This is a genomic window from Lysobacter sp. (assembly GCA_013141175.1).
In the GTDB taxonomy this organism is placed as follows: domain Bacteria; phylum Pseudomonadota; class Gammaproteobacteria; order Xanthomonadales; family Xanthomonadaceae; genus Lysobacter_I.
In genome coordinates, this window is record JABFRN010000001.1 from 452777 (window position 1) to 568119 (window position 115343).

The 115343-nt window shown below is 65.0% G+C and carries 80 protein-coding genes, 3 pseudogenes and 1 riboswitch (1 of these 84 cut by a window edge); of the genes and pseudogenes, 40 read left to right on the forward strand and 43 right to left on the reverse strand.

Going from position 1 to position 115343, the window contains the following annotated elements; all coding sequences use genetic code 11:
* Nucleotides 1-548: 548 nt before the first annotated feature.
* Nucleotides 549-1319 (reverse strand): PKD domain-containing protein, encoded by a 771-nt coding sequence (locus tag HOP03_02225; GenBank protein NOT86979.1) that lies wholly within the window; start codon nucleotides 1317-1319, stop codon nucleotides 549-551.
* A gap of 1483 nt (nucleotides 1320-2802) precedes the next feature.
* Nucleotides 2803-4287, reverse strand: coding sequence for a S8 family peptidase (locus HOP03_02230; GenBank protein ID NOT86980.1), 1485 nt, complete (start codon nucleotides 4285-4287; stop codon nucleotides 2803-2805).
* Nucleotides 4288-4609: 322 nt separating this feature from the next.
* Between HOP03_02230 and HOP03_02235 the strand changes: the two genes are divergently transcribed.
* Nucleotides 4610-4780, forward strand: a complete 171-nt coding sequence (locus HOP03_02235) for a hypothetical protein (GenBank protein NOT86981.1) — start codon at nucleotides 4610-4612, stop codon at nucleotides 4778-4780.
* Nucleotides 4781-4947: 167 nt separating this feature from the next.
* Here the strand turns inward: HOP03_02235 and HOP03_02240 are convergent, their stop codons facing one another.
* The 10 genes and pseudogenes from HOP03_02240 to sufT all read right to left on the reverse strand — a co-directional run bounded on the left by HOP03_02240 (nucleotide 4948) and on the right by sufT (nucleotide 26524).
* A complete protein-coding gene (locus tag HOP03_02240) occupies nucleotides 4948-7749 on the reverse strand; it encodes a PKD domain-containing protein (protein NOT86982.1) in 2802 nt (933 codons plus the stop codon).
* 204 nt (nucleotides 7750-7953) lie between these two features.
* Complete coding sequence (locus HOP03_02245) at nucleotides 7954-10593, reverse strand: hypothetical protein (GenBank protein NOT86983.1); 2640 nt, start codon at nucleotides 10591-10593, stop codon at nucleotides 7954-7956.
* 665 nt (nucleotides 10594-11258) lie between these two features.
* Complete coding sequence (locus HOP03_02250; GenBank protein NOT86984.1) at nucleotides 11259-13445, reverse strand: S8 family serine peptidase; 2187 nt, start codon at nucleotides 13443-13445, stop codon at nucleotides 11259-11261.
* A 564-nt stretch (nucleotides 13446-14009) separates the two neighbouring features.
* Entirely contained in the window at nucleotides 14010-16928 is a 2919-nt protein-coding gene (locus tag HOP03_02255; GenBank protein NOT86985.1) for a hypothetical protein, read from the reverse strand.
* Between the two features lie 155 nt (nucleotides 16929-17083).
* Complete coding sequence (locus tag HOP03_02260; GenBank protein ID NOT86986.1) at nucleotides 17084-17923, reverse strand: hypothetical protein; 840 nt, start codon at nucleotides 17921-17923, stop codon at nucleotides 17084-17086.
* Between the two features lie 44 nt (nucleotides 17924-17967).
* Entirely contained in the window at nucleotides 17968-20061 is a 2094-nt protein-coding gene (locus HOP03_02265) for a TonB-dependent receptor (GenBank protein NOT86987.1), read from the reverse strand.
* 255 nt (nucleotides 20062-20316) lie between these two features.
* Nucleotides 20317-20715: a hypothetical protein gene (locus HOP03_02270; protein NOT86988.1), complete on the reverse strand. Its 399-nt coding sequence runs from the start codon at nucleotides 20713-20715 to the stop codon at nucleotides 20317-20319.
* 516 nt (nucleotides 20716-21231) lie between these two features.
* Nucleotides 21232-22674 (reverse strand): annotated as a pseudogene (locus HOP03_02275) (peptidase M4 family protein).
* Nucleotides 22675-23354: 680 nt separating this feature from the next.
* The gene (locus HOP03_02280) at nucleotides 23355-25238 is read right to left on the reverse strand and encodes a hypothetical protein (protein ID NOT86989.1); all 1884 of its coding nucleotides are present in this window, start codon (nucleotides 25236-25238) and stop codon (nucleotides 23355-23357) included.
* Nucleotides 25239-25972: 734 nt separating this feature from the next.
* Entirely contained in the window at nucleotides 25973-26524 is a 552-nt protein-coding gene (gene sufT / locus HOP03_02285) for a putative Fe-S cluster assembly protein SufT (GenBank protein ID NOT86990.1), read from the reverse strand.
* Nucleotides 26525-26707: 183 nt separating this feature from the next.
* Between sufT and HOP03_02290 the strand changes: the two genes are divergently transcribed.
* The 3 genes from HOP03_02290 to HOP03_02300 all read left to right on the forward strand — a co-directional run bounded on the left by HOP03_02290 (nucleotide 26708) and on the right by HOP03_02300 (nucleotide 30000).
* Nucleotides 26708-29125 carry a TonB-dependent receptor gene (locus tag HOP03_02290; protein NOT86991.1) on the forward strand — a complete coding sequence of 806 codons (2418 nt, stop codon included), beginning with the start codon at nucleotides 26708-26710 and terminating at the stop codon, nucleotides 29123-29125.
* Between the two features lie 74 nt (nucleotides 29126-29199).
* A complete protein-coding gene (locus tag HOP03_02295; protein ID NOT86992.1) occupies nucleotides 29200-29517 on the forward strand; it encodes a hypothetical protein in 318 nt (105 codons plus the stop codon).
* 54 nt (nucleotides 29518-29571) lie between these two features.
* Complete coding sequence (locus HOP03_02300) at nucleotides 29572-30000, forward strand: hypothetical protein (GenBank protein NOT86993.1); 429 nt, start codon at nucleotides 29572-29574, stop codon at nucleotides 29998-30000.
* A gap of 79 nt (nucleotides 30001-30079) precedes the next feature.
* Here HOP03_02300 and HOP03_02305 read toward each other — a convergent pair whose 3' ends face one another.
* The 7 genes from HOP03_02305 to HOP03_02335 all read right to left on the reverse strand — a co-directional run bounded on the left by HOP03_02305 (nucleotide 30080) and on the right by HOP03_02335 (nucleotide 35502).
* A complete protein-coding gene (locus HOP03_02305; GenBank protein ID NOT86994.1) occupies nucleotides 30080-30790 on the reverse strand; it encodes a DUF1295 domain-containing protein in 711 nt (236 codons plus the stop codon).
* 34 nt (nucleotides 30791-30824) lie between these two features.
* A complete protein-coding gene (locus tag HOP03_02310) occupies nucleotides 30825-31850 on the reverse strand; it encodes a hypothetical protein (protein NOT86995.1) in 1026 nt (341 codons plus the stop codon).
* Between the two features lie 139 nt (nucleotides 31851-31989).
* Nucleotides 31990-32724, reverse strand: coding sequence for a hypothetical protein (locus HOP03_02315; protein NOT86996.1), 735 nt, complete (start codon nucleotides 32722-32724; stop codon nucleotides 31990-31992).
* A gap of 104 nt (nucleotides 32725-32828) precedes the next feature.
* Entirely contained in the window at nucleotides 32829-33557 is a 729-nt protein-coding gene (locus HOP03_02320; protein ID NOT86997.1) for a hypothetical protein, read from the reverse strand.
* Nucleotides 33558-33697: 140 nt separating this feature from the next.
* Nucleotides 33698-34030, reverse strand: a complete 333-nt coding sequence (locus tag HOP03_02325) for a hypothetical protein (GenBank protein NOT86998.1) — start codon at nucleotides 34028-34030, stop codon at nucleotides 33698-33700.
* Between the two features lie 115 nt (nucleotides 34031-34145).
* Complete coding sequence (locus tag HOP03_02330) at nucleotides 34146-34562, reverse strand: bleomycin resistance family protein (GenBank protein ID NOT86999.1); 417 nt, start codon at nucleotides 34560-34562, stop codon at nucleotides 34146-34148.
* Nucleotides 34563-34722: 160 nt separating this feature from the next.
* Nucleotides 34723-35502 carry a hypothetical protein gene (locus tag HOP03_02335; GenBank protein NOT87000.1) on the reverse strand — a complete coding sequence of 260 codons (780 nt, stop codon included), beginning with the start codon at nucleotides 35500-35502 and terminating at the stop codon, nucleotides 34723-34725.
* 251 nt (nucleotides 35503-35753) lie between these two features.
* Here HOP03_02335 and HOP03_02340 point away from each other — a divergent pair, with 251 nt between their 5' ends.
* Entirely contained in the window at nucleotides 35754-36710 is a 957-nt protein-coding gene (locus tag HOP03_02340) for a transposase (GenBank protein ID NOT87001.1), read from the forward strand.
* A 206-nt stretch (nucleotides 36711-36916) separates the two neighbouring features.
* On the opposite strand, the gene HOP03_02345 is transcribed toward HOP03_02340, so the two are convergent.
* From HOP03_02345 to HOP03_02380, 8 genes are all read right to left on the reverse strand, one after another.
* The gene (locus HOP03_02345) at nucleotides 36917-37603 is read right to left on the reverse strand and encodes a DUF2306 domain-containing protein (GenBank protein ID NOT87002.1); all 687 of its coding nucleotides are present in this window, start codon (nucleotides 37601-37603) and stop codon (nucleotides 36917-36919) included.
* 184 nt (nucleotides 37604-37787) lie between these two features.
* A complete protein-coding gene (locus tag HOP03_02350; protein ID NOT87003.1) occupies nucleotides 37788-39095 on the reverse strand; it encodes an amino acid permease in 1308 nt (435 codons plus the stop codon).
* 120 nt (nucleotides 39096-39215) lie between these two features.
* Nucleotides 39216-40820 (reverse strand): beta-lactamase family protein, encoded by a 1605-nt coding sequence (locus HOP03_02355; protein NOT87004.1) that lies wholly within the window; start codon nucleotides 40818-40820, stop codon nucleotides 39216-39218.
* An 80-nt stretch (nucleotides 40821-40900) separates the two neighbouring features.
* A complete protein-coding gene (locus tag HOP03_02360; GenBank protein NOT87005.1) occupies nucleotides 40901-41116 on the reverse strand; it encodes a helix-turn-helix transcriptional regulator in 216 nt (71 codons plus the stop codon).
* 433 nt (nucleotides 41117-41549) lie between these two features.
* Nucleotides 41550-42536, reverse strand: a complete 987-nt coding sequence (locus HOP03_02365; protein ID NOT87006.1) for a DUF262 domain-containing protein — start codon at nucleotides 42534-42536, stop codon at nucleotides 41550-41552.
* Nucleotides 42514-43140: a hypothetical protein gene (locus HOP03_02370; GenBank protein ID NOT87007.1), complete on the reverse strand. Its 627-nt coding sequence runs from the start codon at nucleotides 43138-43140 to the stop codon at nucleotides 42514-42516. Before HOP03_02370 ends, HOP03_02365 begins: the two co-directional genes overlap by 23 nt.
* A 90-nt stretch (nucleotides 43141-43230) precedes the next feature.
* A complete protein-coding gene (locus HOP03_02375) occupies nucleotides 43231-44628 on the reverse strand; it encodes an NAD(P)(+) transhydrogenase (Re/Si-specific) subunit beta (protein ID NOT87008.1) in 1398 nt (465 codons plus the stop codon).
* Entirely contained in the window at nucleotides 44625-44939 is a 315-nt protein-coding gene (locus tag HOP03_02380) for an NAD(P) transhydrogenase subunit alpha (GenBank protein NOT87009.1), read from the reverse strand. Before HOP03_02380 ends, HOP03_02375 begins: the two co-directional genes overlap by 4 nt.
* Before the next feature lie 145 nt (nucleotides 44940-45084).
* On the opposite strand from HOP03_02380, the gene HOP03_02385 reads away from it, so the two are divergent.
* Genes HOP03_02385 through HOP03_02405 form a run of 5 tightly spaced genes read left to right on the forward strand, consistent with a single transcriptional unit; the run spans nucleotide 45085 to nucleotide 48054 of the window.
* A complete protein-coding gene (locus HOP03_02385) occupies nucleotides 45085-45432 on the forward strand; it encodes a hypothetical protein (GenBank protein ID NOT87010.1) in 348 nt (115 codons plus the stop codon).
* A 12-nt stretch (nucleotides 45433-45444) separates the two neighbouring features.
* A complete protein-coding gene (locus tag HOP03_02390; protein NOT87011.1) occupies nucleotides 45445-46083 on the forward strand; it encodes an RNA polymerase sigma factor in 639 nt (212 codons plus the stop codon).
* Nucleotides 46080-46676, forward strand: a complete 597-nt coding sequence (locus HOP03_02395) for a hypothetical protein (protein NOT87012.1) — start codon at nucleotides 46080-46082, stop codon at nucleotides 46674-46676. Before HOP03_02390 ends, HOP03_02395 begins: the two co-directional genes overlap by 4 nt.
* A complete protein-coding gene (locus HOP03_02400) occupies nucleotides 46673-47170 on the forward strand; it encodes a DUF3106 domain-containing protein (GenBank protein ID NOT87013.1) in 498 nt (165 codons plus the stop codon). The genes HOP03_02395 and HOP03_02400 overlap by 4 nt, the downstream gene beginning before the upstream one ends.
* The gene (locus HOP03_02405) at nucleotides 47167-48054 is read left to right on the forward strand and encodes an alpha/beta hydrolase (protein NOT87014.1); all 888 of its coding nucleotides are present in this window, start codon (nucleotides 47167-47169) and stop codon (nucleotides 48052-48054) included. Before HOP03_02400 ends, HOP03_02405 begins: the two co-directional genes overlap by 4 nt.
* A gap of 33 nt (nucleotides 48055-48087) precedes the next feature.
* On the opposite strand, the gene HOP03_02410 is transcribed toward HOP03_02405, so the two are convergent.
* Nucleotides 48088-48597 (reverse strand): hypothetical protein, encoded by a 510-nt coding sequence (locus tag HOP03_02410; protein ID NOT87015.1) that lies wholly within the window; start codon nucleotides 48595-48597, stop codon nucleotides 48088-48090.
* Between the two features lie 347 nt (nucleotides 48598-48944).
* Between HOP03_02410 and HOP03_02415 the strand changes: the two genes are divergently transcribed.
* From HOP03_02415 to HOP03_02425, 3 genes are all read left to right on the forward strand, one after another.
* Complete coding sequence (locus HOP03_02415) at nucleotides 48945-51464, forward strand: sodium-translocating pyrophosphatase (protein ID NOT87016.1); 2520 nt, start codon at nucleotides 48945-48947, stop codon at nucleotides 51462-51464.
* 148 nt (nucleotides 51465-51612) lie between these two features.
* The gene (gene ppa, locus HOP03_02420; GenBank protein NOT87017.1) at nucleotides 51613-52167 is read left to right on the forward strand and encodes an inorganic diphosphatase; all 555 of its coding nucleotides are present in this window, start codon (nucleotides 51613-51615) and stop codon (nucleotides 52165-52167) included.
* A gap of 153 nt (nucleotides 52168-52320) precedes the next feature.
* Entirely contained in the window at nucleotides 52321-53196 is an 876-nt protein-coding gene (locus tag HOP03_02425) for a hypothetical protein (protein ID NOT87018.1), read from the forward strand.
* 23 nt (nucleotides 53197-53219) lie between these two features.
* Here the strand turns inward: HOP03_02425 and HOP03_02430 are convergent, their stop codons facing one another.
* The 6 genes and pseudogenes from HOP03_02430 to HOP03_02455 all read right to left on the reverse strand — a co-directional run bounded on the left by HOP03_02430 (nucleotide 53220) and on the right by HOP03_02455 (nucleotide 62968).
* A complete protein-coding gene (locus HOP03_02430; GenBank protein ID NOT87019.1) occupies nucleotides 53220-54194 on the reverse strand; it encodes an aspartyl/asparaginyl beta-hydroxylase domain-containing protein in 975 nt (324 codons plus the stop codon).
* Between the two features lie 208 nt (nucleotides 54195-54402).
* Nucleotides 54403-57402 (reverse strand): TonB-dependent receptor, encoded by a 3000-nt coding sequence (locus HOP03_02435; GenBank protein ID NOT87020.1) that lies wholly within the window; start codon nucleotides 57400-57402, stop codon nucleotides 54403-54405.
* 151 nt (nucleotides 57403-57553) lie between these two features.
* Nucleotides 57554-58475: pseudogene (locus HOP03_02440) on the reverse strand (helix-turn-helix transcriptional regulator).
* Between the two features lie 154 nt (nucleotides 58476-58629).
* On the reverse strand, nucleotides 58630-60912 hold the full coding sequence (locus HOP03_02445) for a hypothetical protein (GenBank protein ID NOT87021.1): 2283 nt from the start codon (nucleotides 60910-60912) through the stop codon (nucleotides 58630-58632).
* Nucleotides 60913-61042: 130 nt separating this feature from the next.
* Nucleotides 61043-61714: a two pore domain potassium channel family protein gene (locus HOP03_02450; protein ID NOT87022.1), complete on the reverse strand. Its 672-nt coding sequence runs from the start codon at nucleotides 61712-61714 to the stop codon at nucleotides 61043-61045.
* A gap of 48 nt (nucleotides 61715-61762) precedes the next feature.
* Complete coding sequence (locus HOP03_02455; GenBank protein NOT87023.1) at nucleotides 61763-62968, reverse strand: hypothetical protein; 1206 nt, start codon at nucleotides 62966-62968, stop codon at nucleotides 61763-61765.
* A gap of 440 nt (nucleotides 62969-63408) precedes the next feature.
* Here HOP03_02455 and HOP03_02460 point away from each other — a divergent pair, with 440 nt between their 5' ends.
* From HOP03_02460 to HOP03_02480, 5 genes are all read left to right on the forward strand, one after another.
* Nucleotides 63409-65835 carry a glycogen/starch/alpha-glucan phosphorylase gene (locus tag HOP03_02460; protein ID NOT87024.1) on the forward strand — a complete coding sequence of 809 codons (2427 nt, stop codon included), beginning with the start codon at nucleotides 63409-63411 and terminating at the stop codon, nucleotides 65833-65835.
* 2 nt (nucleotides 65836-65837) lie between these two features.
* On the forward strand, nucleotides 65838-68015 hold the full coding sequence (glgB, locus tag HOP03_02465) for a 1,4-alpha-glucan branching protein GlgB (GenBank protein ID NOT87025.1): 2178 nt from the start codon (nucleotides 65838-65840) through the stop codon (nucleotides 68013-68015).
* Between the two features lie 337 nt (nucleotides 68016-68352).
* Nucleotides 68353-70491 carry a glycogen debranching protein GlgX gene (gene glgX / locus HOP03_02470; GenBank protein NOT87026.1) on the forward strand — a complete coding sequence of 713 codons (2139 nt, stop codon included), beginning with the start codon at nucleotides 68353-68355 and terminating at the stop codon, nucleotides 70489-70491.
* Complete coding sequence (malQ, locus tag HOP03_02475) at nucleotides 70491-72008, forward strand: 4-alpha-glucanotransferase (protein ID NOT87027.1); 1518 nt, start codon at nucleotides 70491-70493, stop codon at nucleotides 72006-72008. The genes glgX and malQ overlap by 1 nt, the downstream gene beginning before the upstream one ends.
* Nucleotides 72009-72291: 283 nt before the next feature.
* Nucleotides 72292-75786 (forward strand): hypothetical protein, encoded by a 3495-nt coding sequence (locus HOP03_02480; protein ID NOT87028.1) that lies wholly within the window; start codon nucleotides 72292-72294, stop codon nucleotides 75784-75786.
* Nucleotides 75787-75868: 82 nt separating this feature from the next.
* Here HOP03_02480 and HOP03_02485 read toward each other — a convergent pair.
* Together HOP03_02485 and HOP03_02490 are read right to left on the reverse strand one after the other, a co-directional pair.
* A pseudogene (locus HOP03_02485) lies at nucleotides 75869-75961 on the reverse strand (transposase).
* Between the two features lie 190 nt (nucleotides 75962-76151).
* Complete coding sequence (locus HOP03_02490; protein ID NOT87029.1) at nucleotides 76152-76397, reverse strand: hypothetical protein; 246 nt, start codon at nucleotides 76395-76397, stop codon at nucleotides 76152-76154.
* A 64-nt stretch (nucleotides 76398-76461) separates the two neighbouring features.
* Here HOP03_02490 and HOP03_02495 point away from each other — a divergent pair, with 64 nt between their 5' ends.
* A complete protein-coding gene (locus HOP03_02495; protein ID NOT87030.1) occupies nucleotides 76462-76962 on the forward strand; it encodes a hypothetical protein in 501 nt (166 codons plus the stop codon).
* Nucleotides 76963-77203: 241 nt separating this feature from the next.
* Here the strand turns inward: HOP03_02495 and HOP03_02500 are convergent, their stop codons facing one another.
* Nucleotides 77204-78736: a malonyl-CoA synthase gene (locus HOP03_02500; GenBank protein NOT87031.1), complete on the reverse strand. Its 1533-nt coding sequence runs from the start codon at nucleotides 78734-78736 to the stop codon at nucleotides 77204-77206.
* A 273-nt stretch (nucleotides 78737-79009) separates the two neighbouring features.
* Between HOP03_02500 and HOP03_02505 the strand changes: the two genes are divergently transcribed.
* The 6 genes from HOP03_02505 to HOP03_02530 all read left to right on the forward strand — a co-directional run bounded on the left by HOP03_02505 (nucleotide 79010) and on the right by HOP03_02530 (nucleotide 86264).
* Nucleotides 79010-80659, forward strand: coding sequence for a hypothetical protein (locus HOP03_02505; GenBank protein ID NOT87032.1), 1650 nt, complete (start codon nucleotides 79010-79012; stop codon nucleotides 80657-80659).
* A complete protein-coding gene (locus HOP03_02510) occupies nucleotides 80656-81549 on the forward strand; it encodes a DUF3365 domain-containing protein (GenBank protein ID NOT87033.1) in 894 nt (297 codons plus the stop codon). Before HOP03_02505 ends, HOP03_02510 begins: the two co-directional genes overlap by 4 nt.
* On the forward strand, nucleotides 81546-82070 hold the full coding sequence (locus HOP03_02515) for a hypothetical protein (GenBank protein NOT87034.1): 525 nt from the start codon (nucleotides 81546-81548) through the stop codon (nucleotides 82068-82070). The genes HOP03_02510 and HOP03_02515 overlap by 4 nt, the downstream gene beginning before the upstream one ends.
* A 214-nt stretch (nucleotides 82071-82284) precedes the next feature.
* On the forward strand, nucleotides 82285-83334 hold the full coding sequence (locus HOP03_02520; protein NOT87035.1) for a hypothetical protein: 1050 nt from the start codon (nucleotides 82285-82287) through the stop codon (nucleotides 83332-83334).
* Nucleotides 83335-83390: 56 nt separating this feature from the next.
* Nucleotides 83391-84617, forward strand: coding sequence for a saccharopine dehydrogenase (locus tag HOP03_02525; GenBank protein NOT87036.1), 1227 nt, complete (start codon nucleotides 83391-83393; stop codon nucleotides 84615-84617).
* A 249-nt stretch (nucleotides 84618-84866) separates the two neighbouring features.
* Nucleotides 84867-86264: an FAD-dependent oxidoreductase gene (locus HOP03_02530; protein NOT87037.1), complete on the forward strand. Its 1398-nt coding sequence runs from the start codon at nucleotides 84867-84869 to the stop codon at nucleotides 86262-86264.
* Between the two features lie 30 nt (nucleotides 86265-86294).
* On the opposite strand, the gene thiC is transcribed toward HOP03_02530, so the two are convergent.
* Nucleotides 86295-88172, reverse strand: coding sequence for a phosphomethylpyrimidine synthase ThiC (thiC, locus tag HOP03_02535; protein NOT87038.1), 1878 nt, complete (start codon nucleotides 88170-88172; stop codon nucleotides 86295-86297).
* Between the two features lie 62 nt (nucleotides 88173-88234).
* A riboswitch (TPP riboswitch) is annotated at nucleotides 88235-88335 on the reverse strand.
* 107 nt (nucleotides 88336-88442) lie between these two features.
* Between thiC and HOP03_02540 the strand changes: the two genes are divergently transcribed.
* A complete protein-coding gene (locus HOP03_02540) occupies nucleotides 88443-90353 on the forward strand; it encodes a potassium transporter TrkA (protein ID NOT87039.1) in 1911 nt (636 codons plus the stop codon).
* 35 nt (nucleotides 90354-90388) lie between these two features.
* Here HOP03_02540 and HOP03_02545 read toward each other — a convergent pair whose 3' ends face one another.
* From HOP03_02545 to HOP03_02555, 3 genes are all read right to left on the reverse strand, one after another.
* Entirely contained in the window at nucleotides 90389-91444 is a 1056-nt protein-coding gene (locus HOP03_02545; protein ID NOT87040.1) for a 2-oxoacid:ferredoxin oxidoreductase subunit beta, read from the reverse strand.
* 144 nt (nucleotides 91445-91588) lie between these two features.
* Nucleotides 91589-93445, reverse strand: a complete 1857-nt coding sequence (locus HOP03_02550) for a 2-oxoacid:acceptor oxidoreductase subunit alpha (GenBank protein ID NOT87041.1) — start codon at nucleotides 93443-93445, stop codon at nucleotides 91589-91591.
* Nucleotides 93442-95265, reverse strand: coding sequence for an FAD-dependent oxidoreductase (locus HOP03_02555; GenBank protein NOT87042.1), 1824 nt, complete (start codon nucleotides 95263-95265; stop codon nucleotides 93442-93444). Before HOP03_02555 ends, HOP03_02550 begins: the two co-directional genes overlap by 4 nt.
* A 340-nt stretch (nucleotides 95266-95605) precedes the next feature.
* On the opposite strand from HOP03_02555, the gene HOP03_02560 reads away from it, so the two are divergent.
* From HOP03_02560 to thrC, 14 genes are all read left to right on the forward strand, one after another.
* On the forward strand, nucleotides 95606-95776 hold the full coding sequence (locus HOP03_02560; protein ID NOT87043.1) for a hypothetical protein: 171 nt from the start codon (nucleotides 95606-95608) through the stop codon (nucleotides 95774-95776).
* 115 nt (nucleotides 95777-95891) lie between these two features.
* Nucleotides 95892-97625, forward strand: a complete 1734-nt coding sequence (locus HOP03_02565; GenBank protein NOT87044.1) for a dihydroxy-acid dehydratase — start codon at nucleotides 95892-95894, stop codon at nucleotides 97623-97625.
* Nucleotides 97626-97759: 134 nt separating this feature from the next.
* Nucleotides 97760-98797, forward strand: a complete 1038-nt coding sequence (ilvC, locus tag HOP03_02570) for a ketol-acid reductoisomerase (protein NOT87045.1) — start codon at nucleotides 97760-97762, stop codon at nucleotides 98795-98797.
* On the forward strand, nucleotides 98798-100594 hold the full coding sequence (locus HOP03_02575) for an acetolactate synthase 2 catalytic subunit (GenBank protein NOT87046.1): 1797 nt from the start codon (nucleotides 98798-98800) through the stop codon (nucleotides 100592-100594).
* A complete protein-coding gene (locus HOP03_02580) occupies nucleotides 100573-100809 on the forward strand; it encodes an acetolactate synthase (protein NOT87047.1) in 237 nt (78 codons plus the stop codon). The genes HOP03_02575 and HOP03_02580 overlap by 22 nt, the downstream gene beginning before the upstream one ends.
* Nucleotides 100800-101774 (forward strand): branched chain amino acid aminotransferase, encoded by a 975-nt coding sequence (locus HOP03_02585; protein ID NOT87048.1) that lies wholly within the window; start codon nucleotides 100800-100802, stop codon nucleotides 101772-101774. The genes HOP03_02580 and HOP03_02585 overlap by 10 nt, the downstream gene beginning before the upstream one ends.
* Before the next feature lie 4 nt (nucleotides 101775-101778).
* Complete coding sequence (locus HOP03_02590; GenBank protein NOT87049.1) at nucleotides 101779-102984, forward strand: threonine dehydratase; 1206 nt, start codon at nucleotides 101779-101781, stop codon at nucleotides 102982-102984.
* Complete coding sequence (locus tag HOP03_02595; protein ID NOT87050.1) at nucleotides 102984-104594, forward strand: 2-isopropylmalate synthase; 1611 nt, start codon at nucleotides 102984-102986, stop codon at nucleotides 104592-104594. Before HOP03_02590 ends, HOP03_02595 begins: the two co-directional genes overlap by 1 nt.
* An 87-nt stretch (nucleotides 104595-104681) precedes the next feature.
* Nucleotides 104682-106115, forward strand: a complete 1434-nt coding sequence (gene leuC / locus HOP03_02600) for a 3-isopropylmalate dehydratase large subunit (protein ID NOT87051.1) — start codon at nucleotides 104682-104684, stop codon at nucleotides 106113-106115.
* Complete coding sequence (gene leuD, locus HOP03_02605; GenBank protein ID NOT87052.1) at nucleotides 106112-106699, forward strand: 3-isopropylmalate dehydratase small subunit; 588 nt, start codon at nucleotides 106112-106114, stop codon at nucleotides 106697-106699. The genes leuC and leuD overlap by 4 nt, the downstream gene beginning before the upstream one ends.
* Nucleotides 106689-107771 carry a 3-isopropylmalate dehydrogenase gene (gene leuB / locus HOP03_02610; GenBank protein NOT87053.1) on the forward strand — a complete coding sequence of 361 codons (1083 nt, stop codon included), beginning with the start codon at nucleotides 106689-106691 and terminating at the stop codon, nucleotides 107769-107771. The genes leuD and leuB overlap by 11 nt, the downstream gene beginning before the upstream one ends.
* 407 nt (nucleotides 107772-108178) lie before the next feature.
* On the forward strand, nucleotides 108179-110725 hold the full coding sequence (thrA, locus tag HOP03_02615) for a bifunctional aspartate kinase/homoserine dehydrogenase I (protein NOT87054.1): 2547 nt from the start codon (nucleotides 108179-108181) through the stop codon (nucleotides 110723-110725).
* Nucleotides 110722-111684, forward strand: coding sequence for a homoserine kinase (locus HOP03_02620; GenBank protein ID NOT87055.1), 963 nt, complete (start codon nucleotides 110722-110724; stop codon nucleotides 111682-111684). Before thrA ends, HOP03_02620 begins: the two co-directional genes overlap by 4 nt.
* Nucleotides 111681-112973 carry a threonine synthase gene (gene thrC / locus HOP03_02625; protein NOT87056.1) on the forward strand — a complete coding sequence of 431 codons (1293 nt, stop codon included), beginning with the start codon at nucleotides 111681-111683 and terminating at the stop codon, nucleotides 112971-112973. Before HOP03_02620 ends, thrC begins: the two co-directional genes overlap by 4 nt.
* A 196-nt stretch (nucleotides 112974-113169) precedes the next feature.
* Here thrC and HOP03_02630 read toward each other — a convergent pair whose 3' ends face one another.
* Both HOP03_02630 and HOP03_02635 read right to left on the reverse strand, forming a co-directional pair.
* A complete protein-coding gene (locus HOP03_02630) occupies nucleotides 113170-114840 on the reverse strand; it encodes a PQQ-binding-like beta-propeller repeat protein (GenBank protein ID NOT87057.1) in 1671 nt (556 codons plus the stop codon).
* A 219-nt stretch (nucleotides 114841-115059) separates the two neighbouring features.
* Nucleotides 115060-115343, reverse strand: the end of a protein-coding gene (locus HOP03_02635; GenBank protein NOT87058.1) for a PQQ-binding-like beta-propeller repeat protein. The gene runs 1381 nt beyond the window's last position; the window shows 284 of its 1665 coding nt (coding positions 1382-1665); its start codon lies beyond the right edge, outside the window; its stop codon occupies nucleotides 115060-115062.

Genomic DNA, 115343 nt, shown 5'->3' on the forward strand with positions numbered 1-115343 from the left:
TGCGGATCGCGCACGATTCCCAAACAAGAACAATTCGCGACGACCCCGCCCCTGGGCCGACGGACTTGAGAACATCGAAGCCCTTGATCCGCGGGCGCACGCTAGGTGGTGCTCCATGACAAACACAAGCTGCAGCGCAGCGATTCATTGCACCTCCCGGATCGTCGATATCCATCGACGTCCGCTTTCGAAACCGGCGGCGCGCGCCGATCGCCGCCGTTGACCTCGCCGTCGGCGCTGTATTCGAACGCAATGCACTTGCTCCGCGTGAGAAAAATCACGTTTTCATGATTTTTTTACGTGGCATGTCGATGCACACGTGTCCTTTTCGCAACGGAAGATCCGATGGCGGACGTCCATGCAGACATTGTTTTTTCGGCCATCGCGCGGCATCGATGCCGCCATGCAGCATGGTTTTGCGCGGACATGATCTCTGCTCCGCATGTGGCGTGCCACGGCCCGGTCGCGATGCCTGAAACGACAACGCCTCCCGATGGCTCGGGAGGCGTTGCGTCGTAACCGGCAACGATTGCCGCTTCAATGCCGGATCAGAACGTGATGCTCCAGCTGTTGATGTAACCCACATCGCCGCCGGCATTGTCGTTCACGCGCAGATTCCAGGTGCCGTTCCGGACTTCGGTGGACAGGTTCACGCTGAAGGTCTGGACGATATTGTCGGCGCTGCCGCCGGTGCGGTTGTGCAGCACATAGACGCTGCCGTCCGGCGCGACCAGATCGACTTTCAGATCGCCCTTGTAGGTGTGGACGATGTTCACCGCGACCGGCGTGGCCGCCGGGGCATTGCCGGTGCGGCCGGAGACGACGATCGGGCTGTTGACGGTGGCGTTGTCGGTGATCGGGACATCGGTGAGGTTGGTGTAGGTTTGCACGCCCGAACTTCCGACCGTCACCGTCTTGCTGACGCTGTTGCTGGCGCCGCCGTTGTCGGTCGCAGTCAAGGTCACCGTGTACGTGCCCGACGCCGCATAGGTGCGCGACGGATTGGCGAGCGTCGACGTGGTGCCGTCGCCGAAGTTCCAACTGCGCGCCGCGATGGTGCCGTCGCTGTCGGTCGAGGTATCGGTGAAGCTGGCGGTCAGACCGGTGGTGGTGGACGTGAAATTGGCGACCGGCGCCGCGTTGCCGCCACCGCCGCCCGAGGTCTTGGCCGCTTCTCCAAGAAACGCCAGCCCGAGCCGCGCGAACTTCGCGCTGTTCACCGCCGAGTTGCCCATGTTGGCGAGCGTGTCGTTGGCGGTGTGGATGTACGGGTTGTACGACGAACCCGACGTGCCGCCGGTGCCGGCTTCGAAGAACATCGCCGAGGGATAGCCCGCGCTGGTCCACGAGGCGTGATCGGAACAGCCATAACCGCAGGTGTAGGTGCCGCGGGTCAGGCCGAGCGGCGCCAGGTAGGTGTCGAACAGATTGGTCAGGAAGGTCTTCATGTCGACGTTGGAGTAGTCGGAAACCAGACGCATGTCGGCCGCCGTACCCGTACGGTAGTTGGTCATGTCGAGCTGCAATACCGCGACCACGTTCGCGGCAGCGGTCTTGTGCGCCTGGGCGATCGCATTGGAACCGCGCAGACCGACTTCTTCGGCCGCATAGCCCATGAACTTCACGGTGCGCTTGGGCTTCCAGCCGCTGGCCATCGCGATGCGCAGGGTTTCGGTCAGCGTCGCGATGCCCGATGCATCATCGTCCGCACCCGGTGCGACCTGGGTCGTGCTGCCGCCCGCGCTGCCGTTGATCGAATCCAGATGCGCGCCGAGCACCACGATCTCGTTCGGCAGCTCGTTGCCGCGGATGGTCAGGATCACCGACGGCTGGGTCGAACAGGTGCTGCACGCGAACAGTTCGCTGGTCACGTCGGTGCGGCTGCCGGCCAGGCCCTGCCAGGTCGTGCGGATCCACTCCGCCGAGGTCCTGCCGGTGGTGCTGGTGTAGTAGCGGTTCTGGTAGGCCGACAGGGTGCCGATGGTGTTCTGGATATTGGTGCTCACCACCTGCGACAGCCACGGATTGACCGTGGCCTGATTGTCGATGGTGTACGTCGCGAGCAGCGCGCGGCTGTTGATCGCCTGTGCGGAGCGGTCCGAGCGGACGAACGCATCGGCTTCCGCGCGTGTCGCGAACGCGAAGAAACCGCCACAGCGGTTTTCGCGCTGGTGGATGCGCTCGGCGATCTCGCTGAGCATGTATGCCTTGATCTCCGAAACGACCAGCGCGGTACCCGCGGTGTCGGCTTTCGCCACCGTATTGCTGACCAGGTCGGGCATGCCGTCGTAACTCTTTCTCGACATCACGATATGGACCGGCGCGAATGGATCCTGCTCCAGACGCAAAGACGCCAACGCGGCGTCGGCGTGTTCCTGCGCGTGCCGGCTGTCGCCGGATTGCGCGAAAACCGGCGCTGCGAACATGCAGGCACCGGCGAAGACCGCGAACAGACTGCTTCCGTATTTCATTGCCTCTCTCCATTGAATGACCGCCTGCGATTCCGTGGCGGATCGTGTCGTTCGCCGTACCCGCGGACAGCCCGCAATCACGGCTCGTTTTGTTGCCCTTGAAAAAAATGCCGCTCGTCGATCGGGCGGGCGCTCGCCGAGCCGGACGTCCACCCTGCCCCAGGATCGACGCCCGTTACGCGCGCCCGCCTCCGCTTTTACCCTATGCGAGCGAGGACATGCGTGCTGCAGCAGTACCACTGCACCGTTTTCGCGACGCTCGTCACGGCCAAAAGAGAAACCCCGGCGAGTGCCGGGGCTTCTCGGTAGCGTCGGCATCTCTACCGGAAAATCAGAACGTGACGCTCCAGCTGTTGATGTAACCCACGTCGCCACCGGCATTGTCGTTCACGCGCAGGTTCCACGTGCCGTTCAACGCTTCGGAGGACAGATTGACCGTATAGGTCTGCACGATGTTGTCGGCACTGCCACCGGCGCGGTTGTGCAGCACGTAGATGCTGCCGTCCGGCGCGACCAGATCGACCTTCAGGTCACCGATATAGGTATGCACGATATTGACCGCCACCGGCGTGGTGGCCGAGCCGTTGCCGGTGCGGCCGGACACGGTGATCGGGCTGTTCACGGTGATGTTGTCGCTGATCGTGTAATCGGCGGTGTTGGTGTAGGTGGTGCCGGTCGGCGGGGTGACGGTACCGCCGAGCGAATACAGCAGGCGGTTCGGCGAACCGGTGCCGGGGCTGGTGACCTTGTTCGGCGTCGACGAACCGGTCAATGCGGCAGTGACCTGGGCCGGCGTTGCGCTGGGGTTGCTCGCCAGATACAGCGCGGCGGCGCCGGCCACGTGCGGCGACGCCATCGACGTGCCGCTGATGGTGTTGGTCGCGGTGGTGCTGGTGTACCAGGCCGATGTGATCGACGAACCCGGCGCGAAGATATCCAGGCAGGTGCCGAAGCTGGAGAACGACGAGCGCGCATCGGTATTGGTAGTGGAGCCGACGGTGATCGCCGAAGGCGCGCGCGCAGGCGAGTAGTTGCAGGCGTTGTCGTTGCTGTTGCCGGCGGCGACCACCACGGTGACACCGGCAGCGGTCATGCGCGCGACGGCGTCGTCGGTGGCCTGCGATGCGCCACCGCCCAGACTCATGTTGGCGACCGCAGGCAGGACGCGGTTGGCGGCAACCCAATCCATGCCGGAAATGACGCCGGCATTGGTGCCGGAGCCGGTGCAACCGAGCACCCGCACCGGATGGATGGTCACGCCCTTGGCGACGCCGTAGGTGGTGCCGCCGACGGTGCCGGCGACGTGGGTGCCGTGGCCATTGCAGTCGTTGGCATTGCCGCCGGAGGTAACGGCATCGAAGCCGTTGCCGACGCGACCGCTGAACTGGCTATGGGCCAGCAGCACGCCGGTATCGATGATGTAGGCATGCACGCCGGCGGCAGTGGTGTTGTAGGTGTAGCTGCCGCTCAGCGGCAGATTGCGCTGATCGATGCGATCGATGCCCCAGGTCGCACCGGTCTGGGTGGCGTTGATCGACACGTAGCCGTTTTCTTCGACGTAGGCGACGTTCGGATCGGCGAGCAGGCCGGCGAGCGCAGCATCGTCGGCTTCGGCGACGAAACCGCGGAGCGCATGTTCGAAACTCTGTTTGACGCGCGCGCGATGGCGCGTGGCCATGTCATTGGCGACGATCGACACGCGAGCGGCGCTGCTGCGCTCACCGGCGAGGCTGGCCGTGCCGTCTTTCAACACGACGATGTACTGACCGGGTACGGGCTTCCTCGCGGTCTTCAGCTCGGCGGAAAACGCCGGCATGGCCGCAAGAACGAGGGATGCGCCGATAGCGGCGGACAACACTGAGATTCGACGATTCACGATTACTCCTTTCGATGGTGGTGAGGACAGGCGATGCGGGATGGGACGCGTCGGAACGGACGAGCGATGCGCAGGATGCGGATCACAACGCGCAAACCCGCCGGACGCCGATGGCGTCGTTGCACGAGTTCGACGATCGGCGCCTCGACCATGTTCCGTAGTCGATGCCGGTGCGGTGCCCCGGAACCGCCGACGAAACGTATGCGAGTTCGACGGCCCGATCAAGCGGCATTGCAACATCCGCGCATCATCGGGAGGCACCATGAAAAACATGCGGATACGTTCGCATGCGTATCCAGTTTTCCGCATCGAGACCTCGCTTGCCGGAAAGATTCCGCAATTGGCAAGGTCGCCGAAAACACTCTTGAAATCCGCACTTTTCGTCGTCGCCCTGCGCGAACCCACTCGCGCGAATCCTGATGCGCTCCGCTGACAGCGCTGACATGGATTGGCGCGACGATCGATGCGTCTGGATATATTCAACGCATGGCACGCCGCGTGCGGCACGCGGACCACGGCAAAACGTTGATACGACGCATGAAAAAAGGCCCCGGCTTGCACCGGGGCCTTTTCGATATCACGAAATGCAATGACGAAAACTCAGAACGTGATGCTCCAGCTGTCGATACGACCGGTATCGGCATTGGAGTTGTCGTTGACGCGAAGCCTCCAATTGCCGTTCAGCGTTTCGGTCGACAGGTTCACGATGTAGGTCTGGTTGATGTTGTCCGCACTGTTGCCGGTGCGGTTGTGCAGGACGTAAGCGGTACCGTCCGGCGCGATCAGGCTCACCTTCAGGTCGCCGATATAGGTGTGGACGATATTCACCGCCACCGGCGTGTTGATCGGTGCGTTGCCGCTGCGGCCGGTGACCCGGATCGGACTGTTGACGGTTGCGTTGTCGTTGATCGGGTAATCGGTGTTGTTGATGTAGGTCTGCGTACCCGCCGCATTGACCGTCACCGTCGCCGACTTGGCGTTGGTGGCGCCGCTGTTGTCGGTCACGGTCAGCGTAACGGTGTAGGTACCGGACACGCTGTAGGTCTTGATCGGGTTGGCGACCGTCGAGTTGGTGCCGTCGCCGAAGTTCCAGCTGCGCGACGCGATGGTGCCGTCGCTGTCGGTGGAGGTATCGGTGAAGCTCACCGTCAGATCACTCACGGAAGACGTGAAGTTCGCGACCGGCGGCACGTTCGGAACCACCACGGTCACCGCGCTCGACTTGCTGCTGCTGGCGCCGATGTTGTCGGTCACCGTGAGCGTCACCGTGTAGGTGCCGCCAGCCGCGTAGGTCTTGCTCGGATTGGTTGCGGTCGAAGTGGTGCCATCGCCGAAGTTCCAGCTGCGCGACACGATGGTGCCGTCGCTGTCGGTGGAGGTGTCGGTGAAGTTGGCGGTCAACGCGCTGGTGGTGAACGTGAAGTTCGCGACCGGCGGAACGTTGGCCGGCGGCGTGCCGGTGAAGTTCTGTCCGGTGACGTTGGCATCGGCGACGGTCACGCTGCGGCTCGCCGGCGAGAACGTGAAGCCACTGCGCGACGGGGTCAGCGTGTAGGTGCCGTTGGCCACGCCCGACAGCGTGTAGGCGCCGCTGGCATCGGTGATGGTGCTGTTGCTGCCGGTGCCGACGGAGACGCCGCTGATGCCAGCGCCGGCGGCGGTGGCGACCGTGCCGGAGACGGTGTACGTGATCACGCCGCTGCAGTCCGGGAACTTGAAGTCCTGGATGCGCGTCTGCCAGCTGCCGGCCGGACGGTACATGCCGACGAACCAGAACGTGCAGTCGTCGACCGGATCCACCGTCATCTGGTAGTAGTCGCCCCAGCGGCCGGAGGTTTCGACGGCGGCGCCGATGGCGATTTCGTTCTCGCCCAGCGACATCACGCCTGCGGCATCGGACGCCGTGCGGCCGGTGTAACCCAGGGTGGCGAACTTGGTCGGCGTCGATTCCTTGGTGACGTTGTAGGCCATCGCCATGTTGCCGAACTTGTCCATGGCGATCGTGCCCATCAGGTGATGGGTCAGGTTGTCGCCCGGGCTGAACGTGCCTTCCTGGAACAGGGTCCAGGCGCCGGTGCCGACGCGGCGCAGTTCGAACCAGCGTACCGCCGAGTCGACCACGGTGCCGGTGCGGGCCGGATCCTGGTTGGTGGCCAGCGTGCCGGCCAGCACTTCATGCGTGCCCATGTTGCGGTAGACGAGCTGGTTGAGCAGCACTTCGCGGATCGGGTCGAGGCGCGAGGTGGAGCCCGGCTGCGGAACGGTGGCGAACGTCGAATAGTTGCGGAACCAGCTGTTGAACTCGGTGATCGCGATGCGCGGCAGCGTGGTGATGCTGCTGTTCGCGGGCGTGTTCCAGTCGATGTTCATCTCGAACAGTTCGAGGAAATCCTGGGTGCCGTTGGCAGCCGCGCCGTCATGCGCTTCGTCGTCGCGGTGACGGGCGATGATCTGCTTGCGGCCCGCCGGTGCGGCGTTGGTGCCGTAGAACGTGGCCGGGGTGATCATCTGGAAACCGTAACCCGCCATCTCCGGGATGCTGGCGAAGCGCTGCGCCGGACGCGCGGTGGCGCCATTGAGCATGTTCGCGCGATCGTACGCATACATGCTGATCTGCGCGCCGCCTTCGTTGGAGCCGCAAACGTACGCATCGTTCCACACGCCGCAGTGCGGGTAATCGGGCAGCGACGGCGTCGGATAGTTGTACGCCCACCAGCCGCCGGTCACCGGGTCGGAGGTCTTCGACACGTAGGTGCAGAGGTTGGAGCTGTCCAGCGTCAGCATGAACCAGCGGCCGGCCTGACGGTCGTAGAGCACGATCGGGTCGCCGAAATCGCTGGAGCACGCGCTGCCGGCCGGGGCCAACGAACCGAAGGTGATCGGGCCGGCCACCAGGGCGCCCGCCTTGTTGTAGACGTTGAAATAGGTGCCGGAACCGCCGCTGTTCACGGCGTAGATGACGTGGTTGGCGCCGACTTCGACCACCGGGTCGCCGGGGCTGACGCCGGTGTTCGGATTGTTGATGCTGACGCGGCTGCTGATGGCGGCCTTCACGCGCGCACGTGCGCGGTTGCCGGTCGGGCTTTCGTCCCAGAGCTTCTGCAGCTCGGGCAGGCGGTCCGCAGCGGTCGCCTTGTCGGCGGGCGCATGCGGCAGCGTGGTGCCGATCGGCGTGTAGCGGCGACGATGCGCCTCGCGGATGGCCATGCCGGGGGCCCACTCTTTGGCCCTGGGCAGATTGCGCAGATCGGTGTTCATGCTCTGCGGGGTGACCGGCAGTCCGACCTGCGGACGGGTCGTATTGGCCTTGCCACCGGCAGGCGGTGCGGCCATTGCGGCGCAAGGCAACAGCAGCAACAGGGCCGCCGTTTTCAATGCTCCTGTGAATATCGATGATTTCATTGTTGCGCCCTCAATCCATGGATGTAGACAGCAAAGTGTTTTTGAAGCTAAACGCCCGCTAACTGTACTGCCAACCCGACGCCCAATCGTTAAAACTTCGGTGAACCCGGGCCGAGGCAGGGCATGGCGCTGCCGAGGGCCCACTGAAACGAGAAGCCCCGGCGGTGCCGGGGCTTCTCCTGGTCGCTCAGAACACCGTCGGAATCAGAAGGTCACGCTCCAACTGTTGATGTAGCCCACGTCGCCGCCGGCCGCATCCTGCACGCGCAGGTTCCAGGTGCCGTTCAACGCTTCGCTCGAAAGATTCACGTTGTAGGTCGTGTTGATGTTGTCCGTGCTGCCGCCCGTGCGGTTGTGCAGCACATACGCCGAACCGTCCGGCGCGATGAGACTCACCACCAGATCGCCGATGTAGGTGTGCACGATGCTCACCGCCACGGGAACGGCGGTACCGGCATTGCCCGTGCGGCCGGAGACCGTGATCGGGCTGTTCACCGTCGCGTTGTCGCTGATCGTGTAGTCCACGGCATTGGTGTAGGTCGTGCCGCCGCCACCGCCGGTGGTGTAATTGCCGACCAGGCTCACGCCGGAGAAGGTCGAGTAGGCCTTCAGACGGATGTGGTAGGTCCCGGGCGAGGGCGTCGCGAAGGTGCAGGTTTCGGCATTGCCCGATGCGTACGGACGGCAGTCGTAGACCGTGTCCGTCGGCGCGGCATTCCATTTCACGTACATGTCCGCATCGCCGGTGCCGCCGGACATCGTGAAGGTCAGGTTGCTCGCGCCCGTAGGCACCACCATCGTGTAGTTCAGCGAATTGCCGGCGGTCGCCGTCAATCCCGTCACCGGCACGCCATTGCTCAGCACGGTACCGCCGGCCGAAGACGTGGACGCGATCGCGATGGGCGAAGAGCCGCCCACGTTGCCGGCGCCGTCGTAGGCCTGGACGTAATAGCGATACGCAGTGGACGCGGTGAGCCCGGTGTTGCTGTACGGCGGCGCCGCGACGGTGGCGATCTGCGTGAAGGCAGTGCAGCTCGCGCCCGTGCAGCGATGGATCCTGTAACCCGCCAGACCGGAACCGCCGGTGTCGGTGGCCGCCGACCAGTTCAGGTTGATCTGGCTGCTGCCCAGCGCGGTGGCGGAGAGGCTGCCCACCGTGCTCGGCGGCGTGGTGTCGACCACGGCCGTGCCGGTGAAGTTCTGCGCGGTGACGTTGGCGCCGCTGACGGTGACGCTGCGCGTGGCCGGCGTGAAGCTGTAGCCGCCCAGCGACGGGGTCAGCGTGTAGATGCCGTTGACCACGCCCGACAGCGTGTAGGCGCCGCTGGCGTTGGTCGTGGCGCTGCCGCTGCCGTTGCTGACGGTCACGCCGTTGATGCCGGCGCCGGCCGACGTGGTGACGGTACCGGAGATGCTGAAGGTCGGCGTGCTGCCGCCGATGCCGTCCAGCGTCTGCGCACCGGTGCCGCCGGCATCCAGCCAGTTGCTCAACCGGGTGCTGCTGGTGCCGCCGCCCGTCCAGGACACCGAGACGCGGCCGTAGTAGTCGGCCTTCGACGTGTCCGCGACCGTGCATGAGGACGGCCCGCCGTGCAATTGGCCGATGACGCGCTTCTCGGGGCTGAACAGCGGCGATCCCGACGATCCGCCTTCGGTCACGCCGATGCCCGGAATCCAGCGCGCGAAGATGTGCGAGCCGTCGCCGGGCGAGGTCGGATTGGCGTTGGCGCCGTCGTAGCTGGTGGTCCGCGTCGCGGTCGTCGAATGGCTGATGCGCTTTTCGCCGGCATTGGGATGATGGATGCCGGTCGCACCGGTGAAATCGATGCTGCGGCGATCCCATCCGTTCCAGAACAGGTTGTACTCGGCGGGTGCCGGGTCATCGAGTTCGACCAGGCTGAAATCGCTCGGAGCAGAGGATGCGCGGAAGAACGCACCGGTCAACGCCTGGGTGAGCACGCCATCGCCGTCCTGTCCGTTGGCGGCGCTGCCGACCACGCGGCAGAACGAGTTCTGGTAGTTCCAGTACGTCACCAGCGACGCCGCGGTCGACGCGGTGATGCCGCAGTGGTTCGCGGTAAGGAAGTACATCTTCCGATCGTTGGCGGTGTTGTTGATCAGGCTGCCGGTGCAGAAGATGCTGCCGCCGGTGGAGATCGCCGACACCGAACGGATCTGGTCGCGCCAGGCATCGCCCTCGGCGCACACAACGTCGACGTTGCAGCTGCCGGAGGTACCGAGCGGACCGATCGCATTGCGCCGGCCGGCCGCGAGCCGCCGGAAGCCGACGTAATCGTGGCCGACCTGGGCAAGACGCAGGCGCAGTTCGCTCTGCCTGGCGCGCGGCACGATCACTTCAATCACCGCCTGGTCGCCCGAAATCACCGGCGTCCACAGCTGGCCATGCGCTTCGTTGTCGGCCGAGGAAAAGGCGCGCACTTCGCCGGAAGCGGAGGTCGGCGTCTGCGCGGCGGGATAGACCAGCAGGCGTCCGCCTGCGGGCATCCGGTACTCGCTGAAACCGAAATTGAGCGACAGCGCGCCCGGGGACGACATCCGCAGGCGCCAGACCATGTTGTCCGCATCCAGGACTTCCCAGACGCCGGCCGTGTCGGGCGTGAGGTCCACGCGCATCGGCTGCGCGTAGCGCATGGGCAGGCCGTTGGTTTCGCGCTGCCTGTCCTCGACGATCAGGCGCGTGACGTCGACAGCGGGCATCTGCCTGACTTCCACGCTGGACAGGGGTTGGATCGCGTAGTCGAAACTCGCGGGTCTTGCGGTGGGCGCTGCATGCGCGCCGAGGGACACGGCGCACAACAGCAGGGCGTAACCCATTCCTTTCATGTCGCATACTCCTGTATGGGTGAGTCGCCTCGTCCGTGCGCAAAGCGATGATGCGATTGCGCGAGCCGGGCGAAGCGGGTCGAAACATGGGCCGGCATTCGGGGGATCCACGGGAAGCGGCTGCGGCGGGATCGATACGACGACGCGAACCCTGCGGGTTGCATGCCTTCCGGTCGCGCGTGTTGCCGACGCTTCCCTGCCTTGGCCTGCGCCGGAACGAACCGCAGGACGCTGATCGCAACTCCACCGCATGGGAGAAACCGCGAAACGCGCCTGCCGTTACGACGTCGGGCCGCCACCCTGCCGGGAGGGCGGCGCGGCACCGTTACCCTATCAGCGGACCATGACGTTGCAAGCGCGCAAAACCACGTTCCATCACAGATTGGAAACGCAGTCCATGGCGGCCCGCTGTTATTGCATTGCAGCACGCAGGGATATCGCGCGCGGTGGCGCACACGCCTGGCCGCGCGTGTGGTCGATGCGTGCTGCGGACGCCGGCACAACGCACCAACATCTCAAGCCATTCCATTCAAGCCATTCCATCAGAAGGAACTCGTCGCCGATGGAAGCGCCCGGATCGAACCTGTCTTGCAGGCGATATGCCGCTCGCCTGAAAAAAAGCGAACCCCTCCCCGCCAACAGCGGGGAGGGGTCGCGTCAGCGCATCAGAACGTCACGCTCCAACTGTTGATGTAACCCACGTCGCCGCCGGCCGCATCCTGCACGCGCAGGTTCCACGTGCCGTTCAACGCTTCGCTGGAAAGATTCACGTTGTAGGTCGTGTTGATGTTGTCCGCGCTGCCGCCCGAACGGTTGTGCAGCACATACGCCGAACCATCCGGCGCGATGAGACTCACCACCAGATCGCCGATGTAGGTGTGCACGATGCTCACCGCCACCGGCGTGCTGGCCAGACCGTTGCCGGTACGGCCGGACACCGTGATCGGGCTGTTCACCGTGGTGTTGTCGCTGATCGCGTAGTCCGTGGTGTTGGTGTACGTCTGCCCACCGCCACCGCCGCCGGTCGTGTAATTGCCGACCAGGCTCACGCCCGAGAACGTCGAGTAGGCCTTCACGCGCACATGGTACGTACCGGCGGACGGCGCCGCGAAGGTGCAGGTCTCGGCATTGCCGCCGAGGTACGGACGGCAGTCGTACACCGTGTCGGTCGGCGCAGCGCCGAACTTCACGTACATGTCGGCATCGCCGGTGCCGCCGGACATCGTGAACGTCAGGTTGGTCGAGCCCGCAGGCACCGCCATCGTGTAGTTCAGCGAGTTGCCGGTGGTCGCGGTCAAGCCGGTGACCGGCACGCCCTTGGTCAGCGTGGTGCCACCACCGCCGCCCGCAGTCGTCGTGGCCGATGCGGTGGCCGAGTAGCCGCCGTTGTTGCCGGCACCGTCATAGGCACGCACGCGATAGCTGTAGCTGGTCGACGCGGCAAGGCCGGTATTGGCGAACGTGGTGGCCGCCGTGGTGCCGATCTGGGCGAAATTGGTGCAGCCCGCGCCCGCACAGCTCTCGATCTTGTAGCCGGCCAGACCGGATCCGCCGGTATCGGTGGCGGCCGACCAGCTCAGGTTGATCTGCGCGCTGCCCGATGCGGCGGCACCCAGGCCAGCGACCGTGCTCGGTGGCGTGGTGTCGACCGGTGCGGTGCCGCCCAGGGTGTAGAGCAGGCGGTTCGGTGAGCCGGTACCGGGATTGCCGACAACGCCCGCAGTGGCCGATGTGTTCAAGGCATTCGTGACTTGCGCCGGCGTCGCCGCCGGATTGCTCGCCAGATACAGCGCCGCGCCGCCGGCCACGTGCGGAGACGCCATCGACGTGCCGCTGATGGTGTTGGTCGCGGTGGTGCTGGTGTACCACGCCGAGGTGATCGACGAACCCGGCGCGAAGATATCCACGCAGGTGCCGATGTTGGAGAACGACGAGCGCGCATCGGTGTTGGTGGTCGAACCGACGGTGATCGCCGATGGCGCGCGCGCGGGCGACTTGGTGCACGCATCGCTGCCGTTGTCGTTGCCCGCAGCGACCACGACCGTGACGTTCGCGGCGGTCATGCGCGCGACCGCATCGTCGACGGTCTGCGCGGCACCGCCGCCCAGGCTCATGTTGGCCACGGCGGGCAGGATGCGATTCTGCGCGACCCAGTCCATACCGGCGATCACGCCGGCATTGGTGCCCGAGCCGGTGCAGCCGAGCACGCGGACGGGGTGGATGGTCACGCCCTTGGCCACGCCGTAGATCGTACCGCCGACGGTGCCGGCGACGTGGGTCCCGTGGCCGTGGCAGTCGTTGGCATTGCCGCCGGTGGTGACCGCATCGAAGCCGTTGCCCATGCGACCGGTGAATTCGGTGTGGGTCAGCAGCACGCCCGTGTCGATGATGTAAGCGTGAACGCCGGACGCAGTGGTGTCGTAGGTGTAGCTGTTGCTCAACGGCAGATTGCGCTGGTCGACGCGATCGAGACCCCAGGTCGCGGGGCTCTGGGTCGCGTCGATCGTGATGACGCCGTTCTCTTCGATGTAGGCGACGCGCGGATCGGCGAGCAGGCGCGCGAGCGCGGCATCGTCGGCTTTCGCCACGAAACCGCGCAGTACATGACTGAAGCTCCTGACGACCTGGGCACGATGGGTCGCGGCGATCTGATTGGCGACGGACGGAACGCGTGCGCGGCTCGTGGACTCCGTGGCGAGGCTGGCGGACTGTTCCTTGAGCACGACGATGTATTCGTCGGGCACGGGATTGCGGACGGTGCGGAAGTCGGCGGAAAACGCGGACATCGGCGTACCGATGGCAATGAGGGTGACGCCGATCGCGGCGGACAGCAGTGACATTCGACGGTTCACGATAGCTCCTTGACTTTGGGTCGTGTGAGAACTCCGGATGATGCGCCGTGCGAAAGACGCGGCGCATGTGACGCGGATCCGGCAACCAGACGGAACGGATGCGAGCCCGTTCGCCGTTTGCGTTGCCCCCCGTTCGGTGTCGCGACGATGGCGAAACCCCGATCCGCGCCCGAACCCTATGCGAGTTTCGCCGGCCGGGCAAGCTGCATTGCGAAATGCGGAAAACGCCTGAAAAAACCGATTCCACATCGCATGGCGCACTCGGCGGAATGTGCATGATCTTGAACATCGCGCAGCGCGACCGTTGCGCGAAACATCGCGGAAAACGTTTTCCGCCGCGTCTATCGCATCGGGCGCGCGCAACGACGACATTCGCCCGAACAGTATTTTCAACATGTCGGCGGCAACCGCGGCGCCGCGCGTCGAAGGACCGCGCGCGACAGGACGCACATGCAGCATCGGCATGCGCGAACGGTCGCGGCGAACGCGGTATCGAAGCCCAAAAAAAGAAGCCCCGGCAGTGCCGGGGCTTCGTGTCGCAATATCAGGTTCGGATCGCAGGGATCAGAACGTGATGCTCCAGCTGTTGAGCGTGCCGGTGTCGCCGGACGCATTGTCGTTCACGCGGAGATTCCACGTGCCGTTCAACGGTTCGGTCGACAGATTGACGCTGAAGGTCTGGATGATGTTGTCGGTGCTGCCACCGGTGCGGTTGTGCAGCACGTAGATGCTGCCGTCCGGCGCCACCAGGTCCACCTTCAGGTCGCCCTTGTAGGTGTGCGTGATGTTCACCGCGACCGGCACCGCAGTACCGGCGTTACCGGTACGACCGGACACCGTGATCGGACTGTTGATCGTGGCGTTGTCGGCGATGGCGAACGGCGTGGTGTTGCTGTAGGTCGTCGTACCGCCGCCGCCACCCGTCGTGTAGTTGCCGACCAGGCTGACGCCAGCGAAGGTCGCGTAGGCTTTCAGACGGACGTAGTAGGTTCCGGCCGTCGGCGCCGCGAAGGTGCAGGTCTCGGCATTTCCGCCCAGGAACGGACGGCAATCGTACACGGTGTCGGTCGGCGCGGCGCCGAGCTTCACGTACATGTCGACGTCGCCGGTACCGCCGGAGGTCGTGAACGTCAGGTTGGTCGAGCCCGCGGGCACCACCATCGTGTAGTTCAGCGAAGCGCCCGTGGCCGCACCCAGACCGGTCACCGGAACGCCCTTGGTCAGCGTGGTGCCGCCGGCAGCGGAGGTGGTGGCCGTCGCGGTGGCCGAATAGCCGCCGTTGTTGCCGGCACCGTCGTAGGCGCGCACGCGATAGCTGTAGCTCGTGGACGCGGTCAGGCCGGTGTTGGCGTACGTGGTGGCCGTGGTGGTCGCGATCTGCGCGAAGGCGGTACAACCCGCGCCCGAGCAGCTCTCGATCTTGTAACCGGCCAGGCCGGAACCACCGGTGTCGGTCGCCGCGGCCCAGCTCAGGTTGACCTGGCTGCTACCAGATGCAGTCGCGGTCAGACCGGTCACCGTGCTCGGTGCCGTGGTGTCGACCACCGCTGCGCCGGTGAAATCCTGCGCGGTGACGTTGGCGCTGCTGACGGTCACGCTGCGGGTCGCCGGCGTGAAGGTGTAGCCGCCCAGTGACGGGGTCAGCGTGTAGGTGCCGTTGACCACGCCCGACAGGGTGTAGGCACCGGTGGCGCTGGTGGTGGTGCTGTTGCTGCCGTTGCTGACCGTGACGCCGTTGATGCCAGCACCAGCGGAGGTGGTGATGGTGCCGGAGATCGTGTAGGTGGTCACGCCGCCGCAGGCCGGGAACTTGAAGTCCTGGATGCGCGTCTGCCAGCTGCCGGCCGGACGGTACATGCCGACGAACCAGAACGTGCAGTCGTCGACCGGGTCCACCGTCATCTGGTAGTAGTCGCCCCAGCGGCCGGAGGTTTCGACCGCAGCGCCGGCCGCGACTTCGTTTTCGCCCAGCGACATCACGCCGGCCGGATCGGCGGCGGTGCGGCCGGTATAGCCGAGGGTCGGGAACTTGGTCGTCGCGGTGGTCTTGGTGACGTTGTAACCCAGCGCGATGTTGCCGAACTTGTCCATCGCAGCGGTGCCCATCAGGTGATGGGTGCTGGTGTCGCCCGGGCTGAAGGTGCCTTCCTGATGCAGCGTCCAGGCGCCGGCGCCGACGCGGCGCAGTTCGAACCAGCGCACGCCGGAGTCGACCACGGTGCCGGTACGGGCAGCGTTCTGGTTCGTCGCCAGGGTGCCGACGATCGCTTCGTGCGTGCCCATGTTGCGGTACACGAGCTGGTTCAACAGCACTTCGCGGATCGGGTCGAGCTTCGAGGTCGAACCCGGCTGCGGCACGGTCGCGAAGGTCGAATAGTTGGTGAACCAGCTATTGAACTCGGTGATCGCAACGCGCGGCAGCGTGGTGATGCTGCTGTTCGCCGGGGTGTTCCAGTCGAGGTTCAGTTCGAACAGCTCGATGAAGTCCTGGGTGGCGTTGGCGGCTGCGCCGTCATGCGCTTCGTCGTCGCGATGACGGGCGATGAGCTGCTTGCGACCGGCCGGTGCGGCGGCGGTGCCGTAGAAGGTCGACGGGGTCAGGATCTGGAAGCCGTAGCCCGCCATTTTGCTGATCGTCTGGAAACGCTGCGCAGCGCGCGCGGTGGCGCCGTTGAGCATGTTGGCGCGGTCGAACGCGTACAGCGTGACCTGGGCGTTGCCTTCGTTGGTGGCGCAGACGTAGGCGTCGTTCCAGATGCCGCAATGCGGGTAGTCCGGCATGGTCGGCGTGGCGTAGCTGTAGAACCACCAGCCGCCGGTCACCGGGTCGGACGTCTTCGAGACGAAGGTGCAGACGCCCAGATCGTCCATGGTCAGCATGAACCAGCGGCCGGCCTGACGGTCGTAATGGACCAGCGGATCGCCACGATCGGCGGTGCAGGAATTACCTGCGGGCGCCAGCGAACCGAACGAGGTCGGGCCGGACAGCAGGGTGCCGGCCTTGTTGTAGACCTTGAACGTGGTCGAAGCGCCGTTGACCGCATAGATCACGTGATTCGCGCCGACTTCCACCACCGGGTCGCCGGGGCTCACGCCGGTATTCGGGTTGTTGATGCTGACGCGGCTGGTGGGAACAGCCTTGGCACGGGCCGCGCGCGGCGACTCGTCCCACAGCTTCTGCAGTTCGGGCAGGCGGTCCGATGCGGTCGCCTTGCTCGCCGGCGCGTGCGGCAGCACGCTGCCGATCGGGCGGTACTGGCGGCGATGCGCTTCGCGGATGCCCATGCCCGGGCTCCACGGCGCTGCCTTCGGCAGGTTGCGAAGGTCGACGTTGATGCTTTGCGGGGTGACGGGCTGTCCGATCTGCGGACGGCCGGGATTGGTCGCCTTGCCGCCCGTGGGCGGTGCGGCCATGACGGCGCACGGCAGCAGCAGCATGATCGCCGCCGCTTTCAGAGCGCCTTTGAATGTCGTTCGTTTCATTGCTGAATCCTCAACACATGAATGTGGTTTTACGGAATCGCCCGGTGTGGGTGGATCTTTACCTGGCGAACACTTTTTTGAAGCAGACACGACAACATGCGGCGTCTCGTTCCGGCGGCGGTCGTCCTGCACCGTCGCATGGAATCGGACGACGCTTATTCGGGATCGACGAATACGCCCTTGCGTATCACGCGCACTTCGCCCACCAGACTTTCCAATACGACCTGCGCCCTGTCCTTGCCGGATTTGGGCTTGCCGATCACGGCGGTCGCGACCTTGTTCGGCTCCTTGCCATCGTGGTGCACGATCGTCAGCGAGTAATCGGTCGCGAACTGGTTCGAGGTCGACAAGGTCGCTTCCACATCGATCTTGTCGCTGACGATGATGGCGACGTTGCCGGTCCGGCTGGTCATGCGCTGCACCGAGCCGGGGCGGGCGCTGCTGTCGCTCAGCGAGACCTCGATCTTGCCTTCGCCGGTCCGCGCCTGCACGGTGCCCTCGGTACCGCGCACCGCGATATCGCCGGTGTCGGTGCCCAGATCGATGTCGCTCTTGAGGCCACGGCTCTCGATCGAGCCAAAACCAGTGCGCACGGTGAGCGGATGATCCTTGGGAACGTACAGCACCAGATCGATGCGCTGGCCCTGGGCGAGCGCTATGCCATCCGGCAGCTTCGGGGCGACTTCGAAACGACCCTCGCGCGCCGCGGGCGTGAAGACGATCGTTGCGGCGCCGTCGGGCTGCTGCACGGTCGAGCGGATATCGAGCTGGTCTTCATAGCCGCCGAAGCGCAGGTAGACGCTGCCATAGGCATTGTCGACCTGGATCGCCTGCCCTGCGGGCAGCTTGAAACTGTCGTCGCGGCGCAAAGGTTCGTCCATCGTCTGCGCCTCTTCCTGCGGATTTTCCGCAGCCAGCAGCGATGGCGATGCCGCCATGCCGGCGAAGGCAGCGCAGGCGAGGATCGAAACGGACAGGAGCGAATGGAACTTCATCGATGCGGATCTCTTGGACATGATCGAAAGGGATTCAAAGGGTTTCAGAAGCGGTAGTCGACGGTGACGATGAAGTTGCGTCCCGGTTCGTCGAGACCGGAGCCATGTTCGCGGTAATGCCTGTCGGCGAGATTCTCGGCGCGCAGCGACAGCTCGAACGCGGAGCTGACCCGCCACGAGACGCGTGCATTCAAGGTCGCCCAGCCGGCGGTGCCGGCGGGATTGATGCGCGGATCGATGAGGTCGCGCTCGCTGAGGCGGGTCTGTCCCGAGGCGTAGAACGCATAGGCTTCCAGACCCAGCGTGTCGCGCACCTGCCAGCGCGCGCCGAGTTTGCCGAACAGCGGCGGGATGCGATCGGCCGGCATCGTGCCGGTGTCGGTGTCCTCGTCGCCGCGCGTATGGGTGGCGGTGGCGTAGAGCTCCAGATCGGGCGACGGCATGCGATAGCGCGCGCCGGCCTCGATGCCCCACAGCTCCTGCCGCGCGACATTGCGGTTCTGCACTTCCAGCGCGCCGTCGACGACATTGCCGGTGAGCACGCTGGTGATCTTGTCGCGATACTGCGAGCGGAACGCGATCAGTTCGCCGCTGAAGGTTTCGGTGCCGAACTTCACGCCGGCGTCGAAGCTGGTGACGTACTCGGGTTCGAGATCCGGATTCGGCGCGCTGTAGCGGTTGCCCGGGCGCGGCCCGAAGACGCCGAGATCGAAGATGTTCGGCGCGCGGAAACCGCGTCCGAGATTGGCGACCAGGCGCACATCGTCCGACAGCTCGAACGCCATGCCGACGTTGCCGGTGAAATCGTCCGGGGTCAGCGAAACGCCGGGGGTGGTGCCGAGGGCCGGAATCGAAATATCGAAACGGCTGTAGCGCGCGCCGTAGTTCAGATCGAAGCGGCCGTGACGCCAGTCGTCGCCGGCATAGACCGCCCAGCCGTCCATCCGCGAACCGTCGGGAAAACGCGGTGCGCGCTCGCTGAAGGCGCCGGTATTGATGTTGACGCGGGTCTTCGACGAATCCACCTCGTCGCGGTAGTACTCGAAACCGTAGCTCAGGTGGTGCGCGCTGCCGATGTCCTTGCCGAACTGCCCGGATACGCCGGTGGTGGTGTCGCGGTTGAGTTCGGTTTCGAGATTCGGCGTGCCGGTGGCGCGGGTGAGCCGGTCGTCGACCATCTTCTGCCGGCCCAGATGCAGTTCGCCGTTGTCGAACAGCGCATTGGGGTTGTCGATGCGCCAGCGCAGCTGCGCGAACCGGCGCTGCTGCGGTTTGAAGAAGAACACCGCATTGTCCGGCGCGGTCTGGCCGAACCCCGGCACCAGTGCGTCGTGACGCGGCGTGCGCGGCTGTTCGGAATACTGCAGGCTCAACATCAATTCATGGCCCGGCGCGATGTCGGCCTGCCACTTGAAATCGGCGCTGCGCTGGGTGAATCCGGTGAACGGCCGGGTCTTGCCGTCGCCGCTGCGCATGTCGTTCACTTCCTGCGAGGTCAGGCCCAGCGAGAACGCCATGCCCGCACGGCCGCCCTTCACCTCGGCGCGACCGATCAGCGAATCGTCGGCGCTCGCGGCGATCGCGCGCAGCCGTCCGTCCCACTGCCACGCATCGCCTTCGAAATTCAATTCGGGGGTGAGCATCTGCACCACGCCGCCCATCGCGTCGCCACCGTAGAGCGTGCTGGACGGGCCGCGCACCACTTCGATGCGATCGAGGCTCTGGCCGTCGACCAGGGCGATGTACTGGTTCGGCGCGTTGCGGAAAATCGAGTTGTTGAGACGGAAGCCGTCCACGAGGTGCAGCACTTCCGAACCCTTGAGGCCACGCACGATCACCACGCCCTGCCCGGGCGTGGTCTGTTGCACAAACGTACCGACTTCGCCATGCAGCGCATCCATCGGCGTCTGCGGCGCGATTTCGCGCAGGCGCGCACCGCCGATCGTGGTGATCGCCGCCGGCACATCCAGCGTGGACTCCGGGCGCTTGGTCGCGGTGACCTGCACCGTGTCGAGACAGACGACGTCGCCATCGCGGCAACGCTCGCTGGTTTCACCGGTGGTTTCGGCCGCGAGGGCTTCGCCGTTGGCAAGGGAAAGCACGGCAAACGCTGCCGCAAGAATGACGCTTTTACGCATGTTCTGATGGATCCCTGGAATCAAGAATAGTCAGCGAATTCACTGCAGATCGTTCCAGACACCCGCCGCAATCCATCCGGCCAGGCATCCTGAATCGCAAAAACCACACAAAAGCGAACCCCTCCCCGCCGATGGCGGGAAAGGGTCGCGTGATCGCATCCATGCGTACCGTCCAACGTATCGCTCGCGTCGAACAGGCGGTGTATCGAAAAACACCGGCGCCCCCTGCCCCGAAGGACCGGGGGCGCCGATCCGTTACGGCGAGATCGTCGCCTTCAGGCTGACGCCCGAGAATGCGGCGTAACCACGGACACGCACGTAGTACGTGCCTGCAGCCGGCGCATTGAAGGTGCAGGTCTCGGTATTGCCACCGGAGTACGGGCGGCAGTTGTACGCCGTGGTGGTCGGCGCGCTGCCGATCCGCACGTACATGTCCGCATCGCCGGTACCGCCGGAGATGGTGAACACCGCACTGGTCTTGCCGGCCGGAACCACGATGGTGTACGTCGACGACCAGGCATTCTTGGCCACCGACGGCAGCGCCACCGCGACGCCGTTGCAGAGCACCAGGCCACCGCAGCTCGTGCTGGACACCGCGACCGAAGCGGTCTTGGTGCTGCTCAGGCCGCCCGCGTCCGTCACCGTCTCCGTCACCGTGTAGGTGCCGGCGGCCGTGTAGGTCTTGGTCGGGTTGGTCGCGGTCGAAGTGGTGCCATCACCGAAGTTCCAGCTGCGGCTGGTGATGTTGTTCTGCGCATCCGTCGAGGTGTCGGTGAAGGTCGCGGTCAGGCCATTGGTGGTGAACGTGAAGTTCGCCGTCGGGGCGGTGTTGCTGCCCGCTCCGGTGTAGCTGCCGACCAGACTGACGCCGGAGAACGCCGAGTAGCCCTTCAGCGCGACGTAGTACGTACCTGCCGACGGCGCTGCGAAGGTGCAGGTTTCGGCATTGCCGCCGGTATACGGACGGCAGTCGTAGACGGTGTCGGTCGGCGCAGCGCCGAACTTCACGTACATGTCGGAATCGCCGGTGCCGCCGGAGGTGGTGAACGACAGGTTGGTCGCGCCAGCGGGTACCACCAGCGTGAAGTTCCGGTAGGCACCGGTCGCAGCGGAAATGCCGGTCTCCGGCACGCCATTGGTCAGTGCGACCGGCGGCGGCGGCGGCGGCGGCGCGGCACCGCAGGCGACGCCGACCGCCGTGAACGCGGAGGTGACGTCAGCCTTGGTGTAGCCCAGGTCGAGGGCGGCGGTTTCGACACCGCAGGCGCCCTGGTTGAAGTCGGTGCTGGCGGTCCAGTACAGGTCGTTCGCGCGGGCGAACACCTGGAACGCTTTCTGCGTGTTCCAACCGGCCGTGGTGGCCAGCGTGTAGAACGCCTTGTTGTAGACGCCCGACGAGTAATGCACGTCGATGCCGGCGTAGTAATCGGCCGCATTGCCGATGGACGAACCGTCCTGCGGCGGGTTGGCCATGTAGCGCAGCGCGCCGGTGCCCTTGAAGATCTGCGCGCCGACCAGGAAGTCGTTCGTACCGTTGTTGTAGTACTCGGCCGCTTCACCCGCGATGTCCGAGAACGCTTCGTTGATGCCGCCCGACTGGCCGGAATAGATCAGCCCGGAATTCTGCTCTGTGTAACCGTGCGAGACTTCGTGCGCGGCCACATCGAGGCTGACCAGCGGATAGAACGTGGTCGCGCCGTCGCCGAAGGTCATCGCCGAGCCGTCCCAGAATGCATTTTCGTAGTTCGTGCTGTAGTGCACGCGCATCGTCAGCTGGAACGTCAGCGGGGCCTGGCTCATGTACGCCTGGTACATGTTGAAGATCACGCCGCCGAAAAAGTGCGCGTCGTTCAGCGGCGAGAACGCACCGTTGATCACCTTCACCGTGTTGCGCGGGCAGGTGTACGAGAACGCGGTCGTGCCGGTGGTGGCGCCGTTGAGGTTCACCGTCTTCACGTTGGTGTTGTTCATGGTGCACGTGGTGCCCGACTGGGTCACGTCCATGAAGCCGAAGTTGGTGCCGTATTCGTACTGGCCGGTCTTGGCGTTGCCGCCGGGGCCGGTGCCGACCAGCGCATGCTGCAGGTTGTTCCACTGCTTCAGCACGCGGCCGTTTTCGGCATCGACGATCACCAACGGCCGCATCGGCGCGCCGCCGTTGCGCGTATCGGCGAAATACGACACCACGTACGCCTTGCGCGCGTTGCCGTTGTCGTCGATGTGGATCATCAGCTGCGATTTCTCGGCAGCGGTACGCATGAAACCGATGCGATTGCCGAGGCCGGCGCTCTTGCCGATGGCCAGCGCGCTGTTGCTGCTCAGGCGCGGGCGGCCGGCAGTGATTTCGCTGGCCAGGCCGGTGACCTTGCGGCCGAACAGGGTGCGGACATTGCCGCTTTCGTCTTCATTGACGATGACGTGCTCGCCGAAGATCGGCAGGCCACGGAAAGTCTGCTGGTAGCGGTGGTTGCGCACGCCCTGGCTGGTCTTGCGATCGAGCAGGAACAGGCGCGAATCGGCGTCCAGGCCGAGCGCTTGTTCATGGCGGCTGTGTGCCATGGCCACAGCACCGGACGCGGCGATGGCGGCATTGCTTTGCTTGACCCGGGCCATGTCCTCGCGATGGAGGTCGGCGCGACCGGCAGCCGAAGCACCGTTGGCGAACAGGGCCAGCGCGGTCGCGGCGGCCAGAACATTCAGATTGCGGTATCGATTCACTCACTCTCTCCCTGACGCATGTGATGGATTGAAAGACTGCTTTGGCAGTTGCCCCCGCATCCGCTGACACGCAAAACTCCACTCCAACGCACCTGAAGGCGTCTGTCAGAGCCAAGGCATGCCAAACGGCGTCACTCTCAGATCCCCCTGTTGAGTGACTGAACCGACCCTAAGCGGAACTGACGTGCTGCGTCAACTGTTGACCCTCGCCATCCGTACGCCGTCGTCTGGAAGACGACAGGCTGTCAAAGAAAACGTGATTCCCATGGCCAAAGCTGAGACCGGCTTCACGGTCTGAAACCGCTGTCGTCTCGCTGCATACGATTTCTATTGCGCCGCAGCATGCGCTTGCGCCGATTTCGCTTGCCCGCTTCGCGGCGCCAGCATCCCGTGCAGGGCTCAGCGCGGACACGCCAGCGGTGCCCGGCCCATCGTCGTGACATCCACCTCCGCGCGCTCCGACCCACGCAGCGCAAAAAAAGAGTCCCGGCCAGGCCGGGACTCTCGGATGGAACAACCACATGCGACGAACCATCACCCGACTGCCGCCAAGAGCGGCAGCCGGGTGCGGCGCCTTACGGCGTCCGCGTGGCTTTCAGATTCACGCCCGAATAGGCGGAATATGCGCGCACGTTGATGTAGTACACGCTGCCCGCCGTCGGGTTGGCGAAGGTGCAGGTTTCCGCATTGCCGCCGGTGTACGGACGGCAGGTGTAGAGCGTCGTGGTCGGAGCCGCGCCGAGACGGACATACAGGTCCGCATCGCCGGTACCGCCGGACGTCGCAACCACCAGCTGGGTGGTGCCCGCCGGAATGGTCACGGTGTAGTTCCCCGTCACGTTGCCCGCAGTCGCCGCCGGCAGATTGACGTTGAGCACGACCGTGCCCGTACCGCCGCCACCGCCGCAGGTCGCGCCGACCGCCGTGAAGGCGGAGGTCACGTCGGCCACGGTGTAGCCGAGGTTGGTGGCTGCCGTCTGCACGCCGCACACGCCCTGGTTGAAGTCGGTGCTGGCGGTCCAGTACAGATCGTTCGCACGCGCGAACACCTGGAACGCCTTCTGCGTGTTCCAGCCCGGCTTGGTCGCCAGCAGGTAGAACGCCTTGTTGTACACGCCCGACGAGTAATGCACGTCCATGCCGGCGGTGTAGTTCGAGGTGTGACCGATCGAACGGCCGTCCTGCGGCGGATTCGCCATGTAACGCAGCGCACCGGCGGCCTTGAAGATCTGCGCGCCGACCAGGAAGTCGTTCGTGCCCTTCATGTAGTACTCGGCCGCTTCGCCGGCGATGTCGGAGAACGCTTCGTTGATGCCACCCGACTGGCCCGAGTAGGTCAGGTTCGAGTTCTGCGAGGTGTAGCCGTGCGAGACTTCGTGCGCGGCCACGTCCAGGCTCACCAGCGGATAGAACGTGCTGGCGCCGTCGCCGAAGGTCATCGACGAGCCGTCCCAGAACGCATTCTCGTAGCTGTTGCTGTAATGCACCTTCATCGTCAGCTGGAAGGTCAGCGGCGCCTGGCCCATGTACGCCTGGTACATGTTGAAGATGACCTTGCCGAAGTAATGCGCATCGTTCAGCGGCGAGAACGCGCCGTTGATGACCTTCACCGTGTTGCGCGGGCAGGTGTACGAGAACGCGGTCGTGCCGCTGGTGCCGTGGTTGAGGTTCACGGTCTTCACGTTGGTGTTGTTCATCGTGCACGTGGTGCCCGACTGGGTCACGTCCAGATAGCCGTAGTTGGTGCCGTATTCGTACTGGCCGGTCTTGGCGTTGCCGCCGGGGCCGGTGCCGACGAGGGCGTGCTGCAGGTTGTCGAACTGCTGCAGGATGCGGCCGTTCTCGGCGTCGATGATGACGGTCGGACGGGTCGGCGCGCCGCCGTTGCGGGTATCGGCGAAGTACGACACGACGTACGCCTTGCGGGCGCGGCCGTTGTCGTCGATGTGGATCATCAGATCCGACTTTTCGGCGGAGGTGCGCATGAAGCCCAGGCGGTTGCCCAGACCCGCGGCCTTGCCGATGGCCAGCGCGCTGTTCCTGCTCAGGCGCGGTTTGCCGGCCGGAATTTCGCTGGCCAGGCCGGTGACCTTGCGGCCGAACAGGGTGCTGATGTTGCCGTTGGCGTCTTCATTGACGACGACGTGTTCGCCGAAGATCGGCAGGCCACGGAAGGTCTGCTGGTAGCGGTGGTTGCGCACGTCCAGGCTGGTCTTGCGATCGAGCAGGAACAGGCGCGAATCGGCGTCCAGGCCGAGCGCTTGTTCGTGACGGGAGTGGACCATGCCCGCGACGCCGGCCTTGGCGATGGCGACATTGTTCTGGCTGATCTTGGCCACGTCTTCGCGGTGCAGGTCGGCACGACCTGCCGCCGAAGCGCCGGCGGACACCAGGGCCAGCGCGGTCGCGACGGCCAGTACGTTCAGATGCTGATATCGATTCACTGTAGCTCTCTCCATAGAAGTGATTGAAATGCCGCAGTCGCGGCTTTTTCCCTGTAGTAGGTCGACGCACGAAACGCTCATCGCCGCGACAGATGGGTGGATGCGGAAGATGTGCACGTGAGAAGACGATGTCATCCGGCGAACATGCCCCGACGTGATGACCACAAGACCCTAAACGGAACAAGTACGTCGCGTCAACGACCATCACAAGGTGATGCGCAGACGTCGCACAGGGCGCGACAGACCGTCAAGAAAATGATGTCTTTCCGAAGAAGGTGCGACGCACCTCACAAATACCGCTGCGACGATCGCGTGCATCGCCGCATGCATTGCTGTCGTGCAGCACCTCCGTGCGCCGAACCGCCATGAACCTGCACACGGATACGCATCCCGTCCGAGATCGGCGGACGGGATGCGGTCATCGTGCCATCAACGCTGGAACCGCATGAGCGACAACAGAATCCACGCAGACCGATCGCATAACCACTGATCGACGCGGGAGCGGAAACGAGGTGGTCCTTCGACGCCACGTTGCACGCGGCGATGCCGATCGTCGGGCTCGGCGGTTTGATCTTCCACAACAGATGGAGCGCCTTCTGCGTGTTCCAACCCGGCGTGTTCCAACCCGGCGTGTTCCAACCCGGCGTGTGCCCGCCCGGCGTGGTCGCCAGCAGATGGAACGCCTTGTTGATGACAATCGACGCCCCGGGCACGACCCGGCGCGCCTGCCGGCCGTCGCTACCCCAGGGTCAGAACATCCCGGTTTCGAGCCGGGCGACCTCGGACATCATGCTGCGGCTCCACGGCGGGTCGAACACCAGCTCGACATCGGCCTCGGTCACGGTCGGGATCATTTCGAGCTTGCCGCGCACGTCGTCGACGAGGATCTCGCCCATGCCGCAGGCCGGGGCGGTGAGGGTCATGCGCACTTCGATCCGGCGCTGGCCGTCGTCGCCGCGAGCCACGGTGGCGTCGTAGACCAGGCCCAGGTCGACGATGTTGATCGGTATTTCCGGGTCGAAACAGGTGCGCAGTTGGGTCCAGACCAGCTTCTCCACTTCCTCGTCGCTGGCGCCCTCGGGCAACTCGATCGGCGGGGGCGGCTCCTTGCCGATGGCGTCGGCGTCCTGCCCGGCGATCCGCATCAGATTGCCTTCGACGAAGACCGTCCAGCTGCCGCCCAGCGCCTGGGTGATGTAGCCGACGCTTCCGGCCGGCAGGGTGACGACATCGCCCGCCGGCACCAGCACGGCGGCGCAATCGCGTTCGAAACGGACGGGTTCACTGCTGCGGGAATACACGTGGGTTCGGGGCGCGGCGAAAAAGTCGCGGATTCAGGCGCTTGGGGTACGCCCATTCTACCGGACTGACTTGTGGACATGTCTGTGCGCTATAAAGGCCGGGTTCGCCGGGTTGGCCCGGCGGCGCCGGGTCGGGGGAGGTCCGGCGTCGCATCTTTCGACTCCTCATGGAGAGACTGTCACATGTTCCAAACGACCAACGCACTGCGCCGCAACGGCCTGTGCACCGCACTCGCGCTCGCCCTCGCCGGCACCGCAGCCCTGCCCGCCCACGCCCAGGACACCGCCCCGGGCGGCGCCGACGAGCTGGACCGCATCGTCGTGACCGCGCAGAAACGCGAGCAGCAGATCGAGGACGTACCGCTGTCGATCAGCGCCTATTCCGGGGATTTCCTGCAGGCGCAGGGCATCAGCGACTACAGCGACCTCGGCAATCTGGTCCCCGGCCTGGAGGTGCAGACCCAGAGCGTGAGCAACCCCAGCATCTCGATCCGCGGCATCACCGCCGATCTCGACGACCCGACCCAGGAGCCGCGCATCTCGCTGTTCCAGGACGGCGTATCGATCAGCCGCTCGCGCGGCTCGTCGGTCGAAATGTTCGACATGGCGCGCGTGGAAGTGCTGCGCGGCCCGCAGGGCACCCTGTTCGGCCGCGCCGCCGAAACCGGCGCCGTGCATTTCATCCAGAACAAGGCCCGCACCGGCACCTCCGGCAATTTCGAACTGGGCGTCGGCAGCCACGACCAGCGCAAATTCACCGGCGCCTACAACACTGAACTGGGCGACAACGTGCAGGGCCGCATCGCGGCGTTCTACGAAACCCGCGACGGCTATGTCGAGAACCTCGACGGCGGCACGCTGCAGGGCAAGGACACCCGCGCGCTGCGCGGCGCGCTGCACGTCGATATCGGCGAGAGCAGCGGCATCGACGTGATCCTCAACTACCAGAAGGACACGCCGCCGGGCACCGCCTTCCGCAGCCAGGTCATTCCGAACCTGCAGGGCAGCCTCGATCCGTACACCGCGAATTCGCAGCGCGGCGAAGAACTCGGCACCGACCGCGACGTCTACGGCGCCACCGTGCTCGGCGACTTCTCGATCAACGACACCTGGTCGCTGTCCACCATCACCGGCTGGCGCCGCTACGATGGTCTCGACAAGTTCGACTCCGACGGTTCGCAGGCCGATCTGATCGAATTCACCGAAGACGCCTGGGGCAACCAGTTCAGCCAGGAAGTGCGCTTCAACTACGACAACGGCGGCAAGTTCACCGGCTTCGTCGGCGGCTCGTATTTCGACGAAACCGCCAACCGCGACCTCCACTACCAGGCCGACGAACGCCAGCTGTATGCGCTGCTGTCGCCGCAGATCAACACCAACACCGCGGGCCTGCTCGGCTCTGCGCTGGCGAACTATTATTTCCCGATCGTCCCGCTGCTGAACGCGAACGCGACGCCGAACACCTCGCGCACCACGACATGGCTGCCGGTACCGGGCATCGTGACGCCCACCCCGACCAATCCGGCGGGTTTCCTGCAGGTTCCGCTCAATCCCGACCACCGCGAAACCTTCGGCAACGATGTCGACATCCGCGCATTCGAACTGTTCGCCGACGGCACCTGGCGGTTCAACGACCAGTGGTCGCTGACCATGGGCCTGCGCGGCTCGCGCGAATCGGTCGAATACGGTTATTTCGCGGACCAGGGCAACGCATCGAGCCTCGGCTTCCTGCTCTCTGGCCGCGGCACGCCCGCGTGCGGCGCACCACCCTGCAACAACCTGCTGTTCCCGGCGACGGCCGGCCGACTCAGCGCCAGCAATACGTACAACTCCTGGGTCGGTCGCGCGGTGCTCGGCTACGCGCTCAGCCCCGACATCAACACCTACGCCAGCGTGTCGCGCGGCCGTCGTCCGAACATGATCAACGTCAGCGACCTCGGCAGCGCTGAAGTCGATGCGGAAATCGTGTGGAGCTACGAACTGGGCATGAAAGGCAACGCCGCGGACGGCCGCTTCGTCTACGACCTGTCGCTGTTCTATTACGACTACAACAACTTCCAGGCCTCGGTGGAGAACGATGCGCCACCGCCGTTCTTCGTGACCAAGAACGCCGGCAAGGCGCACGCGCTCGGCTTCGAGGCCTCGTTGTTCAATCGCTTCAGCGACAACGTCAACGGCTGGTTCAACTTCGCCTACATCGACGGCGGTTTCAACGCCTTCGACGACGACGGCACGTATCAGGCGCTCGCCGGCAATCGTTTCCGGATGACGCCGAAGCAGTCCGTCTCGGTCGGCCTCGACTGGACGATTCCGCTGGCCAGCGGCGACAGCCTGTATCTGCGCCCGAGCTACAGCTGGCGCTCGCAGGTGTATTTCGAGGACCAGAACCAGCCGGGCATCGAGCAGGACGGCTACGGCCTGCTCAATCTGCGCGCCGGCTGGCGCTTCAACGAGAACTGGGAAGTCGGCATCTGGGGCAACAACCTCGCCGACGAGGAGTATCTGACCGATGCCGGCAACACCGGCCTGCTGTTCGGTATTCCGACCGTGATCGCCGGCCCGGATCGCAGTTTCGGCGTGACCCTGCGCGCGAAGTTCTGATCGCGGTGGATCGCTGCGGGACCCGTCCCGGGTCCCGCAGCGGTCGAACGCACGCTCCGTCGCGGAATCGAATCATGAGCGGATCCACATTCATTCCAACCCTCGTCTGCGGCCTGATCTCCGGCGCCGCGTTCCTGCCCGTCTACGGTGCCTGCTTCGCGCTGTTCGCGCGGCGCGCGACGGCAAGAGACGGACGACAAGCCGCGCTGCTGTTGGCCGGCACATTGTTCGCGATGCTGGCCTGCACGGCGACGATCGTGCTGCCGCTGTGGCTGGCGGATCTGCTGCCGCTGGGCACACAGTCGCGGAACTGGGTACTCGCCTTTTTCGCTGGCGTCGGCGGATACAAACTGGCCGCATTCCTGTCGCGTCGAACATCGTCTCGCACCTGACCGCATCGCACGTCGACCATCGCCTCCTCCGCCGCACTCGGCTACCCTGTCGCGATGGCCACCCTCTCCACGCCCCGCACCGCACCGCGCACGCGCTTGGTCGCGCCGCTGTTGATCACGATCCTCGGTATCTGCGGCATGGGCGCCATCTGGACCTTGTTGGCGCTGATCGTCGACCGTCAGTGCGCGTGGGTCGCCGCGTTGACCGCCGCCGACATCGCATTGCTGCTGCGGCTCGTGCGCACCGCGCCCGGGCTGCCGCGAGCGGCCATCACCGTCGTCGCCACGCTGGCGACGATCCTGCTGGCCAACTGGCTCATCGCCGCAGTCCAGGTCGGCGGCCCGATGGGACTGGGACTGACGGACTCCGTGCAGCGCCTCGGCACCGATTACGCGCAGACCCTGTTCGGCCTGGCCAATCAGCCTGCGGAACTGGCGTGGTACGCGGTCGCGGTGATCATCGCGCTGTGGCTGGGGCGTTGATTCAGTCCGGGTAATCCGCTTTGAGGACGCGCCTCGAAAACCAGCCTCGGAAACCAGCCTCGGAAACCAGCCAGAAAAATCAGCGCGGGACACCCGCCGCCCCGATACGCGGCAACAACAACCCGGTGCGCGCCTTGTAAGCCGACCACTCCGGATAACGCGACAGGCTGTCGTCCTTGCGCAGCATGTTCGGAACGAACAAGCCCAGCCACACCCAGGCCAACACCGCCCACGGCAACCAATGCCCCGCAACGATGGCGAAACCCGCATAGATCATCATCTCGCCGAGATAGTTCGGATTGCGCGTGCGTGCGAAGAAACCATCGGCGATCAAACCGCGCCGTGCGCGCAGCACGAAGAATTTCTGTGCATCGGCACCCACCATCAGCGCGATGCCCAATGCATACAGCACGATGACCGCACCCAGCACTGCCGGCGGTTGTTCGATGCGCTGCGTGACGATCAGCCACGGCGCGATCCAGTACGGCCCCAGCACGAACAGCCATGCGTTGACTGCGCCACCGATCGTGATCTTCTTCTGCCAACCCGGATCGGGGAAAAGCGCTTCCTTCAGCAGCCAGACCAGACCATAGCTGCCGTGCAGACCAAGATACGTCCACGCCGTCGGCGTCCATACGTCGTGGATCGCCATCATCGCCAATACGAAGACCAGCGTAGCGCCCTTCTGCAGATTGATCGCCGTTGCCAGCGAGATGATTTTCGGACCGCCGAGAAAATCGTCCGTCAGGTAATCGCGGATTTTCAGGAAGTGCGTCAGTTGCGCATGCATGGTGTCGAAGCTCCTGGACGCAAACACATCTTCATCATCGGCCTTCATCCGCATCGCGCCGCAGCCCGTCGGCCAGTTGCATGAGCAGCACCGGTTCTGATCGCAGATAAACCGCGAACGGCTCCGCGATGCAGCGTTCGACCACCGCTGCCACGTGCGGACTCGACAGCCGGTCTTTCGTTGGCCGGCCGTATTCGGGATCGTCGAGACGGACGCAAACGACAGCGCTCAGGCCTGACGTGAGCACACGTTGGATCTCCGCGCGACGCCGCCCCCGACTCGCATCGGGCAACGCTTGGCGCACGCCCGATACCAGGCCGCGCAGCATGCCATCCACGTGCGTGCCGCCGTCCGTCGTGCGCATCACGTTGGCGAAACTTTCCAGCGACGTGCCCGGAGACCTGCACCAGAGCGCCGCGACTTCAACGAGGATCGATTCGTCCGACGATGTGCAGACGAACGCGTCCGTCAGCGGTTTCGCGCCACGAAACGCACCGGATGCACGGACATACGACGCCAGTCCATCCGGCTCGTGGAACACATGTGCGCGACGGTCCTTGAACACCAGCGTCAGTTGCGGGAACAAACAGGCCATTTCCCTGAGCCGCACCAGCACCGGCCCCGTGTCCAGCCCGGTGTTCGAAAAGATCTGCGGATCCGGGGAGAATACGATGCGGGTGCCGGTCGTCTCGACCACACCGCTTTCGCACAGCATCGACACCGCGAGCCCACGCTCGAAGCGCTGCCCGTAGCGCCGACCATCGCGACAGACCTGCAATTCCAGCCACGAAGAGAGTGCGCAGACCACGAACAGGCCGACACCGCGCGTACCGATATGCTCGTGCGGCGCGTGGCCATCGAACGTCGGGCCGGTATGAAACGAAGTCAGCGCCCGCGCCGCGAACGACACGCCGTCGATCTCATCCACACGGATGCCCCGACCGTTGTCTTCGACGCTGATCGCGCCGTCCTCGGCAACCGCGATCGCGATGCGGTCGCAATGTCCCGCCAGATGCTCGTCGAGCGCGTTCGCGACCACTTCCCACAGCATATGAGCCAAACCCGAACCGTCCCGGGTATTGCCGATGTACATCCCGGGCCGCTGACGTATGGCTTCAAACGAATGCGGATTCACGACAACTCCACCGCGACGGCTCTCACGTGACGAAAGCGATGCCCACCGGCCTGCGCCGACGGTTTCAAAGCGACGGATCCTGATCGCTGTCGCCGGCCATCAGCACGCCGGCTCCCATGCCCGCACCCGCAGCTCCACCACCGCCACCGCCACCGCCACCGCCACCACTCCGCCCGCCGCCTTCGCCCTTACCCTCACGCCCACCGCCACCGTCGCCTTTGCCTTTCGCGCCGGATGGACGGGTCGGCCCCTGCTGCGGAATCGACAGGTCCGCCGGAACCGGGTCCAGATCCAGCACGCGCCGGATGAAATCGCGCAGCGACACCACCAGCTCCGCCGTGTGTACCGGCCGGCCGGCGGCCATCTCGGTGGCCGCCCGCGCCGCCAGGCGCACCTGTTCGTCGGTGCCCAGCAGCAGGATGTCGGACAACGCCGCTTCCACCGCATCGCGGATACGCCGAGAGCGGTCGGAACTGGCGTCCGCAAGCGAGATCGTCGGTGCCCCGGCAGGCGTCAGTGCAGCCCCGGTCGCAGGACGAGCGGATTCGCTGCGGCGTCGCAGATCGCGCAGATGGGTGGAATCGACCGAAAGATCCCCGGAAAACGAACCGCCTAGCGCCTTGTACGCCGCGATCAGCGTGCGCAATCGCTCATTGATCTGGCGGTTTTCGCGCTCGCGCCGCTGCTGGATGGTCTGCATCACGATCAACCGGATGCCCACGCCGATCAGCGTGATCACCACCAATCCGAACAGCGTCGAAAGCACCGCCTGCCAGGAACTGAAATCGAAACCACGCATGCGGGACTCCACGCTTCTGGCATCGATGCGACGCCGGGAATGGGCACCCGCGCACCATAGCGCAGATGCGCGTGCTGCGGATCATCGTCGAGCGTTCGCGCCGATCAGTACACCGGTTTGAACAACGATTCCACTTCGACGACCTGCCCGTCCGATTTGATATCGATGTAGTTGCGATACTCGATGTCCGTCCTCCGGGTGCGTTCTTCCAGTCCGTAGTGCGTCACGCTGTCAGTACCGTAGATGCCGTAGCTGACCTCGGAGCTGCCCACCGGGACCGACACATTGAAATTGCTGGTGACATAGGCAGCGGAATACACGATGTAGCGGCCCGGCTTCAGATCGGAGAAGGTATAGCGGCCGTACTGGTCGCTCTTGACGACTTTTCGATAATCCAGCGCCGCATCGTCGAACAGCACCTGCTTCGGCCTGCGGTTCTGCGGAACGATCGGCATCCTCAGCTTGCGGTAGACATGCTTGTCCAGCAGCTTCATGAATTCGACCATGTGCGGCGTGGCGGGATACAGAAAGACATCGATCCCTTCCATCGTCCTGACCGGATTCGGGGGAAGCAGTGCGTAATTGCCGAACCGATCGAGCCGATGGAACACCACGCCACGGATCGTCGCGGAACCGGGCGCCATCGCCTGGGCCGCTTGCTGCGCATCGAAGGGCGTCTCCGGCCGGTACACGAGCGGCTGCGCGACTTCCGCCTGACGGTCCGCATCGCGCAGGACGTTCCCCGCCAACAGCGCGGGACTTGCCGCTAAACCGCACAGCAGCACTGCTGCTCCGAGCCACGAAAGCACACGGATACGACGCGAACCATTCATCCAAAACCTCCAGAACCCGGAATATCGAAACATCTCGCGGGCACTGCATCGAGACCACGCCCGCCATAGACGTATTCTATCGCGCCGGGCAGGTCGTCCTGGATATCTTGAAGAGAATGCCGTGCGCAGCGCCTACGGGCTTATGTCACGAGGATTGCGAAGCCCCAGGCCGAACCGAGACCGGCGACCACCCATCCGACGGTGGTCGGCAGGTGCCCATGCCAAAGACGCAGCTCGACCTTCCAAGCGGAAACGACCTGCATCACGCCCCACAGCAACAACGGCGGGATGAGGAAATCGAAACCATATTCGTATGCGAACGGTATGACGCACAGCAGTCCGTAGCCGTATCTGAATTCGCGAGCAACCTCATCGTCTTCAGGCTTGCTTTGCGCACGTTTGGACGGATCGTCCAAGCGTTCTCCCATGACCTCCGCGATATCGTCCGGGGTTTTTCCCACGCGATCAATCACTGCACTCTCCACGGAGATACATTCGCAGCCACCTGTTGGCGGAAACTCGAATCGGATTGGCTATTTACCGCGACCAGAGTGCACCGAAGCGAATAACCAGCCCGCCTTTGCTTCATCATCCGTCCGCGCGCTCAACCCCGCAACTGATCCGGAACACATGCCCATCCGGATGACGGATATGCATCTCGCGGACATTCCACGGCATGTCGGTGGGCGGCCAGGTCACCTCGATCCCCTGTTCGAGACATTCGCGATGCACCGCGTCCACATCGTCGACCCAGACCGACATCCACACGCCTTTCTCGGTGGCCTCGTTGGACTCCGGACCGAAGGTGGCGGCACGGCCGCTCTGCCCGCGCCCACCCTGTCCGTCGCGACACAGGAAAATCTCGAAGTGCCCGGAATGCACACCGCCGAAGCTGGGCGGCTCGCCCCACTCCCAGCCTTTCTTCCAGCCGAGCTTTTCGAACCAGGCAAAGCTCTGCGCCAGATCGGAGACGTTGAGGATCGGGGTGATGTGTTTCACTTGCATCGCGCATGTCCTATCGTTTGGAAGCCATCAACAGCTTCGCCGGGTGGCGGTGAGCGCAGCGAACCCCACCATCACGACAGATCAAACACGGAGATGGCCAAGCGACATCGTTTGTTCATGGTGGGGTTCGCTGCGCTCAGCCCACGCTTGCCTTACGCATTCAGGGTTGGCGCGCGCGAAGCTCACGCAGATACGGCACCAGGCTGTCGCGCCAGACGCGGTAGCCGCTCTGATTGGGATGGACGCCATCGTTGACGAAGTAGCCGCCGATCTGCTGGCCTGCCGCATCCGAGAACAATGGATAGAGGTCCAGATAGGACACGAACGCCGAGAATTGTGGGCTCGTCGCAAGATCAGCGATACGGCGATTGATCGGCAATAACGCATCGCGATTCTTCACCGGGTCGTTCGTCGGGATGAGCGATTGCAGCACGATGCGGGCATCGGGCTTGCGTGCGTGGACGGCGTTGACCACTTGGACGATGCCCGCCACGACGCTGTCCACGACCGGCGTTTCTTCCGCCCAGGTGTTGTTGACGCCGATGAGCACGAGGATGACATCCGGCTGCAGTTCCGGCGCATCCAGTTGCCCCAATCCACCCGCCGATGCGGGCAGGATCCGGTACAGCACGTGCTCGGTGCGGTCCCCGGAAATGCCGAGATTCAGCGCCAGATTCTCGGCCGGCGCACCCGTAAATGATTCGTCCCACGACTGCTTGCCGAACAGCTGGCCGGTCACCCACGGGTTGTCGCCGAGCTGCCAGAAATCGGTGATCGAATCGCCGAGAAACACCAGCTTCACTTTCGACAGCGCTTCGGTATCGCGCAAATGTACGGCGATATCCGCCTCGCGTTTCTGCCAATACTCCACGCGCTGCATCGGCTTCGTGGATGCAAAGTCATCCGCGGCCTGCGTCCGGAAGCCGAACGTGGCCGTCATCAACATGACGAGTACGCAGGCAGCCCGCTGGACTGCGCCCCGAACCCAAGCGCGAGAATTTGTGTGCATGTGGATCGACGACATCATGGCAACCCTCGTTTATTCCGGAGGGAAAATAGGGAGAGGAAAATAGGGACACCCACAACTCAGAAGGAGATGAAAATAGGGACACCCACAACTCAGACTTTCCCGACACGAACTTACCGCAATCACCGACATACCGCCACACCTCGCCGGGGCACGATGGCCGCATGACCCGACCGCGCTCCCATATCGCTCCACCCGATCTCGTCGGTACCTATCACTGCGTCCAGCGATGCGTGCGCCGCGCCTTCCTGTGCGGGGTCGATCACTACTCCGGGCGTTCGTTCGAACATCGCAAGGCCTGGGTTGAGGCGCGCATCCATCTGGTGGCCGAATGTTACGCAGTCGCCATCCATGCCTATGCGGTCATGAGCAATCATCTGCATCTGGTGCTCAGGATCGAACCTGCCGAAGCATCGGCATGGAGCGATGAAGAAGTGGCTAGCCGCTGGGTGCGTCTTTTCCCGCCACGCGAAGACACCGAGGCCGCCATCGAACACAAGCGCATGCGCCTGCTCGTCGATCCGGCTCGGCTGAGCCTGATCCGGCGACGGCTCGGGAGCCTGTCATGGCTGATGCGTTGCCTGGTCGAACCCATCGCACGTCGCGCGAATCGCGAGGACGGTTGCAAGGGACGATTCTGGGAAGGCCGCTACAAGTGCCAGGCATTGTGCGACGAGCGCTCGGTGCTCGCCGCCATGGCATACGTCGATCTCAACCCGATCCGGGCAGGAATCGCGGATCGTCTCGAAGCCTCCACACATACCAGCGTGGCTACGCGCATCGCCATCGCGAAATCGAGCCCGGCGATGCTCACCCGACCGCTGAAACCGATCGCGGGCAACCTGTCTCCAGACCTGAACTTGTCCACTGCGGACTATCTACAACTCCTGGATTGGACCGGCCGCACGCTCGCACCGGACAAACGTGGACGGATCGCGCAGAACGCGCCTGCCATCGTATCGATCATCGATCGCAACCCGGCGTGTTGGACGACCCGTGTCGCCGCCTACGGCAACGGTTGGGCGCGCGCTGCGGGTTCTGCTCAGAATCTGATCGCACTCGCCGAACGCCTTGGTCAACGCTGGCTCAAGGGCATTCGCTTGGCGGCCAATTTGGGATGAACCTTAGAGGGGGAAATTGTCGCCCGTCAGGGAGCATCGCTCTTGGACGATGGAATTTCGATGCGCTTTTTTTGACGCGAACATCGAAGCGATCCGAGAGGACGGATCGCCTTGTCATTCCGGTGTTTCAGATTGTGGATGTCCCAGTCTTTACGTTTAGTCTTTACGATCAGATTGTGGATGTCCCAGTCTTTACGTCCCAGTCTTTACGTCGCTGCCGCTTCGGCAGCGCCGGGGCTTGTCGATCTCTGCATTCGCCGCGTTCGCCGCACGATCCATTCGGCCACGAGGCAGTTGAGACAGAACCCGAGCCAAGTCACCGTCGCCGCCTCGAACTTGCTGGGGTTGCCGTACATCAGGTAAGCGGGAATGAAATACAGACGCGTCGTCGATAACGCCAGGCCGATTGCGTAAGCACGGACCACCCAGGCGCGATGCAGATCGATCCGGCGCCGTATCGCCGCCCGCCAGGCGAGCGCCAAGGCAACGAGCATTGCCAGCGAAAACAGCACCATCGCCGCACGCTTGACGTAGCCGCCGCGCAGCGGAAACAGGAACTCCACCCCCAGCCCGGTCGCTGCGGCGATCAATCCGCAGACGATGAAGACACGCCCCGAAACCCGATGGGTCTTCGGCCAGTAGCGACGGATCGATGGGATGAACTGCAGCGGCCCCAGCAGCATGAACACCGTGCCCGCCAGGATGTGGATCGCCGGCAACCAGGGCTGTTGCACATAGACCATGAAGACCGGGTCGGCGACCGGCTGACCCGTGATCAAGGCTTGGCCGGTGACCACGAATCGCATGATCCCCGAAAAGACCACGATCCCGCCGTACAGCCATAAAAGGATCGGCACCCAGCCGACCACCAGTTTCCTACCTGCCGAATCCATTCATCTGCTCCGCAAACTCCCGCCGAGCATGGTACTACACACATTAGGCGCCATTGCGGCCGTGGCGCGAGCGAAAGAATGCTTGGATAGATAGCCGAAAACGCTGCGTCGTGACGGCGCGAAAACTGGGGACACCCACCGCAGGAAACTGGGGACACCCACCGCCGTGTTCCGAAGCCCTCACTCAGCCCGCGCGCCGCGGGAATCGGTAGACGACGCTGCCGATCAGCACCGCGATGCCTACCGCCATGAGGTGCGCTGGCCGGGCGCTCAGCAGCAGGGCCAGCGACAGCGCCAAGGCGGCGAGCGGGATCAGCGGACCGCCCGGCAGCCGAAGCGCGCCCGGCGGATCGCCGTGGCGCCTCCGCAGCACCAGCACGCTGGCCGAAGTGGTGATGTAGGCCAACAGGCGCGTGACCATCGACAGCAGCGCCAACTGGACGAACGAGCCGCTCAGCGCCAACGCCATCGCCACGACGCACTGTACGGCGATGGCGATATCCGGAGTGCGGAAACGCGGGTGCACGCGGGCCAGTACGCGCGGACCGTAACCGCCCACCGCCAGCGTGTGCAGGAAGCGCGGGCCCAACAAGAGGGTCGCGTTGCTGGTGCCGAGAATGGACAGCGCCGCGCCGACCGTTAGCAGCAGCGCCAGACCTTCACCACCGAAGCTGGCGGCTGCATCGGCCAGCGGCGTAGACGATGTTGCCAGGTCCGGCAGCGTGCCCTGCGCCACCAACTGCACCGCCGCATAGATGATGGTGACCAGCACGATCATCGCCACCAGCGCGAACGGCACATTGCGACGCGGGTTCTGGTATTCACCAGCGGCGACCGACAGGTTCTCGAATCCCGCGTAGGCGAAGAGCAGCAGCAGTGCGGCTTCGCTGGTGCTGCGAAGGTCGACTGCGCCGGCAGCGGGACCGCCCAAGGCGAGTTCCCAGTCGACGTGTAACACGCCGATGCATACGAACAGCAGCAACGGCAGCAGCTTGCCGAACACCAGCGCCAGCGACAGCTGTGCGGCCTGGCGCACGCCCACGATATTGATCGCACCGAGCAGCAGCAGCGACCCTGCGATGATCGTGGTGCGACCGACGCCGGTGCCGGCGGCCGGCCAGAAGCGCGCCACCGCGTCGGCCAATCCGTTGCTCAGCGATGCGGCCGTGGCTACGCGGGTCAACCAGATGGTCCAGCCGATCTGGAACCCGGCGAACGGCCCGAAGGCTTCCTGCGCATACAGCGCGCTGCCGCCCTGCTGTTCGAAATGACTGGCCGCCTTGGCGTAGCACAGCACCAGCAGGCTCACGGTCAGGCCCGCAGCCAGCACACCCCACACGCTGAAGGGGCCGAGCAGCGCGAAAGCCGTCGCCGGCAACAGGTACACGCCGCTGCCGACCACACTGTTGATCGACAGCCCCAGAATCTGCCAGCGGCCTACCGCGCGGGTCAGGCCGGCAGGCGCGGGTGGTGGGCGCGAGGCATCGCTCATCAATTGTCCTGTGAATGGTGGCCGGTCGCGGCACAACCGGCATACCGATATTCGTATTCGGCGAAATCCGCCACGCGGGTTCCGCCCTGAATTTTGCCAGTTGGTCTTACCGTCAACCCTTCAAATTGTGGGTGTCCCAGTCTTCCGCGCCCCCGATTTTGCAATTAACAAAACAGCTCGGGCAACAGCCCAAAAAATAGCAATTCCTGACGATACAGCCAAAAGCAATCCCAAGTCGGGATAAAACATACGCACTGCCGTCAAGTTGACTCCGCTCAACTGTGGGACGACAAACACCAGAAAATAGCTCAGCCCAAACAGAAAAAGTGACGGAACGCCAATCCACAGCCATTTCATTGCAACGGATCTGCGCGGAGATTTTGGCGCACGCTTGATCAATGCATACAACGACAACACACAACCCATCGCCAACAAAAATGTCAGACCCAACGTTCCCCACAACCGCAGCAAAGCGATACTTGGCGGCGATATATCCGTAGGTGGAAGACCCAACGCATAGTCCGTTGCACCGTATATGAAATTCCCCTCAAGGCTGCTCGACATATTGGTCAAGACAAGCGCGCCCTTCCGGGTATCCGGCGTGTACTTGACCATGGCAAGAAAACCCGGGTTCAGACCGCCATGAAAAACGACCCGCTGCTCATCGACGGTATCGAATTCCCAACCAAACTCATAACCACCCTTCCGTTCCCTGGCCAAGGCTTCGGAGAGTGCTTTTGGCATGATGCGGGGGTCGTTCTCGAAGACAGCGATGAGATAGGCAGCCAGATCTTCAGCGCTGGCCGTAATGCCACCAGGCCCCATCATCGCCCTGCCTGCAATGAAATTTCTTTCGAATGTACGGCCAAACCACTGGGTATGTCCGACGGCGGGCTCTGCAGTTGCAGCATCGGCAATTTGCACGTAGGAATTATTCATTCCGAGCTTCGAGAAGATCCTGGCCTTTACAACCTTCTCATATGGAACCTTCTCCACCGTTTCAATCAATTGAGCCAGCACGATGTAATTCGCGTTGGAATACTGGAATCTGTCGCCGGGCATTGCGAAGAGATGAGCAGACCTCAACTCCCGGATAACACGTTCCATCGCATCATCACCGCGATAAGTCGTGTCTTGATGCCTGTTGCCGTCAAGCGTGGTCAAGCCGCTACGGTGACTGAGCAGGTGACGCACAGTGATTTTGTCAGAGGCCGTTTTATCATCGGCCCGAAAATACGGGATATATTTCGATACCGGATCGTCGAGCGATAACCGCCCTTCTTCGGCAAGCTGCAAAACGACGAGCGCAGCAAATGATTTACTGACAGAGCCAAGCTGAAATGGTGTTTTCGCCGATACAGGCGTTCCAGCGCCATCAATATCTCCAAAGCCTTTCAGGTGTGTGATTTTCCCATCTGCGATAAGCGCTACAGCAGCCCCTGGAATTTCAAGCTGCCGCATCCCCTGTTCAATATAAGCATCGACTTGCTCGGCCGAAGGCAAGGGTTGGTCGGATGTTTGCGCTGACAGTGGTGCTGAAAAGAACAGGACGGCCAAGAGCAGAATCTGAATTCGAGCAAGCCGATAAAGCATCGCAGCGTCAGCGCGCCGAGCAATGGCAGTTCCATTTCCAATGAGCATGCAAGCCAGATCCTTTAGAGATAAACCGTTCAATGCGACAACATTGACAGCCCAGGAAAGCAGAATTTCAGTTCTACGGCGCATCAAAAATCCTCAACTGGAACGGGGGTCAGAGCGTGATTTTTGAATACGGCACCGAATGTCTATTCTGACCGCTGCTTTCATCAGTTTGTGGGCGTCCCAGTCTTTCTTGCTTCTCCAATCGCCTCCTGCAAGTTGTAAACCCCGAGCTTGTGCGCCGCGTTCTGCAGATGGAATATGCAAGTCCGCTCGCTGATCTTCAGCAACTGCCCGATTTCACGGGCCATCATCCCGTGGCCTGCAAGACGAAGACATTCCTTTTCCCTGCGGGTAAGAGGGAGAGGCTCTTTGGCCGGCATGAGGCCGGGCGGAGGCCGCCCCTTCCCATCACCGCCATCCGAGCCAGCCGATGCCGAGATCGGCATGACTGGCAGTCGCTTGTCGATCGGCTCACCATCGGTCTCTTGCAGACGATTTTTCATGCGATTACTGGCCTCCGCAGCTTTTTGCAAAACGGGTCTATGGCTCACCATCGCGACCGTTCGGTTGCACGGGCGGTGGGCCAGGAGCCCACCCTACTTGCTAGAACTGGGGTGAGAGCGTGCTTTTGGAACACGGCGCGGAATGTCTATTCTGACCTCTGTCTTCCGTTCCAGCGGAGTCAACCAGTTTCGTAGGGTGGGGTGAGCGCAGCGATGCCCACCATCATGACATATCAGATTCAGAGACAACCAAGCGACATCGGGCTGTTCGGGTGGGCATCGCTGCGCTCACCCCCCTACGCGCTGAATCTCACAGACAGTATCTTTCGAAAAAATTTGCGCGAACGACACGAGCAGAACGACCATGAGTTGCTTGATACATGTAAGAGTAGTACTTATAAAACTCAGAATCTGTATTCATACGATTCGCCATCACGTCGCCCTCTAGCTTCAGGAGCTTATCCTTAAAATCTTTAGGCAGTCTCTCGATATTCCTTGCCGTTTCCACAATAAGAGTGAAGAAGTTCGATTTCCTAAACCACATTGAATCATATGGCAAATCGAGATCTCGTATTGTAGCGAATGTCTTGATGAGCAATGCAATCATGTGATCTTTACCTGCGTACTCTTCGTTGAATCCCGCGACCTTTGGCTCCACCTCTCGGTCTTGGGCAAAGTAGCCGCCGTTCTCAAGAGTCGCCATTACTAGCAAAACGAAGTGAAGATCCGCCATGCGCGTGAACTCAGACTCCTTCAGCACGCCGTACTGCTCAAGGCCAACATTCTCAAGAATGAACTTCGCTGCCTGGATAAAATGTCCGTCGTATACAGCGTTATGAATCTCAACATCGTCAAGTTTGAACTTGGTGAGATTTATGCGGCGAAATATCTCTCGCGTTGTGTCTTCGTCAACTTTTCCAAGGTCCCGCATGACTATCTGGTAACTGAGAAAATTCTGTTTCTGCTCATTAGTTAGCCCTTGATAAGGGGGAACCTTCAAAAGCGGATTGACATGCCTTCCTTCAATGTAGTTTCGTATCGTCGTAAGTCGTTGCTGTCCATCGATGACAAGACGCGTTGTGCGTAGTTTTTGCACGTCTATTTCACCTTCACACACATATATTTCCGGGAAGGGAAGCCCGTTTAACATGGTATCTATGAACGCCTCTTGGTGCTCATGCGTCCACACAAACTTTCTCTGAAAGTCAGGCCGCAGGATAAGCTTGCCCTCGTCGATGAGCTGGTAAACGTCAGCGACCGTAGGATTGGTCACGCTAGGCTTGATTTGTAGCGGCATTGGTCGCTCCTACTTGTAATTTTGTCCTGAGTGAACGCAAACCACTCAGCGTATAACTTTCAAGGCAAGAGTAGCTCTTGAACGCGCCAGCCGTGACCTTGTAGTTACCGACCTCACTCTTACCGTGGGAGATCGAGTCAAAAAAATCAAACCAATCGCGCTTCAGGTCATTCACTCTAAACGAAGTCGGAAGCAGATCGGGACGCATCCACCCGATGGCGCCATACTCAAGAAATTTGTGGTACCTCTTTAATTCCTCGCTCGACACTGCCTTGCGGTTCTCGCGAAGCTCCATCTGGTATTCGTGGATTGAAGACATGATTCTGTCGTAGAGCTTGACAGAAATGATTGCAACGTCGATATCCGAGTCATAGTCAAACAGTTTGCGCTTGTGGGGGCTGAAGCCAAGCTTTGCCGAACCCGTAATAAACACTTCATGAAAGTTGATCTCGAACTTATTGGCGATTCGCTTACGGAACTCGTAATACGCATCCTCATTGCCATTGAAAACCATTGGCGTACCGTGAAGCGTGCGTCTTCGACAGAAGTCAAGCAATGCTTCTTCATCAGGTGTCTCGACCAATGTCGTGAGGAACTGTTCCATTGGGTACGAAAAAAATTAGCCCATAGACTGGGTCAGCGACCCAGCTTATTGATGAATGGCATGGCTGGGCCAATGACCCGGCCTACAACTTCAATGCCCGCCATCGAGCGCCTTCAACTCGCTAACAAGCGCACTAGCCATCTCCGCCCCATCCCCATAAAGCATCCGCGTGTTATCCGCATAAAACAGCGCATTCTCGATCCCGGCAAACCCGGTGCCCTTGCCGCGCTTGATCACTATCGTGTTCTTCGAATTCACGACATCCAGAATCGGCATCCCATAAATCGGTGAGGCCGGGTCGGTCTTGGCAACCGGATTCACCACGTCATTCGCACCGATCACCAGCGACACATCGGTATTGGCGAACTCGGGGTTGATGTCCTCCATATCCACGATCAGGTCATACGGCACGCCAGCCTCGGCCAGCAGCACATTCATATGCCCGGGCATGCGACCGGCAACCGGATGGATCGCGAATTTCACTTTCACGCCGCGTTCGATCAGGCGCTGGCTGAGTTCCCAGATCTTGTGCTGTGCCTGCGCGACCGCGAGGCCGTAGCCGGGGACGATCACCACGCGTTCGGCGAAGGCCATCATCGCGGCGACGTCGCTGGCGTCGATGGGTTTCTGGCTGCCTTCGATGGCCGCTGCTTCACCGGTAGCACCGAAGTTGGAGAACAGCACCGAGTTGATCGAGCGGTTCATCGCTTTCGCCATCAAACGCGTGAGCAGGATGCCTGCGGCGCCGACCATCATGCCGGCGATGATCAGGGCTTCGTTGCCCAGCACATAGCCTTCGAACGCGACCGCGAGACCGGTGAAGGCGTTGTACAGCGAGATGACCACCGGCATGTCGGCGCCGCCGATGGGCAGGGTCATCAACACGCCCAGCGCCAGCGCGGCGATGAAGAACGCGACGATGTACGGCACTTCGAGGGTGTACAGCGCCAACGCGCCGAGCACGATGGCGGCGATGCCGACCAGGGCGTTGAAGATCTGCTGGCCGGGGAAGGTGTAGCGCTTGTCCATGCGGCCGTCGAGCTTGGCCCAAGCGATGATGGAACCGGTGAGCGAGACCGCGCCGATCAGCGCGCCGATCACCGCGAGCGCCAGCGTCCAGACGTTGGGCGCATGGCCTGCGGCGGAATACTTGAACAGTTCGACCGCACCGATGGCCGCAGCGGAGCCGCCGCCCATGCCGTTGAACAGCGCGACCATCTGCGGCATGTCGGTCAGCGCGACCTTCTTGCCCCAGGTCCAGTTGACGGCGATGCCGATGGCGATGCCGGCGGCCATCAGCGCGATGTTGTGCAGGCCGGGCAGGAAGAAGGTGGCGGTGGTGGCGATGAGCATGCCCACGCCCGCCCACTGGATGCCGCTGCGCGCGGTCTTGGGCGAGGCCATGCGCTGCAGGCCGAGCAGGAACAGGGTGGCGGCGATGAGATAGCTGGCCTTGACCAGCAGCGTCAGCAGTTCGGGCATGCTCATGCCTTCTCTCCCTTGCCGCCGGTGGCGGGCTTCTTGGAAGACTTGAACATGTCGAGCATGCGCTCGGTCACTACGTAACCGCCTGCGGCGTTGCCGGCCCCCAGCAGCACGGCGATGAAGCCGATGGCCTTCTCCAGGGGGGTATCAGCGTGGCCCAGCACCACCATGGCGCCGATCAGGACGATCCCGTGGATGAAGTTGCTGCCGGACATCAGCGGGGTATGCAGGATCACGGGGACCCGCGAAATGATCACATGCCCGGCGATCGCCGCGAGCATGAAGATGTACAGCGCCACGAAACCATCCGCCATCGTCGTTCTCCACATAGGGTCTGTCGGCATCATAACCGCGACATGAATGGCGCGGGGGCGTGTCAACCGGCCGGCCGTGGGGGCGTTCTCTTCCCTGCCCGCAGGCCTGCCGCACCGACATTCCTCCCTTCCAGAAGGACAACCCATGACATTGCCGCTGACCAGATCGCTGATCACCGTTTCCCTGCTGCTGGCGGCCCTGGCCGCAGGTACGGCCCAGGCCGCCGACCGTGGCGACCGCGTCGAGCGCCGCTTCGACCACCGGGGCGACCATATCGACAACCGCCTCGACCGCAAGGGCGACCGCATCGACGAGCGCCTGGACCGCCGGGCCGAAGTCGCCGAGAACCATGGCCACGAGCGCCGCGCCGCCCATTTCGACAACAAGGGCGACCGCATCGAGAACCGCCTCGACCACAAGGGCGACGTGGCCGACAACCGCCTGGACCGTCGCGGCGAGCGCCTCGACCGGCGCTGGGACCACAGGCATTGAGTCTCCGCTCCGATGGCAGACGGTCGCGCCGCCGATGACCTTCGTGGCCTTAAGCTTGCACGCGTGAGCTCCGATGACACCTCCACGCGTGTTTCCTCGGCCGCCTCCTCCCCGGGGGCGGCCGAGGACTTTTCCCTTGATGCGTTCCTTGAGGGCATTTCGGCGCGCGCGTTCCGCTTCGCCGAACTCGGGCTGCGGCATCGCGAGGACGCACTGGATGTGGTGCAGGACGCGATGATCCGGATGATGGGCTATCGCGAGCGGCCGTCGGCGGAGTGGACACCGCTGTTCTGGAGCATCCTGCGCAGCCGGATCGTGGATCTGCAGCGGCGCAGTCTGTTCCGGATGCGCTGGCTGGTGTCGCCGAGCGCGAAAACGGAGGACGACGATGCGATCGACTGGATCGATCAGGCGCCCGACGATGCCCCCGATCCATCGCGGACGCACGACAACCGCGAGACCTATCGATCCGTGGCCACCGCGCTGCGCACGCTGCCCGCGCGCCAGCGCGAGGCCTTCACCCTGCGCGTGCTGGAAGACTGCGATGTCGCCACCACCGCGCGGATCATGGGCTGCAGCGAGGGGTCGGTGAAAACCCATCTCTCGCGGGCCCGCGACACTTTGCAACGACAGTTGGAGGATTTCCGATGACTTCGGACCACCCACGCCAGGATTCGCACACCGCGCTCGATGAGGCCGCGCGCCGCGCGCATGCCGCATCGCTCGACCGTCTCTCGCCACGGGTGCAGGCGCAGCTTGCGCAGCGCCACCGCGCAGCGATGAAACAGGCCTCGGGCCCGGCCCCCGTGCGCGTCTGGCCGATGCTCGCGCTGGGCAGCGCCGCCGCGCTGACGCTCGCGGTCGGGCTGTTCGTGGTGCGCGACAACCGCGATGGCGGCGCGCCGAAACCGGCGGGAACGATCGCCGCCGCATCGGACATCGAAGCGGCCTCCGGAACGAACGTGCCTGCGGCCGACACCGGGACGTCATCCGCGCCGGTCATCGCCAGTGCCGATGCGCCGGATGTCGCCGTCGATGCCGTCGCCGTCGACGACACTCTCATCGACAGCGCATCCACCGACGGCATGCCCATCGAGAACGACGCGCTGCCCGAGGAACTGCTCGCTGCGGAATTCGATACCGCAGACGAGACCATGGGCTTCGACGCACTGCAGGAAAGCCCCGATTTCTATCTGTGGCTGGGCTCGGAAGAGTCGCAGGCCGATGTCACGGAGTCGCTATGAACCGCTCGAACCGTCTTTTCATCCTGGTCTGCGCGCTGCTGCTCGCCCTGTCGGGCATGGCGTTCGCGCAAACGCCCCCGCCGACTGCGCCATCCACCCAGCGCACGGCGCAGGCGCCGGAATGGGAGCGTCTGACCCCGGCTCAGCGCGATGCGATCATGACCGTGGTGCGCGAACGCTGGGACGCGAACCCCGGACAGCGCACGCGCATGCTGCAGCACGCGGAACGCTGGCAGCGGATGACGCCGGAGCAGCGGCAGCGCGCGAAGGCGGGCGAGCGCCGCTGGAAACAGATGTCGCCCGAACAGCGCAAACACGCGCGGGCGACATTCGAGCAGCGCCGCGACCTTCCGCCCGCACAGCGCGCCCCGCTGCGCGAACAGCTCAAGGCGATGCCGAAGGAGCAGCGTCGCGAGTGGATACGCGCGCATCGGCGCAATCAGGACCTTAACCAGAACCTCGATCAGGACCGTAACCGGGCCCCGACCCGATGACCACGATGCGTCGTCGTCCGTGGCCGGGTTTGGCGTTCGTCCTGTTGCTGGCCCTGGGCGCGGCGTTCCGTCAACCGGCGCCTGCGGCAGCGCAAGCCACCGCCAGCGCAGCTCCGATGATGCATGAGGTCGCCTACGGACCGGATCCGGCGCAGCGTTTCGATGTGTATCTGCCGGACACGTCACCACTGAAAGGCGCACCGACCATCTTCTACGTGCACGGCGGCGGCTGGCGGCGCGGCGACAAGGCGATGCGCGGCCTGATCGAAGCCAAGCAGAAGCGCTGGACCGCAGCGGGTGCGATCGTGATCTCGACCAATTACCGGATGCTGCCGGACACCGATCCGATCGAACAGGCGCGCGATATCGCGCGCGCGGTCGCAAAGGCGCAGGACACGGTCGCCGCGCTCGGCGGCGATCCGGACGGTTTCGTGCTGATGGGGCATTCCGCCGGCGCGCATCTCGTCGGGCTGTTGGCGGCATCGCCGGCGATGGTCCGCCAGGCCGGCGTGAAACCATGGCGTGCCAGCGTGCTGCTGGACGGCGGCGCGATCGATACCGAGGCGACGATGCGGGGCCGCAATCCACCGCTGTTCGACGACGCCTTCGGCAAGGATCCCGCCTACTGGCGCGCGGCCTCGCCGCTCGCTCAATTGAACACGAAGATCGCGCCCGTACTTGCCGTATGCGCCAGCGGGCGTCGCGATTCGTGCCCCGCCAATCGATTGTTCCTCGACAAGGCGGCGCGCTTCGGCACGCGCACGCAATTGCTGGAGAAACCGATGTCGCACATGGAGATCAACCGCGATCTTGGCGAAGACAACGACTACACCCGCGAGGTCGAAGCCTTCCTGCGCGGCGTCGGCGTGCCGCTGCAGGGCTGAGGCACGCGCTCAAGGCATCCGCGCTTCACCTCATCAAGGGCAAGCGCGGCCTTCCATCGTCAGCACTGCCGCGTACTGCGGCAGTGCCGGGATCTTCCCGGCCGCCGCCTGGCGCTTGGCGTCTTCCAGGTAGATCCGCGGCCGGCCTTCACCGTCGAGCTGGGGGGCGTTGTTGGTGGGCTTGCGCCAGATCCGGATCACTGCCTGCTGCGCCGGGCAACCGGCGTTGGGGATACGGATCAGGTCATTGAGGATCCAGCCCGCCTCGGCGGACGGGTTCGCCTTGGCCGGGTCGACCAGCCGTGCGCGCGGCTGGCAACGCTTGCCGGTGCGCGCGGCGCCGTAGCGGTACGGCGTGGCGGTGTCGGCCGCAAAACTGCCCTGCAGATAGGCGCAGACCTCGGGGATGATCCGGATGGTGTGCACCTTGCCGGGCGACTGCGCCGGAAAGGGTTCGCGCTGGATTTCGGGGGTTTGCGCCGGGGCCGCAGGCGCGACGGACGACAGGAACAGCGACAGGCAGGCGATGGTCGTGAAGCGCATGGGCGTTCTCTGGGGGCCGGAAAGCGGCCGGGAAGGCTTGGGCAAACTGCCCGACACCGCGTGAACCCGCGCTGGCTTGGCCGGATCGGCGGGCCGGGCCGGCACGGTGCTGCGACGCACCGCCGCATGTCGGCTCGCCGGCGGAAGGGGCGTTGGCCGGTTCCAATGGGGGCGGCCCCTATGCCATAGTCGCCCGGTTAAACGCGGCCGAAGCCTCGCGACGTCGCCTTTCCACGTCACTGTTTCGCCCTGTTTCGTCCTGTTTCCCGCGACCGGTTCTGTGCAGTCAGCGATACGTCCACATGCGGTTTCTTGGTACTTCTTTTTACGACTCTGGGGAGGGTTTCATGCTTGAGCAATATGGACTGATGATCGCGCTGGCGTGCGCGGTCGTGGCAATTCTCTACGGCATCATTTCGGCCCGCTGGATCAACCGCCAGCCCGCCGGCAATGCGCGCATGCAGGAAATCGCCGGCGCCATCCAGGAAGGCGCGCGCGCCTACCTCAACCGTCAGTACACCACCATCGGCGTCGCCGGTGTCGTGCTGTTCGCACTGATCGGCATCTTCCTCAACTGGCCGACCGCGATCGGCTTCCTGATCGGCGCGGTGCTCTCGGGCGCGGCCGGTTATATCGGCATGAACGTGTCGGTCCGCGCCAACGTCCGCACCGCCGAAGCGGCACGCAAGGGCATGGGGCCGGCGATGGACGTCGCCTTCAGGGGCGGCGCGATCACCGGCATGCTGGTGGTCGGTCTGGGCCTGCTGGGCGTGGCCGGCTACTACGTGGTGCTGACCAAGCACATGGGCATCACCGGTGAGGCCGCGCTGCACGCGCTGGTCGGCCTGGCCTTCGGTTCGTCGCTGATCTCGATCTTCGCGCGCCTCGGCGGCGGCATCTTCACCAAGGGCGCCGACGTCGGCGCCGATCTGGTGGGCAAGGTCGAAGCCGGCATCCCCGAGGACGACCCGCGCAACCCTGCGGTGATCGCCGACAACGTGGGCGACAACGTCGGCGACTGCGCCGGCATGGCGGCCGACCTGTTCGAGACCTACGCCGTCACGGTCATCGCGACCATGCTCCTCGGCGGCCTGATGCTGGCCGAAGCCGGCAAGAACGCGGTGCTGTATCCGCTGGTGCTGGGCGGCGTGTCGATCATCGCCTCGATCATCGGCGCGTTCTTCGTCAAGGTGAAGGAAGGCGGCTCGATCATGGGCGCGCTGTACAAGGGCGTGATCGTCTCCGGCGTGCTGGCGGCCATCGCGTTCTATCCGATCACCATGCAGCTGATGGGCGACAACACCCATGGCGCGATGAATCTCTTCTACTGCGCGCTGATCGGACTGGTACTGACCGGTGTGATCGTGTGGATCACCGAGTACTACACCGGCACCCAGTACAAGCCGGTGCAGCACGTCGCGGCGGCATCCACCACCGGCCACGGCACCAACATCATCGCCGGCCTCGGCGTGTCGATGAAGTCCACCGCACTGCCGGTGATCGCGGTGTGCATCGCGATCTGGGGCGCGCATGCGCTGGGCGGCCTGTACGGCATCGCGATCGCCGCCACCGCCATGCTGTCGATGGCCGGCATGATCGTGGCGCTGGACGCCTACGGTCCGATCACCGACAACGCCGGCGGTATCGCCGAAATGGCCGAGCTTCCGCCGGAAGTGCGCGCCGTGACCGATCCGCTCGACGCCGTCGGCAACACCACCAAGGCGGTCACCAAGGGCTACGCGATCGGTTCCGCCGCGCTGGCCGCACTGGTGCTGTTCGCCGATTACACCCACAACCTGCAGGCGGCGAATCCGGGCGTGACCTTCGCGTTCGATCTGTCCGATCACAAGGTCATCATCGGCCTGCTGATCGGCGGCCTGATCCCCTACCTGTTCGGTGCGATGGCGATGGAAGCCGTGGGCCGCGCGGCGGGCAGCGTGGTGGAGGAAGTGCGTCGCCAGTTCCGCGATATCCCCGGCATCATGGAAGGCACCGCGAAGCCCGACTACAGCAAAGCCGTGGACATGCTGACCAAGTCGGCGATCAAGGAAATGATCGTGCCGTCGCTGTTGCCGGTCGCTGTACCGATCGTGGTCGGCCTGTTGCTGGGCGCTGAAGCCCTGGGCGGCCTGCTCATCGGTACCATCGTCACGGGCCTGTTCGTGGCGATCTCGATGACCACCGGTGGCGGCGCCTGGGACAACGCCAAGAAGTACATCGAAGACGGCCATCACGGCGGCAAGGGCAGCGAGGCCCACAAGGCTGCGGTGACCGGCGATACCGTCGGCGACCCGTACAAGGACACCGCCGGCCCGGCGATCAACCCGCTGATCAAGATCATCAACATCGTCGCCCTGCTGCTGGTGCCGCTGCTGCCGGTGAACAAGGTCGAGGGCGGCATGCCGGCCGGTCACGAAACGGCCGTCGCCGAAGCCGCCGCTGCGGCCGAGGCCGCCGCAGTGGCCGCAGCGACCGCCGCCGCCGATACCGGAGCCCCCGCGATGTCCTCGGCGGCCGAGGTCCAGGCGGCTGCGGCCGACCCCGCCAACGACCCGGGCCGGATGGCGAAGATCTATTTCGCTTCCGGTTCGGCCGCCCTGCCGGCCGATGCTGCACAAACATTGTCGCGTGTGATCGCCACTCTCAAGACCAATCCGGACAGCCGGGTCGCGATTTCCGGCTACCACGACGCCAGCGGCAATCCGCAGATCAACGCCGACATTGCCCGCAGTCGTGCGCAAGCGGTGCAGGAAGCGCTGGTCAAGGCCGGCGTCGGCGAAAGCATGATCGACATGCGCAAGCCGGAGTTGACCACCGGGAACGGCGATCCTGTCGAGGCCCGTCGGGTGGAAATCACCGTGCAGTAAAGCGCTGCGGCGGATTCTGGACGACACGCACGGCGGCCTTCGGGTCGCCGTGCGCATGTCCGGCAGCCGATCGCAGGCGAGCCGCTGCTGCGACGCAACATCCGCCGACGTAGAATGGGTGACTTCCCGCATCGAATGGAGCCCCGCCATGGGCCTGGACCTCGTCCCCACCGGCAAGAATCCGCCGGACGAAATCAACGTCATCATCGAAATCCCGAAGGACGCCGAGCCGGTCAAGTACGAGGTCGACAAGGCCTCCGGCGCGATCTTCGTCGACCGCATCCTGTCCACCCCGATGCGCTACCCCTGCAACTACGGCTACGTGCCGCACACGCTGTGCGGCGATGGCGACCCTGCCGACGTGCTGGTGATCCTGCCGCTGCCGCTGGTGCCGGGGTCGGTGATCCGGGTCCGCCCGGTCGGCGTGCTGCGCATGAAGGACGAGGCCGGCAGCGACGAGAAACTGCTCGCCGTACCCGTGGACAAGGTGTTTTCCGGCTACAGCCACATCGCCGACATCGACCAGGTCAGCCCGCACTGGCTGGATCGCATCGGCCACTTCTTCGAGCATTACAAGGATCTGGAGAAGGGCAAGTGGGTGAAGCTCGACGGCTGGGGCGCCGCCGAGGAAGCGAAGCGATTGATCATGGAGTCGATCGAGCGCTACAACGCCACGCCGGAAGCGGAGAAGCCGAAGTTCTGAGTCGGCGATCCGCATCCGTCGAACGAAAAACCCGCGCACTCCGCGGGTTTTTTCGTTTCGACCGCCTCCCCGCAGGCCCGACGCTTGACAGGGTCGCGCGCGCCGGGCTACTGAAAAGCCTCTCCCTTGCCACGATCAACGCCCGGAGCGCCGATGTTTCGTCTCGAAGAATTCCAGACCGCCGCCGAACAGACCACGATGGAAGCCACGGTGCGCCGCGCCTGCGATGCCGCCGTGCGCGACCCGCTGTCGCAGTTCCTGTTCATCGACCGCTATACCCGCTGGAACGGGTATGCCGGGGCGCTGGTGGCCAAACTGTCGGGCAACCTCGGCGAATCGCAGGACCTGTTCCTAGATCCCAACGAAGCGGACCGGGCGCAGGCGGTACGCGGCATGGATGTCGCCGGGCACGTGCTGGATGCCACCGTCGACGAACACCTCGACAAGGGCCATCGGGTGCCGCATCGCACCCTCGCCCAGGCGATGCGCAAGGCCGCCGCGGACTACGCCGGATTGCCGCTGGCGGAACGCAATGCGCTGTCGGCGCCGCCGGCGTGGCTGCAGGACGTCGTCGCCCGCACCCGCACCTTCGTCTGCTACGGCAGCGTGGCCCACGACGCCGAAGCGCTGGTCCGTTCGATCGGCACCCACATCGCTTCGGAATCGATGGCCGACCGCGAATACGCGATCATCGACCGCGTGTTCCGCGCCGAGCGCCATCACGAAGGCTTCTATCAGTACCTGCGCGAACGCGACTACCGGGTGGAGCTGGGCGGAAAACTCGTGCATGCCTATGCATGGATCACCATCCACGCCACATTCGAATCGCAGGGCGTCGAAGCCGAACATCTGGCCGAAGCGATGAAGGCGCTGGAACTGGCCGCACGCTATCGCCCGGAATCGCGCGAACGCATTCTCGAACTCGCGCGCGAGGGCTATCGCAGCTTCGCGGAGATCCAGCGCGATTTCTTCGTGCATGCCGAACGCGAATGCACGGCGATGGCGGAAGGCCGGCAGCAGGCGGCCTGACGCCATTCGAGACGGGAGAGGGCTTATGCGTACTCGCCAGCCGCCCTGCCCGCCGCACGCGCATCCGCAGGCGCCACCGCGACGCGACTGATCATCACCATCATCACCTGGAACCACGGCATTTCGTTGCGCAGGATCACGCCCTGGCCGGGACCGCGCACCGAGACGGCGAAGGCATCGAAGGCGGCGCGGAATTTCGCGCGGCCTTCGGCCGCATCGCCGTACTGCGCCCACAGCCCTTTCCACTGCCGGATCAACTGACCCGCACGCTGTTGCAGCAGCGCGAGCTGCGGATGCGGCAAGGCTTCGGCGATCAGGAACGACAGATGCTGGCTGAGCTCCCATGGGCTCATCACCGCCGGCACGTTCACCGACTCGCAGGCGAACTCGCGCGGCGCCAAGGCATCCGGCGCGATGCGCTTCGGCACCCAGCCGTCGTGCGGGGCATCGTGCGCGCGGCCGTGCGTGACCATGTCCCAGAACGCGCCGCCGCCGACGGTGTCGCAGACCAGATGGATGCGCGACTGCACCGCATCGTTGAGCACGCGATGCTGGCGCCAGGTGTCGAAGATCCAGCATTCGCCGGCCGCCATGTGGATGGTGTGGCCGTCGCACTCGAACGCGACCGTCGGCTGGGTCACCAGCGGCACGTGCACGCGCACGCGTTCGGCCCAGTAGTAGCCCTGATCGGCATGGCGGGCGACTTCGGCCTGCCCGGCCAGGCGCATCAGCCGGGTGCGGCCGATGGTGGCGCCGAAGCTGGCCAGCGTCTGCAGCATGTACGGGCAGCGCTGCAGATGCGGCGTGGGACGCATCTGCCCGCTGAAGGCTTCGTTGTCCGGATCGCCGTTCACCGCCAGCAGCGGCAGCATCGAATTGCCCGCGAAGCCCTGCGGGTGCGGCTTCCACACCGACTCGCCCAGCGCGTCGATTTCCTGCGCGAGCGCGGCACCGTCGAACAACAGCGGCAACTGGATGAAGGGGACCTGGAGTTTCAAGGCTCGCACCTGCGCGATCGATGGCGATGGCGGGATTGTAGGCCGTCGCGCCGCTCCGATCTTGAGCGCAGTCAGTCCGGATAAAAACAGTCCGGACAAAAAAGAGGCCCCGGATCGCGGGGCCTCGAAGAGAGAGAGAGAGGGATTCAGCGGGGAGAAGCGCCGGTCCTGCGACTCGGCAACGCGCAGGACCGGTATGACGCCGGGATCAGAACTTCTGGTTGTACTGCAGATAGAAGAATCCGCCGCCCGGCAGGTCGTAGGCGCCATCGAACGAGTGCGCGAACGAGTTGCGGACGATCGGCGGTTCCTTGCCGAACACGTTGCGCGCACCCGCCGTGATCTTGCCGTTCCACGGCGTCTTCCAGCCGACCTGCACGTCGTGGTAGGTCGCCGACGGGATCCGGTTCTCGAAACGCAGGAAATTGCCGTTCGAATCGAAGATGTCGTGGTTGCACTGTTCCTGCGGAGTGATGCCGTACTCGAAGTAGTTGCCGCCCGCACAGGCTTCGTCCATCCCCGAGTAGTAGCGCACCGCCCAGTTGGCTTCCCAGTCGCCTTTCTGCCACGAAGCGCTGAGATTGGAACGCAGGCGCCAGGCCGGCGCACCGTTGTAGGTGCCGATCACGCCGAACAGGGTGTTCTGGGTCGAATACGTGTTGTCCCACTGGAAGGCGAACTTGCCCCATGCGGTTTCCGGCAGCGCATAAGTGACCTGGAAGTCGTAACCCTCCACCTCGCCCTGCGCCAGATTGAACTGACTCTGGCGCAGATCGAGGATATTGCCGGTCGCATCGCGGACGATGAACGAGCAGAACAGATCGCGCTGGGCCGTGCTGGTCGCGGCACCCGGCGTTCCGGGCGTGCCGTAGCAGGCGGTGAGGATGCTCTGCGAGTTGCGGAACGTGATCACGTCCTCCAGCGAGATGTTGTACCAGTCGAGGGTCATGTTGAGGCCCGGCGCCCAGCTCGGGCTGTAGACCACGCCGAAACTCTTGGTGGTGCCGAACTCCGGCTTCAGGCCCGGGTTGCCGCCGGTCAACGAACGGATCTGTGCATTCGGCTGGACCACGCCGACGACCGGGACGCCATCGGCGACGCAACGCGCCGCGTCGGTGGTGGCCAGCCCGATGTTGATGGTGTTGCAGGGATCGATCGCGGGCGGGAAGCTTTCGCCGCCGCCGAGGTACAGATCGAGCACGTCCGGGGCGCGGAACGATTCGGAGTAGGTGCCGCGCAACAGCAGATCGTCGAACACCTGCCACTTCAGGCCGACCTTTTTCGACGTATCGCCGCCGATGTCGGGCTTGACGGTGGTGCCGCCGAAGAAACCGGACGACTCGTAGTCGGATTTGCGCGCGGCCAGATTGAGTTCCAACAGTTTGAAGCCCGGGATATCCGCCAGAATCGGCACGTTCAACTCGGCGTAGATCTCGTCGACATTCACGTTGCCGCTGGTCGGTTCGGTGAAGTTGTTCGAGGAACCTCCGCCCGCCACCAGCGCGTCCTGCGAACTGTTGTAGGCGGTGCGGCGGTGTTCGAGACCGACCGCGAAACCCAGCGGGCCCGCCGGCAGTTCGACGATCGAGCCGGAAAGATTCGCGAAGTAATCCTTCGTCGTCATTTCCTCGGAAGCGTTCAGCGTGTAGCTGATGTAGCGGTTCATCGCGTCGTATTCGGCCTGCGTGATCACGCCCGCCGCCAGGCCCAGGTCCGGACCGCCGAACAGGTTGTAGGGCACGCAGCCCGCGATGACGCTCGTGCCGTTCATGCATTCCAGCGCGCCGGTCACCGGGTTGCGGCGGGAATCGCCGACCGCATTGCGCAGGTTGAACAGGTTGATGAAATTTTCGCCGCGGGTATTGGTCCGCGAGTTCAGGAACGAATAGCCCACATCCCAGTACATGTCGCGGCCGGCCAGATCGAACGAACCATCCAGCGACAGGGTGACGGCGGTGTTGTCGTTGTCGAAATACGGCTTGCGCGGGCCGACCGCGAGCGCGCGGAAATTGGCGCCGCGCAGGTCCTGGCCGAACGGGTTGAACACGTTGCCGGCAGTCGGCGCGAACGCCCATTGCGGGCCGTTGGTGCCACGGGTATCCATGGTCAGCGGCACTTCGGCCAATTGCTGGTTCGAGTCGCGCTTGACGTAGACCGCCTGCGCATTGGCGTTGATGCGGTCGGTCAGGCGAAGACTGCCCTGGCCGTAGATGTTGAAGCGCGAGATCGGCTGCAGCAGGTAGTTGACCGGTGCGAAGTTGTAGCGGTCGGAGCTGCCCGAACCGTCCAGGGTGTAACTGATGAAGCGGTGGAAATCGGTGGCCTGACGGCCATCCTCGCCCTGGTTCAAGGTGTACGGCCCCCCTGCCACCGGCGTGCAGGTACGGAAACCGGCCGAGGTCGGGGTGAACGCACCGGCGCAGCGCGTGAAGTTGCCGCGGGCGTTGCTGCCCGAACCGAAGAGACCGCCGGACGCCAGATCGCCGCCGCCGAACGCCGGCACCGACGAGATGTCGCGATCGCCGGCGAACACAGGTTCCTGGGTCTGGTAGGCGAGGCTGATGACCGCGTTCCAGCGGTCGCTGTTCGAGCCGACGGTGAAGTCGTAGGACTGTTGGAAACCATCGCCCTTGGCGTAGCCGCCCAGGTACACATTGGCTTCCGCGCCGTCGAAATTCTTGCGGGTGATGACGTTGACCACGCCCGCGATCGCGTCGGAGCCGTAGATCGCCGAGGCGCCGTCCTTGAGCACTTCGATGCGCTCGATGACCGAGATCGGAATCGAGTTGAGGTCGACGAGTGCCGCATTGGTGATGCCCGATGTCACCCAGCGGCGGCCGTTGACCAGCACCAGGGTACGGGTCGCCCCCAAGCCGCGCAGCGAGACGTTCTGGGTGCCGTCGCTGCCGTTGGTGGTCGTGGTGACGTTGCGCAATGCGCCGCCGTCGCTGGCGGTGATGCTGAAGAGAATGTCGCCGACCGAGGACAGGCCACTGGCTTCGATCGCCGCGCGGTCGATGGTCAGCACCGGCGAGGTGCCTTCGAGTTCGGAACTGCGCGGAATGCGCGAACCGGTGACGGTCACGACATCGAGTTCGTCTTCGGACGGCGCATCCTGGGCAAGGCCCATCGTCGGCATCAGCGCGACTGCGACCGCCAGGGGCAATGCAGCGGGTTTCATCGGATTCTTGTTGTTGTGATCGATCATCATCCTCTCCGTAGTGTTAGAGCGACGCGAAAAACGGACTGTCGACTGCGATTGGACTGTCTGCTGCAGTCGCGATATCGCGACCCGTCGCCGGACCGCATCGACGCGTCGCGCGATGGCTTGTTATTGCACCGTTAAAGGCTCGACAACATTACGTTTCGCGCGCCGCGCTGGCTTTGCGCGGCGGGGTTCGTGCCTGTGCCGATCTTGGCGTCAATCCGCATCGATTCGCGATACGCGGTGGCGGTGGTGCGATAGCGCATGCGGAACGCGCGCGCGAAGCTGCAACTGTTGTCGAAGCCGCAGGCCGCACCGATTTCGCCGATCGAACAATCGGTGCCCGCGAGCAATTCGCAGGCATGTTCCAGACGCAGTCGCACCGATGCCGCCTGCGGACTTTCCTCGTAGATCTCGTGGAAGGTCTTCGAGAGATACCAGCTGGAAAAGCTGGTGAGTTCGGCCAGTTCGCTCAGGCGCACGACGCGGTGACGATGGCCTTCGATGAACAGCCGCGCGCGCTGCAGCCGGCCGAAGACCTGCCGCTTGCGGCGAACCGAACGTCCCGGGCAGCGCGAAATGCCGCCATCCAGATCGTGCTGCAGCGCCGAGAGATGCAGCAGCATCGACTGCAGCGCGCGGCCGACGGGGTCGTCGCCGCTGCGGGCGCGCACCGCATCGGCGCCGTTGCGCCAGAGCCGGATCGCGATGCGCAGATCGCGCGCGGTCATCCGTCCGTGGCCCGGCAGCCATTCGCCGCGTCCGCGCCCGAAGGTTTCGACGGGAATCATCACGCCGAGGGTCGCACCATGGCGCCCGGCCTGCAGTTCCGGAGCGGAATCGCGATCGAGCGCCAGCCATTCCCCGGCGCCCAGGCTGAACGTGCCTTCGCGCGCGGTGATCCGCGTCCGTCCACGCAGTTGCATCCAGATCGAGAAGCCGCCGCTGGCCATGCGCAGGCTGCCGAGGCGTGCCACTGCCAGCCAGCGCGGAGCGACGCCGGCGGCGCTGTATTCGAGATCGACCGTGTTGCCGCGGTCCGCCAGGGTCTGCGGATGAGAATGGATGGCGTGCATGTCTGCGCTCCGTGCCGAATGAGGTCCGAGGTGTGACCCAATCGCGGCGGCAGCGCCGGAAATTACCCTGAGATTTCGCCTAAATCGATGCGAAAGCGTTCCGAAATCGTTCCGAAACCTTGCGAATCAAAGCGTTGCGGACAGGAACGACAGCTCAGGGCTTGCCCAGGGTGAACGACGACAGCGGCGCCAGGCCGATATCGGTGTCCATTTTCTCGATCACGGAAAGATAGAGCGCCTTCTGGCCCGGGTGGTAGGTCACGCCTTCGAGATACCAGTCGACGCGACCCAGGCATTGCGGGTCGCGGGCAGCCGCGTCGGCGGCGACCCAGTGCCAAAGCCAGGGACAGCGTTCGTCCGAATCCATCACCCGCACGCCATCGGGGGTCGCGACGAGGTTGCGATTGCGGCGCTGGATCGTCACCCGATCGATCGTGCGCAGGTCGCCGAGATCAAGATCGGCGCTGCGGATCTCGGGCCCGGACATGGTGGCGAGCACGACCCGGCGGTGACGCGCGTCGACCACGGCGGTCGCGACATCGCCGACTTCGGCCATCGCTCGCCAGGGCGCACGGCTGCGATCGTAGAGGGTGACGCCCAGACTGCCTTCACCGTGATCGGCGACCACCAGGAGGCGATCCGGATCCGGGTGATAGGACACATGCACGGGCAACCGGTCGGGCACCGGCAATCGGACCGCGCGGCCACGGCTCGGGTCGAGTTCGTAAATGCCGACCTCCCCGGCGGCCGTCTTGCCGATGGCGAGTGCGCGCCGCGAGTCGGCCTGCCACATCACCGGATAGCGCGGGATCGGGATGAAACCATCGAACGACCGCAGGGTATCGGGACGGGTCTGGTCCAGCCACCACAACCGTATGTCGCCGGTGCGGTTGGAGTAGAACATCACCTGCCGCCCGTCCGGGGCGACCGATGGCAGGAGATTGGAGCCGGTACTGTCGAACAGCACCTGCGAAGCGGACATCGCGTCGATGCCGTCGGCCACCGACACCCGCCGCACGCGCGACTGCGTTTCCTCGACCTCGAACGCCACCGCTCCGGTGTTCTGCGAGACCGACGGATACATCAGGCTGATGCTGCCGCCGACATGATCGGTGATGCGTCCGCTCTGCAGCGCCAACGTCGACAGCACGGTCCTCTCGCTGATGTAGCGCGCGAAGATCAGGCTGCGGCTGTCCGGCGCCCACGCCAACCCGTAGATGTTGGTGCGCAGATCGGTAAGTCGCTGCGCCTGGCCTCCGTTGGCCGGAATGCGCCACAGGTCGGCGACCGACACATTGCGCTGGAACGCGATCCACCGGCCATCCGGCGACACCTCCGGCGACATGTCCTCGTCGGCGGGTTTTTTCGTATAGGCGATCCGTTCCCAACGGCCGCGGTCGAGCACCATCCGGTACAGCGCCTTGTCGGCCACCGGCTTGTCTCCACCAGACTTGTCTCCTCCAGGCGACGATGCGTCCTTCCCGCGACCCGCGCCGACCAGCGTCTTGCCGTCCGGAAACCAGGCGAGCGCATGCGCTTCGCCACCGATGCATTCGCCGACTTCGCGCGCCGCGCCACCGGCGGCGGGAACCAGCATCACCAGACATCGACCGCCGCCGATACGCACGAATGCGATCTGGCGGCCGTCGGGCGACCACTGCGGGAACTGGTCGAACTGTTCATCGACCGCTTCGGTCAGCGGACGCGGCGACACTGCCGCCGAGGTCTGCAACATCAAATGCGACCTGCCACCGCCTTCCGTGGAGCGGGTATAGACCACCAACGCACCATCGGGAGACAGGCTGGGTTTCTCCTCCGCCTGCGGCAGCGAAGCGATGCGCAGGAACGATGGCGATGCCACCGTATCGGGTACCGAATGCGACGGGGTGGCGTTTTGCGCACCCTGCCGGGGACGTTGATCGACCGGCCGATACCCCAGAAGCGCGACGACAGCGATGACCACCAAGCCTGCCGCGCCCGCCAACCAGGGCCAGCGGCGGGCGGGCCGCCGCACATTGTCTGCCGCAGGCACGGCTTCCGCAGACGCTGCGGGCTGCGCTGCGACCGCATCATCCTCGACCAGCCATTCCACCGGGGCGATCAGCCGATACCCCTGCTTGGCGAGCGTCTCGATGTAACGCGATTGCTCGCGGTCGTCGCCCAGCGCGCGGCGCAGCTGGGTGATCGCCTGGGTCACCACGTCGTCGCCCGGCAACGTGTCCGGCCACACCCATTCCAGCAGCGCTTCGCGGCTCACCAGTTTGTTGGCATGCGCCACCAGCGTCAGCAGCACGCCCAACGACTTCAGCGTCACCCGCGTCGCCTCTCCGCCCGCCGTCGGCGCGATCTCGCGCAGCGGAATATCGACGATCCGATCGCCGATGCGCAGGCGATCCGACGGTCGCGGTTCGAGCAGGTTCTTGTGGGATTTCAGCATACGGGTGGGGGGACCGCGCTACGCAACGATGGCATCAGCTTAGCAGGCTGCCGAACCGCGACTGCGGCGCGCAGGACAGGCGGCGTCGCGCCAACCGGCAAAGTCGGCAAGGTGGCGCGTGTCGCGCGCATCAAGCACCCGGCGCGACCCGCTTGCGTCCAAGCATGCCGGCCAGCCGGGACACGATCAGCGCCAGGTACATCACGCCGTTCCATTGTTCGATGATGGCGATGGTACGGGCATGCGGCGAGAGCGGCATGATGTCGCTCAGGCCCGTCGCCGAAATATTGGTGGCGCTGAGGAACATCAGTTCCACCCATGTCAGCGTGCCCTTGACACCGCCCGGCGCCAGGAACGCATCCACCTGCAGTTGCTGGCAAAGCATGAACAGCCAGGCATAGGCCTCGGCGAACAGCATGAAGGTGGCGCCGGCCGCCCACAGTTCGTCGGGGGTCGCGCGATCGTCGCCCATCATGTAGGTGATCAACGAAGCGGCGGCGTAGAAATAAGCGGCGGCGTAGCCGAGGGCGCCGATCACCGCGAGCGCAACGCTGCCGGTCGCGTTGTGCGCGGTCCACGCACCGACGCCGACGATGGCCAGCACGCCCGCGATCCAGCCCGGGCGCGGCGAGCGATGCACCATCCACACCGCAGCGGCGAGCACGCCGACGCTGAGCGCGGTCGAAGCGACCTGCCCGATGCGGTTGTCGTCGAGGAACGGATACAGCACCAGCGCCAGCAGTTGCACCATGAACAACGTCCGCGATGGCGAACGTATCCAGGGCCTGATCGACATGTTCATGCGTTCTCCCGTTCTTGGCATGCTTTCATCAATGCATTCGTCGCTCTTTCATCGCGATGCTTTCCATCGCAGCCCGCGCTCGACATCGAGCACCGCGCGCGACCATGCTGCCATGAAAGGAATGCCGATGGTGTCGTACTCGTAGCGGTCGTCGTTGAGGATGCCGTCGGCGTTGACCCGGATACTCGCGGCGAGCATGCATTCCACGCCGGAATCGCGATCGACCACGTAGGCCACTTCGCTCAGCGCGCCATAGGCCATGCCGGACTTGCCGGACACGCTCAAGCCATCGGGATAACGCGCAGTACCATCGCCGACGAAGAACCAGCGCGCGTAACCGTCGGGATGCTCCGCTTCCGGATACACCGGCGATATGCTCTCGCGCGGACGCAGGGCGAGCGCACGCAGCAGTCGCGCGCGTACGCCGCCATCGATCCTCCAGCGCTGTGTCGCCGGCACCGATTCCGGCGACACGAACGCCTGCAGCATGCGCAGGCTGTCGGCCAACGGCAGGAAATTCGCGTGCGAAAAGTCATGCGGCCCACGGGTCACGCTGCCGTCGCCGTTCTGCCAGCCCTCGCCCGACAGCACGCGGCCGAACGGAAAGCGCCGCGCGCGCGCAGTCGCGGCAGGAAAACGCCGCAGCGTGCGCCCGTCGGCGGACAGCAGCGCGCCGCCGCCGCTGCGCCGGTTCGCCTCGATATCGGGCGAGCCCAGGCGCGCGATCAGGCGCACCTGCGGATAACCCAGTTCGACGAGGCGACGATGGATGGATTCGCCGCCGAGCAGTTCGTACCAGCGGTTGTACGGGCGGTTCTCGCTGACCGCGAACGTGCGGTCGATGCCACACGCGAACGTGTCCGCCAGCGGCTCGTCGCCCCACTCGCCGCTGATCGGCGCGGCATCGAGACGCAGCTCGCTGTCCATGTCGCCGCCTGCCGCCTGCACCGCTTCGGCCATCAGCAGCGCCATCGGCAGCTTCACCACGCTGGCGGCAGGAAACCAGCGTCGCGGCGCGAGGCCGTGATCATGGGGGATGCAACGCCGCGCGCCGTCGGCATCGCGGACGATGCGCGCCCAGCGCAGTTGCACCGCGTGCTGCGGATCGTCCACAAGTGCGGCGAGCGCGGGCGGCATCCGCGCGAACACGTCCGACCAGGGCGAACCGTCGCGCCCCATCGCACGCAGGCCATGCGGCAGCGCAGCAGCACCCAGGCCGAGTGCCGACCACGACAGGAATTCGCGGCGATGCATGCGCCTAGCCTGCTTCGCCGATTCGATCGCCGCACGGATGCTGCAGTGCCGCATCGTGATCGCACGCCATGCGTCTTTCTCCTCGTCGCTGTATGCGCTTCCAAAATAACCCGGATCATCGGCACCCTGCAGCCGCGCAATCCATGCCTGTCGCACCGCAGCAACGGGCTTCGCGCATGCGCGTGAAAACGAATGCACGCCCACCGCAGCCCCGCCCACGCTGGCGTCCGCGATGAATACGATTACAGCAGACTCGCCCTGCGCCGGTGTGGCTCCTAAGCTCCGAAAGTTTACGCGCCGCCTGCGCCACACGGCGACGGCCGCCCGCGCCACTCCGAGGAATCGAGTCACGCATGAAAGTCACCGATCTCAACGCCAGCACTGCCACGACCGGCCCGGTACCGACCAGCCTGATCCCGGCTTTCCGCAATGCGCTGGCGATGACCCGCAGCGACATCCAGGCGATCCCGGCCGCGCGCGCCGCACTGCGCGCGGCAGCGGACATCTGCCGCGACACGCTGGCCGCACGCTGGGCGGCGACCCAGGCCGAAGACGCCTGTCGCGGGCCGTCCAGCCGCCGCGTGCACTACCTGTCGATGGAATTCCTGATGGGCCGCGCGCTGCGCAACGCGCTGGCGGCGCTGCAGTTGGAACCCGAGCTGGCGCGCGAGCTGTCCGCGCGCGGCCTGTCGCTGGCCGATGTGCTGGAAGCCGAACCCGACGCCGCGTTGGGCAACGGCGGCCTCGGCCGGCTCGCGGCGTGCTTTCTCGATTCCTTCGCCGAAACCGGCCTGCCCTCGTTCGGCTACGGCCTGCGCTACCGCTACGGCATGTTCGCGCAGGCGACGCAGGACGGCCGCCAGATCGAACGCCCCGACGACTGGCTGCGCCACGGCGCGCTGTGGGACATCGAACGTCCGGAGGTCGAATACATCGTCGGCTTCGGCGGACGGGTCGAACCCGACGGCATCGGCGGCCGTTGCTGGATGCCGGCCGAGCGCATCGTCGCCCGCGCCTACGACTTCATCGTGCCCGCGCATCACGGCGAGCGCGTCTCCACCCTGCGCCAGTGGCAGGCCAGCGCCGAAGCGCCGATCGACTTCGCCGCGTTCTGTCGCGGCGACCATGCCGCCGCCGCGCGTCATCAAGTCGCCGCCGACGCGCTGAACTGGGTGCTGTATCCCGACGACAGCACCGATGCCGGCCGCGAGCTGCGGCTGAAACAGGAAGCGCTGCTGGTCAGCGCCTCGCTGCAGGACCTGATCGCCCGCCATCTCGCCGAAGGCCGCGCGCTGGACCAGCTCGGACAGGGCAACGCGATCCATCTCAACGACACCCATCCGGCGCTGGCGCCTGCGGAGCTGATGCGTCTGTTGATCGACGACCACGGCGTGAACTGGAACGACGCCTGGGCCATCACCGGCCGGGCGGTGTCCTACACCAATCACACGCTGATGCCCGAAGCGCTGGAAACCTGGCCGGTGCGGATGTTCGAGGCGCTGCTGCCGCGTCACCTCGAAATCATCTACCGCATCAACCACGAATTCCTCGCCGATGTGCGCGCACGCCATCCCGGCGACCACGCGCTGGTGCAGAGCGTGTCGCTGATCGACGAAACCCAGGGCCGCAAGGTCAAGATGGCGGCGCTGGCGGTGCTCGCGTCACATCACGTCAACGGCGTCGCCAAACTGCATTCGGAACTGATGGTAGACACGATCTTCGCCGACTTCGCGAAACTCTTTCCCGAACGCTTCACCAACGTCACCAACGGCGTCACCCCGCGCCGCTGGCTGCAGCAGGCGAACCCGGGTCTGTCGTCGCTGCTGGACGACACCATCGGCGCAGGCACGTCCGATAAAAGCTGGCGTCGCGATCTCGGTGCGCTGGCGCAACTCCGCGCGCACGCGGACGATCGCGTCACCAGCCAACGCCTCGCCGAAGTGAAGCAGGCGAACAAACAGCGCCTCGCCGCGCTGATCCGTCACGAGCTGGGCATCGAAGTCGACCCGACCTCGCTGTTCGACGTGCAGATCAAGCGCATCCACGAATACAAGCGTCAATTGCTGAATCTGCTGCACGTGGTCGCGCGCTATCAGGCGATGCTGGCGCAGCCCGAGGGCCCGGCCGGCAACGGCTGGGTGCCGCGCACGGTCATTCTCGCCGGCAAGGCGGCATCGGCCTATCACACCGCGAAGCAGGTCATCCGCCTCGCCCACGATATCGGTCGCACCATCAACAGCGATCCGCGTATCGGCGGCAGACTCAAGCTGGTGTTCCTGCCGAACTACGGGGTGAGCCTCGCCGAAACGATCATCCCCGCCGCCGATCTGTCCGAACAGATTTCCACCGCCGGCACCGAAGCCTCGGGCACCGGCAACATGAAGTTCGCGATGAACGGCGCGCTGACCATCGGCACCTGGGACGGCGCGAACATCGAAATGGCGCAGGCGATGGGCGAGGAGCACATGTTCGTGTTCGGTCTGCGCACCGACGACATCGCGAAGCTGCGCGCCGTGGGCTACGACCCGCGCTGGATCGCCAGCCAGAACCCCGCGCTGAAGCAGGTGCTGGACGCGATCGGCAACGGCGCCTTCAGTCCCGGCGAGCCGACGCGCTACCGCGCGCTGATCGACGGCCTGCTCGGCGCGGATCCCTATCTGCTGGTCGCCGATTTCGCCGACTACATCGCCACCCAGGCGCGCGTCGATGCGCTGTATCGCGATCGCGATGCGTGGAACGCCTGCGCGCTGCGCAACATCGCCGGCATGGGCTTTTTCTCGACCGACCGCACGGTTCGCGAATATACCGACAAGATCTGGGCGGACCATGCGTGCGCCGCGCCGAAACCGCACGATCCTCGCAACTGAGCATGTTGAGCCAGGGGGACATCGATGCACTGCTCGCGGCGCGGCACGCCGATCCGTTCGCGGTGCTCGGACTGCATGCCGATGCCGACGGCAAACTGTGGGTGCGCGCGCTGCTGCCCGGCGCCGCATCGGTGGAACTGCTCGACGCCGCCAGCGGCAAATCGCTGACCGACCTGTTGCATCACCGCGATGGCTTCTTCGAAGCGCGCGTACCGCTGCGGCGCAAGCACTTCGACTATCGCCTCAAGGTACGCTGGCACGATGGCGGCGAAGGGTTGTACGCGGACACGTTCGCGTTCGGGCCACAGCTCGATGAAGACACGCTCATCGCTTTTCGCGAAGGCCGCGATCTGCGCCCGCACAAATTCCTCGGCGCGCATCCGTGCACCGTCGATGGCGTCGACGGCGTGCGCTTCGCGGTGTGGGCACCGAATGCGCGCAGGGTCAGCGTCGTCGGCGGTTTCAACGCCTGGGACGGCCGTCGCCATCCGATGCGTCTGCGCCACACCGCCGGTGTGTGGGAAATCTTCGTCCCGCACGCCGCCATCGGCGATCTGTACAAATTCGAGCTGGTCGCCGCCGACGGCACGCTGCTGCCGACGAAAGCCGACCCGTTCGCGCGCGCCTCCGAACTGCGCCCCGGCACCGCCAGCAAAGTCGCCGCGCCGATGCCGATGCGCGCGCTGCCGCCGGAACGCGCCGCCGCCAACGAGCGCCATGCGCCGATCAGCATCTACGAAGTGCATCCGGGCTCGTGGCGCCGCAACGACGACAACACCTTCCTCGATTGGGACGCGCTCGCCGCGCAATTGCCGGCGTACGCCGCCGATCTGGGCTTCACCCACATCGAACTGCTGCCGGTGTCGGAGCATCCGTTCGACGGGTCGTGGGGTTATCAGACGCTGGGGATGTTCGCGCCGACCGCGCGCTTCGGTGCGCCGGAAGGTTTCGCGCGCTTCGTCGATGCCTGCCATGCGCACGGTGTGGGCGTGCTGATCGACTGGGTGCCCGCGCATTTTCCGAAGGACGCGCACGGGCTGGCGCAATTCGACGGCACCGCACTGTACGAATACGCCGATCCGCGCGAAGGCGAACACCGCGACTGGGGCACGCTGATCTACAACTTCGGCCGCACCGAAGTCCGCGCGTTCCTTGCCGGCAGCGCGCTGCACTGGCTGGAGCAGTTCGGCATCGACGGCCTGCGCGTGGACGCGGTCGCGTCGATGCTGTATCGCGACTACTCGCGCAACGCTGGCGAATGGGTGCCGAACGCGTTCGGCGGACGCGAGAATCTGGAAGCGATCTCGCTGATGCAGACCATCAACGCGCGCGTCGGCGGCGATGTGCCCGGCGCGATCGTATCGGCCGAAGAATCCACGAGCTTCCCCGGCGTGTCCGCGCCGACAGATGTCGGCGGCCTGGGCTTCCACTACAAATGGAACATGGGCTGGATGAACGACACGCTGCGCTACATGCACGAAGATCCCGTGCATCGGCGCTGGCATCACGACACGATGACCTTCAGCCTGGTCTACGCCTTCAGCGAAAACTTCGTGCTGCCGCTGTCGCACGACGAAGTGGTGCACGGCAAAGGCGCATTGCTTGCGAAGATGCCCGGCGACGACTGGCAGCAGTTCGCGAATCTGCGCGCGTATCTGGGCTTCATGTGGGCGCACCCGGGCAAGAAACTGCTGTTCATGGGCCAGGAGTTCGCGCAGCGGGACGAATGGCGCCACGACGAAGCCTTGCCGTGGCATCTGCTCGACCATGCGAGTCATGCGGGCATGCGCAACCTGGTCCGCGATCTCAACGCGCTGTATCGCGACACGCCCGCGCTGCATCGGCTGGACTGCGACGGCGCCGGCTTCGCGTGGATCAGCGGCGACGACCGCGAGCAGTCGGTGTTCGCCTGGATCCGCCGCGACGGCCACGGCGGCACCGCGCTGGTGGTCTGCAATCTCACCCCGGTACCGCGCGAGGGCTACCGGCTGGGCGTCCCCGACGATGGCGCCGCGCAGTGGCGCGAAGCCATCAACACCGACTCGCGCCACTACGGCGGCGCCGACCTCGGCAACGACATGCATGCGCTGCACGCGGACGCGGTGCCTGCCCACGGCTGTGTACGTTCGCTGTCGCTGATGCTGCCGCCGCTGGCCACGCTGGTACTGGTGGCGGCATGAACGCGATCCTGAGAAAACCGTCGTTCCCGCGCACGCGGGAACCCAGTGGCGTTGATTGCAGGACGTCGAAGACACTGGATCCCCGCGTTCGCGGGGATGACGCGAAGAAGGCTTCCCTTCTCCCCGCACAGCGGGGAGAAGGTGGCGCGCAGCGCCGGATGAGGGGTCGACGCAACTGCAATGTGTCCCGAAGAGCGCCCCTCACCCGGCCTTCGGCCACCCTCTCCCCGTGCTGCGCACGGGGAGAGGGAGCCGCTTCAAGTTCGCCGTGCGACACGGAATGTCACACGGATGTCGTTCACAGGAATCCCTCACGCGGCATGCGCTGCCGCACGCCATGACTGGCACGCTACCCGCACATCTGCTTCCAGGCCGCGCCGCACCATTGGGCGCGCATGTCGTCGATGGCGGCATCCAGTTCGCGGTGTTCTCCCAGCGCGCCAAACAGATCGAACTGAGCATCTTCGACAGCACCGGCACGCAGGAACTGAAACGCTACGCGCTGCACCCCACCGAAGACGGCGTGTTTTCCGGCATGTTGCCCGGCGCGCAGCCCGGGCTGGTGTACGGCTACCGCGCGCACGGCAGCTACAAGCCCGAATCCGGCTACCGCTTCAATCCGCACAAACTGCTGCTGGACCCGTATGCCCGCGAAATCGTCGGTCGCTTCGAATGGCGCCCCGAACATTTCGCCTACGTGCATGGCCACCCCGAAGGCGCGCGCGTACTCGACACCCGCGACAACGCCGCGTTCGCATTGAAATCGCGGGTGATCGCGCCGCTCGCACCCGCGCTGCGCGCGGCGCAATGTCCGCGTCGGCCGTTGTCGGACGTGGTGCTGTACGAACTGCACGTCAAAGGCTTCACGATGACGCTGCCGGGCATTCCCGACGCGCTGCGCGGCACCTATGCCGGGCTGGCGCATCCGGCCGCGATCGCGCATCTCAAGCGCCTCGGTGTGACCACGCTGTCGCTGCTGCCGGTGCATACCGCGATCGACGAACAGCATCTCGCCGATCGCAGCCTCGGCAATTACTGGGGCTACAACACCATCGGTTTCTTCTGCCCGGATGCGCGTCATTCGGCGGCGCGGCGCGGCGGCGACGACCGCGGCGGCGCGGTGATCGAAGAATTCCGCGCGATGGTCGCAACGCTGCAGGCCGAAGGCTTCGAGGCGGTGCTCGACGTGGTGTTCAACCACAGCGCCGAAGGCGACGAGTACGGGCCGACGATCAGCTTCAAGGGCCTCGACAATCCCAGCTGGTATCGGCTGATGCCCGACGACCGCAGCCGCTACGAAAACGCCAGCGGCTGCGGCAACACCCTGCGCCTGATCCACCCGCGCGTGACCCAGTTCGTGCTGGATGCACTGCGCTACTGGGTCGAAGTGATGGGCGTGGACGGTTTCCGCTTCGATCTCGCGCCCGCGCTCGGGCGTACGCGACAGGGCTTCGATCCATCGGCGCCGTTCTGGGTCGCGCTGCGCCAGGACCCGACGCTGTCGCAGGTGCATCTGATCGCCGAACCCTGGGATCTCGGCCACGACGGTTATCAGCTCGGGCGGATGCCCGGCCGTTTCCTCGAATGGAACGACCGCTTCCGCGACGCCGTGCGCAGCTACTGGCTGGGTCAGGATGCGCATCACGGCGCGGCGATCGGACGCAGCGAGTTCGCGCGCCGCTTCACGGCGTCCAGCGATCTGTTCCATCACGGCCATCGCCTGCCCGGCGCCAGCGTCAATTTCGTGGCCGCGCACGATGGCCGCACGCTGGCCGATGTGGTGACCTATCGCGAGAAGCACAATCTCGCGAACGGCGAACACAACCGCGACGGGCATTCGCACGAAGTCTGCGCGAATTTCGGCATCGAAGGCCCCAGCGATCATCCGCTTGTGATCGACACCCGCCGCCGCGTGCGCCGCGCCCTGCTCGCCACCGCACTGCTCGCACAGGGCACGCCGATGCTCTGCGCGGGCGACGAGTTCGGCAACAGCCAGCGCGGCAACAACAACGCCTATTGCCAGGACAATGCCACCGGCTGGCTGGACGGGTGCACGGCCGGCGACGACGACATCGATTTCGTCGCATCGATCCTCGCGCTGCGTCGCGACGACCCGCTGCTGCGGCATCCGCGCTGGTTCACCACCACGCCCGACGCGCACGAACCCGTGCTGCACTGGCTGCGACCCGATGGCGAGGCGATGCAGGTCGACGACTGGCACGACCCGCACGCGCACGCCTTCGCCTGCCAGCTCGCCGACCGCGCGGCGTCGCCGCCGCGCTGGTGCATCGTCTTCAATCCCGGTGCGCAGCCCGCGCGCTTCCGTCTGCCCAACGGCCCGTGGCGGCTGGCGGTGGACAGCAGCGGCATCGCATCGCATACGCCCTCACACGACACAGACGGCACCATCGAAGTGCCGTACCGCACGCTGCTGTTGCTGCGTCGCGACCCGAATTTCCAGGAGACTTTTTCATGATCGATCTCGATCAACGCTCGGCGGGCATCCTGCTGCACGTGACCTCGCTGCCCGGGCCGCACGGCATCGGCGATTTCGGCCCGGATGCCTACCGTTTCGTCGACTGGCTGCAATCGACCGGACAGCACGTGTGGCAGTGGCTGCCGACCAACCCCATCGGCCCAGGCAATTCGCCCTACCAGAGCGTGTCGGCATTCGCCGGCAGCCCACTGATGGTGGCGCTGGAGCCGCTGATCGAAGCCGGCTGGCTGCAAGCACCGACGCTGCCTGAAGGCGGCTTCGACGCGCATCGGGTCGATTTCGGCCGCATCATCGGCTGGCGCCAGGCGCAGTTGCGCAGCGCTTACGCCGGCTTCGTCGCGAAAAAGGATGCGGGCGAACACGCCGCATTCGTGCAATGGACCGCGCAGCAGACCGACTGGCTGGACGACTACACCCTGTTCATGGCGCTGGAAACCGCGCATCAGGGCGCACCGTGGTGGCTGTGGGCCGCGCCACTGCGTACGCGCGATGCCGCCGCACTCACTGCCGCACGTAAAGAGCACGCTGACGAAATCGGCTTCTGGTCGTTCGTGCAGTGGTGCTTCGACACCCAGTCGCACGCACTCAAGCAATACGCGAACGGCCGCGGCGTCGCGATCATGGGCGACCTGCCGATCTTCATCGCCCATCACAGCGCCGACTGCTGGTCGCGCCCCGATCTGTACATGCTCGACGACGCACATCAGCCCACCTCGGTCGCCGGCTGCCCGCCGGATGCGATGGCGCCCACCGGACAACGCTGGGGCAATCCGCTGTACCGCTGGGACTTGATGGCGAAAGAAGATTTCGCATGGTGGACCGCACGCCTGCGCCGCGCGCTGAGCCAGGCCGACGTCTTCCGCATCGACCATTTCCGCGGCTTCGCAGGTTATTACGAGATCCCCGCAAGCTGCCCCACCGCCGAAGAAGGCACTTGGATGCCGGGGCCGGGCAAGGCCCTCTTCGACGCGATCGAACGCGTGCTCGGCCCGCTGCCGATCGTCGCCGAAGACCTCGGCCTGATCACCGACGACGTCATTGAACTACGCGACGGCTGCGGTTTCCCCGGCATGAAGATCCTGCAGTTCGGCTTCGGCGGCAACGCCAACGACCTGTTCCTGCCGCACAACTGGGGCCGCAACTTCGTCGCCTACACCGGCACCCACGACAACCACACCGTCCGCGGCTGGTGGGACACCGCCAGCAAACACGAACGCGCCTATGCGGGCTGCTACCTGCCCGCGCATCAGCACGACGTGCATTGGGCGATGATCCGCGCGTGCTGCAACTCCGTCGCCAACATGGCGGTGTGTCAGTTGCAGGATGTGCTGGGGTTGGGGCTCGATCATCGGATGAATACGCCGGGGACCGTGGGCGACCACAATTGGACTTGGCGGTTCGAGTGGGGGATGGTGGATGCGGAAGCGACTCGGGTGTTGGGGTTGATTACGGCTGCTAGTGGGCGGAGGAGGTTTGGGTTGGGTGGGTTGCCATAGAGCGCGTCTTTGTGCATGGGTTTTTTCGATTAATTGAATCTATTAATGACACCCACGTGCTCACCAGACCTGAAGCGCCTAACAAATTCGTCCAACCAGTCTCGCATCGTGGCAGCGCCAGAGTGCTTGCGCTACGCTAGTGCGTAGTCTCTGCTACATCGCGGGGCGGCTTTACTGAAGTCGTTAGAAATCATGGAGGTTATGGTGACGAAGCCTGAAGTGGGCATACAACTGGGTTGGTCTATGGCATCGCTCCTGCTCTTATGGCGTGTCGGCAGGTTAAATGCGTAGCGCGCTCACATGGCTTCATCTGTCAGACATCCACTTCAATCTCGCGACAGAATGGAGCGCCGAAAATGTCAGGACTTCTTTGATTGATTACCTCGACGCGTTATTCAAAGGCGATGAGTCTCTGTATCCGGATCTTGTTTTCTGCACAGGAGATATCGCCTACGGGGAGACTGGTTCGTCACCGCTAAAAGACCAATACGCCAAGGCCAAGATCTTCTTCGATAGAATCCTTGAGATCTGTGGACGACCGGGAGCTCCGTTACCCCACGATCGCCTGTTCGTTGTCCCCGGCAATCATGACGTGAATCGGCGCAGCATCGATTCAGATGCTCAGGCAACGCTGACAAGGTGGGCGAGTGACGCGCAAACTCACATCAACGAAATCAATCAACGCTTCAACGACCGCACAACGGAGTTCAAGAACGCCATCAAGAGACTTGACGAGTACTCGGAATTCGTTAGCGACTACCTGCCGCATCAACATGATGCTGACGGACGGCATCATTATGCGCGAGTCGTGGAGATTGACGATCTGAGCGTAGGCATAGTCGGGCTGAATTCCGCGTGGTCTTGCGCAGGCCCGGAGGATGACCGTAACCTGTGGCTGCCAGCAGAGTGGCAATTCAACGCCGCCGCAAGAACACTCGGCAACAAGGCTCACCTAAAAATTGGCATCGTCCATCACCCAGTCGCATGGCTGAACGCAGCCGACCGTACCACTACTTCCGCGCGCATTTCCACAGATGTTCACTTCTATCTTCACGGCCACGAGCACCATGCATGGGTTGAACCGACCCAAAGCCATGTCATGATCGCAGCTGGTGCAGTGGGTACAAATGCTACCGACGAGTTCGGCATTAACATCACGCGGATTGACCTCGAAAAATCCAAAGGAACAGTCCATCTTCACGGCCACAAGGCCGGTACGAGCAATTGGATCAGCGCGCCCGTTGGGGGACATGCTCCCAGCGGCCAATGGGATTTCGATCTGCCGGTCGCGCTGCGCCGGGCACCTGCACTGGCACCTGCACTGGCACCACTACCGGTAGCAACCAAGCGATCCAGCAAGCTATACGGGCGAGAGACACTAATCAAGAATGCAGTCGCGAAGCTGGACGAAACGCCTTTTTTATTTGTTTACGGTTTTCGGGGCAACGGCAAGACTGCCCTCATTCAGGAGTTGGGGGCACGATCGCCCCTGGCTCATGGGCAGCATGTGCGCATCGTGGCCAAGCTAGAGACGACAGCCGATGATCTGTTCCGCGAGCTGGCGGGGCTACTTGGTGAGACGGCAGAGCTGCCGAAAACTCCTGCTGGCAACGCTAGCGAGATCGCAAAAGACATCGCGCTTAGATATTCGGCTCCCAGCCACGCTTGGATCTGGATCGACCGTGCGCACAACCTGCTTGATGCCCAAGGCTTCCGTCATCAGAATGTTCGTGACTTGCTAACGGGCTTGCGGACGGCGACATCTTGGCACTGGGTGCTTGAGATGCGAGAAAGACCGCCTCAAGATCTTATCGGCATATTTGCATCGGAATGCGAGGTTACAGGGCTCCGTAAGGAGGCGCTGCAAGAGTGTCTGGCTGATGCCGCTCCTGATGGGCGAGAGACCGATTGGCGCTATAGCGGCAAGCCGTTGAAGGATATCTTTAGTTGGCTGGGCGGAGGCCATGGCGCGTACGCTCACCCACACGCAATTCAGCTCCTCATAGAAGTAGCGCGTGGGCGAAACGAAACTCCTTTGGAGGTGCACGAGCGGCATCGTAGCGACTTCGAGCAGCGAGTCGAGGACGTACTGTTGGCCGACCTCTACGATAATGTCCTAGTGGATCATGAACGTCGCTTGCTGCAGGCTCTGGCCTTGTATCGAGCGGCCATTCCTCACGACCACATGGATGCTTTGGAGGACGCACTTGATGCCAAAGGAGCACTGGACAGCCTTTACCGACGCTGTCTTCTCACAAGCAGCCCAAGCCACGAGCAGTTTTACCTGCATGGCCTCATAGCGAACTGGATTCGCATTCGCAAACTGGGATACACGAACGGCGAAAGTGACGACGCGGGCTTCACAGACAATGACGAGAAAACAAAGCAAGATATCGCCTGCGAACTACACGCGGCGATAGCCTCGTGTTGGCTTAACCAGCTCGGTCACTCACGACGTATCACCAACGTCAACATCACTCGCGCACTAGAGGCTTTTCATCACCTTATTGCTGCAGATGATCCTGCCCGCGTTCAAAGCATTGCCGTAGAATTGCTGTCTGGCGATCTCGAGTGGGCCAGGAAGCGAATGAAAGCGTTTCAGGAGCGTCTCTTCACGTCGAGAGCACCACTTGCTCAGCAGTGTGAGGCATTGGAGTATCGAGCCGTACTGGACCCGGATGACCACTCAGTTCAGCGTTTTCTCGGAGAGTGCTATCAAAAGATCGATGGAAGAGCGAGCCGGAGGGCAGTGGCATGTTTCGAGACAGCCTGCAAAATGAGGCGTGACTTCCCGCAGTATTGGGCCAATCTCGGCATCTCGGCCATTGCTCGCGGGCCCGACGCGGTTAGCGACTACCTCATGCGACTCGACTCACTGCAAGCCGACTGTCCAGAAGCGATCGATGACTATGTGAGAGCGATCCAAGCCGACTGCTTGGGGATCGTTGGCGCTCTGAGTAAGGCAGCCGTGCTGCGCATGGCCAGGATAAGTGCGGGCACTGCAAACTCAGCGATTTATGCCGACGAAGCCAAGGCGCGGCTGGACGCCAAGGACTACGGCGGCGCGCTTGATGTCCTTGATCTTGCGACCAAAAACGCTGCGGCCAGCGAATACACTGAGGCCATCCGTGCCAGCGTCCTACAACGAACAGATCCGAGTAAGGCAGCTGTGCTGCGCATGGCCAGGATAAGTGCGGGCACTACAAACTCAGCGTTTTATGCCGACGAGGCCAAGGCGCGGCTGGATGCCAAGGACTACGGCGGCGCGCTTGATGTCCTTGACCTTGCGACCAAGAACGCTGCAACCAGCGAATACACTGAGGCCATTCGTGCCAGCGTCCTACAACGAACAGATCCGAGTAAGGCGGCTGCGCTGCGCATGGCCAGGATAAGTGCGGGCACTACACACTCAGCGTTTTATGCCGACGAAGCCAGGGCGCGGCTGGATGCCAAGGACTACGGCGGCGCGCTTGATGTCCTTGACCTTGCGGCCAAGAACGCTGCGACCAGCGAATACACTGAGGCCATCCGTGCCAGCATCCTGCAACGAACAGATCCGAGTAAGGCGGCTGCGCTGCGCATGGCCAGGATAAGTGCAGGCACTACACACTCAGCGTTTTATGCCGACGAGGCCAGGGCGCGGCTGGACGCCGAAGACTACGACGGCGCGCTTGATGTCCTTGACCTTGCGGCCGAGAACGCTGCGGCCAACGAATACACTGAGGCCATCCGTGCAAGCGTCCCAAATCGAAAACTTAGGAAAGCTGGTGAAAACTAGGACCGACGCCTCCCGCTTTTTAGTAGCAGTCCGATCTGGAGTCCAATTTCCCAATGTAATGACCCAGTGCCTTCTGCACGGGTCAGGCCGCTAAGGCACACGCTTCGGCGGGTGTCTTCATGCCCAGCGCCTGGTGTGGGCGCCGGTGGTTGTAGAACTGGATCAAGTCGCTGATTTGGATGACTGGGGATGACTGGGACATCCACAGAAATCCCATGGTTCTCGCATTTTTCGCAACACCCACCAGAAACAATAAAGGCACTGCCACAGCAGTGCCCTTCGCTCAAATCAACAGTCGACCCAATAAATCACATCCAGACAGCTCGTTCTTTTGATCCGGGAATAATGGCTACCAGCCAATATCTTCACTCACCCCCAGCCAACCTCGCCGCAAACCCGACCCCCTTCAGCCACGCCTGTCCCAAGCGCTTGGCGATCTCGATCATGTCGTCCACTTCGCCGATCACGTACCAGTAGCCGGAGCCAACCGCCTTGGGAAAACCGGGACACCCACTTCGCGTGTGATGATGGAAGAATCGGGTTTTCCGGATTTTCGAGGAATGCGGGTGTCCCGAAAAAACACCGAAAAAAAACATCATGCGCGACGGCATGGTGGGGTTCGCTGCGCTCACCGCCGCCCTACGCAAACGCGCCCTGTTCCGTTAGGGTGGCGTCATGCACCATGCCGAACACTACCCCGCCATCTTCGCGTTCCTCGCCCGCATCGGCCTGCCCATCGCGGAGGAGACGCTGCCTGCGGACACCTTCCTGCCCGGCATCGTGCTGCGGGCCGGTGGTCTGGTGGTGGATCCCGGAAAGCTGACATGGCCCGGCGACCTGCTGCACGAGGCCGGGCATCTTGCGGTGTTGCCCGCTGCGCTGCGCGGTGATGCCCACGACAACCAGCTGAATCACGAAGGTGTCGAGCATGCCGGCGAGTTGGAGGCGATGGCGTGGGCGTACGCGGCAGCGGCCGAACTGTCACTGCCGACCAGCGTGCTGATCCACGACGGTGGCTACAACGGCAAGGCTCGGGATCTGCTGCAGATGTACACCTTCGGTGTGTATCCCGGACTGCGGGGGCTGTGCGCGAGCGGGATGACGGCGGCGCACGGGTTCACGCCCGACAGCGGCCCGGTGAAGTATCCGCAGATGCTGCGTTGGCTGCGCGATTGAATCTGTGATTTCGTGGGGTGGGCTTGGCCTGAGGTATCCCCGCTTTTCCGAGCGTTTCAAAAAAACGTCGCCATCCCCGCGAAAGCGGGGATCCAGTGACTCTCATGCGTCCGGGCAATACTGAAGACACTGGATTCCCGCTTTCGCGGGAATGACGGGTAGGAGTACGGTTTCTTCGAATCCATCGATCGGGTCAGTTTTCTTGAGGAGAAAGTGGGGATATCTCAGGTCAAGACCCACCCTAGGGATTCTTCGGGGCGTCGGCCTTGAATCTCTCGTCAAACCTCTGTCGCAGCAGGTTCTTCTGCACCTTGCCCATGGTGTTGCGCGGCAGCTCGGCGACGATCTCCAGCGCCTTCGGCTGTTTGTAGCGCGCGAGCTGTTCGCGCAGGGCAGCATCGATGGCGGCAAGGTCCAACATTGCGTTCGGTTCGGCGACCAGCACCGCGACCACCGCTTCCCCGAAGTCGGGATGCGGGACGCCGATCACTGCGGATTCCAAGACACCGGGCTGTTCGTCGAGCAGCAGCTCGACTTCCTTCGGATAGACGTTGAAGCCGCCGGTGATGACCAGATCCTTCTGGCGGCCGACGAGCGTGAGATAGCCGTCGTCGCTGAAGCAGCCGAGGTCGCCGGTGATGAAGAAGCCGTTGCCGCGGAATTCCTCCCGGGTTTTCTCCGGCATGCGCCAATAGCCCTTGAACACGTTGGGGCCGCGCACTTCGACCACGCCGGTGTCGCCTGCGGGCAGCGGCACGCCGGTGTCGGGATCGGCGACGATCACTTCGACGCCCGGCAGCGGCAGGCCGACGGTGCCGGCGCGGCGGTCGCCGTCGTATGGGTTCGAGGTGTTCATGTTGGTTTCGGTCATGCCGTAGCGTTCGAGGATGCGGTGCCCGGTGCGCGCTTCGAATGCGCCATGCGTTTCGGCGGGCAGCGGCGCGGAGCCCGAGACGAACAGCCGCATGCGTTCGCACAGCGCATGATCGAACTGTGGCGCATCGAGCAGGCGCGTGTAGAAGGTGGGCACGCCCATCAGCACGGTCGCGCGCGGCAGCAGGCGCAGGATCGCTTCGAGATCGAAACCCGGCAGGAACAGCATCGATGCGCCGCTGAGCAGGGTCACGTTGGTCGCGACGAACAAGCCGTGGGTGTGGAAGATCGGCAGTGCGTGCAGCAGCACGTCGTCTGTGCTGTAGCGCCATTCGCGCGCCAGCGCTTCGGCGTTCGACAGCAGATTGCGGTGGGTCAGCATCGCGCCTTTCGAGCGTCCGGTGGTACCCGAGGTGTAGAGCAGCGCGGCGAGATCGTCGTCGCCGCAGTCTTCGACGGCGAAGGCCTCCGATTGCGCGTCGCACAGATCGCGGAAACCGCCACATCCGTCCGCACCCAGCGTCGACAACTTCGCGCCATGCGCGGCGGCGATCGGCGCAAGCGCGTCGGCCCGCGCGGGATCGACCAGCAGCAGCGCGGGCTCGGCATCGCCGACGAAATAATCCACTTCCGCAGCGGTGTAGGCGGTATTGAGCGGCAGGAACACCGCGCCGACCGCCGCGGTCGCGCCATAGGCGGCCAGCGCCTCCGGCGTCTTCGCGATCTGCACCGCAACGCGGTCGCCGGCGCGCACACCCTGCGCGCGCAGCGCACCCGCAGCGCGATGCACCATCGCGAGGAATCCGACGCCGGAGATCGCGGTGGCATCGGCTCGCGTGAGGAACGGCAGGGGCTTGTCGGCAAGCGGCGCGAACAGGCGGTCGTAAAGTGGATTCGGCACGGGGCTCCCTCGACTCTTCCACGCATGGATACGGTTGCAATGCTAACCGCCCGCCCGCAAGCGCGCGGACGCGATGCGGTGTTTCTCGTCGCGCCTTCCGGGTATTCGTCGCACTAAGACCAAAGTCGATACCGCACCAAAACGATCCTGCTTGAAAAAGCCGCTGAAGGCTGTTAACCATATGAATGACAGCGAGAGACATTCTGGGCGCGGGGCCGGCCCGGAATGTCTACAGGAGGCTCGCGAGCGGCGCTCCGCAGGACAAGGCGGGGGGTGGAAAGGAATCCGACGGCCATTGTGGCGGTCGATACGACGGCGCTCGCCGACAGGGGCTTCATGGAAGCGATACCGGTTCGACAGGTACAGGACCAGGACGACCTGGTCTGCCATTGCGCGGGCGTGACCCGCGCACGCATCAAATCCGCGATCGCCACGGCGCCCGCGTCCACGCTCGAATCGCTGGGCGCCCAGCTCGGCTGCGGCGTGCAGTGCGGCTGCTGTCGGCCGCTGGTGCAGGAACTGCTCGGCCAATCGCCATGGTACGAAGTGGCGAACGCCATGCGGACCACGCTCACCGACGACGGCCACCCGGAACGGCGGATCGTGCAGCTCGATCTGCAGCTGGTCGGCTTTCCGCCGTATCCGCAGGCGCAACCCGCGCAGCACGTGGTGCTGCAGGCGTGGCTGGACGAGAGCTGGATCACGCGCACCTATACCGTCGTGCGCCAGTCCGAGGACGGCAACACGGTGAGCATCGCGATGCGCCGGATCGAGGGCGGCGAATTCGGTCAGCGACTGATCGATGTCGACGACGCGACGTTCGCCGCGATCCCGCTGCGCATCGCGGTGCCGGCCGGCGAGATCGCTCCCGCCGACAGCCGGCCGATGGTGTGTTTCGTCGCTGGAGTGGGCGTGACCCTGGCGCTGTCGCTGCTGCACGGCCGCCGTCCGGGCCAGCACCTGCACGTGGACTACAGCGCATCCAGACGCGGCGACATGGTCTACGCCGATCGCATCGAAGGCTCCGCCAGCAGCGGCCGGGAGGTCAGCTGTCACCTGCGCACCGACGATGTCGATGGTTTCATCGACGACGAGGACATCCTCGAAACCGTGAAACAGTTCCCCGGCGCGCGCTACTACGTCTGCGGGCCGCCCGCCTACACGCGCCGATTGGTCGACGGCCTGCACAAGGCCGAGGTGGCCGATGCGGATGTGCGCGTGGAGGCCTTCTTCCTCAAGACCAATGCACGGCCGCGACCGGGCATCCGCCGCCTCGCCTACGCCGCTGGCATCGCCCTCGCCTTCCTGCCGTTGCTGCTGCTCGCGCCGGCTCTGGCGAAGTTCGTGCCCAACGATGCGCACAACCCCGGGCATGTCGATCTGGAATGCAGCGAATGCCACCGCGAGGCGCCGGGCACGATGCGCCAGCAGTTGCAGGCGAAAGCGAAGCATCTGCTGGGGCTGCGCGCCAGCGATATCGCGTTCGGCAACCGGCCGGTGAACAACGCGGCCTGCGTCGGCTGTCACGACGATCGCGACGATCGCCACCCCGCCTATCGTTTCCTCGAACCGCGCTTCGCTGCCGCGCGCGAAACGCTCGCGCCACAATTGTGCGTGAGCTGTCATCGCGAGCACACCGGCACGCGCGTGAGCCAGACCGACACCGGCTTCTGCGCCGCCTGTCACAGCGATACGAAAGTGAAGGACGATCCGGCGAGCCCGACCCACGCGGTGCTGTTCCGCGACAAACGCTGGGAGACCTGCCTGACCTGCCACGATTTCCACGGCAACCATCCGCACGATCCACCGCACGACCTGAAGGACGCCATCGCGCCCCAGACGATCGCCGCCTATCTGCGCGCCGCCAAGTCGCCGTACGGCGAGCCGGTGGTGAAAGCCAAACAGCCCGAGGCCTCGCCATGACCCTGCCGAAGATCGAAAAATCCGTACTGGTGCTCGCGGCGCTGGCCGTGCTGGGCATCTATCTGTTCGCGACCGCGCCTTCAGATCTGGAAGGCGATCGCAGCGGGGGCCGCACCGTGCCGGTCGAAACGCTGTTCCGGTTGTTGAATGCCGAGAACGCATCGATCCGCAAGCTCTACACCACGGACATCGTCACCCCGGGCCTCAAGAACGGCCTGAAATATCGCGAAGACTGGAAAGACAAGGACGTTCACGCCGGCCCGTTGCCCGCGCTGGTCCTGCGCGAAACCGCGAACCGGCTGCAACAGCGCGTGCCGGACCTGAGCCTGTTCCTCGGCTCGACGTTCCCGATCGAAGCGTCCAATCAATTCAAGGGCGCGCAGCTGGCGTATTTCGACAAGATCGACAAGAACCGGGAACCGCAGTTCTTCCTCGACGACAGCAGCGGGCGCTACACCGCGATGTTCGCCGACATCGCCGGCGCGCCCGCCTGCGTCAAATGCCACAACGAACACCCGAAAAGCCCGCGCAAGGACTGGAAGCTCGACGATGTGATGGGCGCGACGACGTGGTCGTTTCCGCGCAAACAGGTTTCGACCGATGAACTGGTGGAGATTCTCGGCGCCTACCGCACCGCCGCGCTCGACACCTACAGCGCATACCTGAAGGAAACCGAAAGCTTCGCGGACGGGGAACGTCCGGAATTGGGCGCACGCTGGCCGAAGGACGGGCTGTATCTGCCCGACGACGAAACCTTCCGCAAAAGCGTGGAAGAACGCAATTCCACCGCGTCGCTGAGCCTGTTGCTGCAGACATCCGCCGCGCCGGAACGGGCCATCGCCGCCAAGGCCGGCGCCAGCAAGCCGGACAAAGCGGGGACAGCGCCGTGAGCGCCTCCCTGCGTCGACTTCCACCGAAGTCCGCGTACCAGACCGCGTTGACGGTGGCCTCGTGGTCCGCATTGATCGGTGTGACGGTGTCCTGCGTGGCATGGCTGCTGACGCCACGCTGGAGTGCGCTGTTCGCGCTGCAACAACTGCAGGCCTACAAACAGATCACCGGCTACACCCTCGTCGGCCTGCTCAGCTTCGATCTGTCGCTGGCATTGATCAAACGCCGGCTCGTGCGTGGATCCTCGCTGCGCGCATTGCAGCTCGCGCACCGCGTGCTGGGTTTGACGATGCTGGCGCTGCTGGTGCTGCACGCGGGTTTCGCGCACGCCGGTTTCCTGCACGCCACGTTCGCGGTGACCATGCTGGTCGTCGTCGCGGGCGCATTGCTGAATCTGCTGCCGAGCCATCGCCTGGGGTCATGGGGACAGTGGACCACCGCCCTGCATATCGGCGCCGGCTGCCTGCTCGCGGCGCTGGCCGTAATGCACCTGTACTTCGTCTACAGCTATGCCAGCTGAAGCGCGACGATAGTCCGGAAATCCACCTGCGATGCACGACGGATGCGCCCGACGCGCAGTTGCGCTCCGCTCATCATCGGTGCCCGACCGCTCGTCGGGATACCGCCGCCACCGGCATCCTCCCTTGGGCGAAGCCGGTGCATTCTTCCTCTCGGTCGATACGCCGCCCTTGGCGCATCGATATCTTGGATTCCGACTCTAAGGAGAGAGCACAATGACACACTCGTTACGCACCATTCTGTTCGCGCTGGTCCTCATGGCCTGCGCATGGCTGCCAGGCACCGCGTCCGCCCAGGGCGTCCTGATGGGCAGCGCCGACCTCGATGGCGACAGCATCGCCGAGCAGGTCTACAACAACGGCTCCTACATCACCGTCAAGAACACCAGCGGCAGCAGCTACAACTACCAGGTCAGCGCGGGCTCGTGGGCCCTGCTGTACGGCAACTTCAGCAGCGTGGCGAATCTGGACGGCGTCGCCGGCGCCGAGATCTCGATCAACCGCGGCAACTCCCTGCTGGTCATCAACCACAATTCGCGCAGCACCTACAGCTATCCGATGAGCGGCTCCTGGGCCGCATCGCCCGGCGGCATCACCGATCTGGACGGCATCGCCGGGGCAGAGATCGCCATCGTGGCCGCCGACGCGCTGCGCATCCTCCACCACAGTTCCCGCAGCATGAGCTCGACGCCCATGTCCGGCACCTACGCGATCGCCGTCTACGGCATCAGGGACCTGGACGGCCAGCCCGGCGCCGAGATCCCGATCGCCAATGGCTCGGCGCTGCGGATCTACAACGATCGCACGCGCAGCATGCGCAGCACGCCGGTCAGCAGCGGCAGCTGGGCCATCTGCAACGACCCGGGCATCCCCAACTGCGTCAGCGACATGAACGGCACCGCGGGCGCCGAACTCGTGCTGATCCTGCCCAACTACATCAGCGTCTACAGCTACGTCACCGGGTCGATGAGCAACTACGTCATCAACAGCCAGTACGCGATCCTCTCCGACGGCGTGCGCGATTTCGATGGCACCGCCGGCAACGAGATCGCGGTCGCCCGCAGCGACGGCCACATCAACATCATCCGTCCGCGCAGCGGCAACCTGCAGTTCATCAGCGGCACCGGCACCTTCGGCACCTGGTGGTCGCTGCTGAACTACGCCAACCTCGACGGCGTGGCCGGCGACGAGATCCGCGTCCGCAACAACGGCACGGCCCGCAACTACCGCATCTATCCGCGCTCGGGCATCGTCTCGGCCGAATGAGTGCGGCACCGGCGCGGTCGCGATCCGCAGCCGCGCCGTCCGTGCCAAGATAGGGCATGGACAAATCCTTCGATCTCATCGTCTTCGGCGCCACCGGCTTCACCGGCCGGCTGGTCGCCGAATATCTCAATGCGACCCATGGTGTCGGCGGCAGCGTGCGCTGGGCGATGGCCGGACGCAGCGCAACCAAGCTCGCGGAGGTCCGCGATGCGCTGGGGATCGACCCGTCGCTTCCATTGCTGGTCGCTGACGCCAGCGACACCGACGCGCTGGCTGCGCTGGTGAAACAGACGCACGTGGTCCTGACCACCGTCGGCCCGTACCAGTTGTACGGCGAGCCCTTGATCCGTGCCTGCGCCACCGCCGGCACCGACTATGTCGATCTCTGCGGCGAACCCGGCTGGATGGCGCAGATGATCCCGCAACTGCAGGACACCGCCCGCGCCAGCGGCGCACGCATCGTGTTCTCCTGCGGCTTCGATTCGATCCCCTTCGACCTCGGCGTGGTTTACGCGCAGCACGAAGCGCAGCAACGCCTGGGTGCAGCGCTCGCGCGCGTGCACGGCCGGGTGAAGGTCATGAAAGGCACGTTCTCCGGCGGCACCATCGCCAGCATGCTCGCGACGATGGAAGCGATCGGCCGCAACCGCGCGCTGGTCAAGACCCTCGGCGACCCGTTCGCGCTCACGCCCGGTTTCCGCGGCCCGCGCCAGCCCAACGACAACGTCGCCGCGTTCGACGAGCTTGCGAACAGTTGGACCGCGCCGTTCGTGATGGCCACGATCAATACCAAGAACGTGCATCGCAGCCATCTGCTGCTGGGGCACCCGTGGGGCCGGGACTTCATCTACAGCGAACGCACCCTGACCGGCGATGGCGCCGGCGGCGAAAAGCGCGCGAAGAAGATGGCGCGCGCGTCGAAACTGCAGACGATGCTGCTCGCATTCGCGCCGACGCGCGCACTGTTGCGCCGTTTCAAGCTGCCGAAACCCGGCGAAGGCCCGAACAAGGAACAGCGCGAGAAAGGTCGCTACGAAGTGCTGTTCTTCGGCGAAACCGCCGATGGCGGAAAACTCACCGTCAGCGTCGCCGGCGATCGCGACCCGGGCTATGGATCGACCTGCAAGATGATCACCGAGGCCGCGCTGTGCCTGGTGCAGGATGTCGACCACAAGACGACGCCCGGCGGCGTGTGGACACCGGGCGCGGCGATGGGGATGACGCTGGTGAAGCGGCTGGAGGAGAAGGCGGGGCTCACGTTCAAAGCGGTGGAGCCCACCTGAACTTCGAATGCTCGGTGCCGCGCGCGACGAGTCGCGCATCCTGCAACCGCTCGCGACTGCACCGCAGCATCGCTCATATCGCCATGTCCGACGAGCATATGCGCATCGGAAGACCTTGAAAACGCCCGTGAATGCAGCGCATGCCGGAAATGCGGCAAAACACCGGACATTCCACCGAAAACCATTTTTTCACACGCACCGCGCGCGCTCTCTCCGATACTGGCGGCATGCAATCGAAGGGAGATGGGCATGCGCATCACCATCATCGGCGCCGGGTTCACCGGCACGACGCTCGCAAGCGAGCTCGCGACATCGTTCGACACCGATCTCGACGTCCATCTGGTCGGCGTTGCCAGCAACTTCGGATGCGGCGTGGCCTATGGCGATGCGCGTGGCGAGCACCTGCTGAATGCGCGCGCGGGCCAACTCGGTGCGTTCGCGGACAAGCCCGCGGATTTCGCGCAGTGGCTGAATCTTTCGACGCGCGCGCACGACGCCTTCCTGCCCCGCGCGGCGTACGGCGAGTATCTGCTGGATCGCCTTCACGACGCCGAGGCGACTTCGACCAACCTGACGACGCTCGAACAGGAAGTGATCGAGATCGACAGCGTGCCCGGCGGCGGATACCGGATCCATCTCGACGACGGCGCCAGCTTCTTCAGCGATCGCGTCGTGCTGGCGGTGGGTGCGTTGCCGCCTCAACGACTGGCTGGCGTGGGGCCTCGACTCGCAAGGCATGCGCGCTATGTGGCGTCGCCCTGGCAGGAAGGCGAACTGGACCGCATCGACGCCGACGCGCGCCTGCTCATCGTCGGCACCGGCCTGACCATGGTCGATGTGGTGGCGACCCTGCGCCGCCGCGGCCATCGCGGCCGGATCGTCGCGATGTCCCGGCACGGCCTGCTTCCGCAGCGGCACACCGAAGTGCCCAGCGATCCCGTCGAGCTTCCGCCGGTCCTGCTGCAAGCGCTACGCGCGAACGATCTGCACGCGCTGGTCGCTGCGGTGCGCTCGGTCGGCCGTCTGGTGGACGACTGGCGCACGCTGATCGACGCGCTTCGACCGCATCTCCAGGCGTTCTGGGGCGGGCTCTCCGCGATGCAGCGGGCACGCTTCCTGCGCCATGTCCGCGCCTACTGGGAAACCCATCGCCACCGGATGGCGCCGCGCGCAGCCGACGACATCGACGAAGCCCTGAAGAGCGGGCAACTACGGCTGCTGAAAGGCCGGCTGCTGCGCGCAGGGGTCGCGGGCGATGCCGTATCGGCCCTGATCCGCCCACGCGGTAGTCCTACGGCGGAACCGCACCTGTTCGACGGATTGATCCGCGCGACCGGACTGGATACCGATATCTCGCGGACCACGCATCCGTTGATCCAGCACCTGGTGGCGAGTGGGACGATCATCCCGGATCCATTGGGGCTGGGGATACGGACATCATCGTCCTTCGAAGTCTTGGATTCCGACCACCATCCCGTGCCCGGACTGTACTGCGTGGGCGCGCTGGCCCGGGGCCATTGCTGGGAACTGACCGCCATCGCAGAACTGCGCAGCGCGGTGTACGCGCTGTCGCGGCAACTGCGCCAGGGCCCGACGGACAACGCCCCGGCCGCAGATGCGACGCTACGCAGCATGGCGTCCTGCTGAGCGCCGGAAAGACCTGGGATATGTCGCGGATTATTCCTTCCGATACACCTCCGCGCCCTGCGCCAGGAACTCCGCGGATTTCTCCGCCATCCCGGCTTCCAACGCCTTTTGTTCGTCGACGCCGTGCTCGGCCGCGTAGTCGCGCACATCCTGGGTGATCTTCATCGAACAGAAATGCGGGCCGCACATCGAGCAGAAGTGCGCGCTCTTGTGCGCATCCTTCGGCATGGTTTCGTCGTGGAATTCCTGGGCCTTCTCCGGATCCAGGCCGAGATGGAACTGGTCTTCCCAGCGGAACTCGAAGCGCGCCTTGCTCAGCGCGTTGTCGCGGATCTGCGCGCCCGGATGACCCTTGGCCAGATCGGCGGCATGCGCGGCGATCTTGTAGGCCATGATGCCGTCGCGCACGTCCTGGCGGTTCGGCAGGCCAAGATGCTCCTTCGGCGTGACGTAGCAAAGCATCGCGCAGCCGTACCACCCGATCATCGCCGCGCCGATCGCCGAGGTGATGTGGTCGTAGCCCGGCGCGATGTCGGTGGTCAGCGGACCGAGCGTGTAGAACGGCGCTTCGCCGCATTCGCTCAGCTGCTTGTCCATGTTTTCCTTGATCAGCTGCATCGGCACGTGGCCGGGGCCTTCGATCATGGTCTGTACATCGTGCTTCCACGCGATCTTGGTCAATTCGCCCAGCGCTTCGAGTTCTCCGAACTGCGCGGCGTCGTTGGCGTCGGCGATGCAGCCCGGACGCAGGCCGTCGCCCAGCGAGAAGGCCACGTCGTAGGCCTTCATGATCTCGCAGATGTCTTCGAAGTGCGTGTAGAGGAAATTTTCCCTGTGGTGCGCGAGGCACCATTTCGCCATGATCGAACCGCCGCGCGACACGATGCCGGTCACGCGCTTCGCGGTGAGCGGCACGTGGCGCAGCAGTACGCCCGCATGGATGGTGAAGTAATCGACGCCCTGCTCCGCCTGCTCGATCAGCGTGTCGCGGAAAATCTCCCAGGTCAGCGCTTCGGCGCGTCCGTCGACCTTCTCCAGCGCCTGGTAGATCGGCACGGTGCCGATCGGCACCGGCGAATTGCGGATGATCCATTCGCGGGTTTCGTGGATGTGCTTGCCGGTGCTGAGGTCCATCACCGTGTCGCCGCCCCAGCGGATCGCCCACACCAGCTTCTCGACTTCCTCGGCGATGCCTGAACTGACGGCGGAATTGCCGATGTTCGCGTTGATCTTGGTGAGGAAATTGCGGCCGATGATCATCGGCTCGCTTTCCGGGTGGTTGATGTTGTTGGGCAGGATCGCGCGACCGCGGGCGATCTCGTCGCGCACGAACTCGGGGGTGATGACTGTCTGGATGTTCGCGCCGAAGCTTACGCCCGGGTGCTGTTGCAAAAGGTGCGCTTCGCGGACCGCCTCGAGGCGCTGGTTTTCGCGGATCGCCACGTATTCCATTTCCGGCGTCACGATGCCGCGCTTGGCATAGTGCATCTGCGAGACGTTGGCGCCGTCCTTTGCGCGACGCGGCAGCGCGCGGTTCGGAAAGCGCACAGCATCGAGCTTGGGATTGCCTTCGCGCGTACGGCCGAATTCCGAACTCAGCGCGGACAGACGCTCGGTGTCGCCGCGCGCTTCGATCCAGCCTGCGCGCAACGCGGCGAGACCGGCGGCCAGATCGATCCGCACATCCGGGTCGGTGTAGGGGCCGGACGGGTCGTAGATGGTCACGGGTGCGTTCGCTTCGCCACCGAACAGGGTCGGTGTCTGCGACAGCGCGACCTCGCGCATCGCCACGCGGACATCGGGACGCGAGCCTTCGACGAAGATCTTGCGCGAGCCGGGAATCGGCCGGGTCACGGATTCGGAAAGTTGCTCGGTCTGCTGCAGCAGCGTGGAAGGCACGGCATTCATCGGCATTCGTCCTGTGGAGTGCATGTGGGACGAAGCGGGACGCGGCGCGGAGGCCCATGGGCCTCCGGTATCGCGAAGCTTCCCTACGCCGATATCAATCGGATCAGGTTCGAAGGGTCTGTCTCAATCGCCGGCCAAGCCGACGATACCCCCGCTTCTGCCGTCATTGAACCATTCCACGCCGCCGACCGCCACTGCAGGAACCGCGAACCGCTTCACTTTCACGACGATTCGTCGACAATGGCCGGCCATTCCGGGGACACAACGCCGATGCCCACCTCCAGCCGCATCACCTGGCGCGACCGTCTGCGCTACCGCTTCGAGAACACCCTGTCGCGCGGCACCGTCGCCATCATCGGCTGGCTGGCCCTGTTGTCCGCCGGCATCGTCGCGTTGGCGACGCTGGCGATCTGGACGTTGCGGGTGCGCACCGCCCCCGACGACGGCACCAGCAGCCTCGGCGCGCTGGAAGGGGCCTGGCAGAGCATGCTCCACGCACTCGATCCCGGCACCCTGGCCGGCGACCAGGGCTGGCTGCTGCGCGCACTCATGCTGGTGGTCACCGTCGGCGGCATCTTCATCGTCAGCATGCTGATCGGCACGATCACCTCGGGTCTCGATGCGCGGCTGCAGGACATGCGCAAGGGCCGCTCGCGGGTGATCGAATCCAACCACACGCTGATCCTCGGCTGGTCCAGCAAGGTGTTCTCGATCATCGGCGAGCTGATGATCGCCAACGAGAACCAGAAGCGCCCGTGCATCGTCATCCTGGCCGACCGCGACAAGGTCGAGATGGAAGACGACATCCGCGCGAAATTCCCGGACACGAAGAACACCCGGGTGATCTGCCGCAGTGGCGATCCGCTGGATCTCGACGATCTCGCGGTCGTGGCGCCGCACGAGGCGCGTTCGATCATCGTGCTGGCGCCGGAAACCGAGAATCCGGACATCCACGTGATCAAGTCGGTGCTGGCGATCACCAACAATCCGGATCGCCGCGAAGGTGCGTACCACGTCGTCGCCGAAATCCGCGATGCGCACAATCTCGAGGCCGCACATCTGGTCGGCGGCAAGGAAGCGGTGTTCGTGCAGGGCGCCGATCTGATCGCCCGCGTCACCGCACAGACCTGCCGGCAATCGGGTCTGAGCGTGGTCTACACCGAACTGCTGGATTTCGACGGCGCGGAAATCTATTTCACGCCAGCGGGCAGTTTGAGTGGGCGCAGCTATCGCGAGGTGCTGTCGAGTTTCGAGGACTCGGCGGTGATCGGCCTGATGCACGGCGACGGCGAGGTGCAGATCAATCCGGTCATGGAGACGGTCCTGCGCACCGACGACCAGATCATCGCGATCAGCGAGGACGACGACACCCTGATTCCATCGAAGACCGCAGCGCCGATGCCCGATGCGTCGTGCATCGTCGACGGCGCGAAAACGGAATCGATGCCCGAGCGCACGCTGGTGCTGGGCTGGAACGAAAAAACCGAAGCGGTGATCCGCGAACTCGACAACTACGTTGCCGCAGGCTCGAAGATCACCGTGATCCGCGCTTGGGGCGAAGACGAAGCCAGTCTGGCGGCTGCAGGCGCGCTCAAACGCCAGCGCATGGCATTGGTGACCGGCGACATCGCCAGTCTGGCCACGCTGGAATGGGCGCGCGTCACCGAATACGACCACATCATCGTGATGAGCGACACCCGTCTGCCGATCCAGGAAGCCGACGCGCAGACCCTGATCTGCCTGCTGCACCTGCGCAACCTCGCCGAAGCCGCCGGCAAGGATCTGAGCATCGTCAGCGAGATGATGGACCTGCGCAATCGCGCGCTGGCACAGGTGGCGCGCGCCGACGATTTCATCGTCAGCGACACTCTGGTCAGTTTGATGCTGTCGCAGCTGTCGGAAAACAGGCATCTCGACCGCGTCTTCCGGACGCTGTTCAGCGCCGACGGCTCGGAGATCTACATCCGCCATGCGCGCGACTACATCGCGGCCGGGTACGAGGTCGATTTCCACACCGTCATCGAAGCCGCCGCGCGGCGCGGCGAAACCGCGATCGGCTATCGCATCGTCGCCGATGGCGGCGACCCGGCGCAGGGCTTCGGAGTGAAGGTCAACCCGAACAAATCGGCGCGGATCCGATTCGCGGCCGACGATCAGCTGATCGTACTGGCCGAGGATTGAGCGTTGCCGCGAGCCGGGTCGCCGGCTCGCGATGATCAACGCAGAGCGGCGTTGATCTTGTCGAGAATCGCCGAACCCGGGCTCAATTCCGCCGCGCCCAGCGTATTCAGAGGCGCGGCGACGGTGTTGAGATGCTGGTGCAGGTCGCCGGCGTCGCCATCGACGTAGAGCAGGCCGGTCACGACTTCGCCGCGCGCGTGGTGCTGCTGGATGAAGTTCATCGACGCGATGCGGTCGCGCGGATCGTATTCCGCTTCCAGCTTGCGCAGGCGCAGCACCGAACCGTCGTGCTGTTCGACCGAGATCGTGTCGCCGGGTGCGTAGTCGACGGCGATCTCCGCGCGCGGCAGCATCACATCGAGCTGGTTGACCGCATCGTTGTGCTCGCGCACGTAGTCGTAGCTCTTGGTGCTGCCGGCGTGGTTGTTGAAGGCGACGCAGGGGCTGATCACATCGATGAACGCGGTGCCGCGATGCGACAGTGCGCCCTTGATCAGCGGCACCAACTGCTTCTTGTCGCCCGAAAATCCGCGGCCGACGTAACTCGCACCCAACTGCAGCGCCATCGTGACCAGGTCCAGCGGGCTGTCGGTGTTGGCGACGCCCTTCTTCGACACCGACCCCTGATCCGCCGTCGCCGAGAACTGGCCCTTGGTCAAACCGTAGACGCCATTGTTCTCGACGATGTAGACCATGTTCACGCCGCGCCGGATCGCATGCACGAACTGGCCGATGCCGATCGACGCGGAATCGCCGTCGCCGGACACGCCCAGATAGATCAGGTCGCGATTGGCGAGGTTGGCGCCGGTCAGCACCGAGGGCATGCGGCCGTGCACGGTATTGAACCCGTGCGACTGGCCGAGGAAATAATCCGGCGTCTTGCTGCTGCAGCCGATGCCCGAGAGCTTGGCGACGCGATGCGGTTCGATATCCAGTTCCCAGCAGGCCTGGATGATCGCCGCCGAGATCGAATCGTGCCCGCAGCCCGCGCACAGCGTGCTGATCTTGCCCTCGTAATCGCGACGGGTGAAGCCGATCGCGTTGCAGCCGAGCGAGGGATGGTGCAGTTTCGGTTTGGTGAGGTAGGTCATCTGAATCTCTCTGTCGTTGGCCCCTCTCCCACCGGGAGAGGGGTTGGGGAGAGGGTTCGGTGATGCGGCGAACTGTCAACGCTGCGCAAGATCCGTACCCTCATCCGCCCTTCGGGCACCTTCTCCCGACGGGAGAAGGAAACGCTAAGCCACCTTCTCGCGTTGTTCGACGGGACGGACACAGCCCGCGATGGCATCGGCGATGAAGCGCGCGGTGATCGGCGTGCCGTCGTAGTGCAGCACCGCGATCAATCGCGCCGGATCGATCCCGAACTCGTTGACCAGCAGGCTGCGCAATTGACCATCGCGGTTCTGTTCGATCACGAACACGGATTCGTGCGCATCGATGAATTCGCGCACCGATTCCGGGAACGGGAACGCGCGCACCCGCAGCGTATCCAGCGGGATGTCCTGATCGTGCAGGCGCTCGATGGCTTCCTGCATCGCCGGGCTGGTCGAACCGAAATAGATCGCACCGAACTTCGATGGCAGCTCGGTTCGCGACACGACCGGTTGCGGAACGAGATTCTTCGCGGTGTCGAATTTGCGCAGCAATCGCTGCATGTTGTAGACGTAGTCCGGGCCGCGCTCGGAATACTGCGCCTGCGGGTTGCGCGAGGTGCCCCGGGTGAAATACGCGCCCTTGTCCGGATGCGTGCCCGGGTAGGTGCGATACGGAATGCCGTCGCCGTCGATGTCCTTGTAACGGGCGAATTCCTTGCCCGCTTCCAGCTCATCGCTGGTCAACACCTTGCCGCGATCGTAGCCGCGCTTGTCGTCCCATGCGAACGGCTCGCACAGCCGCTGGTTCATGCCGATATCGAGATCGGTCATCACGAAGATCGGGGTCTGCAGGCGGTCGGCCAGATCGAGCGCCGCTGCGGAAAACTCGAAACATTCGCGCGGATCTTCCGGGAACAGCAGCACGTGCTTGGTATCGCCGTGCGATGCGTACGCGGCGGCGAGAATGTCGGACTGCTGCGTGCGCGTGGGCATGCCGGTCGATGGCCCGCCGCGCTGCACGTCGATGATGGTCACCGGAATCTCGGCGAAATACGCCAGGCCGATGAACTCGTTCATCAGCGACACGCCGGGGCCCGATGTGGCGGTGAAGGCGCGCGCGCCGTTCCAGCCCGCGCCCACCACCATGCCGACCGAGGCGATCTCGTCTTCGGCCTGGATCATCGCGTATCGCGCCTGCCCGTCGCTGTCGGTGCGGTATTTCTGGCAGTACTTCTGGAACGCTTCGGCGACCGACGACGATGGCGTGATCGGATACCACGCGCACACCGTCGCGCCGCCGTAGACGCAGCCGAGTGCGGCGGCGGCATTGCCTTCGACGAAGATCCGGTTACCCACGGCATCGGCCTTGCGCACGCGCAGGCCGATCGGGCACGGCAGGTGTTTGAGCGCCCAGTCGCGGCCGAGATGCAGCGCCTCGATGTTCGGCTTGAGCAGCTTTTCCTTGCCCTTGTACTGTTCGGCGATCAGGGTCTCGATCGCGGGCACGTCCATATCCAGCAATGCGCTCAAGGCGCCGACGTACATGATGTTCTTGAACAGCTGGCGCTGGCGCGGATCGCTGTAGGTGGTGTTGCAGATTTCGGTCAGCGGCACGCCGAGCACCTGGATATCGTCGCGGAACTTCGACTTCGGCATCGGCTTGCTGTTGTCGTAGACGAGATAACCGCCGGGCTCGATTTCCCTGATGTCGTCGTCCCAGGTCTGCGGATTCATCGCCACCATCAGATCGACGCCACCGCGACGGCCCAGCCAACCGCGCTCGGTCACGCGCACTTCGTACCAGGTCGGCAGCCCCTGGATGTTCGAAGGAAAGATGTTGCGCGGGCTGACCGGCACGCCCATGCGCAGGATCGCCTTGGCGAAGAGTTCGTTGGCCGATGCCGAGCCGGAACCGTTGACGTTGGCGAATTTGACGACGAAATCGTTGATCGCCTGCAGCTGCGTCTGCTGCGGCTGCGTCGTGTGTGCGGGCGTCATGCGGCCTCCTTCTTGGGCACGCTGCGGCAACCCGGCCCGGCCTGGGTTTCCTGCAGCAGGAATTTCTGCATGTCCCAGGCGCCGGTCGGGCAACGTTCGGCGCACAGCCCGCAGTGCAGGCAGACGTCTTCGTCCTTCACCATCACCCGCATCGTCTTGAGCGGATCGGACACGTACAGGTCCTGCGACAGGTTCACGGCCGGCGCGGTCAGCCGCTTGCGCAGGTCCTCTTCCTCGCCGTTGGCGGTGAAGGTGATGCAATCGGTCGGGCAGATATCGACGCAGGCATCGCATTCGATGCATTTGTCCTTGACGAACACGGTCTGCACATCGCAGTTGAGGCAACGCTGGGCCTCTTTCCATGCGGTCGCGGGGTCGAATCCCACCTCGACCTCCACCGACATGCTGTCCAGCTTCTTCGCCGCCTCCGACCATGGCACCGCGTAACGTTCGTCGGGCGAGACGCCGTTGTCGTAGCTCCACTCGTGGATGCCCATCTTCTGCGACATCAAGGTCACGCCCGGAGCGGGACGCTCGCTGGTGTCTTCGCCGCTCAGGCATTTGTCGATGCTGATCGCTGCGGCGTGGCCGTGCGCAACCGCCCAGATGATGTTCTTGGGTCCGAACGCGGCATCGCCGCCGAACAGGACGTTCGGCAGGGTGGACTGATGGGTGATCGTGTCGACCACCGGCATGCCCCATTCGTCGAAGGCGATGCCGACATCGCGTTCGATCCACGGAAACGCATTCTCCTGTCCCACCGCGATCAACACTTCGTCGCAGGGGAAGAATTCATCGGGCTCGCCGGTCGGCACCAGCTTGCGCCGGCCCTTGTCGTCGTACTGGGCGCGCACCTTCTCGAAGGTCATGCCGGTGAGTCGCCCGCTGGCGTGCTCGAAGCGCTTGGGCACGCGGAAATCGAGGATCGGAATACCTTCGTGCATCGCATCCTCTTTTTCCCACGGGCTGGCCTTCATCTCGTCGAAGCCCGAACGCACGATCACCTTCACGTCCGCGCCGCCGAGCCGGCGCGCGGAGCGGCAGCAGTCCATCGCGGTGTTGCCGCCGCCGAGCACGAGGACGCGCTTGCCGACCTTGGTGATGTGGCCGAAATACACGCTGGACAGCCAGTCCAGACCGACATGGATCTGCGCGGCGCCTTCGCTGCGCCCGGGCAGGTCCAGGTCGCGCCCGCGCGGCGCACCGCTGCCGACGAAGACCGCGTCGTAACCCTGCGACAGCAGGTCGCGCATCGATTCGATCCGGCGATTGCCGATGAATTCGACGCCGAGATCGAGGATGTACCCGGTTTCCTCGTCGATGACCTGTTCCGGCAGGCGGAAGCGCGGCACCTGGGTGCGCATGAAGCCGCCCGGCTTGGGGTCGGCCTCGAAGACGGTGACGTGGTAACCGAGTGGCGCCAGATCGCGGGCGACGGTCAGCGACGATGGTCCGGCGCCGACGCAGGCGATGCGCTTGCCGTTCTTCTGCGCGGCCGGCGACGGCATACGGCCGTGGACATCGCCCTTGAAATCGGCGGCGACGCGCTTCAGCCGGCAGATCGCGACCGGCTCCGGTGCCTCGCCGTTGTTTTCCTCCACCCGCCCGCGCCGGCAGGCCGGCTCGCAGGGACGGTCGCAGGTGCGGCCCAGGATCCCGGGAAACACGTTGCTGCGCCAATTCACCATGTAGGCATCGGCGTAGCGCCCTGCGGCGATCATTCGGATGTACTCGGGAACCGGAGTGTGTGCGGGACAGGCCCACTGGCAGTCGACGACCTTGTGGAAGGTGTCTGGATTGCGAATATCGGTCGACTTCACCGCGGTCCCCGCTGGCTGACTGACCGAAGGCGTCGGTCTTCGCTTGCATGCGGAGTCTAGACCCGACATCGGCCCGCCGTCACTGGGGAGTCGACGACGTCATATCGATACTGGAACTGCGCTCACGCCGCGCGTTGCAGGGGTTACATACGATTTCAGTCGCGTTGGCCGCGATCGGCCACGGGCGTCTACGACTAACGTATGAGGCGCTGACACGACCCGCTATCGCATTGATCCGAATGAGATTCATTGGCGCGATAGTGTCTGTCCCGGCGCTCGTCTCCATTCGTCGGCACGCCGGGGCTTGACATGGCGCCAAGCGGCGTGGTTCTCTTCGGTCATGACGCAGCGCAGCATCCATCGCCCGCACCACATCACCGCACGCCGTGCGGTACGGGGCATTGCGATCGCGCAGAGCAAGCGTATGGATACCGTCCTTCTGAACTTCGCGCTCGTCGCGGTCGTTCTTGTCGTCGTCGTACTTATTACCCCCTTCACAGGTGCGGGATAGGGTTGAGCGACTGACAACCCGGGTTTCTAGAAACCCCCGCCCCTGAAGAAGGTGCGGGGGTTTTCGCTTTTTGAGCTTCCGTTTTTTTCAACGCAATCCAAGGAATTCGAAACAGATGCACAGCGACGCGATCAAGACAGGCCCCGCACGCGCCCCGGCGCGCGCCATGCTGCGCGCCACCGGACTGGACGATGCCGCCATCGCCAAGCCGCTCGTAGCGGTGATCCACACCTGGTCGGACGTGTCGCCCTGCAACATCACCCTGCGCGATCTGGCCCAGGACGCGCGTCGCGGCATCCTCGCCAATGGCGGCACGCCGATCGAATTCAATACGATCGCCGTGACCGACGGCATCGCGATGGGCAGCGACGGCATGCGCGCTTCGCTGGCGTCGCGCGAGACCATCGCCGATTCGATCGAACTCGCGGTCACCGGTCATTGCCTCGACGCGATGGTGCTGCTGGTCGGCTGCGACAAGACCATCCCGGCCGCAGCGATGGCGGCGGCGCGGCTGGATATCCCCACCGTGATCCTCTACGGCGGCACGATCATGCCGGGCCGCTGCAAGTCGAAGGACGGCAGCGAACGCGCGCTGACCGTGCAGGATGTGTTCGAGGCGGTGGGCGCGCATTCCGCTGGCCGGATCGACGACGCCGAACTGGGCGAGATCGAGCGCAAGGCCTGCCCCGGTGCCGGCGCCTGCGGCGGCCAGTTCACCGCGAACACGATGGCGATGGTGCTGACCTTCCTCGGCCTGTCGCCGTTGGGCGAGAACGACATCCCGGCGACGCATCCGGACAAAGCCAACGCCGCCGAACGCTGCGGCGCACTGGTGATGCAACTGCTGCGCGACGGCGGCCCGACGCCGCGCCAACTGCTGAGCCTGACCGCACTGCGCAATGCCGCGCGCGCGGTGTCGGCGACGGCGGGATCGACCAACGCCGCGCTGCATCTGCTGGCGATCGCGCACGAGGCCGGAGTGCGGTTCGATCTGGAGGAATTCGAAGCGGCGAGCGCCAATACCCCGGTGATCGCCGACCTGAAACCGGGTGGCCGCTACACGGCGGCGGAAATGTTCCAACAAGGCGGCACCGCACTGGTGGCGCAGGCACTGCAAACGGCCGGTCTGATCGAGGATATCCCTACGGTCGCCGGCCAAAGTTTTTTTGCGCTGGCGAACGCCGCGACCACCTCCCCCACGCAGGATGTCGTGCGCCCGGTCAGCGATCCGATCAAGCCGCGCGGCGGCTATTCGATCCTCTACGGCGATCTCGCGCCGGAAGGCTGCATCGTCAAACTCGCCGGCCACGGCCGCGAGAAGCACACCGGCCCGGCACGCGTGTTCGACAGCGAGGAAGCCGCGTTCGCCGCTGTGCAGGCGCGCAGGATCCAGGCCGGCGACGTGGTCGTGATCCGCTTCGAAGGCCCTGCGGGCGGCCCGGGCATGCGCGAAATGCTCGCGGTCACCGCCGCGCTGGTCGGACAGGGGTTGAGCAATGACGTCGCCCTGCTCACCGACGGCCGCTTCAGCGGCGCGACCCACGGTTTCATGGTCGGCCACGTGTCCCCGGAAGCCGCGCACGGCGGTCCGATCGCGAAGCTGCGCGAAGGCGACATCGTGACCATCGACGCGACCACGCGCCGGCTCGATGTCGCCGCCGACCTGTCGTCGCGCAACGTCGCGCGGATCGCGCCGCGCGTGCGCCACGGCGTGCTCGCGAAGTACGCGCGCGATGTGCGTTCGGCATCGCAGGGCGCGGTGACTTCGCCCGGGCTGCTGGACGACACGCGCCGCATCGATGCCGCGCTGACGACCGATGCGAACAGCGAAAAGACGGTGCCTGCCTGACGAACAAGAAAACCGTCATCCCGAGCGAAGCGAGGGACCTGCTTTCAACCACCTCGAAAAATCAGCAACAGGTCCCTCGCTTCGCTCGGGATGACAAGAACAAAATTTCTCTCCAACACTACGGAATCCAAATCATGAACACCTCCACAAAACCACAGATCGCAGTCATCGGTTACGGCAGCCAGGGCCGCGCGCATGCGCTCAACCTCCGCGATTCCGGTTTCGATGTCGTCGTCGGTCTGCGCCCGGGCGGCCCGACCGAAGTCAAGGCGCTCGCCGACGGATTCATGGTGAAAACGCCTGCGGAAGCGGCGGCCAATGCCGATCTGGTCGCGGTGCTCACGCCCGACATGGTGCAGAAGAAGCTCTACAACGACGTGCTGGCCGCGAACATGAAACAGGGCGCCTGCCTGATGTTCGCGCATGGTCTGAACGTGCATTTCGGGATGATCTCGCCGCGCGCCGATCTGGACGTGGCGCTGGTCGCGCCGAAGGGCCCGGGCGCGCTGGTCCGCCGCGAATACGAAATCGGTCGCGGTGTGCCCTGCATCTACGCTGTGCACCAGAACCCCAGCGGTCGCGCCGAAGAGCTCGCGAAGCTCTATGCCGCCGGCCTCGGCGGCGCCCGCGCCAATCTGATCAAGACCACGTTCAAGGAAGAGACCGAAACCGATCTGTTCGGCGAACAGGCGGTGCTCTGCGGCGGCGCCAGCGCGCTGGTGCAGGCCGGTTTCGAGGTGTTGGTGGAAGCCGGCTATCAGCCCGAGATCGCGTACTACGAAGTGCTGCACGAACTGAAGCTGATCGTCGATCTGTTCTACGAAGGCGGCATCACCCGGATGCTCGAATTCGTGTCCGAGACCGCGCAGTACGGCGATTTCGTCAGCGGCCCGCGGATCATCAACGCCGAGACCAAGGCGCGGATGAAGGACATCCTGAGCGAGATCCAGGACGGCACCTTCATCCAGCACTGGGTGGCCGAATACGACGCCGGCCTGCCGAACTACAAGAAATTCCAGCAGGCCGATCTCGACCACCCGATCGAGAAAGTCGGCAAGGAACTGCGCGCGAAGATGCTGTGGCTGCAGCAGAACGCACCGCAGGCCGCCGCAACGCCGGACGCAGCGCAAGCCGCGAAGCCGTCCACTCATCCGATGACAGAGACCGCCTGAATGAACGGTGCCCGCTGGCTGGTGCAAGCACTGCTCGCGGAAGGCGTGGACACGCTGTTCGGGTATCCCGGTGGCGCGATCATGCCCTTCTACGATGCACTGCACGGATCGCAGCTCAAACACGTGCTGGTGCGGCACGAACAGGGCGCTGCGTTCGCGGCGAACGGCTATGCGCGCGCCAGCGGTCGGGTCGGCGTCTGCGTCGCGACCTCCGGTCCGGGCGCCTCGAACCTGGTCACCGGCATCGCCGATGCGATGCTGGACTCGGTGCCGATGGTCTGCATCACCGGGCAGGTGGGCACGCCGCTGATGGGCACCGATGCATTCCAGGAACTGGACGTGTTCGGCATGACCATGCCGATCGTCAAGCACAACTTCCTGCCGCGCAGCGTGGACGATCTGCCGAACGTCGTGCGTGAAGCCTTCCGGCTGGCGCGCGAAGGCCGCCCGGGTCCGGTGCTGATCGATCTGCCGAAAGACGTGCAGAACGCCGATGCCTCGCATCTGCCGGCGCACGTGCCGGCGACGCTCGATCCGGTGCCGGGCGCGAGCGACGCAGCGCTGCATGCGGCGCTGGCGCAGCTGGCGCTGGCGCAGAAGCCGGTGATCTACGCGGGCGGCGGCATCGCCCTGGGCCATGCGGTCGACGCGTTCCGCGCGTTCGTCGATGCCACCCAGATCCCGACCGTGCTGACGCTCAAAGCTCTCGGCGCATTGCCGCATGCGCATCCGCTGAACATGGGCATGCTCGGCATGCACGGCAACCGCGCCGCTAATCTGGCTGTGCACGAAAGCGATCTGCTGTTCGTGGTCGGTGCGCGCTTCGACGACCGCGCCACCGGCAAACTCGCCGAATTCGCGCCGAGCGCGCGCGTGGTGCATCTGGATGTCGACGCCTGCGAGATCGGCAAGCTGCGGATGGCCGATGCGCCGGTGCAGGGCGATCTCACGATCAGTCTGGAACGGATGCTGCCGGCGTCCGCCGCGCATCTGCACGGCCGGCACGGGGTGGCACGCCACGCGTGGCGCGATGCCTGCCTGCACGCCAAGCAGCAGTGCGCACCGCGCTACGACGCGCCCGGCGACCTGGTCTACGCACCGGCGCTGCTGCGGCGGCTGTCGGAACTGGCGCCCGAAGCCATCATCAGTTGCGACGTGGGCCAGCATCAGATGTGGGTCGCGCAGCACTGGCGTTTCGATCACCCGCGCAACCACCTCACCAGCGGTGCGCTCGGCGCGATGGGTTTCGGCCTGCCGGCGGCGATCGGCGCGCAGATGGTCAAACCCGAAGCGCAGGTGATCTGCGTCAGCGGCGATGGCTCGTTCCTGATGAACGTGCAGGAGCTGGCGACCGTGGCGCGCTACCGGTTGCCGGTGAAGATCGTGCTGCTCGACAACCAGGCGCTGGGCATGGTGCGGCAGTGGCAGGAGCTGTTCTTCGAGCGCCGCTATTCCGAAATCGACCTCAGCGACAACCCGGACTTCTGCGCGCTGGCGCTGGCCTTCGGCCTGCAGACGATGAAGGTCGATCGCGCCGCCGATGTCGAAGCCGCACTGCAGGCGCTGCTCGCCGCGCCCGGCCCGATGCTGCTGCACGTGGCCATCGACCAGACCGCGAACGTCTGGCCGCTGGTGCCGCCGAACCGCAACAACACCGAAATGCTCGATGCCGATGAAGCCTTCGTGCTGGTGCAGATCGCCGAACCCTTGATCACTTCACCTTCTCCTTCTCCTTCTCCCTCCCCGTCCACGAATACCGCAGGAGCCCTTCCCCAATGCGCTACCGACTCGATCTGACCCTGCGCCAAGCCGAAGGTGCCTTGTCCCGTGTGCTCGGCACCGCCGAACGTCGCGGTTTCCGTCCGCTCGCGGTCGAAGGCGAAGCGCGCGCCGACGGCGACCGCTGGCATCTGCAGATGACCGTGGAAGGCGACCGCTCCGCCGAAGGTCTGCATCAACAGCTGTCGAAACTCTACGACTGCCTCGACGTGCAGGTGCAGCCATGTCTTTGAGCGCCTCCGCCACCCTGGAACGCCCCGCGCCGCAGGCCGAAGCCGCGCGCGCCGCCGCGCCCGCGAACGACGCGCCGCAGGTGCTGTGGTTCGACGGCGAATTGACCGAAGCCAACCGGTTGCAGGCCGCGCTGAATACCCACGCGCTGCATTACGGCAGCGGTGTGTTCGAGGGCATCCGCGCCTACGCCACCAGGCACGGCACGGCGGTGTTCCGGCTGCCCGAACATCTCGAGCGCATGCGCAAGGGCGCCGAACTGCTGGGCATGAGTTTCGACGTGGCCCAGGCCACCGAAGCCGTCCTCGCGACGCTGCGCGCCAACCGTCAGGGCGACGCCTACATCCGCCCGCTGGCGTGGTACGGCGAAGGCAACTTCGGCCTGGATGTCGGCGGCCATCCGCAGCACCTGATGGTCGCCACCTCGTCCACCAACGTGCATCTGGGCGGCAACCGCACCCGCGTGTCGGTGTCGAAGTGGCGTCGCAACCCGGCCAGCTCGCTGCCGGCACTGAAACTCTGCGGCGCCTACGTGAATTCGATCCTCGCCAAGCGCGAAGTGAAGGCGCGCGGTTTCGACGAGGCGATGTTCGCGGACGACGACGGTTTCGCGGTCGAGTGTACCGGCGCCAATCTGTTCATCGTCCGCGATGGCCGGGTCACTGCGGTCGAGCATCGCGACGCGCTGCCCGGCATCACCCGCGACACCCTGATCCGCCTGATCGGCGCGGAGTCGCGTCCGGTGAGCATGGAAGAACTGCTCGACGCCGACGAAGTGTTCGCCTGCGGCACTGCGGCCGAAGTCACGCCGATCGGCGAGATCGATGCCGGCGAAAACCATGCCGGTGAGCGCGGCAGCCGCGTCTACGATGCCGAGAGCCCGCTGGCGCGCGAGATCGCGGCGGTGTACGCGCGCACGGTCCGCGGCGAAAGCACGTGGTCCTCCGGCTGGTTGACGGAGGTCTGAGCCGATGGAAAGCGATGTCGGTGAAGTCCGCAACGTGGCCACGGTCGGCGCAGGAGACATCCTCGCCGCCCAGGCGCGGCTGCGGCGCTATCTGCCGCCGACACCGCTGCACAACGCCGAACGGTTCGGCTGCTGGCTGAAACTCGAAAACCTGCAGCGCACCGGTTCCTACAAGGTGCGCGGCGCGCTGAACGCGCTGCTGGCCGCGCGCGAACGCGGCGATCACCGCCCGGTCATCGCCGCCTCCGCAGGCAACCACGCGCAGGGGCTGGCGTGGGCCGCGTACCGGCTGAACGTGCCGGCGATCGCGGTAATGCCGCACACCGCGCCGGAGAACAAGATCGCCGGTGTCGCGCACTGGGGCGCCACCGTGCGCCTGCACGGCGACACCTTCGACGAAGCGCGTACGTTCGCGATGCAGCTCGCGGAACGCAACGGCTACCGGTTCCTGTCCGCGTTCGACGATCCCGACGTGATCGCCGGCCAGGGCACGGTCGGCATGGAGATCGCATCGCTCGCGCCCGACGTGGTGCTGGTACCGATCGGCGGCGGTGGCCTTGCCGCGGGCGTCGCGCTGGCGCTGCATGCGCAGGGTGTGCGCATCGTCGGCGCGCAGGTCGAACATGTCGACGCGATGAGTCGCGCGCTGCGCGGCGAGCCCGAGGGCGCATTGCCCGCCGCCACGCTCGCCGATGGCGTGCGCGTGCGCCACCCGGGCCTGTTGACCCGCGAAATTTTGTCGCGCCTGCTCGACGATATCGTGATCGTGCGCGAGGCCGAACTGCGCGAAACCCTGGTCCGGCTGGCGCTGGAAGAACACGTGATCGCCGAAGGCGCGGGCGCGCTGGCGCTGGCCGCCGGCCGACGCGTCGCCGGCAAACGCAAATGCGCGATCGTGTCCGGCGGCAACATCGATGCCGCCGTTCTCGCCGGCCTGCTCGCCGACGTGCGCCCGCGCGCACCGCGCAAACCGCGCCGCAGGATCCACGACGATGCTCCTGTGAAACCCAATGGCGCTGTAAAAGCCGACAGCGCTGCAAAAGCCGTACCACGCGTCAGCCGGGCGACGGCACACTCTCCTGCCATTGCCCGGCTGGCGCCACCTGTCTGCGCAGTTCCCGAAGTTTCCGTGTCCGGGATGACCACCCCCGAGTTTTTCGATCACGTGGCCTCGGATCACGAGTTCACCGTACTGGAGGCCATCGCCTGATGGATACCGACGTTTGCCGCGAAACGCCCGCGCGTATCGCGATCTTCGACACCACCTTGCGCGACGGCGAGCAATCGCCCGGCTGCAGCATGACCTCGAAACAGAAGCTCCGTTTCGCGCATGCGCTCACCGAACTCGGCGTCGACATCATCGAAACCGGTTTCCCGGCCAGCTCCGAAAGCGAACTCGCCGCCTGCGCCGGGATCGTGCGCGAGGTGCGCGGCGCGACGCTCGCCACCCTCGCCCGCTGCCACGTCGGCGATATCGAAGCCTGCGCGCGCGCGCTCGAAGGCGCGGAGCGTCCGCGCATCCATGTCTTCATCTCCACCAGCCCGCTGCATCGCGACCACAAGCTCGGCCTGAGCAAGGCCGAAGTGCTGGAACGCGCGGTGATGGGCGTGACTCTGGCGCGACGCCATGTCGAGGACGTCGAATTCTCGGCCGAGGATGCGCTGCGCACCGAACCGGAATTCCTCGCCGAAATCTGCTCGGCGGCGCTGGCCGCAGGTGCGCGCACGCTGAATATTCCCGACACCGTGGGCTACACCACGCCGGGCGAGATCCGCGCGTTGTTCGAGTATCTGCGCGCGAACGTGAAGAACGCCGACCGCGCGATCTTCAGCGCGCACTGCCACGACGATCTGGGTCTGGCGGTGGCGAACAGCCTGGCCGCGATCGAAGGCGGCGCGCGGCAGGTCGAGTGCACGATCAACGGCGTCGGCGAACGCGCCGGCAACTGCGCGCTGGAAGAACTGGTGATGGCGCTGGACGTGCGCCGCGCCTATTTCGAAGCCGCCACCGGCATCCACACCGAGCGGCTGGTGCCCACCTCGCGCCTGCTCACCCGCATCACCGGCATGAACGTGCAGCGCAACAAGGCGATCGTCGGCGCGAACGCATTCGCGCACGAATCCGGCATCCACCAGCACGGCATGCTCAAGCATCGCGGCACCTACGAAATCCTGTTGCCAGAATCGGTCGGCTGGGCGAAATCGCAGATGATCATGGGCCGCCACAGCGGTCGCGCGGCGCTGGCCGACCGTCTGCGCGAACTCGGCTTCGCGCTGGACGAAACGCAGCTCAACCAGGTGTTCGGCCGCTTCAAGACATTGACCGAGAAGAAGCGCGAAGTCTTCGATGCCGACCTGGAAGCGCTGGCGCTGGGCATCGATGGCCGTGCGATCGGCGGTTGGCGCCTGAGCCGCCTGCACGTCAGCACCGGCATCGGCGACGGCATCCTGCCCACCGCGAGCGTCGAACTGTGCTCGCCCGAGGGCGAGCGCGTGACCGAAGCGGCGACCGGCGATGGTCCGGTGCATGCGCTGTTCGCGGCGCTGGCGCGGGGCACGCGGACGCATCTGGACATCGAAAGCTATCAGGTCTCCAGCGTCACCACCGGCGAGGATGCGCAGGGCCAGGCCAGTCTCACCGCACGCATCCGCAGCGACGGCGGCGTGGCCGAAGAAATCACCGGCTCGGCCACCAGCACCGACATTCTCGAAGCCAGCGCGCTCGCCTGGCTCGACATCGTCAACCGCGTGCAGCGCCGCCGCGCGCCCGAAGCGACCGTGAGCGAAGCGCCCGCCGAACCGCTGATCACTGCTGCCTGATCACTGCTGCCTGATCACGGCCGCATGATCACCGCCGCATGATCGCATCGCACGATTTCCCCGAATTCACTTGCAGACCCTCGACCCATGACTCCAGATACACAAACCGCCGCACCCAGAACCCTGTTCGAGAAACTGTGGAACGCGCACGTTGTCGTGCCCGAAACCGCCGACGCGCCCGCCGTGCTCTACATCGACCTGCATCTCATCCATGAAGTGACCTCCCCGCAGGCCTTCGCCGAACTCGACGCGCGCGGCCTGCCGGTGCGCCGGCCGGAGCGCACCAAGGGCACGCTAGATCACTCCACGCCGACCACGCCGCCGAATGCCGCCGGCGAACTCGAATACTTCACCGCCGACGGCGAAAAGCAGGTGCGCACGCTGCGCGAGAACAGCGCGCGCTTCGGCGTGGAATTGTTCGATTTCGGCAGCGACCATCGCGGCATCGTGCATGTGATCGGTCCGGAACTCGGGCTGACCCGGCCGGGCATGACCATCGTCTGCGGCGACAGCCACACCGCGACCCACGGCGCGTTCGGCGCATTGGCGTTCGGGATCGGCACCAGCGAGGTCGGCCACGTGCTGGCCACGCAGTGCCTGTTGCAACGCAAACCGAAAACCCTGGCGATCGAAGTCGAAGGCGCGCTCGGCATCGGCGTGACCGCCAAGGACCTGATCCTGCACGTGATCGGCGCGATCGGCGTCGACGGCGGCACCGGCCATGTCATCGAATATCGCGGCAGCGCGATCCGCGCGCTGTCGATGGAAGAACGCATGACCGTCTGCAACATGTCGATCGAAGCCGGCGCGCGCGCCGGGTTGATCGCGCCGGACGAGGTGACGTTCGCGTATCTGGCGAACACGCCTCGCGCGCCGCAAGGAAATGATTTCGAGCAGGCGGTCGCGCACTGGCGCACGCTGCGCAGCGACGATGGCGCGCGCTTCGACCGGGTGGTGAAGTTCGATGCGCGTTCGATCACACCGACCGTCACCTGGGGCACGCATCCGGGCCAGGTCGCCGCCATCGACGCCAAGCTGCCGGTCGCGAACGACGCCGACACCCAGCGCGCGCTCGATTACATGAAATTCCCCGGCGGCCAATCGCTGGCCGGACAACCGGTGGACGTGGTGTTCGTCGGCAGTTGCACCAACGGTCGCCTGAGCGATCTGCGCCAGGTCGCGGACATCCTCCGCGATCACAAGGTGCATTCGCGCGTGCGCATGCTGGTGGTGCCGGGTTCGGTGCAGGTGCAGCGCGCGGCGGAGGCCGAAGGCATCGACCGCATCGTCCGCGCCGCCGGCGCCGAATGGCGCGAACCCGGCTGTTCGATGTGCATCGCGATGAACGGCGACCTGGTCGCGCCCGGCCAGCTGGCGGTGTCCACCAGCAACCGCAATTTCGAGGGCCGCCAGGGCCGCGAAGCGCGCACCGTGCTGGCGTCGCCGTATACCGCCGCCGCCTGCGCCGTCGCCGGACATGTCGTCGATCCGCGCAATTACCTGCAGGAGGACGCGGCATGAGCGCACAGCCCTTGACCCACGTCCGCGCACGCACCGCATGCCTGCCCGACAGCAATATCGATACCGACCGGATCATTCCGGCGCGCTTCCTCACCACCACCTCGCGCGAAGGTCTCGGCAGATTCGCGTTCAACGATTGGCGCTATCGCGAAGACGGCAGCCTCGATCCGGCGTTCGCGCTGAACGCAGCCGAAGCGCAGGGCGCACGGATCCTGGTCGCCGGCCGCAATTTCGGCTGCGGTTCGTCGCGCGAACATGCACCGTGGGCGCTGCTGGACTTCGGCCTGCGCGCGGTGATCAGCGCCGAGATCGCCGACATCTTCCGCAGCAACGCGCTGAAGAACGGCCTGCTGCCGATCGTGCTCGATGCGGCGGTGGTCGACGAGCTGCTGGCCAATCCAGGCATCACCCTCGACATCGATGTCGCATCCAACACGGTGACGCTGCCCGACGGCCGCAGCTTCGCGTTCCCGATCGACGGCTTCGCGCGCACCTGCCTGCTCGAAGGCGTCGACCAGCTCGGCTATCTGCTCAAACACACTTCTTCCATCCAGGCTTTCGAGGACTCGCACCATGCGCGCTGACATCGTCGTACTGCCGGGCGACGGCATCGGCCCCGAGGTGACCGCCGCTGCGGTCGCCGTGCTGGAGGCCGCAGGCCGCCGCTATGGCCACGGCTTCCAATTCCAGACGCGCCTGATCGGCGGTGCCGCGATCGACGCCGAAGGCACCGCGCTGTCCGACGCGACGCTGGACGCCTGCCGCAAGGCCGACGCGATCCTGCTCGGTGCGGTCGGCGGCCCGAAGTGGTCCGACGGCGATATCCGTCCGGAACAGGGCCTGCTGAAATTGCGCAAGGCACTCGGGCTGTACGCGAACCTGCGTCCGGTGAAGACACATCCGGTCGCGCTGACCGCATCGCCGATCAAATCGCATCTGCTCACCGGTGTGGACATGATCGTGGTGCGCGAACTCACCGGCGGCGTGTACTTCGGCCAGCGCACGCGCACCGAAACCGCCGCGACCGACCTGTGCGAGTACACCGTCGCCGAAGTGGAGCGCGTGGTCCGCCGCGCCTGCACGCTGGCGCGCGCTCGGCGCAAGTACGTGGTGTCGGTCGACAAGGCCAACGTACTGGAAACCTCGCGGCTGTGGCGGCAGGTCGCGACCCGCGTCGCCCGCGAGGAATTCCCCGATGTGCGCCTGGAACACCAGCTGGTCGACAGCATGGCCATGCACCTCATCTCGCATCCGCGCGAATACGATGTGATCGTCACCGAGAACATGTTCGGCGACATCCTCACCGACGAAGCCTCGATGCTGGCCGGCTCGATGGGCCTGCTGCCGTCCGCATCGCTCGGCGAAGGGCGTCTCGGTCTGTACGAGCCGATCCACGGTTCGGCCCCGGATATCGCCGGGCGCGGCATCGCCAACCCCTGCGGCGCGATCCTCAGCGCGGCGATGCTGTTGCGGCATTCGCTGGGCCTGGAGGCCGAGGCGCGGTGCATCGAGGGCGCGGTCGCCGAAGCCATCGATCATGGCGCATTGACGGCGGACCTCGCACGCTCCGGCACGGCGGTCGGCACCGAAGCCATGACCCGGGCGGTGCTGGCGCGTCTGGAGATCGATTGCATCGCGGTCGAACTGCGCGACTGAAGCAGGATCGGGTTGCGATCTGCAGCCCCGTTCCGAGGGAGCGACGGAAGTCGCGATGGCTTGCGGAACGCTTCGCCGAACAGCGTCGCGATTCCCATCGTTCCCACGCTTCGAGCTTGATGCACCACCGACCACAAACCATTGACGCCCCATCACCGGATCGTTTAAACCTGCCCCATGCCGTCCTGTCCCGCCACCGCCATCGATGTCGCCGCCTGCGGCAGCACCGCATCGGCAACGACCACCATGATCACCACCGGCACCACGACCGGCGGTGCGAGCGGCGACGGCGGAACGGCATAATTCCTCCCCTTCCGCCCCGCACCCGATCAGGGTTGCGGAGTGGATCTCCCGCAACGCTCGACGGCACGGGGCTCCCACTGGAGTTCTGTATGGATTCGTTACACATGGATTCGCAACGCCCCCATCCGGCTCCGGCCGGAAAAGCACACCGCAACCTCGTGGACGAAGACACCCGCACCGCTTACCGGGCGCACAAATTCGGCGGCAGCAGCGTCGCCGACGCCGAACGCTACCGCCATGTCGCCGCGCTGCTGCAGGACGCGCCCGCGCCGCGCGTGGTCGTGGTCTCGGCCATGCACGGCGTCACCGATGCACTGACTGCGATCGTCAACGCCGCTGCCGGCGGCGAAGACTGGCAAAACGCCTGGTCGCGGCTGCGCGACCGACATCTCGCCGAAGCGCAACCCCTCGACCCGCAGGATCTGCATGCGCTGGACGCATGGCTCGACGCGGAATTCGCCGCACTGTCGGCGCACCTCGGCCGCATCGGCGAGGCGCGCGCACTGACCGATCGGGATGTCGCCGCCGTGCAGGGGTTGGGCGAAGTCTGGTCGTCGCGACTGCTGCAGGCCGCGCTCGGCGGCGAAGCCGCGAACTGGACACGACTGGATGCGCGCGATGTGCTGGTGGTGCATCCCGGCGAGCTGGGCGTCGCGGTCGATTGGCCGCGCACGCGCGAACGCTTCGCCGACTGGCGTACGCGTCACCCGCAGCGCGACGTGGTCGTCACCGGCTTCGTCGCGCGGGACACCGAAAACCGCCCGGCGACGCTCGGCCGCAACGGCAGCGATTATTCCGGCGCCATCTTCGCCGTGCTGTTCGAAGCGGAAGACCTGACGATCTGGACCGACGTCGACGGCGTGCTCAGCGCCGACCCGCGTCTGGTGCCCGACGCGGTCTGCCTGCCATCGATGTCCTACGCCGAAGCCTGCGAACTCGCCTATTTCGGCGCGAAAGTGCTGCATCCGCAGACGATGGCGCCGGCGATGCAGGCCAAGCTGCCGATCCTGATCCGCAACTCGCGCAATCCCGCTGCCGCCGGCACCCGGATCGCCGAAGACAACCCGCCTTCGAGCACCGATTCGCCGGTCAAGGGCCTGAGCCTGGTCCGCGACATGGCGGTACTGGAACTCAGCGGCGCCGGCCTGATCGGCGTGCCCGGTACGGCAGAACGCATGTTCGCCGCGCTGCGCGAAGCCGGGGTCTCCGTGACCATGATTTCGCAGGGCTCCAGCGAACATTCCATCTGCTGCCTCGTCCCGGCGCCGCAGGCGGATCGCGCGCGCGACGCGGTGCGCGCCGCCTTCGCCGAAGCAATCGAAGAAGGCCAGGTCGAAGGCGTCGATGCGACCACCGGCATCGCCGTACTCGCCGTGGTCGGCGACGGCATGGTCGGCATGCACGGTGTCTCCGCACGCCTGTTCGACGGCCTCGCCCGCGCGCGCGTCAACATCCGCGCGATCGCGCAGGGCGCGAGCGAGCGCAACATTTCGGTCGCGATCGCCGATGCCGATGCGGTACGCGGTCTGCGCGCCGCGCACAGCGCCTTCTGGCTGTCGCCGGCGACGCTCTCGGTCGGATTGATCGGTCCCGGCAACGTCGGCCGCGCCCTGCTCGCGCAGCTCGCCGATGCCCTGCCGCGTTTCGCCGACGAGACGCAGATCGAACATCGCCTCGATCTGCGCCTGCGGGCGATCGCAAGCAGCAGGAAAATGCGTTTCGCCGAAACCCGTCTCGATCCGGTCGGCGCGGTCGATGCGCTCGCCGACGACGATGCCGAAGCGCTCGACCTCGACCGCTTCGCCGCACATGTCCGCGCCGAACATCTGCCGCATGCGCTGATCGTCGATTGCAGCGGCAGCGATGCGGTCGCTGCGCGCTATCCCGAATGGTTGGCGATGGGCATCCACGTGGTCACGCCCAGCAAGCACGCCGGCAGCGGCGACTGGGCGCGCTATCGCGCCATCCGCGACGCCGAAAAGCACGGCGGCCTGTTCCGTTACGAAGCCACCGTGGGCGCCGGCCTGCCGGTGATCCAGACCCTGCGTTCGCTGCTCGATACCGGCGACACCCTGACCGGTATCGAAGGCGTGCTGTCGGGCACGCTGGCCTGGCTGTTCAACCGCTACGACGGCAGCGCGCCGTTCTCGGCGCTGGTCGCCGAAGCCCGTGCGCTGGGCTACACCGAACCCGATCCGCGCGACGACCTCAGCGGCACCGATGTCGCGCGCAAACTGGTGATCCTGGCGCGCGAAGCGGGCGCGACGCTGTCGCTGGGCGATGTCGAGATCGAAAGCCTGGTCCCGGAAGCGCTGCGCGACGTCTCGCGCGACGAGTTCCTCGCGCGCATGCAGGAACTCGATGCGCCGATGCAGGCGCGATTCGATGCGGCGCGCGCGCAAGGCCGCAGTCTGCGCTATCTCGCGCAGCTCGATGCCGACGGCGGTGCGCGCGTCGGCTTGGCCATGCCCGAGCCCGGACATGCCAGTCTGTCCAGCCGGCTCACCGACAATCTGATCCAGTTCCGCACGCGGCGCTATGCGCACAACCCGCTGGTGGTGCAGGGCCCGGGCGCGGGCGCGGACGTGACCGCTGCCGGCGTGTTCGGCGATATCCTCGCGATTTCCCGCACGCTCGGAGCGCGCGCATGAGCGCATCCCCGGCGGATGCAGAACAGCAGCGATACGAAGCGCGTGCGTTCGCGCCCGCGAGCATCGGCAACATCGGCGTCGGCTTCGACCTGCTCGGCCATGCGATCGTGGGCCCGCGCGATGTCGCGATCGTTCGCCGCATCGACGCGCCCGAAGTCCGCATCGCGGCGATCCGCGGCGATGTCGCAGGCGTCGATGCGCTGCCGCTGGAAGCCGAACGCAATACCGCTGGCCGTGCGCTGATCGCGCTGCGCGAAACGCTGGGGCTTGCCTACGGTTTCGAGGTCGAACTGGAGAAAGGCATCCCGCTCGGGTCCGGGCTCGGCGGTTCGGCCGCGTCCTGCGTCGCAGCGCTGATCGCCGCGAACGCGGTGCTCGACACACCGCTGTCCCGCGATGCGCTTTATCCGTTCGCGCTGCAGGGCGAAGCGGTCGCCAGCGGCAGCCTGCACGGCGACAACGTCGCGCCGATGCTGCTCGGTGGGGTGGTGCTGGCGACGCAGGACCGGATGATTCCGCTGCAGGTGCCCGATTGGCTGTATTGCGTGGTGGTGCATCCCGACCAGGTACTGGAAACCCGCCGTGCGCGCGCCGCGCTGTCCGAACCCTATCCGCTGTCGCGATTCGTAGAACAGAGCACCCATCTTGCATTGTTCCTCACCGGCCTGCAGCGCGGCGATATCGCCTTGATCCGCGAAGGCCTGCACGATGTGCTGGTCGAACCGCGCCGCGCGCCGCTGATTCCCGGCTTCGCCGAAGTGAAACGGGCGGCGCTCGCGAACGACGCGCTCGGCGCCAGCATTTCCGGCGCCGGTCCCAGCGTCTTTGCATGGTTCGCGTCGAAAGAAAAAGCGCAGGCCGCCGCACCGTCGATGCGCGCCGCGTTCGTCGCTGCGGGTTACGACGCGCGCGCCCATGTCTCGCCGGTCGCCGCGCCGCGCGCCGAGGTGCTGGCATGAAGTTCGTCAGCACCCGCGGCGCCACGCCACCGACCGGCATCGACGACGCGCTGATCGCCGGGCTCGCGCCCGATGGCGGCCTGTACGTACCGGAACGCATTCCCGCATTCGAAAGCCTCGGGACAGCGACGACCTCGCTCGCCGATACCGCGACTAGCGTGCTGGCGCCGTATTTCGCCGAATCGCGGCTGCGCGATGTCCTGCCCGCGCTGTGCGCGCGCGCCTACGATTTCGAGGCACCGCTGGTCGCGATGCGCGGCGCGGGCGATTCGTTGCTCGAACTCTTCCATGGTCCGACGGCGGCGTTCAAGGATTACGCCGCGCGTTTCCTCGCCGAAGCGCTCGGCGCATTGCGCGCCGACGACGCGCCGATCACGACCATCCTGGTCGCGACCTCGGGCGACACCGGCGCAGCGGTCGCCGGCGCTTTCCACCGTCGTCCGGGCTTCGAGGTCGTCATCCTCTATCCGGACGGCCGCGTCTCGCCGCGACAGGCGCACGGGCTGGAATGCTGGGGCGACAACGTGCGCACGTTCCGCGTCGCCGGCAGCTTCGACGACTGCCAGCGCATGGCGAAGGCCGCGCTGTCCGACCGCGATCTGCGCGAACGCATGGCGCTGACTTCGGCCAACAGCATCAGCCTCGGTCGGCTGTTGCCGCAGGTCGCCTACTACGCGCACACCGCGCTGCGATTCCATGCGCAGCATCACGCACCCCTGAACCTGATCGTGCCCACCGGCAATCTCGGCAATGCCGCCGCCGCGCTCGTCGCGAAGCGGATGGGGCTGCCGATCGGCGAAATCGTATTGGCGAGCAACGCCAATGATGTGCTGCCGCGCTATTTCTCCGGCCGCGACTACGCACCGGAAGCGACGAAGGCGACGCTCGCGAATGCGATGGACGTGGGCGCCCCGAGCAACTTCGAGCGCCTGCGCCATTGGCACGAAAGCGATGCAGGGCTGCGCGGCGCGTTGTCGGCGCATGCGGTCGGCGATGCGACCATCCGCGCGACGATCGCCACCGCAGCGGAACGCCACGGCATCGTGCCCTGCCCACACACCGCCTGCGGCCTGCATGTGCTCGAAACGCTGCGCGCGCAGGGCGATACGCGGCCGTGGACGGTGGTTGCGACCGCGCACCCTGCGAAGTTCGACAGCATCGTCGAGCCGCTGGTAGGGCATGCGGTGGAAGTGCCACCGGCATTGGCGGACTGTTTGTCGCGGCCAGCGCATGGGGAGTCGCTGGCGGCGGACGAAGCCGCGCTGCGCGGACGGCTGCTGACCCGATAGAGCGGCCTTCAGGCCGCTGTTCTTCATCAAGGCAGGATGGGTTCGCTACGCTCAACCCATCCACATTTGCTGCGTCACGATGCACCAGCACCCACGCGACAGTGCCACAACGCCATCGAAGCGATCGCGCCTGGAACAAAAACGATTGAAACATCACGTTGCCGGTGATGCGACCACACACGTGTTGCGAGGCGGCTCACTTCAGGGCGATCGCGATGAGTCGGCCCGTCGGCTCCCGCGCCCCTTCGACGATATACAGCGTGCCACCGCCCGAGATCGCAAGCATCCCGGGCGCCGGGTAGGACCACACCGGCTGCTGCGTGGCCAGATCGAGGGCATAGACCGCGCGATTGGTACTGACGAATACGAGATTGTCGGTCACCACCACGTTGCGGTGGAACCCCAAGTCCGGGGATTGCGGTACCCAGGACCAGAGAACCTGGCCGGTGGCTTCGTCGATGGCGTCGAACGACTTCGGCGCGTTGGAGCCCGCATACACGACGCCCTTGGCCGTCGCCGGCTGGGTCATGTACGTTCTTGCGGTGCGCCAGCGGGCTGTGTTGTTGGCGACCGAGAAGTTGATCAGGGGGCGGGTGCCGTATTGCTCGACGCTTGACAACCCGTAACCGCTGAAGGCGCCACCGCTGAAGGCGGTCACGCTATCGGGCCGCCCGAGCATGGGAGCGCCATGATACGAATAGCTTTGGCCCGGGTTGTAGGGATCGCTGGTGGACGACAGCTTCAATCCGGTGGCGGTGTCGTAGGTCACGAGGGCGGTGCCATCGTAGTGGTAGACCCGCGACTGGTCCACGGCCGGGGTGGTCATGTCGTCGTTGCCGCTGAACATAGACCACTGCAGGTCGCCGGCGGTGTCGTGGAAGGCATAGACGCCGCCGCCGTAGTAGCCGCCATTGGTGTACACGCGGCCGTCGCGGATCGTGGGCGCCAGCACGCTCGGCCATTGCGCGGCGAACGAGTTCTGGAGCACGGCCATGCCGGTGGCGGCATGAAACGCCCAGAGGAAGGTCTGCTGCTGCCCTGTCGTGGCGACGTAGACCTTGCCATTGGCGGCGGCGGGCGGATTCAGCGTCGGATAGTTCTGGAACGTCTCTTGCCAGACCAGACTGCCGTCGTTCTCGCGCAGCGCGCGCAGCGACGGCGATCCGGATCCGTCGTCGCCCACGAAGACCAGACCCGGTGCTGTCGACACCGCATTGATGAAGCGATATGCCGTACCGGACGTCGGTCGCTGCCATTCCCACTTGTAGGCGAACGCCCGAGGGTGGAACGTCGCCGGTACATAGCCGGTGTGTCCGGCATCGCGCTGGAATGTCTCCCATTCGCCCAATGCGATGTTCGCCGGGTCCTCGACGATCACTTCGAACGGCACGTACAGCGTCCCGCGCGGGATCTCGTCGACGCAAGCCTCGTCCCGGCAGGTCTTCAGCTCCACATAGCCCACATGCGTGCCTTCCGCCAGGCCTTCCGCCACTCGAACCTCGACGCGGAAGTGGCGATCGTCGATCTGCGTGATCGTCGGGCCCTCATCGAGCCCTCCGTTGGTTGGCCTCGCCTGCAGGAACGACCCGCTCAGCGGCAATGCCACCGACAACACTGCGGACGGCCGTCCGCCGAGCAGGCATCGCACCTGCAACCGCGATGGCGTGGCCACCAGATCGGTGCGGATCGAGGACAGGTCGCCGGGCGGGCCATCGAACTCGTTCGTGCGGCGCGTCAGCATCGGGCTGGCGGCCCGCAGGGCGGGCGTGGTCTCCTGCGCCACCGTCTCGCGACGGCCGCCCACGGATACCCACCACACCAGCAGCGCCACGGACAGCGACAACAGCCAGAACCAGATCGACTTCATTCGCGTTTCCCTCTTGGATTGCGAACCACCGCAAGTCGCACGGCGACGTTCCCTTGGCACAACAGAAAGATGCGTCTCATCTTCATCCTCCCGGTTCGCCTATTCTGCGTATCAAGCGTCGAAAGCAGATAAACCGGAGCACCGAACTCGCCTACGGCCTGCGTGGCGCTTGCCGTTGCCGTTGCCGGTGACACGACCACACATGCGATGCGAGGCTGTTCACTTCAGGGCGATCGCGATCAGTCGGCCCGTCGATTGGCTCGCGCCTTCGACGATGTAGAGCGTGCCACTAGCCGATATCGCGAGCGTCCCGGGCGCCGGGTAGGACCACACCGGCTGGCGCGTGGCCAGATCGAGGGCGTAGACCACGCGATTGGTGCTGACGAACACGAGATTGTCGGTCACCACCACGTTGCGGTGGAAACGCACGTCCGAGGGCTGCGGCACCCAGGACCAGAGAACCTGGCCGGTGGCTTCGTCGATGGCGTCGAACGACTTGGGCG

What these genes read in the sequence shown, in the direction of transcription:
- HOP03_02590 (NOT87049.1), top strand. Translation starts at nt 101,779, where the DNA reads ATGGAAAGCGATGTCGGTGAAGTCCGCAACGTGGCCACGGTCGGCGCA.
- ilvC (NOT87045.1), top strand. Translation starts at nt 97,760, where the DNA reads ATGAACACCTCCACAAAACCACAGATCGCAGTCATCGGTTACGGCAGC.
- HOP03_02265 (NOT86987.1), bottom strand. Translation starts at nt 20,061, where the DNA reads ATGCGTAAAAGCGTCATTCTTGCGGCAGCGTTTGCCGTGCTTTCCCTT.
- HOP03_02410 (NOT87015.1), bottom strand. Translation starts at nt 48,597, where the DNA reads ATGCGCTTCACGACCATCGCCTGCCTGTCGCTGTTCCTGTCGTCCGTC.
- leuC (NOT87051.1), top strand. Translation starts at nt 104,682, where the DNA reads ATGACTCCAGATACACAAACCGCCGCACCCAGAACCCTGTTCGAGAAA.
- HOP03_02305 (NOT86994.1), bottom strand. Translation starts at nt 30,790, where the DNA reads ATGCATGCGCAACTGACGCACTTCCTGAAAATCCGCGATTACCTGACG.
- HOP03_02280 (NOT86989.1), bottom strand. Translation starts at nt 25,238, where the DNA reads ATGGAGAGAGCTACAGTGAATCGATATCAGCATCTGAACGTACTGGCC.
- HOP03_02510 (NOT87033.1), top strand. Translation starts at nt 80,656, where the DNA reads ATGACCCTGCCGAAGATCGAAAAATCCGTACTGGTGCTCGCGGCGCTG.
- thrC (NOT87056.1), top strand. Translation starts at nt 111,681, where the DNA reads ATGAAGTTCGTCAGCACCCGCGGCGCCACGCCACCGACCGGCATCGAC.
- HOP03_02425 (NOT87018.1), top strand. Translation starts at nt 52,321, where the DNA reads ATGTTTCGTCTCGAAGAATTCCAGACCGCCGCCGAACAGACCACGATG.
- leuD (NOT87052.1), top strand. Translation starts at nt 106,112, where the DNA reads ATGAGCGCACAGCCCTTGACCCACGTCCGCGCACGCACCGCATGCCTG.
- HOP03_02540 (NOT87039.1), top strand. Translation starts at nt 88,443, where the DNA reads ATGCCCACCTCCAGCCGCATCACCTGGCGCGACCGTCTGCGCTACCGC.
- HOP03_02545 (NOT87040.1), bottom strand. Translation starts at nt 91,444, where the DNA reads ATGACCTACCTCACCAAACCGAAACTGCACCATCCCTCGCTCGGCTGC.
- HOP03_02435 (NOT87020.1), bottom strand. Translation starts at nt 57,402, where the DNA reads ATGATCGATCACAACAACAAGAATCCGATGAAACCCGCTGCATTGCCC.
- leuB (NOT87053.1), top strand. Translation starts at nt 106,689, where the DNA reads ATGCGCGCTGACATCGTCGTACTGCCGGGCGACGGCATCGGCCCCGAG.
- HOP03_02340 (NOT87001.1), top strand. Translation starts at nt 35,754, where the DNA reads ATGACCCGACCGCGCTCCCATATCGCTCCACCCGATCTCGTCGGTACC.
- HOP03_02455 (NOT87023.1), bottom strand. Translation starts at nt 62,968, where the DNA reads ATGCATCGCCGCGAATTCCTGTCGTGGTCGGCACTCGGCCTGGGTGCT.
- HOP03_02560 (NOT87043.1), top strand. Translation starts at nt 95,606, where the DNA reads ATGACGCAGCGCAGCATCCATCGCCCGCACCACATCACCGCACGCCGT.
- HOP03_02375 (NOT87008.1), bottom strand. Translation starts at nt 44,628, where the DNA reads ATGAGCATGCCCGAACTGCTGACGCTGCTGGTCAAGGCCAGCTATCTC.
- thrA (NOT87054.1), top strand. Translation starts at nt 108,179, where the DNA reads ATGGATTCGCAACGCCCCCATCCGGCTCCGGCCGGAAAAGCACACCGC.
- HOP03_02230 (NOT86980.1), bottom strand. Translation starts at nt 4,287, where the DNA reads ATGCCGGCGTTTTCCGCCGAGCTGAAGACCGCGAGGAAGCCCGTACCC.
- HOP03_02330 (NOT86999.1), bottom strand. Translation starts at nt 34,562, where the DNA reads ATGCAAGTGAAACACATCACCCCGATCCTCAACGTCTCCGATCTGGCG.
- HOP03_02580 (NOT87047.1), top strand. Translation starts at nt 100,573, where the DNA reads ATGCGCTACCGACTCGATCTGACCCTGCGCCAAGCCGAAGGTGCCTTG.
- HOP03_02235 (NOT86981.1), top strand. Translation starts at nt 4,610, where the DNA reads ATGAAAAACATGCGGATACGTTCGCATGCGTATCCAGTTTTCCGCATC.
- HOP03_02260 (NOT86986.1), bottom strand. Translation starts at nt 17,923, where the DNA reads ATGAAGTTCCATTCGCTCCTGTCCGTTTCGATCCTCGCCTGCGCTGCC.
- HOP03_02290 (NOT86991.1), top strand. Translation starts at nt 26,708, where the DNA reads ATGTTCCAAACGACCAACGCACTGCGCCGCAACGGCCTGTGCACCGCA.
- HOP03_02415 (NOT87016.1), top strand. Translation starts at nt 48,945, where the DNA reads ATGCTTGAGCAATATGGACTGATGATCGCGCTGGCGTGCGCGGTCGTG.
- HOP03_02480 (NOT87028.1), top strand. Translation starts at nt 72,292, where the DNA reads ATGCGTAGCGCGCTCACATGGCTTCATCTGTCAGACATCCACTTCAAT.
- ppa (NOT87017.1), top strand. Translation starts at nt 51,613, where the DNA reads ATGGGCCTGGACCTCGTCCCCACCGGCAAGAATCCGCCGGACGAAATC.
- HOP03_02525 (NOT87036.1), top strand. Translation starts at nt 83,391, where the DNA reads ATGGACAAATCCTTCGATCTCATCGTCTTCGGCGCCACCGGCTTCACC.
- HOP03_02300 (NOT86993.1), top strand. Translation starts at nt 29,572, where the DNA reads ATGGCCACCCTCTCCACGCCCCGCACCGCACCGCGCACGCGCTTGGTC.
- HOP03_02255 (NOT86985.1), bottom strand. Translation starts at nt 16,928, where the DNA reads ATGAAACGAACGACATTCAAAGGCGCTCTGAAAGCGGCGGCGATCATG.
- HOP03_02445 (NOT87021.1), bottom strand. Translation starts at nt 60,912, where the DNA reads ATGCTGAAATCCCACAAGAACCTGCTCGAACCGCGACCGTCGGATCGC.
- HOP03_02240 (NOT86982.1), bottom strand. Translation starts at nt 7,749, where the DNA reads ATGAAATCATCGATATTCACAGGAGCATTGAAAACGGCGGCCCTGTTG.
- HOP03_02450 (NOT87022.1), bottom strand. Translation starts at nt 61,714, where the DNA reads ATGAACATGTCGATCAGGCCCTGGATACGTTCGCCATCGCGGACGTTG.
- HOP03_02370 (NOT87007.1), bottom strand. Translation starts at nt 43,140, where the DNA reads ATGGAACAGTTCCTCACGACATTGGTCGAGACACCTGATGAAGAAGCA.
- HOP03_02350 (NOT87003.1), bottom strand. Translation starts at nt 39,095, where the DNA reads ATGAGCGATGCCTCGCGCCCACCACCCGCGCCTGCCGGCCTGACCCGC.
- glgB (NOT87025.1), top strand. Translation starts at nt 65,838, where the DNA reads ATGTTGAGCCAGGGGGACATCGATGCACTGCTCGCGGCGCGGCACGCC.
- HOP03_02550 (NOT87041.1), bottom strand. Translation starts at nt 93,445, where the DNA reads ATGACGCCCGCACACACGACGCAGCCGCAGCAGACGCAGCTGCAGGCG.
- HOP03_02495 (NOT87030.1), top strand. Translation starts at nt 76,462, where the DNA reads ATGCACCATGCCGAACACTACCCCGCCATCTTCGCGTTCCTCGCCCGC.
- HOP03_02565 (NOT87044.1), top strand. Translation starts at nt 95,892, where the DNA reads ATGCACAGCGACGCGATCAAGACAGGCCCCGCACGCGCCCCGGCGCGC.
- HOP03_02520 (NOT87035.1), top strand. Translation starts at nt 82,285, where the DNA reads ATGACACACTCGTTACGCACCATTCTGTTCGCGCTGGTCCTCATGGCC.
- HOP03_02245 (NOT86983.1), bottom strand. Translation starts at nt 10,593, where the DNA reads ATGAAAGGAATGGGTTACGCCCTGCTGTTGTGCGCCGTGTCCCTCGGC.
- HOP03_02530 (NOT87037.1), top strand. Translation starts at nt 84,867, where the DNA reads ATGCGCATCACCATCATCGGCGCCGGGTTCACCGGCACGACGCTCGCA.
- HOP03_02385 (NOT87010.1), top strand. Translation starts at nt 45,085, where the DNA reads ATGACATTGCCGCTGACCAGATCGCTGATCACCGTTTCCCTGCTGCTG.
- HOP03_02355 (NOT87004.1), bottom strand. Translation starts at nt 40,820, where the DNA reads ATGCGCCGTAGAACTGAAATTCTGCTTTCCTGGGCTGTCAATGTTGTC.
- HOP03_02360 (NOT87005.1), bottom strand. Translation starts at nt 41,116, where the DNA reads ATGCCGGCCAAAGAGCCTCTCCCTCTTACCCGCAGGGAAAAGGAATGT.
- HOP03_02620 (NOT87055.1), top strand. Translation starts at nt 110,722, where the DNA reads ATGAGCGCATCCCCGGCGGATGCAGAACAGCAGCGATACGAAGCGCGT.
- HOP03_02630 (NOT87057.1), bottom strand. Translation starts at nt 114,840, where the DNA reads ATGAAGTCGATCTGGTTCTGGCTGTTGTCGCTGTCCGTGGCGCTGCTG.
- HOP03_02335 (NOT87000.1), bottom strand. Translation starts at nt 35,502, where the DNA reads ATGACGGCCACGTTCGGCTTCCGGACGCAGGCCGCGGATGACTTTGCA.
- HOP03_02585 (NOT87048.1), top strand. Translation starts at nt 100,800, where the DNA reads ATGTCTTTGAGCGCCTCCGCCACCCTGGAACGCCCCGCGCCGCAGGCC.
- HOP03_02400 (NOT87013.1), top strand. Translation starts at nt 46,673, where the DNA reads ATGAACCGCTCGAACCGTCTTTTCATCCTGGTCTGCGCGCTGCTGCTC.
- HOP03_02595 (NOT87050.1), top strand. Translation starts at nt 102,984, where the DNA reads ATGGATACCGACGTTTGCCGCGAAACGCCCGCGCGTATCGCGATCTTC.
- HOP03_02390 (NOT87011.1), top strand. Translation starts at nt 45,445, where the DNA reads ATGGCAGACGGTCGCGCCGCCGATGACCTTCGTGGCCTTAAGCTTGCA.
- HOP03_02345 (NOT87002.1), bottom strand. Translation starts at nt 37,603, where the DNA reads ATGGATTCGGCAGGTAGGAAACTGGTGGTCGGCTGGGTGCCGATCCTT.
- HOP03_02295 (NOT86992.1), top strand. Translation starts at nt 29,200, where the DNA reads ATGAGCGGATCCACATTCATTCCAACCCTCGTCTGCGGCCTGATCTCC.
- HOP03_02365 (NOT87006.1), bottom strand. Translation starts at nt 42,536, where the DNA reads ATGCCGCTACAAATCAAGCCTAGCGTGACCAATCCTACGGTCGCTGAC.
- HOP03_02225 (NOT86979.1), bottom strand. Translation starts at nt 1,319, where the DNA reads ATGTTCTTCGAAGCCGGCACCGGCGGCACGTCGGGTTCGTCGTACAAC.
- HOP03_02315 (NOT86996.1), bottom strand. Translation starts at nt 32,724, where the DNA reads ATGCGTGGTTTCGATTTCAGTTCCTGGCAGGCGGTGCTTTCGACGCTG.
- HOP03_02395 (NOT87012.1), top strand. Translation starts at nt 46,080, where the DNA reads ATGACTTCGGACCACCCACGCCAGGATTCGCACACCGCGCTCGATGAG.
- glgX (NOT87026.1), top strand. Translation starts at nt 68,353, where the DNA reads ATGACTGGCACGCTACCCGCACATCTGCTTCCAGGCCGCGCCGCACCA.
- HOP03_02320 (NOT86997.1), bottom strand. Translation starts at nt 33,557, where the DNA reads ATGAATGGTTCGCGTCGTATCCGTGTGCTTTCGTGGCTCGGAGCAGCA.
- HOP03_02575 (NOT87046.1), top strand. Translation starts at nt 98,798, where the DNA reads ATGAACGGTGCCCGCTGGCTGGTGCAAGCACTGCTCGCGGAAGGCGTG.
- HOP03_02460 (NOT87024.1), top strand. Translation starts at nt 63,409, where the DNA reads ATGACCCGCAGCGACATCCAGGCGATCCCGGCCGCGCGCGCCGCACTG.
- HOP03_02380 (NOT87009.1), bottom strand. Translation starts at nt 44,939, where the DNA reads ATGGCGGATGGTTTCGTGGCGCTGTACATCTTCATGCTCGCGGCGATC.
- HOP03_02490 (NOT87029.1), bottom strand. Translation starts at nt 76,397, where the DNA reads ATGCCGTCGCGCATGATGTTTTTTTTCGGTGTTTTTTCGGGACACCCG.
- thiC (NOT87038.1), bottom strand. Translation starts at nt 88,172, where the DNA reads ATGAATGCCGTGCCTTCCACGCTGCTGCAGCAGACCGAGCAACTTTCC.
- HOP03_02405 (NOT87014.1), top strand. Translation starts at nt 47,167, where the DNA reads ATGACCACGATGCGTCGTCGTCCGTGGCCGGGTTTGGCGTTCGTCCTG.